General features: G+C 59.3%; 104 protein-coding genes, 9 tRNA genes and 1 pseudogene (2 of these 114 only partly in view). 78 read left to right on the top strand and 36 right to left on the bottom strand.

Features of this window, described 5'->3' with window-relative positions:
- From GQ39_RS15720 to GQ39_RS15710, 3 genes are all read left to right on the top strand, one after another.
- Nucleotides 1–5, top strand: partial view of a TetR/AcrR family transcriptional regulator gene (locus GQ39_RS15720; protein ID WP_047531361.1) — the end only. 703 nt of this gene lie to the left of the window's left edge; the window shows 5 of its 708 coding nt (coding positions 704–708); its start codon lies off the left edge, out of view; it ends in the stop codon at nt 3–5.
- Between the two features lie 173 nt (nt 6–178).
- Complete coding sequence (nagZ, locus tag GQ39_RS15715) at nt 179–1,177, top strand: beta-N-acetylhexosaminidase (protein WP_177329354.1); 999 nt, start codon at nt 179–181, stop codon at nt 1,175–1,177.
- 12 nt (nt 1,178–1,189) lie between these two features.
- On the top strand, nt 1,190–1,927 hold the full coding sequence (locus GQ39_RS15710) for an S-methyl-5'-thioinosine phosphorylase (RefSeq protein ID WP_047531357.1): 738 nt from the start codon (nt 1,190–1,192) through the stop codon (nt 1,925–1,927).
- Between the two features lie 140 nt (nt 1,928–2,067).
- Here the strand turns inward: GQ39_RS15710 and GQ39_RS15705 are convergent, their stop codons facing one another.
- The 3 genes from GQ39_RS15705 to mfd are packed head-to-tail and all read right to left on the bottom strand — an operon-like array spanning nt 2,068 to nt 8,798.
- Entirely contained in the window at nt 2,068–4,761 is a 2,694-nt protein-coding gene (locus tag GQ39_RS15705) for a DEAD/DEAH box helicase (RefSeq protein ID WP_047531355.1), read from the bottom strand.
- Nucleotides 4,762–4,771: 10 nt separating this feature from the next.
- On the bottom strand, nt 4,772–5,338 hold the full coding sequence (locus GQ39_RS15700) for a CsiV family protein (RefSeq protein ID WP_047531354.1): 567 nt from the start codon (nt 5,336–5,338) through the stop codon (nt 4,772–4,774).
- 10 nt (nt 5,339–5,348) lie between these two features.
- Nucleotides 5,349–8,798 carry a transcription-repair coupling factor gene (mfd, locus tag GQ39_RS15695; protein ID WP_047531352.1) on the bottom strand — a complete coding sequence of 1,150 codons (3,450 nt, stop codon included), beginning with the start codon at nt 8,796–8,798 and terminating at the stop codon, nt 5,349–5,351.
- A 364-nt stretch (nt 8,799–9,162) separates the two neighbouring features.
- Here mfd and GQ39_RS15690 point away from each other — a divergent pair, with 364 nt between their 5' ends.
- From GQ39_RS15690 to GQ39_RS15670, 5 genes are all read left to right on the top strand, one after another.
- A complete protein-coding gene (locus tag GQ39_RS15690; RefSeq protein ID WP_047531350.1) occupies nt 9,163–10,626 on the top strand; it encodes a glyceraldehyde-3-phosphate dehydrogenase in 1,464 nt (487 codons plus the stop codon).
- Nucleotides 10,627–11,278: 652 nt separating this feature from the next.
- On the top strand, nt 11,279–12,484 hold the full coding sequence (locus GQ39_RS15685; RefSeq protein ID WP_047531348.1) for an HlyD family secretion protein: 1,206 nt from the start codon (nt 11,279–11,281) through the stop codon (nt 12,482–12,484).
- Nucleotides 12,481–13,725, top strand: a complete 1,245-nt coding sequence (locus GQ39_RS15680; RefSeq protein WP_047531346.1) for a hypothetical protein — start codon at nt 12,481–12,483, stop codon at nt 13,723–13,725. Before GQ39_RS15685 ends, GQ39_RS15680 begins: the two co-directional genes overlap by 4 nt.
- A gap of 1 nt (nt 13,726) precedes the next feature.
- Nucleotides 13,727–15,877: a glycosyltransferase family 2 protein gene (locus tag GQ39_RS15675; protein ID WP_047531344.1), complete on the top strand. Its 2,151-nt coding sequence runs from the start codon at nt 13,727–13,729 to the stop codon at nt 15,875–15,877.
- Nucleotides 15,878–15,886: 9 nt separating this feature from the next.
- Nucleotides 15,887–17,326 carry an efflux transporter outer membrane subunit gene (locus GQ39_RS15670; protein WP_047531342.1) on the top strand — a complete coding sequence of 480 codons (1,440 nt, stop codon included), beginning with the start codon at nt 15,887–15,889 and terminating at the stop codon, nt 17,324–17,326.
- A gap of 102 nt (nt 17,327–17,428) precedes the next feature.
- On the opposite strand, the gene GQ39_RS15665 is transcribed toward GQ39_RS15670, so the two are convergent.
- Nucleotides 17,429–18,727, bottom strand: coding sequence for an MFS transporter (locus tag GQ39_RS15665; RefSeq protein WP_047531340.1), 1,299 nt, complete (start codon nt 18,725–18,727; stop codon nt 17,429–17,431).
- A 275-nt stretch (nt 18,728–19,002) separates the two neighbouring features.
- Here GQ39_RS15665 and GQ39_RS15660 point away from each other — a divergent pair, with 275 nt between their 5' ends.
- Nucleotides 19,003–20,028, top strand: a complete 1,026-nt coding sequence (locus GQ39_RS15660) for an FAD:protein FMN transferase (RefSeq protein ID WP_047531338.1) — start codon at nt 19,003–19,005, stop codon at nt 20,026–20,028.
- Between the two features lie 207 nt (nt 20,029–20,235).
- Nucleotides 20,236–21,630, top strand: a complete 1,395-nt coding sequence (gene sthA / locus GQ39_RS15655; protein ID WP_047531336.1) for a Si-specific NAD(P)(+) transhydrogenase — start codon at nt 20,236–20,238, stop codon at nt 21,628–21,630.
- A gap of 42 nt (nt 21,631–21,672) precedes the next feature.
- On the opposite strand, the gene GQ39_RS15650 is transcribed toward sthA, so the two are convergent.
- Both GQ39_RS15650 and GQ39_RS15645 read right to left on the bottom strand, forming a co-directional pair.
- Nucleotides 21,673–22,395: a glycerophosphodiester phosphodiesterase gene (locus GQ39_RS15650; protein WP_047531334.1), complete on the bottom strand. Its 723-nt coding sequence runs from the start codon at nt 22,393–22,395 to the stop codon at nt 21,673–21,675.
- Nucleotides 22,396–22,409: 14 nt separating this feature from the next.
- The gene (locus GQ39_RS15645; RefSeq protein WP_047531332.1) at nt 22,410–22,991 is read right to left on the bottom strand and encodes a PilZ domain-containing protein; all 582 of its coding nucleotides are present in this window, start codon (nt 22,989–22,991) and stop codon (nt 22,410–22,412) included.
- 94 nt (nt 22,992–23,085) lie between these two features.
- On the opposite strand from GQ39_RS15645, the gene GQ39_RS15640 reads away from it, so the two are divergent.
- The 3 genes from GQ39_RS15640 (at nt 23,086) to GQ39_RS15630 (ending at nt 26,338) form a co-directional block, all read left to right on the top strand.
- Nucleotides 23,086–24,336: a lipoprotein-releasing ABC transporter permease subunit gene (locus GQ39_RS15640; RefSeq protein ID WP_047531331.1), complete on the top strand. Its 1,251-nt coding sequence runs from the start codon at nt 23,086–23,088 to the stop codon at nt 24,334–24,336.
- A 7-nt stretch (nt 24,337–24,343) separates the two neighbouring features.
- Nucleotides 24,344–25,027, top strand: a complete 684-nt coding sequence (gene lolD, locus GQ39_RS15635) for a lipoprotein-releasing ABC transporter ATP-binding protein LolD (protein WP_167361784.1) — start codon at nt 24,344–24,346, stop codon at nt 25,025–25,027.
- A gap of 66 nt (nt 25,028–25,093) precedes the next feature.
- Nucleotides 25,094–26,338 (top strand): lipoprotein-releasing ABC transporter permease subunit, encoded by a 1,245-nt coding sequence (locus GQ39_RS15630; RefSeq protein ID WP_047531327.1) that lies wholly within the window; start codon nt 25,094–25,096, stop codon nt 26,336–26,338.
- Between the two features lie 104 nt (nt 26,339–26,442).
- On the opposite strand, the gene GQ39_RS15625 is transcribed toward GQ39_RS15630, so the two are convergent.
- Nucleotides 26,443–27,792, bottom strand: coding sequence for a heavy metal sensor histidine kinase (locus GQ39_RS15625; protein ID WP_047531325.1), 1,350 nt, complete (start codon nt 27,790–27,792; stop codon nt 26,443–26,445).
- On the bottom strand, nt 27,792–28,472 hold the full coding sequence (locus GQ39_RS15620) for a heavy metal response regulator transcription factor (RefSeq protein ID WP_047531323.1): 681 nt from the start codon (nt 28,470–28,472) through the stop codon (nt 27,792–27,794). The genes GQ39_RS15625 and GQ39_RS15620 overlap by 1 nt, the downstream gene beginning before the upstream one ends.
- A gap of 155 nt (nt 28,473–28,627) precedes the next feature.
- Here GQ39_RS15620 and copI point away from each other — a divergent pair, with 155 nt between their 5' ends.
- Nucleotides 28,628–29,164, top strand: coding sequence for a copper-resistant cuproprotein CopI (gene copI, locus GQ39_RS15615; protein ID WP_047531321.1), 537 nt, complete (start codon nt 28,628–28,630; stop codon nt 29,162–29,164).
- Nucleotides 29,165–29,225: 61 nt separating this feature from the next.
- Nucleotides 29,226–30,056 carry an NADPH-dependent 7-cyano-7-deazaguanine reductase QueF gene (queF, locus tag GQ39_RS15610; protein WP_047531320.1) on the top strand — a complete coding sequence of 277 codons (831 nt, stop codon included), beginning with the start codon at nt 29,226–29,228 and terminating at the stop codon, nt 30,054–30,056.
- A 46-nt stretch (nt 30,057–30,102) separates the two neighbouring features.
- On the opposite strand, the gene GQ39_RS15605 is transcribed toward queF, so the two are convergent.
- Both GQ39_RS15605 and GQ39_RS15600 read right to left on the bottom strand, forming a co-directional pair.
- Complete coding sequence (locus tag GQ39_RS15605) at nt 30,103–30,366, bottom strand: DUF4404 family protein (protein WP_047531318.1); 264 nt, start codon at nt 30,364–30,366, stop codon at nt 30,103–30,105.
- 109 nt (nt 30,367–30,475) lie between these two features.
- Nucleotides 30,476–31,096 carry a hypothetical protein gene (locus GQ39_RS15600; RefSeq protein WP_047531315.1) on the bottom strand — a complete coding sequence of 207 codons (621 nt, stop codon included), beginning with the start codon at nt 31,094–31,096 and terminating at the stop codon, nt 30,476–30,478.
- Nucleotides 31,097–31,297: 201 nt separating this feature from the next.
- Between GQ39_RS15600 and GQ39_RS15595 the strand changes: the two genes are divergently transcribed.
- The gene (locus GQ39_RS15595) at nt 31,298–31,987 is read left to right on the top strand and encodes an MlaA family lipoprotein (protein WP_047531313.1); all 690 of its coding nucleotides are present in this window, start codon (nt 31,298–31,300) and stop codon (nt 31,985–31,987) included.
- A gap of 64 nt (nt 31,988–32,051) precedes the next feature.
- On the opposite strand, the gene GQ39_RS15590 is transcribed toward GQ39_RS15595, so the two are convergent.
- Nucleotides 32,052–32,351, bottom strand: a complete 300-nt coding sequence (locus GQ39_RS15590) for a PilZ domain-containing protein (protein WP_047531311.1) — start codon at nt 32,349–32,351, stop codon at nt 32,052–32,054.
- Between the two features lie 275 nt (nt 32,352–32,626).
- Between GQ39_RS15590 and rssB the strand changes: the two genes are divergently transcribed.
- Together rssB and rssC are read left to right on the top strand one after the other, a co-directional pair.
- Complete coding sequence (gene rssB / locus GQ39_RS15585) at nt 32,627–33,808, top strand: two-component system response regulator RssB (protein ID WP_047531309.1); 1,182 nt, start codon at nt 32,627–32,629, stop codon at nt 33,806–33,808.
- The gene (gene rssC, locus GQ39_RS15580; protein ID WP_047531307.1) at nt 33,808–34,290 is read left to right on the top strand and encodes an anti-sigma factor antagonist RssC; all 483 of its coding nucleotides are present in this window, start codon (nt 33,808–33,810) and stop codon (nt 34,288–34,290) included. Before rssB ends, rssC begins: the two co-directional genes overlap by 1 nt.
- A gap of 97 nt (nt 34,291–34,387) precedes the next feature.
- On the opposite strand, the gene tal is transcribed toward rssC, so the two are convergent.
- Nucleotides 34,388–35,314 (bottom strand): transaldolase, encoded by a 927-nt coding sequence (tal, locus tag GQ39_RS15575; RefSeq protein WP_047531305.1) that lies wholly within the window; start codon nt 35,312–35,314, stop codon nt 34,388–34,390.
- Nucleotides 35,315–35,492: 178 nt separating this feature from the next.
- On the bottom strand, nt 35,493–36,488 hold the full coding sequence (dusA, locus tag GQ39_RS15570) for a tRNA dihydrouridine(20/20a) synthase DusA (RefSeq protein ID WP_081997926.1): 996 nt from the start codon (nt 36,486–36,488) through the stop codon (nt 35,493–35,495).
- Nucleotides 36,489–37,090: 602 nt separating this feature from the next.
- Here dusA and GQ39_RS15565 point away from each other — a divergent pair.
- Entirely contained in the window at nt 37,091–37,312 is a 222-nt protein-coding gene (locus GQ39_RS15565) for a hypothetical protein (RefSeq protein ID WP_047531303.1), read from the top strand.
- Nucleotides 37,313–37,363: 51 nt separating this feature from the next.
- Here GQ39_RS15565 and GQ39_RS15560 read toward each other — a convergent pair whose 3' ends face one another.
- The 6 genes from GQ39_RS15560 to GQ39_RS15535 form a co-directional block, all read right to left on the bottom strand.
- Complete coding sequence (locus GQ39_RS15560) at nt 37,364–38,194, bottom strand: IS3 family transposase (protein ID WP_236693133.1); 831 nt, start codon at nt 38,192–38,194, stop codon at nt 37,364–37,366.
- 8 nt (nt 38,195–38,202) lie between these two features.
- Entirely contained in the window at nt 38,203–38,511 is a 309-nt protein-coding gene (locus GQ39_RS33400) for a transposase (RefSeq protein ID WP_047527362.1), read from the bottom strand.
- Between the two features lie 139 nt (nt 38,512–38,650).
- Nucleotides 38,651–39,415: a transporter substrate-binding domain-containing protein gene (locus GQ39_RS15550; RefSeq protein ID WP_442961749.1), complete on the bottom strand. Its 765-nt coding sequence runs from the start codon at nt 39,413–39,415 to the stop codon at nt 38,651–38,653.
- A gap of 178 nt (nt 39,416–39,593) precedes the next feature.
- The gene (locus GQ39_RS15545) at nt 39,594–39,863 is read right to left on the bottom strand and encodes a heavy-metal-associated domain-containing protein (protein WP_047531299.1); all 270 of its coding nucleotides are present in this window, start codon (nt 39,861–39,863) and stop codon (nt 39,594–39,596) included.
- Between the two features lie 112 nt (nt 39,864–39,975).
- The gene (locus tag GQ39_RS15540) at nt 39,976–40,368 is read right to left on the bottom strand and encodes a hypothetical protein (protein ID WP_047531297.1); all 393 of its coding nucleotides are present in this window, start codon (nt 40,366–40,368) and stop codon (nt 39,976–39,978) included.
- Between the two features lie 87 nt (nt 40,369–40,455).
- A complete protein-coding gene (locus tag GQ39_RS15535) occupies nt 40,456–41,160 on the bottom strand; it encodes a murein L,D-transpeptidase catalytic domain family protein (protein ID WP_047531295.1) in 705 nt (234 codons plus the stop codon).
- Nucleotides 41,161–41,243: 83 nt separating this feature from the next.
- Here GQ39_RS15535 and GQ39_RS15530 point away from each other — a divergent pair, with 83 nt between their 5' ends.
- Nucleotides 41,244–42,995 (top strand): L,D-transpeptidase family protein, encoded by a 1,752-nt coding sequence (locus GQ39_RS15530; RefSeq protein ID WP_047531293.1) that lies wholly within the window; start codon nt 41,244–41,246, stop codon nt 42,993–42,995.
- Nucleotides 42,996–43,092: 97 nt separating this feature from the next.
- Here GQ39_RS15530 and GQ39_RS15525 read toward each other — a convergent pair whose 3' ends face one another.
- Complete coding sequence (locus GQ39_RS15525) at nt 43,093–43,560, bottom strand: hypothetical protein (protein WP_047531291.1); 468 nt, start codon at nt 43,558–43,560, stop codon at nt 43,093–43,095.
- A gap of 191 nt (nt 43,561–43,751) precedes the next feature.
- On the opposite strand from GQ39_RS15525, the gene GQ39_RS15520 reads away from it, so the two are divergent.
- The 5 genes from GQ39_RS15520 to GQ39_RS15505 all read left to right on the top strand — a co-directional run bounded on the left by GQ39_RS15520 (nt 43,752) and on the right by GQ39_RS15505 (nt 49,216).
- Nucleotides 43,752–45,323, top strand: a complete 1,572-nt coding sequence (locus GQ39_RS15520; RefSeq protein ID WP_236693111.1) for a sensor domain-containing diguanylate cyclase — start codon at nt 43,752–43,754, stop codon at nt 45,321–45,323.
- A 214-nt stretch (nt 45,324–45,537) separates the two neighbouring features.
- Nucleotides 45,538–46,332 (top strand): exodeoxyribonuclease III, encoded by a 795-nt coding sequence (gene xth / locus GQ39_RS15515; protein WP_047531287.1) that lies wholly within the window; start codon nt 45,538–45,540, stop codon nt 46,330–46,332.
- Nucleotides 46,333–46,445: 113 nt separating this feature from the next.
- Complete coding sequence (locus GQ39_RS15510) at nt 46,446–47,273, top strand: arylamine N-acetyltransferase family protein (RefSeq protein WP_047531285.1); 828 nt, start codon at nt 46,446–46,448, stop codon at nt 47,271–47,273.
- A 23-nt stretch (nt 47,274–47,296) separates the two neighbouring features.
- Complete coding sequence (locus GQ39_RS32505; protein ID WP_152614003.1) at nt 47,297–47,638, top strand: hypothetical protein; 342 nt, start codon at nt 47,297–47,299, stop codon at nt 47,636–47,638.
- Nucleotides 47,639–47,698: 60 nt separating this feature from the next.
- On the top strand, nt 47,699–49,216 hold the full coding sequence (locus GQ39_RS15505) for a nucleobase:cation symporter-2 family protein (protein ID WP_047531284.1): 1,518 nt from the start codon (nt 47,699–47,701) through the stop codon (nt 49,214–49,216).
- Between the two features lie 128 nt (nt 49,217–49,344).
- On the opposite strand, the gene GQ39_RS15500 is transcribed toward GQ39_RS15505, so the two are convergent.
- Nucleotides 49,345–49,420, bottom strand: a tRNA-Asn gene (locus GQ39_RS15500).
- A gap of 227 nt (nt 49,421–49,647) precedes the next feature.
- On the opposite strand from GQ39_RS15500, the gene GQ39_RS15495 reads away from it, so the two are divergent.
- Nucleotides 49,648–49,878, top strand: coding sequence for a hypothetical protein (locus GQ39_RS15495; protein ID WP_047531282.1), 231 nt, complete (start codon nt 49,648–49,650; stop codon nt 49,876–49,878).
- Here GQ39_RS15495 and GQ39_RS15490 read toward each other — a convergent pair.
- Together GQ39_RS15490 and GQ39_RS15485 are read right to left on the bottom strand one after the other, a co-directional pair.
- Nucleotides 49,875–50,075: a hypothetical protein gene (locus GQ39_RS15490; protein ID WP_047531280.1), complete on the bottom strand. Its 201-nt coding sequence runs from the start codon at nt 50,073–50,075 to the stop codon at nt 49,875–49,877. The genes GQ39_RS15495 and GQ39_RS15490 overlap by 4 nt on opposite strands.
- Nucleotides 50,076–50,226: 151 nt before the next feature.
- Nucleotides 50,227–51,423 carry an amino acid aminotransferase gene (locus tag GQ39_RS15485; protein WP_047531278.1) on the bottom strand — a complete coding sequence of 399 codons (1,197 nt, stop codon included), beginning with the start codon at nt 51,421–51,423 and terminating at the stop codon, nt 50,227–50,229.
- 352 nt (nt 51,424–51,775) lie between these two features.
- On the opposite strand from GQ39_RS15485, the gene uvrB reads away from it, so the two are divergent.
- Nucleotides 51,776–53,791, top strand: coding sequence for an excinuclease ABC subunit UvrB (uvrB, locus tag GQ39_RS15480; protein ID WP_047531276.1), 2,016 nt, complete (start codon nt 51,776–51,778; stop codon nt 53,789–53,791).
- Nucleotides 53,792–53,845: 54 nt separating this feature from the next.
- Here the strand turns inward: uvrB and GQ39_RS15475 are convergent, their stop codons facing one another.
- The gene (locus GQ39_RS15475; RefSeq protein WP_047531274.1) at nt 53,846–55,396 is read right to left on the bottom strand and encodes an MDR family MFS transporter; all 1,551 of its coding nucleotides are present in this window, start codon (nt 55,394–55,396) and stop codon (nt 53,846–53,848) included.
- Nucleotides 55,386–56,435 carry an HlyD family secretion protein gene (locus tag GQ39_RS15470; protein WP_047531272.1) on the bottom strand — a complete coding sequence of 350 codons (1,050 nt, stop codon included), beginning with the start codon at nt 56,433–56,435 and terminating at the stop codon, nt 55,386–55,388. Before GQ39_RS15470 ends, GQ39_RS15475 begins: the two co-directional genes overlap by 11 nt.
- 233 nt (nt 56,436–56,668) lie before the next feature.
- On the opposite strand from GQ39_RS15470, the gene gltX reads away from it, so the two are divergent.
- From gltX to GQ39_RS15420, 10 genes are all read left to right on the top strand, one after another.
- On the top strand, nt 56,669–58,150 hold the full coding sequence (gltX, locus tag GQ39_RS15465) for a glutamate--tRNA ligase (protein ID WP_007956429.1): 1,482 nt from the start codon (nt 56,669–56,671) through the stop codon (nt 58,148–58,150).
- Nucleotides 58,151–58,352: 202 nt separating this feature from the next.
- Nucleotides 58,353–58,428, top strand: a tRNA-Ala gene (locus GQ39_RS15460).
- A 79-nt stretch (nt 58,429–58,507) separates the two neighbouring features.
- A tRNA-Glu gene (locus GQ39_RS15455) sits at nt 58,508–58,583 on the top strand.
- Nucleotides 58,584–58,636: 53 nt separating this feature from the next.
- Nucleotides 58,637–58,712 (top strand) — tRNA-Ala (locus tag GQ39_RS15450).
- An 80-nt stretch (nt 58,713–58,792) separates the two neighbouring features.
- Nucleotides 58,793–58,868: transfer RNA gene (locus GQ39_RS15445), tRNA-Glu, on the top strand.
- A gap of 184 nt (nt 58,869–59,052) precedes the next feature.
- Nucleotides 59,053–59,592: a TetR/AcrR family transcriptional regulator gene (locus GQ39_RS15440; RefSeq protein WP_047531265.1), complete on the top strand. Its 540-nt coding sequence runs from the start codon at nt 59,053–59,055 to the stop codon at nt 59,590–59,592.
- A 29-nt stretch (nt 59,593–59,621) separates the two neighbouring features.
- A complete protein-coding gene (locus GQ39_RS15435) occupies nt 59,622–60,455 on the top strand; it encodes an alpha/beta fold hydrolase (RefSeq protein WP_047531263.1) in 834 nt (277 codons plus the stop codon).
- A gap of 48 nt (nt 60,456–60,503) precedes the next feature.
- The gene (locus GQ39_RS15430; protein WP_047531261.1) at nt 60,504–60,947 is read left to right on the top strand and encodes an acyl-CoA thioesterase; all 444 of its coding nucleotides are present in this window, start codon (nt 60,504–60,506) and stop codon (nt 60,945–60,947) included.
- 171 nt (nt 60,948–61,118) lie between these two features.
- Nucleotides 61,119–62,078 (top strand): tRNA dihydrouridine synthase, encoded by a 960-nt coding sequence (locus tag GQ39_RS15425; protein WP_047531259.1) that lies wholly within the window; start codon nt 61,119–61,121, stop codon nt 62,076–62,078.
- A 130-nt stretch (nt 62,079–62,208) separates the two neighbouring features.
- Entirely contained in the window at nt 62,209–62,655 is a 447-nt protein-coding gene (locus tag GQ39_RS15420; protein ID WP_047531258.1) for an Hsp20 family protein, read from the top strand.
- Nucleotides 62,656–62,721: 66 nt separating this feature from the next.
- On the opposite strand, the gene GQ39_RS15415 is transcribed toward GQ39_RS15420, so the two are convergent.
- Nucleotides 62,722–66,000: a PAS domain S-box protein gene (locus tag GQ39_RS15415; RefSeq protein WP_047531256.1), complete on the bottom strand. Its 3,279-nt coding sequence runs from the start codon at nt 65,998–66,000 to the stop codon at nt 62,722–62,724.
- Nucleotides 66,001–66,066: 66 nt separating this feature from the next.
- Nucleotides 66,067–66,957 carry a LysR family transcriptional regulator gene (locus GQ39_RS15410; RefSeq protein ID WP_047531254.1) on the bottom strand — a complete coding sequence of 297 codons (891 nt, stop codon included), beginning with the start codon at nt 66,955–66,957 and terminating at the stop codon, nt 66,067–66,069.
- Nucleotides 66,958–67,104: 147 nt separating this feature from the next.
- On the opposite strand from GQ39_RS15410, the gene leuC reads away from it, so the two are divergent.
- The 23 genes from leuC (at nt 67,105) to GQ39_RS15295 (ending at nt 92,084) form a co-directional block, all read left to right on the top strand.
- Entirely contained in the window at nt 67,105–68,523 is a 1,419-nt protein-coding gene (gene leuC, locus GQ39_RS15405; RefSeq protein ID WP_047531252.1) for a 3-isopropylmalate dehydratase large subunit, read from the top strand.
- Nucleotides 68,524–68,534: 11 nt separating this feature from the next.
- The gene (gene leuD, locus GQ39_RS15400) at nt 68,535–69,179 is read left to right on the top strand and encodes a 3-isopropylmalate dehydratase small subunit (RefSeq protein ID WP_047531250.1); all 645 of its coding nucleotides are present in this window, start codon (nt 68,535–68,537) and stop codon (nt 69,177–69,179) included.
- Between the two features lie 146 nt (nt 69,180–69,325).
- Nucleotides 69,326–70,093 (top strand): class I SAM-dependent methyltransferase, encoded by a 768-nt coding sequence (locus GQ39_RS15395; protein ID WP_047531248.1) that lies wholly within the window; start codon nt 69,326–69,328, stop codon nt 70,091–70,093.
- A gap of 65 nt (nt 70,094–70,158) precedes the next feature.
- Nucleotides 70,159–71,241: a 3-isopropylmalate dehydrogenase gene (gene leuB, locus GQ39_RS15390; RefSeq protein WP_047531246.1), complete on the top strand. Its 1,083-nt coding sequence runs from the start codon at nt 70,159–70,161 to the stop codon at nt 71,239–71,241.
- Nucleotides 71,242–71,309: 68 nt separating this feature from the next.
- Nucleotides 71,310–72,422 (top strand): aspartate-semialdehyde dehydrogenase, encoded by a 1,113-nt coding sequence (asd, locus tag GQ39_RS15385; RefSeq protein ID WP_047531244.1) that lies wholly within the window; start codon nt 71,310–71,312, stop codon nt 72,420–72,422.
- 182 nt (nt 72,423–72,604) lie between these two features.
- A complete protein-coding gene (locus tag GQ39_RS15380) occupies nt 72,605–73,615 on the top strand; it encodes an aspartate-semialdehyde dehydrogenase (protein ID WP_047531242.1) in 1,011 nt (336 codons plus the stop codon).
- Between the two features lie 205 nt (nt 73,616–73,820).
- On the top strand, nt 73,821–76,445 hold the full coding sequence (locus GQ39_RS15375) for a FimV/HubP family polar landmark protein (RefSeq protein WP_047531240.1): 2,625 nt from the start codon (nt 73,821–73,823) through the stop codon (nt 76,443–76,445).
- A 172-nt stretch (nt 76,446–76,617) separates the two neighbouring features.
- Nucleotides 76,618–77,442, top strand: a complete 825-nt coding sequence (gene truA / locus GQ39_RS15370) for a tRNA pseudouridine(38-40) synthase TruA (RefSeq protein ID WP_047531238.1) — start codon at nt 76,618–76,620, stop codon at nt 77,440–77,442.
- A 63-nt stretch (nt 77,443–77,505) separates the two neighbouring features.
- Nucleotides 77,506–78,120 carry a phosphoribosylanthranilate isomerase gene (locus GQ39_RS15365; RefSeq protein ID WP_047531236.1) on the top strand — a complete coding sequence of 205 codons (615 nt, stop codon included), beginning with the start codon at nt 77,506–77,508 and terminating at the stop codon, nt 78,118–78,120.
- A 191-nt stretch (nt 78,121–78,311) separates the two neighbouring features.
- Entirely contained in the window at nt 78,312–79,232 is a 921-nt protein-coding gene (accD, locus tag GQ39_RS15360; RefSeq protein ID WP_047531234.1) for an acetyl-CoA carboxylase, carboxyltransferase subunit beta, read from the top strand.
- Complete coding sequence (gene folC, locus GQ39_RS15355; RefSeq protein WP_047531232.1) at nt 79,229–80,536, top strand: bifunctional tetrahydrofolate synthase/dihydrofolate synthase; 1,308 nt, start codon at nt 79,229–79,231, stop codon at nt 80,534–80,536. The genes accD and folC overlap by 4 nt, the downstream gene beginning before the upstream one ends.
- Entirely contained in the window at nt 80,520–81,179 is a 660-nt protein-coding gene (locus GQ39_RS15350; protein ID WP_047531230.1) for an SPOR domain-containing protein, read from the top strand. The genes folC and GQ39_RS15350 overlap by 17 nt, the downstream gene beginning before the upstream one ends.
- Nucleotides 81,180–81,277: 98 nt before the next feature.
- A complete protein-coding gene (locus GQ39_RS15345) occupies nt 81,278–81,838 on the top strand; it encodes a CvpA family protein (RefSeq protein ID WP_047531228.1) in 561 nt (186 codons plus the stop codon).
- A 41-nt stretch (nt 81,839–81,879) separates the two neighbouring features.
- Nucleotides 81,880–83,385, top strand: coding sequence for an amidophosphoribosyltransferase (gene purF / locus GQ39_RS15340; RefSeq protein ID WP_047531226.1), 1,506 nt, complete (start codon nt 81,880–81,882; stop codon nt 83,383–83,385).
- An 80-nt stretch (nt 83,386–83,465) separates the two neighbouring features.
- Nucleotides 83,466–84,677, top strand: coding sequence for an O-succinylhomoserine sulfhydrylase (locus GQ39_RS15335; RefSeq protein WP_047531225.1), 1,212 nt, complete (start codon nt 83,466–83,468; stop codon nt 84,675–84,677).
- A 5-nt stretch (nt 84,678–84,682) separates the two neighbouring features.
- Entirely contained in the window at nt 84,683–85,444 is a 762-nt protein-coding gene (locus GQ39_RS15330) for an SDR family oxidoreductase (protein WP_161793936.1), read from the top strand.
- A gap of 185 nt (nt 85,445–85,629) precedes the next feature.
- Nucleotides 85,630–85,705, top strand: a tRNA-Val gene (locus tag GQ39_RS15325).
- A gap of 53 nt (nt 85,706–85,758) precedes the next feature.
- Nucleotides 85,759–85,835 (top strand) — tRNA-Asp (locus GQ39_RS15320).
- A gap of 92 nt (nt 85,836–85,927) precedes the next feature.
- A tRNA-Asp gene (locus GQ39_RS15315) sits at nt 85,928–86,004 on the top strand.
- A 505-nt stretch (nt 86,005–86,509) separates the two neighbouring features.
- Nucleotides 86,510–89,341 carry a xanthine dehydrogenase family protein molybdopterin-binding subunit gene (locus tag GQ39_RS15310; RefSeq protein WP_047531221.1) on the top strand — a complete coding sequence of 944 codons (2,832 nt, stop codon included), beginning with the start codon at nt 86,510–86,512 and terminating at the stop codon, nt 89,339–89,341.
- Nucleotides 89,334–89,873, top strand: coding sequence for a (2Fe-2S)-binding protein (locus GQ39_RS15305; RefSeq protein WP_007982256.1), 540 nt, complete (start codon nt 89,334–89,336; stop codon nt 89,871–89,873). Before GQ39_RS15310 ends, GQ39_RS15305 begins: the two co-directional genes overlap by 8 nt.
- A 2-nt stretch (nt 89,874–89,875) precedes the next feature.
- Nucleotides 89,876–91,111, top strand: coding sequence for a c-type cytochrome (locus GQ39_RS15300; RefSeq protein ID WP_047531214.1), 1,236 nt, complete (start codon nt 89,876–89,878; stop codon nt 91,109–91,111).
- Between the two features lies 1 nt (nt 91,112).
- Nucleotides 91,113–92,084, top strand: coding sequence for an XdhC family protein (locus GQ39_RS15295; protein WP_047531212.1), 972 nt, complete (start codon nt 91,113–91,115; stop codon nt 92,082–92,084).
- Nucleotides 92,085–92,136: 52 nt separating this feature from the next.
- Here GQ39_RS15295 and GQ39_RS15290 read toward each other — a convergent pair whose 3' ends face one another.
- Nucleotides 92,137–93,420 carry an NAD(P)/FAD-dependent oxidoreductase gene (locus GQ39_RS15290; RefSeq protein WP_047531210.1) on the bottom strand — a complete coding sequence of 428 codons (1,284 nt, stop codon included), beginning with the start codon at nt 93,418–93,420 and terminating at the stop codon, nt 92,137–92,139.
- 183 nt (nt 93,421–93,603) lie between these two features.
- On the opposite strand from GQ39_RS15290, the gene GQ39_RS15285 reads away from it, so the two are divergent.
- Nucleotides 93,604–93,680, top strand: a tRNA-Val gene (locus tag GQ39_RS15285).
- 113 nt (nt 93,681–93,793) lie between these two features.
- On the opposite strand, the gene GQ39_RS15280 is transcribed toward GQ39_RS15285, so the two are convergent.
- Complete coding sequence (locus GQ39_RS15280; RefSeq protein ID WP_236693110.1) at nt 93,794–94,141, bottom strand: tyrosine-type recombinase/integrase; 348 nt, start codon at nt 94,139–94,141, stop codon at nt 93,794–93,796.
- Between the two features lie 50 nt (nt 94,142–94,191).
- Here GQ39_RS15280 and GQ39_RS33525 point away from each other — a divergent pair, with 50 nt between their 5' ends.
- From GQ39_RS33525 to GQ39_RS31575, 6 genes are read left to right on the top strand one after another with little or no spacing between them, the layout of a single operon-like run.
- Complete coding sequence (locus GQ39_RS33525) at nt 94,192–94,314, top strand: hypothetical protein (protein ID WP_269082052.1); 123 nt, start codon at nt 94,192–94,194, stop codon at nt 94,312–94,314.
- Nucleotides 94,315–94,344: 30 nt separating this feature from the next.
- Nucleotides 94,345–94,545 (top strand): hypothetical protein, encoded by a 201-nt coding sequence (locus GQ39_RS33095; protein ID WP_201774173.1) that lies wholly within the window; start codon nt 94,345–94,347, stop codon nt 94,543–94,545.
- Nucleotides 94,546–95,724, top strand: a complete 1,179-nt coding sequence (locus GQ39_RS15270) for a baseplate J/gp47 family protein (protein ID WP_047531208.1) — start codon at nt 94,546–94,548, stop codon at nt 95,722–95,724.
- Nucleotide 95,725: 1 nt separating this feature from the next.
- Entirely contained in the window at nt 95,726–96,388 is a 663-nt protein-coding gene (locus GQ39_RS32495) for a DUF2612 domain-containing protein (protein ID WP_047531206.1), read from the top strand.
- Between the two features lie 12 nt (nt 96,389–96,400).
- Nucleotides 96,401–97,066, top strand: coding sequence for a hypothetical protein (locus tag GQ39_RS33035; RefSeq protein WP_177329329.1), 666 nt, complete (start codon nt 96,401–96,403; stop codon nt 97,064–97,066).
- On the top strand, nt 97,057–97,758 hold the full coding sequence (locus GQ39_RS31575) for a phage tail protein (protein WP_081997925.1): 702 nt from the start codon (nt 97,057–97,059) through the stop codon (nt 97,756–97,758). The genes GQ39_RS33035 and GQ39_RS31575 overlap by 10 nt, the downstream gene beginning before the upstream one ends.
- A 156-nt stretch (nt 97,759–97,914) precedes the next feature.
- Here GQ39_RS31575 and GQ39_RS31570 read toward each other — a convergent pair whose 3' ends face one another.
- Nucleotides 97,915–99,093: an acyltransferase family protein gene (locus GQ39_RS31570; RefSeq protein WP_081997924.1), complete on the bottom strand. Its 1,179-nt coding sequence runs from the start codon at nt 99,091–99,093 to the stop codon at nt 97,915–97,917.
- An 84-nt stretch (nt 99,094–99,177) separates the two neighbouring features.
- Here GQ39_RS31570 and GQ39_RS15245 point away from each other — a divergent pair.
- Nucleotides 99,178–99,698 (top strand): annotated as a pseudogene (locus GQ39_RS15245) (glycoside hydrolase family 19 protein).
- 776 nt (nt 99,699–100,474) lie between these two features.
- Here the strand turns inward: GQ39_RS15245 and GQ39_RS15230 are convergent.
- On the bottom strand, nt 100,475–100,729 hold the full coding sequence (locus tag GQ39_RS15230; protein ID WP_047531199.1) for a Pathogenicity locus: 255 nt from the start codon (nt 100,727–100,729) through the stop codon (nt 100,475–100,477).
- Between the two features lie 438 nt (nt 100,730–101,167).
- Between GQ39_RS15230 and GQ39_RS15220 the strand changes: the two genes are divergently transcribed.
- Nucleotides 101,168–101,371 carry a hypothetical protein gene (locus tag GQ39_RS15220; protein ID WP_047531197.1) on the top strand — a complete coding sequence of 68 codons (204 nt, stop codon included), beginning with the start codon at nt 101,168–101,170 and terminating at the stop codon, nt 101,369–101,371.
- 63 nt (nt 101,372–101,434) lie between these two features.
- Here GQ39_RS15220 and GQ39_RS15215 read toward each other — a convergent pair whose 3' ends face one another.
- A complete protein-coding gene (locus GQ39_RS15215) occupies nt 101,435–102,187 on the bottom strand; it encodes a carbonic anhydrase (RefSeq protein WP_047531196.1) in 753 nt (250 codons plus the stop codon).
- A 222-nt stretch (nt 102,188–102,409) separates the two neighbouring features.
- On the opposite strand from GQ39_RS15215, the gene GQ39_RS15210 reads away from it, so the two are divergent.
- Nucleotides 102,410–102,865, top strand: coding sequence for a DUF2214 family protein (locus GQ39_RS15210; RefSeq protein WP_047531194.1), 456 nt, complete (start codon nt 102,410–102,412; stop codon nt 102,863–102,865).
- A gap of 156 nt (nt 102,866–103,021) precedes the next feature.
- On the opposite strand, the gene csrA is transcribed toward GQ39_RS15210, so the two are convergent.
- Nucleotides 103,022–103,216 (bottom strand): carbon storage regulator CsrA, encoded by a 195-nt coding sequence (csrA, locus tag GQ39_RS15205; RefSeq protein WP_007938114.1) that lies wholly within the window; start codon nt 103,214–103,216, stop codon nt 103,022–103,024.
- A gap of 250 nt (nt 103,217–103,466) precedes the next feature.
- On the opposite strand from csrA, the gene GQ39_RS15200 reads away from it, so the two are divergent.
- Nucleotides 103,467–103,832, top strand: coding sequence for a sporulation protein (locus GQ39_RS15200; protein WP_047531187.1), 366 nt, complete (start codon nt 103,467–103,469; stop codon nt 103,830–103,832).
- Between the two features lie 129 nt (nt 103,833–103,961).
- On the opposite strand, the gene GQ39_RS15195 is transcribed toward GQ39_RS15200, so the two are convergent.
- The 3 genes from GQ39_RS15195 to GQ39_RS15185 all read right to left on the bottom strand — a co-directional run bounded on the left by GQ39_RS15195 (nt 103,962) and on the right by GQ39_RS15185 (nt 106,196).
- The gene (locus tag GQ39_RS15195; protein ID WP_047531185.1) at nt 103,962–104,654 is read right to left on the bottom strand and encodes an endonuclease; all 693 of its coding nucleotides are present in this window, start codon (nt 104,652–104,654) and stop codon (nt 103,962–103,964) included.
- A 4-nt stretch (nt 104,655–104,658) separates the two neighbouring features.
- The gene (locus tag GQ39_RS15190; protein ID WP_052193599.1) at nt 104,659–104,928 is read right to left on the bottom strand and encodes a DUF1654 domain-containing protein; all 270 of its coding nucleotides are present in this window, start codon (nt 104,926–104,928) and stop codon (nt 104,659–104,661) included.
- 179 nt (nt 104,929–105,107) lie between these two features.
- Nucleotides 105,108–106,196: an asparaginase gene (locus GQ39_RS15185; RefSeq protein WP_047531181.1), complete on the bottom strand. Its 1,089-nt coding sequence runs from the start codon at nt 106,194–106,196 to the stop codon at nt 105,108–105,110.
- Between the two features lie 335 nt (nt 106,197–106,531).
- Between GQ39_RS15185 and GQ39_RS15180 the strand changes: the two genes are divergently transcribed.
- From GQ39_RS15180 to rbsD, 7 genes are all read left to right on the top strand, one after another.
- Nucleotides 106,532–106,990 (top strand): hypothetical protein, encoded by a 459-nt coding sequence (locus GQ39_RS15180; RefSeq protein WP_047531180.1) that lies wholly within the window; start codon nt 106,532–106,534, stop codon nt 106,988–106,990.
- Between the two features lie 188 nt (nt 106,991–107,178).
- On the top strand, nt 107,179–108,135 hold the full coding sequence (locus GQ39_RS15175) for a sugar ABC transporter substrate-binding protein (RefSeq protein ID WP_047531179.1): 957 nt from the start codon (nt 107,179–107,181) through the stop codon (nt 108,133–108,135).
- 55 nt (nt 108,136–108,190) lie between these two features.
- Nucleotides 108,191–109,744 (top strand): sugar ABC transporter ATP-binding protein, encoded by a 1,554-nt coding sequence (locus GQ39_RS15170; RefSeq protein ID WP_047531177.1) that lies wholly within the window; start codon nt 108,191–108,193, stop codon nt 109,742–109,744.
- Entirely contained in the window at nt 109,741–110,718 is a 978-nt protein-coding gene (locus GQ39_RS15165) for an ABC transporter permease (protein WP_047531175.1), read from the top strand. The genes GQ39_RS15170 and GQ39_RS15165 overlap by 4 nt, the downstream gene beginning before the upstream one ends.
- A gap of 3 nt (nt 110,719–110,721) precedes the next feature.
- Nucleotides 110,722–111,741 (top strand): LacI family DNA-binding transcriptional regulator, encoded by a 1,020-nt coding sequence (locus tag GQ39_RS15160; protein ID WP_047531173.1) that lies wholly within the window; start codon nt 110,722–110,724, stop codon nt 111,739–111,741.
- A gap of 24 nt (nt 111,742–111,765) precedes the next feature.
- Nucleotides 111,766–112,683, top strand: a complete 918-nt coding sequence (gene rbsK / locus GQ39_RS15155) for a ribokinase (protein ID WP_047531172.1) — start codon at nt 111,766–111,768, stop codon at nt 112,681–112,683.
- Nucleotides 112,680–112,987, top strand: the 5' portion of a protein-coding gene (gene rbsD, locus GQ39_RS15150; RefSeq protein WP_047531171.1) for a D-ribose pyranase. Its footprint extends 97 nt past the window's final position; only the first 308 of its 405 coding nucleotides appear in the window; the start codon lies at nt 112,680–112,682; its stop codon lies off the right edge, out of view. The genes rbsK and rbsD overlap by 4 nt, the downstream gene beginning before the upstream one ends.

Raw genomic sequence — 112,987 nt, 5'->3', positions numbered from 1 at the left:
TTTAACCCTGCACGGGTGGGCGCGGCAGCTGACATCCGCTAAGCTAGCCGCCCATGCCGACTCTCGTTCTGAATCCGCTCCCTATTGATATCGTCGACCTGCCGGGCAGTGCCCATGGCGGCGGTGAATGTGTGCGAGCCGGGTTTTTCGTTATCAAGGAATCTCTATGACTGCTGGCCTGCAAGGCTCGTTGATGGTGGACGTCGCCGGTACCTGGCTGACGGCTGAAGATCGCCAATTGCTGCGCCAACCCGAGGTGGGTGGCCTGATTATTTTCGCTCGCAACATCGAGCATCCGCGTCAGGTCCGCGAGTTGAGTGCCGCCATCCGTGCCATCCGCCCTGATCTGTTGTTGGCGGTGGATCAGGAAGGCGGGCGCGTGCAACGTCTGCGCCAGGGCTTTGTGCGACTGCCGGCGATGCGCGCCATTGCCGATAATCCGAATGCTGAATACCTGGCCGAGCAGTGCGGCTGGATCATGGCGACCGAGGTGTTGGCCGTTGGCCTGGACCTGAGTTTCGCGCCGGTGCTTGACCTCGACTACCAGCGCAGCGCCGTGGTCGGCACCCGTTCGTTCGAAGGCGACCCACAACGTGCGGCGCTGCTGGCTGGGGCATTCATTCGCGGCATGAACAGTGCGGGCATGGCGGCCACCGGCAAGCATTTTCCCGGTCACGGTTGGGCCGAGGCCGATTCCCATGTAGCGATTCCAAACGACGAACGCAGTCTCGACGAAATCCGCGCCAACGACCTGGTGCCGTTCGCCAGGCTGAGCAAGCAACTGGCAGCGGTCATGCCGGCACACGTCATCTATCCGCAAGTCGATTCCCAGCCTGCCGGTTTCTCCCGGCGCTGGTTGCAGGACATTCTGCGCGGTGAACTGCAATTCGACGGTGTGATCTTCAGTGATGATCTGTCCATGGCGGGCGCCCATGTTGTGGGGGATGCCGCCAGCCGTATCGAAGCGGCATTGAGCGCCGGGTGCGACATGGGCCTGGTGTGCAACGATCGCGCGGCCGCCGAGCTGGCCCTGAGCGCCGCGCAACGCCTGAAGGTCAAGCCGTCCGCGCGCATTGCGCGGATGCGCGGTCAGTCGTTCGCGAACATCGAATACCGTCAGGATCCGCGTTGGCTGATCGCCGTCGGCGCGCTCAAAGACGCTCAATTGATTGATTAAGGACGGTTCGTTATGACGGTTTACGCGATTATCGGTGGTACTGGCCTGACTCAACTCGAAGGCCTGAGCATTCGTCAGTCATTGGCGGTGGACACCCCTTATGGCGCGCCTTCTGCCGAGGTGCAGATCGGTGAGTACGCGGGCAAGGAGGTATTGTTCCTTGCCCGTCATGGTCACCCGCACCGTTTTCCGCCGCATCAGGTGAACTACCGTGCCAACCTTTGGGCGCTGAAGCAGGCCGGAGCCGAGGCCATTCTCGCGGTCAACGCCGTCGGTGGCATTCATGCGGCGATGGGCACCGGGCATTTTTGCGTGCCGCATCAGTTGATCGATTACACCAGCGGTCGCGAGCACACCTACTTTGCCGATGACCTGGAGCACGTTACGCACATCGACTTCAGCTATCCCTATAGCGAATCGCTGCGTCAGCAGTTGATCGCGGCGCTGGCTGCAGAAGGTGTCGGTTACAGCAGTCATGGCGTGTATGCCTGCACCCAGGGGCCGCGACTGGAAACCGTGGCCGAGATCGCGCGTCTGGAGCGTGACGGGTGTGACATCGTCGGCATGACGGGGATGCCGGAAGCCGCTCTGGCTCGTGAGCTGGAGCTGGATTACGCCTGTCTGGCGCTGGTGGTGAATCCGGCAGCGGGCAAGTCGACGGCGGTGATCACCATGGCGGAGATCGAGCAGGCGTTGCATGACGGGATGGGCAAGGTGAAGTCGACGTTGGCGCGGGTGCTCAAGGGCTGAGTCAGGCTTGGCACCGAGTTGCTTCCATCGCGGGCAAGCCCGCTCCCACATTGTTCGCGTCGCATACAAATTTTGTGAACGCCACTGAACCTGTGAGAGCGGGCTTGCCCGCGAAGGCGCTCTACCGGGCGCCGCCGTTCTCAGCGCTTCTCCAGCTTGTCCGGTAAGGGTGCGAACAACGCCTCGATATCATCGCTCTGCAGTTTCCAGTCCCCGGCCTGACGCCCATCCAGTACGCCCGCCGCGAGATCGGATTTTTCCTTCTGTAGATGCTGAATCTTCTCTTCCACCGTGCCGCGCGCAATCAGCTTGTAGACGAACACCGGTTTCTCCTGGCCGATGCGATAGGCGCGGTCGGTTGCCTGGTTTTCTGTCGCTGGGTTCCACCACGGATCGTAATGAATCACCGTGTCTGCTTCCGTCAGGTTGAGGCCCACGCCACCGGCCTTCAGGCTGATCAGAAAAATCTGACGCTTGCCGCTCTGAAATTCTTTTACTGGCGTGCGTCGATCGCGGGTCTGTCCGGTCAACAGGGCGTAGGTCACACCGCGTTTGTTCAGTTCATCTTCGATCAGCGACAGCATCGAAGTGAATTGCGAGAACAGCAGAATCCGCCGTCCTTCCTCAAACAGCTCTTCGAGCATTTCCATCAGGCTGTCGAGTTTGCCTGACGTACTGCCACGTGCCGGCAGGGTGGCGTCGTTGACCAGGCGTAAATCGCAGCACACCTGCCGCAGTTTCAGCAGCGCCTCGAGGATGATGATCTGGCTGCGCGCCACGCCTTTGCGGGTGATCTCGTCACGAACTTTCTTGTCCATGGCCAGGCGCATCGTTTCATAAACGTCGCGCTGGGCTTCGTTGAGCTCGACCCAGTGGATGATCTCGGTTTTCGGTGGCAACTCGGTCGCCACCTGTTCCTTGGTGCGACGTAACAGGAAGGGTTTGATCCGACCATTGAGGTGTTGAAGTCTGACTTCACTGGCGCGCTTTTCAATCGGCACGCGGTAATCGCTGTTGAAGCTTTTGACGTCGCCCAGCCAGCCCGGCAGCAGGAAGTGAAACAGCGACCACAACTCACCCAGGTGGTTTTCCAGTGGTGTGCCGCTCAGGCACAGGCGCTGGCGCGCATTCAGTTCGCGCGCTGCCTGGGCGGCCTTGCTGTTCGGATTCTTGATGTATTGCGCTTCGTCCAGCACCAGTACGTGTAATGGCTGAGCCGCCAGGCGTTCGACATCCTTGGGCAGCAAGGCGTAGGTGGTCAGGATCAGGTCGTAATCGGCCAGGTTGTCGAAATGCTTTTTGCGGCTGGCGCCATACAGCGCCAGCACCTTGAGCTGCGGTGTGAAATGCGCCGCTTCGTCGAGCCAGTTGGGGATCAGGCTGGTCGGCATCACCACCATGCACGGCCGGTCCAGGCGTCCGGCGTTTTTTTCGGTCAGTACATGCGCCAGGGTTTGCAGGGTTTTACCCAGGCCCATGTCGTCCGCGAGGATTCCGCCGACTTCCAGTTGCCGCAGCGATTGCATCCAGCTCAAGCCTTCCAGCTGATACGGCCGCAGTGTCGCGTTCAAGCCTTCCGGCGCCGTGGCGGTGTAGTCCTTGATATCCCGCAGGCGCTGGGCAAAGGTACGAATCTGCTCGCCGCCTTCCCACAACAATGGTAGGTCTTCCAGCGGATTCAGGCGCGTGGCGTCGGCCTTGCTCAGGCGTAATGTGGTGTTACCAGATTCTTGCAGGTAGAACTCGCCGAGGGTTGCCAACACCGGTTTCAAGCGCCCGAAGGGCAGGGCGACTTGCAAGGGGCCGTGTTCGGAGTTCGGCCGGTTGGGAATGTTCACCAGAATCAACTCATCGTCACGCCGTCGGGCGAGGCGTTCCGGGTTGAGGATTTCGGTGTGGGAGCGCATCAGGTTCAACAGGATCGGCAACAGGCTCAGCCGCTCGCCATTGACGATGATGCCCAGTTCCAGGTCAAACCAGTCGCGTTCCGGCGCCTGTTCGACCGTGGCGTACCAATCGTCCACGGCAGTCAGGTCGAATCCGAAGTCTTCGTTGATCTGCAGCTCCCAGCCCTGAGTGCGTAGCCTCGGCAGTTCATTGAGGGTGAAGGTCAGCCAGGCGCTGTCATTGACCATCTCGAACAATTCGCCCGCACTTTCCGGCAGCGCTTTGCTCTGGCGGGTGGCGACTTTGAAGCCGAGGATCCGCAGTTGTTCCCGGTAGGACTGTTCCACGTCCGGATGGCGTTTTATCCGCAGGGTCTGTGTTTCCTGGCGAATCAGGATGTCGGTGTTTTTCTGTCCGGAGACGTACTCGTCCAGATAGCTGAAGGACAGCGCTGCGCGATGCTGGATATAGCGCTGCATCTTGCCATTGCGTGGCTCGAAGGCGCTGAACTCGATGCTCGCCAGCCACAGGCGCGGCACGGGTTGCACGTTATCCACCAGTACTTGGGGCGGTGCTTTCGGGTTGCGGTTTTCCAGTACGCCTTGCAGCTTCTCCAGAAGCTCGGCGTCTTTGGCGGCAGCGGGGTAATCGAGGGTTTCCTGCACCTGAAGCAAGACCGCCGCGCAGTGTTTGCAATTGTTGTGGACCGGACAAGAGCAGGTGGCATCGACCATCAGCAGAGTGCCTTTGGCTGACTCACGCAGGCGAATGGTCTGACGATAAACGTTACCGCCAGAGCCTTCGCACGCAGCGATGATGGTCGCGTCGCCGGCCTCGACTATCCTGACGCGGTTCTCCAGGGCGTAGCGGCGGCCGCGTTCGAGGCTCTGTTCCTTGAAGCGGCTGACCCAGGAGGGTGCCAGGGGTTTGCTCAGGGTCGCGGACATAAGGACTCAATCAGTCCGGAATTTCATCGGGGGCTGGCCGAGGTGCGGGGGCGGTCAGCGAGGTGATCTTGATCAGCAGGCCAAGGTGGCCGGCGTCGAGAAAATTCAGCTGTCCATTTTTGGTGTGGCTCTGGGTTTTCAGGCGTTCACTGGCGGTGACCACGCCATCGGCGTTGATCTGGTTGATCCAGAAGTCTGCGTCGACGTCGGTGAAACGACCCAGTTTCAGGCTCAGTGTGCCCTCGATCGGGAATTGGCCGAATTGATCCTTGCCCTCGCTGATCGCGACTTTGGTGGCTTGCTCGCCAAGGGTTTGTTGCCAGGCCTTGTGCAGCAACACGGTGTAGTCAGTGCTGGCGCTGAGTTTTGTCACTTCGCCATTGAGGCTCGGCGTGCGCAGGCTGTCGGGGCTGATGGACTGTGCGCCGGCGGCCCAGTCTTCCGGCGCGGCGCGACTGACGATGGCCGGCACAGCGTTTTGACGGACCAGAATCATTTCGACTTGATACAGATCGGCGGCAAACGCCGTGGGAGTGACCAGGGAAATCATCAAGGTCAGTAAGCGAAACAGGCGCATGCGGCGTCCTTCAAGCAGTTTTCGGGATGAGGCGCTCAAGCAGCGCCTCTACAGTATTAAAGCGCTCTTCCGCGCGTTCCATCGGGACCATGAATTTAAACACCGTGGCCCCTTCGAATTTGTAGCGTTTGGGCTGGCTCTGGATCAGTTTGATCAGGGTCAGCGGGTCGACCGGGGTTTGCGCCGCGAACTCGATACGGCCACCTTGCGGACCGCCGTCGACTTTCTTGATGCCCAGCAACTCGGCCTGCAATTTCAGGGCGGTGATGCGCATCAGGTTTTTGGTCGGCTCCGGCAGCAGGCCGAAACGGTCGATCATTTCCACTTGCAGATCTTTCAGTCCTTCCTCATCGGTAGCTGAAGCGATGCGTTTGTAGAGAATCAGTCGTGCGTGGACGTCTGGCAGATAATCCTCGGGAATCAGTGCCGGCACCCGCAAGTTGACTTCCGGACCACCGCCCAGGGGTTGGTCGAGGTTTGGTTGTTCGCCCTTGCGGATCGACTTCACCGCGCGCTCGAGCATTTCCATGTACAGCGTGAAACCGACTGCCTGGATCTGTCCGCTCTGGCCATCGCCGAGCAATTCGCCGGCGCCGCGGATTTCCAGGTCATTGGTGGCGAGCACGAAGCCCGCGCCGAGGTCCTGGGTGTTGGCGATCGCTTCCAGGCGCTTTTCCGCGTCCGGGGTGATTTGCTGGCGCGGCGGTGTCAGCAGGTAGGCATACGCCTGGTGGTGACTGCGTCCGACCCGGCCGCGCAACTGGTGCAACTGCGCCAGGCCGAACTTGTCGGCGCGCTCGATGATGATGGTGTTGGCGCTGGGCACGTCGATGCCGGTCTCGATGATGGTCGAGGCGATCAGCACGTTGAAGCGCTTGTGGTAGAAGTCGCTCATGACCTGTTCGAGCTCGCGTTCGCGCATCTGCCCGTGACCGATGCCGATCCGTGCCTCGGGCACCAGTTCGGCGAGATCGGCGGCGCATTTCTCGATGGTCTTCACGTCGTTGTGCAGGTAGTAGACCTGGCCGCCACGCAGCAACTCGCGGAGCAGGGCTTCCTTGACCGTGCTCTTGTTCTGTTCCATGACGAAGGTCCGCACGGACAGGCGACGCGCCGGCGGCGTGGCGATGATCGACAGGTCGCGCATGCCCGACACCGCCATGTTCAGGGTGCGCGGAATCGGTGTGGCGGTCAGGGTGAGAATGTCGACTTCGCTGCGCAGTGCCTTGAGCTGTTCTTTTTGGCGCACACCGAAACGGTGTTCTTCGTCGATGATCACCAACCCGAGGTTTTTGATTTTGACGTCGTCCTGCAACAACTTGTGCGTGCCGATGACGATGTCGATCTTGCCTTCGGCCAGGTCCGCCACCGCCGCATTCACTTCCTTGGTCGACTTGAAGCGGCTCATCACTTCCACGGTCACCGGCCAATCGGCGAAACGGTCGCGGAAGCTGTTGTAGTGCTGTTGGGCGAGCAGGGTGGTCGGCACCAGAATCGCCACTTGCTTGCCGCCGTGCACGGCGATGAACGCGGCGCGCATGGCCACTTCGGTCTTGCCGAAACCGACGTCGCCACACACCAGGCGGTCCATCGGTTTTGGCGCGAGCATGTCTTCGCGCACCGCTTCGATGGTGGTTTGCTGATCGGGCGTTTCTTCGAACGGGAAACCGGCGCTGAAAGTGGCGTAATCGGCTTTCGGGTCGGCGAAGGCATAGCCTTCGCGGGCGGCGCGACGCGCATAGATGTCGAGCAATTCGGCCGCTACGTCGCGTACTTGTTCAGCGGCTTTGCGCTTGGCTTTCTGCCAGGTCTCGGAGCCGAGGCGGTGCAGCGGGGCCAAGGCATCGTCGCTGCCGGTGTAGCGGGCGATCAGATGCAGGTTGGCTACCGGTACGTAGAGCTTGGCGCCCTCGGCGTATTCCAGGGCGAGGAATTCGGCGGTCTGGCTGTCGATTTCCAGGGTGGCGAGACCGAGGTAGCGACCGACCCCGTGATCGATATGCACCACCGGCGCGCCTTCGCGCAGTTCGGTGAGGTTCTTGATCACGGCATCGTTGTTGGCGTCGGCGCGTTTTTCGCGACGACGGCGCTGCATGACGCGCTGACCGAACAGCGGGCTTTCGGCAACCAGGGCCAGGGCTGGATCGTCCAGCAGCAAGCCTTCATCGAGCGGCGCGATAGTGATCGCCAGGCGTTCCTTGCCGGCGACAAAGTCCGGCCAGCTGTCGACGGTTTTCGGTCGCAGTTTCAAACGTTCCAGCAGTTCCAGCAGCACTTCGCGGCGGCCTGCGGATTCGGCGGTAAACAGTACGCGTCCGGGAAACTGGTCGAGAAAACCCGCCAGCGCCGCCAGCGGTTGGGTGGCTTTGGCTTCGATGGCCAGGTTCGGCAGTTCCCGGGCAGGGAAGCGTTCGCGACCGACGCCCGTTTCCACGTCCTGTTGACTGGCGACCACCCGTGGCCAGTTCTTCAGGCGCGCAAAGCAGTCTTCCACCGGCAGGAACAACTCGGCGGGCGGTAATAAAGGACGGGATGGGTCGACGCGCCGCTCTTCATAGCGATTGCGCACGTCGTTCCAGAAGTTTTCCGCCGCCTGTTCGATGCCTGGCAATGAGAACACTTGAGTGTCCTGGGGCAGGTAGTCGAACAGCGTTGAGGTTTCTTCGAAGAACAACGGCAGGTAGTACTCGATGCCGGCCGGGGTAATCCCGCTGCTCAAGTCCTGAAAGATCGGGCAGCGGCGGAAGTCGACGTCGAAGCGCTCGCGGAAACGTGCCTTGAAACGGGTCACGGCTTCTTTCTGCAGCGGGAATTCCTTGGCCGGTAACAGCTTGACCGAATCGACCTTGTCGATGGAACGCTGGTTCTCCGGATCGAAGGTGCGCAGGGTTTCGATTTCGTCGTCGAACAAGTCGATCCGGTAAGGCAGCTTGCTGCCCATCGGGAACAGGTCGATCAGCGAGCCGCGCACCGTGAATTCGCCATGCTCGTACACGGTATCGACGTAGCGGTAGCCGGTGGCTTCAAGGCGAGTGCGCATTTGCTCGACGTCGAGCTTCTGTCCGACCTCCAGCACCAGGCTGCTGCCGAGCAGAAATCTGGTCGGTGCCAGGCGGTGCAGGGCGGTGGTGATCGGCACCACCAGCACACCGTGCGCCAGTTCGGGCAGTCGATACAGGCTGGCGATGCGCTGGGAAATGATGTCCTGGTGCGGCGAGAACAGATCGTAGGGCAGGGTTTCCCAGTCGGGGAAATGCAGCACAGGCAAATCCGGGGCGAAGAAACTCAGCTCCTGTTCCAGCCGTTCGGCGCTTTGGCTGTCGGCGGTCAGTAGCAGGGTAAAGCGCTTGGCCGCGCTGGCGGCCTCGGCGATGGCCAGGCTCAGGGCGGCACCGGGCAGGTTGCCCCAATGCTGTTTACCTGCCTCGGCAGGGAGATGCGGTAGACGCAGAACGGGCACGGAAGGTTGAGCTCCAAGCGTTGCGACAAAGTCGGTAATTGTAGCGGCCTCGGGTGCCGCCTGTCAGTTGCAGACTGTGTCTATTACGCCGGTTTGGCGAAATGTAGTGGTAAAGACAAAAAACGCCTGTTTTTTATCAAGAATTATTGAATATGTAGTGGTAAAACGAATGAGTGTTACGGAGGGTTACGCACAACGCGACGTCGCCCACTGAAAAAGTGAGTGGGCTGCAAGCCCCGGTTTTATTGGGTTTGCGCGATGTGTGATTTTTTTGAACGGAGAATTGTTACGGATCGCACGACAGGCGCGCATTGCTACGCGAGTCACTCGGCGGCATAATGTAGCCCCTTTTTTCTGCCCCTACATGTGGAAGGTTCCCGTGACTCAGAAGCCCGACCAGTGTCTTGGTGAATGGATCGACCGTGAAGCACTCGCAGAAGCGATGATTCCGCTTATCGGTCAGCTCTACCGCAATAACAACGTGGTGAGCTCGATCTATGGCCGCAGCCTGATCAATCGTTCAGTCATTGCGATTCTCAAAGCTCACCGCTTTGCTCGTCATCGTCAGTCCGACGACAGCGAGCTGTCCGTCCACGAAACATTCCCGCTGCTCAAGGCGATGAGCGAGCTCAAGCTCGGCGCCGCTTCGGTAGACCTGGGCAAGCTCGCGGTCAAATTCAAGACCCAGGGCAATGGTCGCACTGTCGAGCAGTTCGTCCGTGAAGAACTGGCTGACGTGGTTGGCCAGCAGAACGCTTCCGCTCGCAAAGGCACCGACGTGGTCCTGTACGGCTTCGGTCGTATCGGCCGTCTGCTGGCGCGCATCCTGATCGAGAAAACCGGTGGTGGCGACGGCCTGCGTCTGCGCGCCATCGTTGTCCGCAAGGGCGCCGAGAACGATCTGGTCAAGCGTGCGAGCCTGCTGCGTCGTGATTCGGTTCATGGTCCGTTCGATGGCACCATCACCATTGATGAAGCCAACAACACCATCACCGCCAACGGCAACCTGATCCAGGTTATCTACGCGAAAAACCCGACTGAAGTGGATTACACCCAGTACGGCATCAAAGACGCGCTGCTGGTGGATAACACTGGCGTATGGCGTGACGCCGATGGCCTGGGCCAGCACCTGGCCTGCCCGGGTATCGACCGCGTTGTCCTGACCGCGCCTGGCAAAGGCAAGCTGAAGAACATCGTTCACGGCATCAACCATGCCGAGATCACCGCTGACGACAAGATCATTTCGGCCGCTTCCTGCACCACCAACGCCATCGTGCCGGTGCTGAAGGCCGTGAATGACAAGTTCGGCATCGTCAACGGCCACGTTGAAACGGTTCACTCGTACACCAACGACCAGAACCTGATCGACAACTTCCACAAGGGCGATCGCCGTGGCCGTAGCGCCGCGCTGAACATGGTCATCACCGAGACCGGTGCTGCCACTGCCGCTGCCAAGGCCTTGCCTGAGCTGGCCGGCAAGCTGACCGGTAACGCGATCCGCGTTCCGACGCCAAACGTGTCGATGGCCATTCTCAACCTGAACCTTGAGAAAGCCACCACCCGCGACGAGATCAACGAGTACCTGCGCCAGATGGCCATGCACTCCGATCTGCACAAGCAAATCGACTACGTCAGCTCGCAGGAAGTGGTTTCCACCGACTTCGTTGGCTCGCGCCACGCAGGCGTTGTGGACGCTGAAGCGACCATCACTCAGGACAACCGCGTTGTACTGTACGTTTGGTACGACAACGAGTTCGGCTACAGCTGCCAGGTGGTTCGCGTGATGGAAGACATGGCCGGTGTAAACCCGCCAGCGTTCCCGCGCTAAGCCTTAGCGGTACATGAAAACGCCCCGATATAGTCGGGGCGTTTTTGTTTGGGCGATTGTCGTGTCCAAATCACGCGGTAAACACAAAAACCTGTAGGAGCTGGCTTGCCAGCGAAAGCGGTCCGCCAGTCGATATTGATGTTGGACTATTCGCTGGCAAGCCAGCGCCAACAAGTGCCACTACTTATATCTTTTTAATCTTTCCGATAACGAATTGAGAATTATCTAAAATACGATACAAAGTTCATTTTTAAATTAAAAATAAAAACCTGTAGTAAAAATAAGTAGTTGTCGCATATTTTTTCAGTAATAGTTTCAGTGGATCCAATTTTGTAAATGGTACATATTTGACGTCATTTAATTGTTCAATTCAAATGCTTGACACCCTTCAGGACTGAATCTAGTGTCGCCAATGTAAGCGCCCGCTCTGCCACGGGCCTGTCGAGTCTTTTCGTTATTGCTGTACAACAACTCTCCAAAAAGACAGGAATCTCATTCCTGCTCACATCACCATAAAATCCAATAAAACGTCGTCGGCTTAGTTGCTGTTCGATCGATCAATTTCGTTTTGCTCACCCTGCCAAAAGTGTTTCGCAGTCACGGTTTTTTATTGCCTGGCTGATATGCGGTTGGTCTATCGGGAGAGTCAGACATGGCAGAAGAACGCTCAAAGCTATTGTCACTGTTGCCACGCCTGGTGGGGTTGGGTGTCCTTGGATTTATCGTCTGGTTACTGTTGTCGACCTTGCTGATGCCGTTGGTGTCCGCCTCGGCGACACGGGCGATTTTGAATGCGCCGGTGATTCTGTTGACCACTCCGATTGATGGCGTGGTGAGTTCGTTGGAGGTCAAGCCCGGCATGACTTTCAGTCAGGGCCAGAAAATTGCGGTAGTGGAAAATCCGCGAGCCAACCAGGAAACCCTGCTGACGCTGCAAACCCGGCGCCTGACCCTGGAGCAACAGCTGTCCTCGTCAACCAGTCAGGCCGAGCACGATCAGCGGTACTACGAAGAACTGGAGAAAACCAGCGAGCAGTATCAGGCCGCGTTTCACACCCGCCAGTTGTTCACTCAAAAAGCTCTCAAAGCCGAAAACAGTGCGGCCAGCGCACGGTTGATAGACGCTCAGGAAACCGTCGAGCGCAATCTCGAGTTGTTCGTCCAGGGGGCAGTGAGTGGCGCGGTGGTTGCTTCGTCGAAAGCCCAGTTGGCTTCGTTGCAAGGGGCGGCGGAATCGGTGCGTTCGCAATTGCGGATCACCGACGGCGACGTCAGTGCGGCAAGCAAGCAGGTTTACCTCGATCCCGATCAACTGCGCATGTTCGATCTCAGCGCGCAGATGACCACGCTCAAACTCAGTCTGGAGAACCAGGCCCGCAACCGTCGGGCGTATCAACAGGAACTCGACAACCTCAATCAGTTGATCGAAACCGAGCAGAACCGGGTCAAGTTGATGGCCGGCTACGACGTCGTTGCCTACTCGCCCGGTACCGTCCAGGAGTTGCTGGCGCCTCAGGGCACGCTGGTGCAGGCCGGCTCGACCTTGTTGCGCGCCACCGATTGCGGACAAAGCTACGTGATTGCGGTGTTCCCCGAGCGCATGGCCAGCAAGATCGACCGCGACAGCGTGCTCACGGTGAAAATCCGTGGGTTGAATGAACCCCTCAAGGCCAGCGTGGTGCAGTTGCTGTCCAGCACGTCGGACATTCGCGCCAACACCTACAGCGTGCCGTTCCCCTATGCCGAGCAGAATTCGGTGTACGTCGTCGGCACGTTTGCCTCAGACCTGACCGACGCCCAGCGAGCCATGACCTGCAACCCAGGGTTGTGGGCCAGTGCCGAGGTGTCGCGGCCATGAACATTGTTCTGCGCGGGGGATTGAGCTTGATGCTGCTTGTCAGCGGGGTGTCTGCCATGGCGGCTCAGCCGAGGCCGCAACTGGCGGCAATGACCTGTGCGGCGCTGGATCAAGCCGTCACAGCCCTGCCGGCGGGGCCGGTGCTGGTGGCCAGTTACCCGCCGCTGGATGGGCATCCTGCGCCGATCCTGGCGTTGCGCGGCGTGGCGTTCACTTACGATAACGCGCTGGCCAGCATTGCCTTGTTTGCGTGCGGCAAGGCGGAGTCGGCGCGGCGGATCGCCGATGCACTGGTCTTCGCGACACGGCACGATCCGGAATATCAGGACGGACGCCTGCGCAATGCCTACGCCGCCGGTGCCGTGGGTTCGCCGTCGATGAAATTGCCGGGTTACTGGAGCGTCGAGCGCAATGCCTGGAATCAGGACGCGTACCAAGTCAGCAGCGCCACCGGCAATCAGGCGTGGGCAGCCCTGGCGCTGTTGGAGGCCTACCGGCAGAGCGGCGAAGCGTCTTACCTGGAGGCCGCACGAAAAGTCCTGTACTGGTCGCAGAAAAACACCTACGACGGGCAATCGCCCGCCGGTTTCAGTGGTGGCTACTACGGGTACTTTTCCAAACAGATCCAGCAGAACTGGAAATCCACCGAACACAACGTTGACCTCGCCGCGGCGTGGTCGGCACTCGACGCGGTGGCACCCGATAGTGATTCGGCAGCGCAGGCGCAGATTGCCCGGCAGTTTGTCTCGAGCCAGTGGGACGCCGGGGAAGGGCGCTTCCTGATCGGCACCGGTGCCGATGGACGGACGTCGGACCGCGTGCGCTCAGGGCTCGATGCGCAGATTTGGCCTTTGATAGCCCTGCATGATCCACCCAGGGACTGGCGTCGGGTCTTCGCCTTCATCGATCACGCTCACCGTGCTGGCGAGGGGTATGGATTCAATCGCGACCCCGATGGCCTGTGGACCGAAGGCACCGCGCAAGCCGCTGCCGTGGCGCGCTTGAGTGGCTTGAGCGACAAGGCGCAGCCGCTGTGGAGCGTGCTGCTGGCGCAAGAGGCTGGCAATGGATGGCTGTTCGCAACGCCGGCACCGCGCATCAGTACCGGACTGGCCATCGGTCCGGACTCGGTCACCAATGACTTTTTCTACTACCACCTGCCTCACTTGGGCGCCACAGCGTGGGCGGCGATTGCGGCCACCGGCGTCAATCCTTTTACCGGCTCTCAAGAGGCTGACTGACATGCAGGCACTGGATTCGCTGCAACTGCTGCAAATCAATTTCTGGACGCTGGCGGCGGTGGTGTTGTTCACCTGCCTGACCCACCGTGATCAATGGGCCGCGCGGGCCGGTTTCGGCGCTGTCACCGCATTATTGCTGGTCAACTACGCGGCCTGGAGAATTCGCGACACGTTGCCCGACGGCCACTCCGGATTCGCCACGGTCTGGGCCTACGCCTTCCTGTTTTTCGAGATGCTGGCGATTGGTTACACCCTGTTCTCCATCGTCGTGATGCTCTGTCGCACGGATCACCGCAAAGAGGCCGATGCCGGTGAGCGACGTCTGCGTGCGCAAGGCAGTGCGGTGCCTGCGGTGGATATCTTCATCGCCACCTACAACGAAGGCCTCGATATTCTCGAAAAAACCATCATCGCTGCCCAGGCGATCGACTACCCGAATTTCACCATCTGGGTGCTCGACGACACCCGGCGTGACTGGTTGCGCGATTACTGTGCCGAGGTGGGCGTGCAATACGCGCGGCGCCCTGACAATTCCCACGCCAAGGCCGGCAACCTGAACAACGGCTTGCGCCAGTCGGCGGCCGCCAGCAATGCGCCTTACATTCTGGTGCTCGATGCCGACTTCGCGCCGCAGCAACCGATCCTGATGCGCACGCTGGGGTTGTTCGACGACCCCAAGGTCGGCCTGGTGCAGACGCCGCAGTTTTACTACAACCCCGATCCGATCCAGCACAACCTCGGCACGTCGGCCTGCTGGGTGGATGAGCAGCGGGTGTTCTTCGATGTGTTTCAGCCGGCGAAGGATGGCTGGGATGCGGCGTTTTGTGTCGGCACGTCCTTCGTGGTGCGGCGCGATTTGATTACCGAAGTCGGCGGTTTTCCTACCGGTTCGGTGTGCGAAGACATCTACACGACCTACCGCTTGTTGCAAAAAGGCTACGTCACCCGTTGGTTGAATGAGCGTCTGTCGATCGGTTTATCCGCCGAAGGCCTGACCGAGTACATCAACCAGCGCGGGCGCTGGTGCTTGGGCACGATCCAGGTGGCACTGCTCAAGGAAGGCCCGCTGCGCGGCAGCGGCTACACGCTCAACGACCGGTTGCACTATGTGCATGGCCTGATGCACTGGTTTTCCAAACCGTTCATTTTGATGATGCTGGTTTCGCCGGTGCTCTACTGGTACTTCGGCATCGCCGGGTTCTACGCCAACCCGGTGGACTTCCTGGCCTTCGGCATGCCGGCGCTGATTGCCTTCTGGGGGTATGGCACCTGGGTCACCGACCGGCGCACCTTGCCCATTTTCACCGAGGTCACGCAGATCGTTGCCTCGCTGGCCGTCACCGCGACCATTGCCAGCGCCATGATCCGACCGTTCGGGCGGCCGTTCAAAGTCACCGCCAAGGGGATTGATCGCTCACGCACGATGGTGCACTGGAAGTTGTTCGGGTTCTTTTTTGCCTTGACGCTGTTTTCGCAGATCGGTGCCTACATCGCTATCAGTACCGCTGCTTCGTTTGACGGCAACATGATGTTCAATCTTTGCTGGACGGTGGTCGCGCTGATCTACAACCTGGCCACGCTGGTGGCTTGTGTCGACCGGCCACGGTTGCATGGCGAGGAACGTTTTCCATTCGATAAGGCCACGGGGTTTCGCTTCGGCGGCAAAGTCCTGCCCGGTCGCCTGGTGGACATCTCCCTCAGTGGCACGTCCTTGACCTGCGCCTTTGCGTCCTCAATCAAGCCGGGGCTGTGTGGTCAGGTGTGGGTCGACAAGCTTGGCTGGCTGGACGTGGAAGTCATGCGCAATCACGGCGACGACCGATTGGGCTTGAGGTTTGCCGACCTGGACGAAGCGCTGCGGCGGCGGTTGATCGCACGGTTGTTCAGTGATGCGTCGATCAACGTCGTCAGCAAGGCGGAGCCGGCGCAGGCCTTTGGCACGTTACTGCAGCGTTCCCTGTTGGGTGAGAAGCGACTGGCGCCGCGTGCGCCGAAACCGGTCAAGGCGCCGTCTTACGTCTCGCCTGCACGCTGGCGGCCGGTCCGGGTCCGTTCGCGTCAACAGTCTCTGCCGTCCCTCAATGTCAGTCGCTCAAGTCTGTGGACACTGCTTCTTTCTCCCTTGCGAGCTTTGCTCGGCCAACGCTTGTAGGTGCGCGCCATGAACAGTTGCTTATCCACGTCTTGCTTCATGTCTTTGCTGCTGCTCGGTGGTTGTTCGCTGGAACCGACCTACGAGAAGCCCGATGCACCCATCGACCAGCAATGGCCGGTGAACACCGCCGGTGAGTGTTGCAAGGGCAAGCAGGCGTTCGACAAAGACTGGCGCGGTTTTGTGGTCGATGACCGACTGCGTCAGTTGATTGAAATGGCCCTGGTCAACAACCGCAGCCTGCGTCAGTTCGCGGCCAGTGTCGAAGAAGCGCGGGCCGGTTATGACAGTGCCGAGTCGGGGCTTTTTCCTACCATTGGCATCGACACTTACGCCGGGCGCAGCAAGCTGCCGCCCTTGGTGCGCACGCCTGGTGGTGGCGCCACGGCCGGCAGTATCGCCAATACGTTTCAGGCCACGGCGGGCTTTACGTCCTACGAGTTGGACTTTTTCGGCCGCCTGCGCAGTCAACGCAATGCGGCGGGGGCACGCTTCGAGGCGTCCGAGGCGGACTATCAAACGGCACGGCTGGCGCTGATCGGCGAAGTCGCCAGCACCTGGTTGAGCCTCAAGGCCAATCAGCATTTGCTGGATCTTGCGCAGAGCACCTACCAATCCCAGGACCGCTACGGCCAACTGTTGCGCAAGAGCTACAACCTCGGTTCCAGTGCCCGGATCGACGTGCACCAGGCCGACGCGCAAACCAATACGGCGGCGGTGCAGGTCAACACTTACCGCATGCAAGTGGCGCAGAACACCAATGCGCTGCGGGTGCTGGTGGGACAACCGATACCGGTGGGGCTGTTGCCCACCGGGGCGCTGGGTGAGCAGATGGCGACACTGGATGTGCCGGCCGGCTTGCCCTCGGCGCTGGTTGAGCGCCGGCCGGACATCATGTCGGCCGAGGCGCAGTTACGCGCAGCCAATGCGGATATCGGCGCGGCGCGCACGGCGTACTTCCCGACCTTTTCCCTGACGTCGGCACTGGGCAGTCTGACCGGGGACTTTTCCCGTTTGCTCAGCGGGCCGGCCGAGTTCTGGTCGTTAGCCCTGGCGGGTTCGTTGCCCTTGATCGACGGCGGTGGGCGACGGGCACAGGTGGATGCCAGTCATGCGCGCTTCGACGGTCAGGCTGCGGCGTATGAGGCCACGGTGCAGAACGCGTTTCGTGAAGCCGCCGATGCCTTGAATGCCCGGCAGGAGATGCTCACGCAAGTGGAGTTCCAGAAAAAACTGGTGGGGGATTACCAGGAAGCCTATCGGCAGTCACGCCTGCGTTTCGAGGCAGGTATGGACAGCTACTTCTCCACTATGGACGCCCAGCGTTCGTTGTTTGATGCGCAGCAGAAGTGGGCGCAGCTGGAACTGGCTCGGGAGATCAATCAGGTGACGTTGTACAAGGCGCTGGGAGGCGGGTGGAGTCAGTCGTTGAAGATGGCAGATCGGTGAATCTTCGGTGTCTGGTCAGGCCTCTTCGCGAGCAAGCTCGCCCACAGGTTTTGTGGTGTTCACAAATCCTGTGGGGGAGGGCTTGCCCGCGATAGCGATCTGTCAGGCGCCGCCAGCCACTGAGGCGCGTGCCGTGCGCAGTTCGTGCTTGTTGCCGCGGAACAGTACCAGCGTCGCGATCAACCCCAGCATCGCCGCAGCGCTGAGCCAGATCCCCGGTGCCGCTTTGTTGTCCAGCACATGGATCAGGTAAGTACAGGCCGCCGGGGTAAAACCGCCGAAGGTCGCCGTCGCCAGGCTGTAGGCCAGGGAGAAGCCGGTTGTACGAACTTCCACTGGCATGATCTCGGTCAGGGCCACCACCATGGCGCCGTTGTACGAGCCATAGAGGAACGACAGCCAGAGTTCGACGATCAGCAGATGGCTGAAGCTCGGGTTCGCCACCAGCCACGACAATGCCGGGTAGGCGGTGAGAATCGCCAGAATGGTCGCCGCCAGCAGTAGGGGTTTACGTCCGATCTTGTCTGACACTGAACCCATCACCGGCAGCCAGAAGAAATTCGAGAGGCCGATGCACACGGTGACCAGCAAGGCATCCATGTCCGACAAGTGCAGTTCGGCCTTGCCAAAGGTCGGGGTGTAGGCGGTGATCAGGTAGAACGACACCGTGGTCATCACCACCAGCGCCATGCCGGCGATGACGATGCCGAAATTCTGACTGATCGAACGGACAATTTCGCGCAGGGTTGGACGATGCTTGCGGGCCTGGAATTCCGGTGTTTCTTCCAGCGAACGACGTATCACGAAGATCACCGGCACGATCATGCAGCCGATCAGGAACGGAACGCGCCAGCCCCAATCACCCATTTGTTCCGGGCTGAGCCAATGGTTCAAGCCAACACCCAGCAGCCCGGCGAATACCACCGCGGCTTGCTGGCTGGCGGACTGCCAACTGACGAAGAACCCTTTGCGTCCCGGCGTGGAAATTTCCGCCAGGTACACCGACACGCCCCCAAGCTCCACCCCCGCCGAGAAACCTTGCAGCAGTCGACCGAACAGCACGATTAGCGGAGCGGCGACACCGAGGGTCGCGTAGCCCGGCACGCAGGCGATCAATATCGTGCCGGCGGCCATCAAGGCCAGGGTGATGATCAGCCCCTTGCGACGACCGTGGCGGTCGATGTAGGCACCGAGGAAAATCGCCCCCAACGGGCGCATCAGGAAGCCCGCCCCGAAAGTGGCCAGCGAGAGCATCAGGGACGCAAAAGCGCTATCGGCAGGAAAGAAGGTTTTGGCGATGGCCGTGGCGTAGAAGCCATAGACCATAAAGTCGAACATCTCGAGGAAGTTGCCGCTGACAACGCGAAAAATCGCCTTGCCTTTGCCCGTATTAGAGGACATTTGAACGTACTCGCTGTTAGCTGTCTTATTGGAATTCCTTGATCTAGATACGTCCCTTCCTGTCGCTCAAAGGAAACGCACCTTCGGCGAATATTTGTAACAATATGTGTGGCGATATGGATAGGCAACCATTAATTAGCTAGCTGCTTAAACGTTTTTGCCATTACACGGTTCGAATGGCGCACTGGAGCGAATTAAGCGGGGCACGCAGCGCAAAAATGTCGGGGCCTGTCGCATAATCGATGGCCTTGGCGTTGTGCCATGGACTGTCGGGGATGCAGGGTTTGTTGAATGGGCGGCTGTTTGGTCTCGTGTCTCTGATCGTCGTGTTGTCCGCCTGCGGCAACGGTGACTCCATGGAAAGCTTTGGCGGCCCGACCATGGGCAGCACGTATTCGATCAAGTACGTGCGCCGTGCCGGTCTCCCGGCGGCGGCAGATGTTCGTGTCGAGGTGGAAAAAATCCTCGCTGACATCGACCGGCAACTGTCGACCTACCGCAGCGATTCGGATATCGAGCGCTTCAATGACCTGCCCGCCAATCGCTGTCAGAAAATGCCTGCGTCCATCCTCAAATTGATCCGCGTGGGTGAACAACTGTCGGAACAAAGCGAAGGCTCCTACGACCTGACGGTGGAACCGCTGCTCAACCTTTGGGGGTTTGGCCCGCAGGGGCGCGAGGAAAAAGTCCCGGCTGAACAGGCGTTGGCGCAGGCGCGGCAGCGAGTCGGTTATCAACACCTGCGCATCGAGGGCGATCAGCTGTGCAAGGACGCTGCAGTCGAGGTCGACTTCAACAGCATTGCCGCCGGTTACGCGGTCGATACGATTGCCGCACGACTCGAAGCGCTGGGCATTCACGACTACCTGGCCGAAGCCACTGGCGAACTCAAGGCCGCGGGCAAGAAGCTTGACGGTTCGCCGTGGCGCATCGCCCTGGAAGAGCCTCGCGACGATCAACAGGTCGCTGAGCGTATCGTCGCCGTCGACGGTTTCGGCTTGTCCACCTCCGGCGACTACCGAAATTATTTCGAGCAGGGTGGGCGGCGCTATTCCCATACCTTCGATGCCCGCACCGGTGCGCCGGTCTCAAGCACGCTGGCGTCCGTCACGGTCATTCATCCTTCAGCGTTGATGGCCGATGGCTTATCGACGCTGTTGTTGATTCTTGGCCCGGAGCGCGGTTGGGACTACGCGGAAAAACACGATATCGGCGCATTTTTTGTGATTCGTGCCGATACAGGTTTCGTCACACGTACCAGTCACGCTTTTGAACGGGTCACGGGTGGGAAAACCGAATGATCACGGCGTTTCAAGCACTGAAGACTGACGTTGTAGCGCAGGCAAAACTAGCCTACGACGCGACCAAGGGTTAATGTGCGCGGCGTTGACGCTTCTATAGACTGTGTCCGGGTTCTGCACTGGCCCCAAATTGTTCCTTCATGCCACAGATTGGCGTGATTTAGCCGCAGGTGCCGATGGCGCCACGGCCTGTTCTGAGGAGTACGCATGGCTGTCTACAACTACGACGTGGTGGTGTTGGGTTCCGGCCCGGCGGGGGAAGGCGCGGCAATGAACGCCGCCAAAGCGGGACGCAAGGTGGCGATGGTCGATAGCCGTCGCCAGGTCGGCGGCAACTGCACTCACTTGGGCACCATCCCGTCCAAGGCACTGCGTCACTCGGTCCGGCAGATCATGCAGTTCAACACCAACCCGATGTTCCGGGCCATTGGTGAACCGCGCTGGTTCTCGTTCCCGGACGTGCTGAAAAGCGCCGAAAAAGTCATCGCCAAACAAGTCGCCTCGCGCACCGGCTACTACGCCCGTAACCGCGTCGACGTGTTCTTCGGTACCGGCAGCTTCGCCGACGAGCAAACCATCGAAGTGGTCTGCGCCAATGGCGTGGTCGAAAAACTGGTGGCCAAGCACATCATCATCGCCACCGGCTCGCGTCCGTATCGTCCAGCGGACATCGATTTCAACCACCCGCGTATCTACGATAGCGACACCATCCTCAGCCTCGGCCACACCCCGCGCAAACTGATCGTTTACGGCGCCGGCGTGATCGGTTGCGAATACGCATCGATTTTCAGTGGTCTGGGTGTACTGGTCGAGCTGGTGGACAACCGTGGTCAGTTGCTGAGCTTCCTCGACTCGGAAATTTCCCAGGCGTTGAGCTACCACTTCAGCAACAACAACATCACGGTTCGCCACAACGAAGACTACGACCGCGTCGAAGGTGTGGACAACGGCGTGATCCTGCATCTGAAGTCCGGCAAGAAGATCAAGGCCGACGCCTTGCTCTGGTGCAACGGCCGTACCGGTAACACCGATCAACTCGGTATGGAAAACATTGGCGTCAAGGTCAACAGCCGCGGCCAGATCGAAGTCGATGAGGCTTATCGCACCTGCGTGCCGAACATTTACGGCGCCGGTGACGTGATCGGCTGGCCGAGCCTGGCCAGTGCCGCCCACGACCAGGGCCGTTCGGCCGCTGGCAGCATCGTCGACAACGGCAGCTGGCGCTTCGTCAACGACGTACCGACCGGGATCTACACCATTCCGGAGATCAGTTCGATCGGCAAGAACGAGCAAGAGCTGACGCAGGCCAAAGTGCCGTACGAAGTGGGCAAGGCGTTCTTCAAGAGCATGGCGCGGGCGCAGATCGCCGGCGAGCCGCAAGGCATGCTGAAGATCCTGTTCCACCGCGAAACCCTGGAAGTGCTGGGCGTGCATTGCTTCGGTTATCAGGCGTCGGAGATCGTGCACATCGGTCAGGCGATCATGAGCCAGCCGGGCGAGCAAAATACCCTGAAGTATTTCGTCAACACCACGTTCAACTACCCGACCATGGCCGAAGCCTATCGGGTAGCGGCGTACGACGGCCTCAACCGGCTTTTTTGAGTGGCTCCGGCCGGTGGCCTGAGCCGGCCGGGGAGACCGATTTCAGCAATTCTCGAGCGTGGCAATGGCCAAACCGGGAAAGTCTGTAATCAGGCTGTCAACGCCGAAGTCAGCGAGTCTGCGCATCAGCGCAGGCTCGTTGACGGTCCATACCGACACATGCAACCCCTGACGCTGCGCCTTCTCCAGGCGTTCCGGCGTGCACAGGGTCCAGTTCAGCGCCAGAATCCCGCAGCCATAGCTTGCCGCGACCTTCAGCGGGTCGAGCCAGGCGTACTCGGCGACCAGTCCGCGGGACACGTCCGGCACCAGGTCCAGCGCAGCCTTCAGCACTTCCCGCGAGCTGGAGGTGATCGTCACCTTGTCCATCAGGCCATGCCGTTGCGCCATTTCACGAATCGCCAGCACGGTGGTTGCTGCGCGGGTGCGTGAAGCGCTTTTGACTTCCAGTTGCCAGTGATCGAAATCGCATTCTTCGAACAGCGAGTCCAGGGTCGGGATCGGGCATGGCTTGATCCAGCCCGGGCCGCCCTTGCGCGCGTCGTAGGTCACCAGCTCCGCCGCCGTGTGCTCGACCACCTTGCCGCGACGGTCGGTGGTGCGCTTGAGGGTCGGGTCGTGGATGACCATCAGTTCGCCGTCCATGGACAGGTGCAGGTCCAGTTCGCAACGGCGTACGCCGTGCTTGAGGCATTCCTGAAAGCTGGTCAGGGTGTTTTCCGGTGCTTCGCCCTTGGCGCCGCGATGGCCGTAGATGAGGGTCACGGTTCTTCCTTAAATTAATTGCCTGATTCGATTTGTTCGCGGGCCAGGCGTCGTTCCTGGGCCTGCTTTTGCAAGATGTAGCGGGCCAGCAGTTGCCGCTGCGCGTCGGTCGGGTGTTCGAACTCGGTGCCGACGGCGTAGCTGTCGCCCTTGCGGTCACAATGGGTGACGCGAGCGCGCAACAACAGGCCAAGGGCTTGCGGCATCAGCACGAGTTTGACCGACAGGTGTGCTCCGGTGGCAATGGGCGTGGGGTGCTGGAAGTCGATACCGCCTTCGGAGAGGATCACCGGCTGCGGTTCACCGATCTGCCCGAGTACGGTGATGGCGACCACCTGGCTCAGCAAATCGATGCGTTTGTTCTGGGACTTGAGGAACGCCGCGAGGTTGCGGTCACGCTCGCTGATCTGGCGCAACAGGTGCTGCGACTCGAATTCGCTCAGGTGCAGTTCACTGAGCACGTTGAAGAGTGGGGAAGCATCCTGCAACACTTCCTGGCCTGCGGCTTCGGGAGCGGACAGGGGCCGAATTTCCAGTGCGATCGTGTCCTCGATACGGTAGTATTCGCGGCGATCTTCTTCATCTAATGTCGACATGGCGAACCCATGGTAGCGGCGGTGGTCTGAGTGTAAAGCTGGTTATCAACCCCCGCCACAAGGACGTTCCTTTTCCCTCCGAACAAGCCCCGACATGTTCAGACCTCTCTTCGTATTTATCGGCACGCGTTATACCCGTGCAAAGCGTCGCAATCATTTTGTGTCATTCATTTCCCTGACCTCGATGATCGGACTCGCCCTCGGCGTGGTCGTGATGATCGTGGTGCTGTCGGTGATGAACGGCTTCGATCATGAGATGCGCACCCGCGTGCTGGGCATGGTGCCCCATGCGACCATCGAGTCCGGCGAGCCGATCAGCGATTGGCAAAGCCTTGCGACCAAGGTCAAGCAGAATCCGCAGGTGACGGCCGTTGCGCCGTTCACGCAAATGCAGGGGTTGCTGACCAACAACGGCAAGGTCTCGAAAGTCCTGCTCAATGCCATCGACCCGGCGCAAGAACGCCAGGTGTCGATCATTGATAACTTCATGCAGCAGGGCAAACTCGACGACCTGGTGCCGGGCGAGTTCGGCATCGTCATCGGTGACAAGGCGGCGGCCAAACTTGGCGCGGCGATCGGCGACAAGCTGACCTTCGTGGCGCCGGAAGTCACCGTGACCCCCGCCGGGATGTTTCCGCGCATGAAGCGTTTCACCGTGGTCGGCATTTTCCATGTCGGCGCCGGTGAGCTCGACGGTTACCTGGGCGTCACCAACCTGCAGGACCTGGCGCGGTTGCATCGCTGGAAGCCGGACCAGGTCCAGGGCCTGCGCCTGAAGTTCGACGACCTGTTCCAGGCGCCGCGCACCGCGTGGAGCATCGCCCGCGAACTCGGCGAAGATCGTTACTACGCCCGCGACTGGACCCGTACCCACGGCAACCTGTATCAGGCGATCCGCATGGAAAAAGCCATGATCGGCCTGTTATTGCTGCTGATCGTCGCCGTGGCCGCGTTCAACATCATTTCCACGCTGGTGATGGTGGTGAACGACAAGAAGAGCGACATCGCGATTCTGCGTACCCTCGGTGCCACGCCTGGCACGATCATGCGCACGTTCATGGTGCAAGGCACGGTCATTGGCGTGGTCGGTACGGCCATCGGTGCCGTGGTCGGGATCTTCGCCGCGCTGAATGTCAGCGCCGCGATCTCGGCGCTGGAAGGCCTGATCGGGCACAAATTCCTCAACGCCGACGTGTATTTCATCGATTACCTGCCGTCGCAGGTGCAGAGCCAGGATGTGTTGATGGTCTGCGCCGCCGCGTTGGTCCTGAGTTTCCTCGCCACCCTGTATCCAGCCTGGCGTGCCGCGCGCACCCAGCCTGCGGAGGCGCTACGTTATGAGTGAGTCGGGCATGAGTGATAAAGCAATCTTGAGCTGCCGCAACCTAGGCAAATCCTACGAGGAAGGCCCGGAGTCGGTGCAAGTGTTGGCCGGCCTGCAACTGGAGTTGCACCCGGGTGAGCGCGTGGCAATTGTCGGCACCTCGGGTTCGGGTAAAAGTACCTTGCTCAATCTGTTGGGCGGCCTCGACACGCCGACCAAAGGCAGCGTCTGGCTCGACGGTGAGGAACTGTCGGCCCTCAGCGAGAAGAATCGCGGCCTGCTGCGCAACCGGTCATTGGGTTTCGTTTATCAGTTCCACCACTTGCTGCCGGAATTCACCGCGCTGGAAAACGTCTGCATGCCGCTGCTGATCGGCAAGACCGCTATCCCGGAAGCGCGCCAGCGTGCAACGGCGCTGCTGGAGCGTGTTGGGCTGGGCCATCGCCTGGAGCACAAGCCGGCCGAGCTGTCCGGTGGTGAGCGTCAGCGTGTCGCCATCGCCCGCGCCCTGGTGAACAAGCCAGGCCTGGTCATGCTCGACGAACCGACCGGCAACCTCGACTCCCACACCGCCCAGGGCATTCAGGACTTGATGCTGGAACTCAGCACTTCGATGCGCACGGCGTTCCTGGTGGTGACCCACGACATGAACCTGGCCCGCCAGATGGATCGCGTCCTGCATTTGCAGGAAGGTTGTCTGACGCCTATCTGATTGGCTGAAACCCGGCGGGGATGAAAATCACGTCGGGTCTTTTATTTTTATACGGTGCCCCAGCGAATGTTCAGACCGTTATCGATCTTTATCGGCACGCGCTATACCCGCGCCAAGCGCCGAAATCGCTTTGTTTCCTTCATCTCGATGACCTCGATGATCGGCCTCGCCCTGGGCGTGCTGGCGATGATCGTGGTGCTGTCGGTGATGAACGGCTTCCAGCGCGAAATGAGCTCTCGCATCCTCGGCATGGTGCCGCACGCCACTATCGTCGGTGTAAACCCTATCGATGATTGGCAGCCGGTAGCCGCCGCCGCGATGAAAAATCCCGAAGTGACGGCGGCCGTGCCGTTCACCGAGATGGAAGGCATGCTGTCCTATAAAGGCACGATGCAGCCAATCCAGGTCAGCGGCGTTGATCCGGCGCTGGAAGGCCAGGTGTCGATCGTCGCCAAGCACATCGTCCAGGGACGCCTCGATGCGTTGAAGCCAGGTGAGTTCGGCGTGGTGATCGGCGAAATCACCGCACGGCGCTTCCGTTTGAACGTGGGCGACAAGATCACCCTGATCGTGCCGGAGGTCAGCAATGCGCCGGGCGGTATCACCCCGCGCATGCAGCGTCTGAACGTGGTCGGCGTGTTCAAGGTGGGTGCCGAACTTGACGGCACGATGGCACTGATCCACATGGCCGACGCCGCGCAAATGCAGCATTGGGCGCCGAATCAGGTGCAGAGCGTGCGCCTGGCGGTGAAGGATCTGTACGCCGCGCCGCAGGTTTCCAGCGATATCGCCAGCGGTCTGGGGGCGGCCTACAAGGCTGACGACTGGACCCACACCCAGGGCAGCCTGTTCAGTGCGATGAAAATGGAAAAAACCATGATCGGCCTGCTGTTGCTGATGATCGTCGCAGTGGCGGCGTTCAACATCATCGCGACCCTGATCATGGTCGTGAACGACAAGGGCGCGGACATCGCGATCCTGCGCACCATCGGCGCCACGCCGCGTCAGATCATGGCGATTTTCATGGTGCAGGGCACGGTCATCGGGATTGTCGGCACCTTGATCGGTGGTGTACTTGGCGTGATCGCGGCGCTGAACGTCAGTGAAATGGTGGGTTGGATCGAGCGGGTCAGCGGGCAACACATCTTCAGTTCCGACGTGTATTTCGTCAGCAACCTGCCGTCCGAGTTGCAGGGCGGGGATGTGTTGTTGATCTGCTCGGCGGGGTTCGTGTTGAGCTTCCTGGCAACGGTTTACCCGGCGTGGCGTGCGGCGAAGATCGAGCCGGCTCATGCGTTGCGTTATTCGTAAGCGCTGAAATCGCATTCGCCGGCAAGCCGGCTCCTACAGTGTTGTGGACAGCGCAAAAACCTGTGGGAGCTGGCTTGCCAGCGAAGAGGCCGGTCCTGCTAGCCTCATACCTCCTTCGGCAACTCAATCACAAACCGCGTCCAGCCGTTTTCCGATTCGCAATGAATCGTCCCGCCGTGGGCGTTGACAATCGACTGGGTGATCGCCAATCCCAGTCCCGCATGCTCGCTGCTGCCTTCGTGGCGTGCAGGATCCACGCGGTAGAAGCGATCAAACAGGCGCGGCAGCAATTCCTTTGAAATCCCGTCACCGCTGTTTTCAACTGTCAGGCTCAGGCCTTTGGGTTGATCGATTATCTTCACCCGTACCTCGCCATCAGCGGGCGTAAACCGCAACGCATTGTCCAGTAAATTGGAAAGCGCCCGTCGCAACATGTTCCGATCACCCATCATGTGCCCGTGACCTTCGCGGTTCAGCGTCACCCGAACGTCCTCGGCCAGCGGTGCGAAAAATTCCAGTAACACATCCGCCTCTGCCGCCAGATCCAGCGCTTCGCGTTTGGGCATCAACAATCCATGGTCGGCTTTCGCCAGGTACAACATGTCGTTGACCAATTGCGCCATCCATTGCAGTTCTTCGAGGTTGCTGTGCAGCGCTTCGCGGTAGTCCTCGATGGGGCGAGGGCGGGTGAGGGTGACTTGGGTGTGGGTCAGCAGGTTCGACAGCGGTGTGCGCAGTTCATGGGCGATGTCGGCGGAGAACGCCGAAAGCCGTTGAAAGGCGTCGTCGAGTCTTCCGAGCATTTCGTTGAAGCTGTGGGCCATTTCCGCCAGCTCCGACGGCATGCTCTCTTCCGGCAGGCGTGCGTTGAGCGAATGCGCTGAAACACCGCTGGCGATCGTGCTCATGCGTCGTAGTGGCCGCAACCCGCTGCGTGCCGCCCAGGCGCCGAGCAGGGCGGTGGCCAGGGCCGACAGGCCGACCGTCATCCAGATCAAATGCTGCATGCGTTGCAGGAAGTGTTGGTGATGGGTGATGTCCAGCAGCAGGGTCAATTGCGGTGAGTCGGGTTTGTCGTCAAACAAAGGTGCATTCAGGACGCGGTAGTCGGTTCCATGGTCGTTGATGGTCGATAAGCCCGGTTTTTGCGGCAGCAGGTCCGGCAGGCTTGCGGAACTGTCATACCAGCGCCTTCCGTCGCTGCCGGTGATGCGCAATGAGAGATCGGCCTGGGGGCTTAATTCATCGGCCAGTTTGACTTCACTGTCCCGCGACTGAATGTCATGCAGCGCTCGCCGTACGCCGATCAGCTTGCTGTCGAGCAACTGCTGATCAAGCTCAACGAAGTGCGCCTCGCTGGCGCGGCTGAACAGCACCCCGGCGAACAACGACACCACCGCCGTGCACGCCGCGAAAAGCAGTGCCAGGCGACTGCTCAGTGAAAGTCGTGGCATCAGGCTGGACGCTCTTCGAGTACGTAACCCATGCCGCGTACGGTGTGGATCAGTTTGTTGGGGAATTCATCGTCGATTTTCAGGCGCAGGCGGCGGATCGCGACTTCGATGACGTTGGTGTCGCTGTCGAAATTCATGTCCCAGACCTGGGAGGCGATCAGCGATTTGGGCAGCACTTCGCCCTGGCGGCGCAGGAGCATTTCCAGCAAGGCGAATTCCTTGGCGGTCAGGTCGATGCGCTGGCCGCCGCGTTCGACCCGACGGCGGATCAGGTCCAGGCGCAGGTCGGCCAGTTGCAGGCTGGTTTCCTGGGGCGTCGCGCTGCCACGACGCAACAGGCTGCGAACCCGGGCGAGCAACTCGGAAAAGGCGAAAGGCTTGACCAGGTAGTCGTCGGCGCCGAGTTCGAGGCCGTGAACCCGGTCTTCCACGGCATCCCGCGCCGTCAGAAACAGAACCGGCGTGTCCAGGCCGGCACTGCGCACGGCCTGCAGAATCTGCCAGCCATCGCGACCTGGCAGCATCACATCGAGAATCAGCAGCGCGTAGTCGCCGCTCAACGCCAATTGCTGGCCGGTGCTGCCATCGGCCACCAGTTCGGTGTTGAAGCCGGCCTCGCTCAGGCCCTGGCGCAAGTACTGGCCGGTTTTTGGTTGGTCTTCGACGATCAGCAGTTTCATGGGCGACTCGGGCTAAATGGAACGACAGCTTTATACCGTGGGCGGCAACGGGGCAGGCCAAGCTGACAAAGTTGTAATCTGGCTGTCAGGTTGCGGGCAGCGGTAGCAGTCTAGAGTTTTCCACAGGCTGAACCTTATCTTGTTGGAGTACGACCATGTTTTTGCGCAAATCTTTGGCATTGGCCGCTTGTGTGTTGGCACTGAGCTCACCGGTCTGGGCCGCGCCAGCGAGTACCTACGACTTCGGCCAACCGGCACCCGCGTCCAAGGCGACCCGCAGCGTCGAGGTGGTGATGGGCGACATGTCGTTCACCCCCAAGGCCATCGATATCAAGGCCGGGGAGACCATTCGCTTTGTCCTGGTGAATAAAGGTCAATTGCTGCACGAGTTCAACCTCGGTGACGCGGCGATGCATGCCAGACACCAGCAGGAAATGTTGCAGATGCAGCAAAGCGGCATGATGACGTCTACAGGCATGATGAACATGGATCACGGGTCGATGGCCGGGATGGATCACTCATCTCAAGGGCATGCCATGAAGCACGACGACCCCAACAGTGTGCTGGTAGAACCGGGTAAAACCGCCGAACTGACATGGACCTTCAGCAAAGCCGCCAACCTGGAATTTGCCTGCAACGTCCCCGGTCATTACCAGGCCGGCATGGTAGGTAAATTGACAGTCAGTCAGTAAGCACTCAAAGGCGGGAACAAAGGCTGGTAGAATCCGCTGATTCTTCAGTCAGGTTTCCGCCATGCATCCCGCAGCCGAACACTCGCCGCTGGGCAAATCCAGCGAATACATCGCCACTTACACGCCGTCCTTGCTGTTCCCGATTCCGCGTACTGCGAAGTGGGCCGAGCTGGGCCTGACGGCTGAAACCCTGCCGTACAAGGGCGTGGACTTCTGGAACTGCTTTGAATTGTCGTGGCTGTTGCCGTCGGGCAAGCCGGTGGTGGCCATCGGTGAGTTCAGCATTCCGGCGGATTCGCCGAACATCATTGAGTCGAAGTCGTTCAAGCTGTACCTCAACTCCCTGAACCAGACACCGTTCGCCGACACTGCGAGCCTCGAAGCGACGCTGGTCAAAGACCTGTCCGCTGCCGCCGGCAAACCGGTCGGCGTGCGTATTCGCAGCCTGAAAGATGTCGAGGCCCAAGGCGTCGTGGCGTTGCCGGGTGTGTGCATCGATGAGCTGGATATCAGTGTCAGCAACTACGAGCATCCACGTCCGGAACTGCTGCGGTGCGATGAAAGCCGCATTGTGGAGGAGAGCGTGCACAGCCATCTGCTCAAGTCCAACTGTCCGGTCACCCGTCAGCCTGACTGGGGTAGCGTGGCGGTGGAATACCGTGGCGCGGCGCTGGATCATGCGAGCTTGCTGGAATACATCGTCAGCTTCCGTCAGCACTCGGATTTCCACGAACAGTGCGTGGAGCGCATCTTCCTTGACCTGCAGCGCTTGCTGAAGCCGGAGAAGTTGACGGTTTATGCGCGTTACGTTCGTCGTGGCGGACTGGATATCAACCCGTATCGCAGTACTGAAGAGGTGCAGTTGCCGAACCATCGTCTGGTCCGTCAATGACGATCTAATCCAGGAGCGAGCAAGCTCGCTCCTGCAAGGTTCTTTTTCAGATCCCCATGTTGCCCAAGGCTTGCGCGATGTTGCGCAGGGTGCCGGCCAGGGTCGGGTGTTCGAGTTCGAAGCGTTCCACCGCCAGATTGACGCCATCGGCGAGGTTGACATCCTTGGTCTTGGTTTCGAGTTCAAGTTCAAGCGAGATCTGTTGCATCAGCGTGTGCAGGTCTGCGCGCTCGGCTTCTGTCAGCGGAGGATTCTGTTCCAATTGCTCGCGCAGGGCATTGAGCTGTTCTTGCAGTTCGCGGGCAGGCATTGCGTTCTTCCTTTTATCGATTGGCATTGGCATAGACCGCGATGGCGCGCCAAAGGTCTATGGCTGACCTTTAGATTAATCCACTCCCGCCTAACCTGCATGATCTCGATCAGGGCTTTTCGCCTTTGAGCCGGCGCAGGCTGATATCGGCCAGGCAGGTGTCGAGCTCATCCAGGTGATCGATCACCGAATGCACGCCCAGGGCGAAAAGTTGCATCGTTGCCTTACCGCGTTTCAGATCGCGCTCTTGAGGCGACAGCGCCTGCCATTCGATGGGCGACATCCCGCAAAGCGAGCCGCAGGACGCCAGGCCGATCGTCCACAGGCCGGCATTGAGCCCGGCTTGCAGCAAGCGCGGTTCGCCGCTGACCAGCACGCAGCCATCCAGCTTCTCGACGTTCAGCGCCATCAACGCTTGCCAGCAGGCGTGCGGCGCCGGCCAAGGATTGATTGTTTCGAGGTGTTGCGAAGGTTTGATCCATTCCGGCAGGGCGGCGGCCAACGGAAGGCTGAGGGAGGAGGGCAGTTCGTCGAGCCAGGCGCAGGGAATCTGTTGATGCTGCAAGCTGCGCAGACTCTTCAGGGCGCCGGGCGTGGCCTCGGCGTGCTCGGCCGCGTGGCCACCGTTCAGGCGCGTACGGGCGCCGAAATCCACCAGGCAGCCACTGAGGCCGAACAGCACGGCGGTCAGGCGCGGCGCAGGTTGAGGTGAGGTTTCAGCGTGCGGCATGTCAACGTCCCTGAAATAGCCTCAAGGCTAAGCGACGACGGTGACAGTTGAGTGACATGGGTGTGAATGGCTCGCAATCGATGCAGAATCATCTGCGGCGCCAGTGGCCTGATGATGCCTAAAGCAGTCTTTCCGTCTTATACTGATGGTCTTTCCGCCGGGCCAATGCGTCCGTGTCAGTACAATCCAAGGAGTTTTTCTATGCGCTGGAGCAATCATCTAGCTCAGCTTTGTGTGTGCGCCAGCGCGTTGCTGGTTCCGTTCGTTGCCCAGGCAGCGTCGGAAGATGATCCTTGGGAAAGCATCAACCGCCCGATCTACAAGTTCAACGACGTACTCGACACCTATGCGCTGAAGCCTTTGGCCCAGGGCTATCAGTACGTGACGCCGCAGTTTGTCGAAGACGGCATTCATAACTTCTTCCAGAACATCGGTGATGTGCGCAACCTGGCCAACGACCTGTTGCAAGCCAAGCCAGCCGCCGCCGGTGTCGATACTGCACGCCTGATTTTCAACACCACCTTCGGCCTGTTGGGTTTCATCGATGTCGGCACCAAGATGGGCTTGCATCGCAATGATGAAGACTTCGGCCAGACGCTTGGTTATTGGGGCGTGGGCAGTGGTCCTTATGTGATGCTGCCGTTCTTCGGCCCGAGCACCGTGCGTGACGCGCCCTCGAAATTCGTCGACACCTACACTGGCGCTTACCGCTATGTGAATGACGTGCCGGTGCGTAACTCGTTCTTCGTCCTGGATGTCACTGACACCCGCGCCAACCTGCTGTCGAGCGAGAAATTGATCACTGGCGACAAGTACACCTTCATCCGTAACGCGTACTTGCAGAACCGCGAATTCAAGGTCAAGGACGGTCAGGTCGAAGACGATTTTTAAATCCTGACCGATAAAACAAAAAAGCGGCCGTCATCGGGCCGCTTTTTTTTCGTCTGGAGCGACGTTATTTCATTCTCAATATTGTAAGACCGAGTTTCTGATTGCCGTCTTCCGGTTCGTTCACCCACACCACCTCGGTGTCGGCTTCGAGCCCTTTCAACGCTTGATGCTCGGATTCGATGCGTACAAGTAGCCGGTCACCGACCCTGAACGAGCGCTGCGCCTGAAGCTGCATGCCACTGCTGGAAAGGTCGATACAGACGGCTGGCACCTCATCCCCCTCATGAATCAGTGACACATCGGCATCGACCCGCATGCGGATGTAATCGCGCTTTTCGCTATAGTCTCGACGGGTTTGGCTCATGGGTTTGATCCTTCCATTGGGTTACGGTTTTGACGGTTCTTATAACTCTCGGTGATTTGACAAGTGTAGACCTCAAGCGACCATCGGCGTGAGCTTGAAACGCCTCGCGGATGGGAGTACCGTCTGCGCCTTAGAAGGGCACCTCTGGTGTACATGCGTGTAGGGCAAATGCTCGAAAACAGTGCGACAGAGAGGCTAGAAAGCGAATCCAGTAGTTTGAGCCGGGCCAAAACCCGAGCCGCTACGCCAACCTAATTCTGGCGCCGTTTGCCCACATGCCAAAAACCAGTGCCACGCTGCTGATAATCGATGATGACGAGGTAGTGCGCGCGAGTCTCGCCGCCTATTTGGAAGACAGTGGTTTCAGCGTCTTGCAGGCCAGCAATGGCCAGCAGGGCCTTCAGGTATTCGAGCAAGACAAGCCCGACTTGGTGATCTGCGATCTGCGCATGCCGCAGATGGGCGGGCTCGAACTCATCCGCCAGGTGACCGAGCTGTCGCCGCAAACGCCGGTGATCGTGGTGTCGGGCGCCGGTGTGATGAACGACGCGGTCGAAGCGTTGCGCCTGGGCGCAGCGGATTACCTGATCAAGCCTCTCGAAGATCTGGCCGTGCTCGAGCACTCTGTGCGTCGGGCCCTGGATCGTGCGCGCCTGCTGCTGGAAAACCAGCGCTACCGCGAGAAGCTGGAGAAGGCCAACCGTGAGCTCGCCGCCAGTCTGAACCTGCTCCAGGAAGACCAGAACGCCGGTCGCCAGGTGCAGATGAACATGCTGCCGGTCAGCCCCTGGACCATCGACGAGTTCAAGTTTGCTCACCAGATCATCCCGTCGCTGTACCTGTCGGGTGATTTCGTCGACTATTTCCGCGTCGACGAGCGCCGGGTGGCGTTCTACCTGGCGGACGTTTCCGGGCATGGCGCCTCTTCAGCCTTCGTCACCGTGCTGTTGAAGTTCATGACCACGCGCCTGCTGTTCGAGTCCAAGCGCAGCGGTACATTGCCGGAATTCAAGCCTTCAGAGGTTCTTGGTCATATCAACCGGGGCCTGATCAGTTGTAAGCTGGGTAAACACGTCACAATGGTCGGTGGAGTCATCGACGAGGAGACAGGTTTGTTGACCTATAGCATCGGTGGTCATTTGCCGTTGCCAGTGTTGTACACACCCGACAGTGTTCGTTATCTGGAAGGGCGTGGCCTGCCGGTGGGCCTCTTCAACGAAGCCACCTACGAAGACCACGTGCTGGAACTGCCACCGACCTTCAGCCTGACGCTGATGTCCGATGGCATTCTGGACCTTTTGCCAGAACCCACACTCAAAGAAAAAGAAGCTGCATTGCCCCAACGGGTCAAGGCGGCGGGCGGCAGCCTGGATGGTCTGCGGCAGGTTTTTGGATTGGCCACGCTAGGGGAGATGCCGGATGATATCGCCCTGTTGGTGTTGAGCAGGAATCTTTAATGAGTACCGGTAGAATCCAGTTCGCCGAGCAGGACGGCACCTTCGTCCTCAAGTTCGTCGGTGAAGTTCGCCTGACCCTGTGTTCGGCGTTGGATGCGACTATTGATCGGATCTTCACGGCGTTGAATTTCAACACCATCGTGATCGACCTGACTGAAACCCGCAGCATCGACAGCACCACCCTTGGCCTTCTGGCCAAGCTGTCGATTCTCTCGCGGCAAAAGGTCGGTCTGCTGCCGACCGTCGTCACCACCCACGAAGACATCACCCGGCTGCTGCAGTCCATGGGCTTCGAGCAAGTGTTCAACATCGTTGACAAGCCCGTGCCGTGCCCGGAATGCCTGGACGACCTGCCTGATCAGGACCAGTCGGAAGAAGTGGTGCGAATCAAGGTGCTGGAAGCGCACAAGATCCTCATGGGGCTGAACGACCATAATCGCGAAGCGTTCCATGATCTGGTGAATGCGTTGGAGCGGCATTGATCCCCTGAGGCCCTTGCGAAGCCAACCTATTGTCTGATGCGCAAAAAAAAGGGCGAACCCAATGGTTCGCCCTTTTTTGCACGTGCGCTGAACTAGATCACAGCTTGGCTTGCAGCAATGCTTCGAGTTTCTCCTGATCGCGCGCGAACTGACGAATACCTTCAGCCAGTTTCTCGGTCGCCATCGCGTCCTCGTTGGACAACCAGCGGAACTGCGCTTCATTCAGGCTCAAACGTGCTTCGCCGGCATGCCCTTGCGCCAGTTTGCGCTCCAGCTTGCCAGTGTCCGCCGCCAGCTTGTCGATCAGGTCCGGGCTGATGGTCAGACGGTCGCAGCCGGCCAGGTGTTCGATCTGGCCCAGGTTGCGGAAGCTCGCGCCCATCACGACGGTTTTGTAGCCGTTGGCCTTGTAGTAGTTGTAGATGCGCGTCACCGACTGCACGCCCGGATCGTCCGCGCCGGTGTAGTCGTTGCCGTTGGCTTTCTTGTACCAGTCGTAGATACGGCCCACGAACGGCGAAATCAGGAACACCCCGGCGTCAGCGCAAGCAGCCGCCTGAGCGAAGGAAAATAGCAGGGTCAGGTTGGTCTGGATGCCTTCCTTTTCCAGAATCTCCGCCGCGCGGATGCCTTCCCAGGTGGAGGCGATTTTGATCAGCACGCGGTCGCGGCCGATGCCGGCCTTTTCGTACAGTTCGATCAGACGATGCGCGCGCTTCAATACGGCGTCAGTGTCGAACGACAGGCGCGCATCCACCTCGGTGGAAATGCGCCCCGGGATCACTTTCAGGATTTCTTGGCCCACTGCAACGCCAAACCGGTCGCTAGCCAGGCCCACATCACCCTTGCAGTCGTTGACGCAAGCATTCAGCAATTCAGCGTAAGCAGGAATCGCCGCCGCTTTGAGCAGCAAGGAAGGGTTGGTGGTGGCGTCTACCGGTTTAACCCGAGCGATTGCTTCGAAGTCGCCGGTGTCGGCAACGACGGTGGTCATTTGTTTGAGTTGTTCCAGCTTGGAAGTCATGGGCGTGCTCTGTCCTATGGGTCTGATGACATTACCCGAGCGCTGACAGCCACTCAAGGGCGCTTACGTGTATCGATGGCCCCTGCGGCAACAACCTGAAAACGGCTGTTTGAAAGGCGGGGCGCGGTATCGGTAAATACGATGCCAAAACAGACCACAGGTTCAAAGCAACCGACCGTCAGCGCCCTTCAAGCAACGCCGCCGCCTGATCCAGCAACGCCAGCGGGTCTTTGGCCTTGTGGATATCCACCGACAGCAACTGCCGGAATTTGCGCGCACCCGGAAACCCGGTGCCCAGGCCTAGCACATGCCGGGTAATGTGGTGCATCGAACCGCCGGCATTGATGTGCGCAGCAATATAAGGCCGCAATTGCGCCAACGCCTCGGCGCGAGTGATCACCGGCGCCTTGCTGCCGAACAACTGCTGGTCCACCTCGGCCATTACATAAGGGTTGTGATACGCCTCACGACCGAGCATCACACCGTCGAACGTCTGCAAATGCTCGTGACAGGCTTCCAGCGTCTTGATGCCGCCGTTGAGAATGATCTCCAGCTCCGGAAAATCCGCCTTCAACCGCGCCGCCACGTCATAACGCAGGGGCGGAATGTCGCGGTTCTCCTTCGGCGACAACCCCTCCAGAATCGCAATCCGCGCATGCACGGTAAAACTGGTGCACCCGGCATCCCGAACCGTCCCCACGAAATCACACAACGCTTCGTAACTGTCCCGCCCATTGATGCCGATGCGATGCTTCACCGTCACCGGAATCGACACCGCATCACGCATCGCCTTCACACAATCAGCCACCAACTGCGGATGCCCCATCAGGCACGCACCGATCATGTTGTTCTGCACCCGATCACTCGGGCACCCGACATTCAGGTTCACCTCGTCGTAGCCGTGGTCCTGCGCCATGCGGGCACAGGCGGCCAGATCCAGCGGAACGCTGCCGCCGAGCTGAAGCGCGAGTGGATGCTCGGCTTCGTTATGGCGCAAGAAACGCTCGTGATCGCCATTGAGCAGAGCACCGGTGGTGACCATTTCAGTGTAGAGAAGGGCGTTTTTTGAGAGTAGGCGCAGGAAGAAGCGGCAATGGCGGTCGGTCCAATCCATCATCGGCGCAACGGAAAAACGACGGGAAAGCGGGGCAGGTGTGGAGTTGGTTACGGACATTGGGGATCTGGAATCGGTGAGGCTGGGAGGTGGGGGAGTTTAACAGGATTGGGCTATTCGCTGAGATTCACGTTCGAGGTAATGCAACCGCGCCTTGTGAACTTCCACGCCGTTGATGCCATATCGCAAATGTTGGAAATCTCCCTCAACTCGCGTCGTCATTGCCCATATTGTTATTCCCCTAGCCACCCCGATACCCTTCTACAGTCGCTGCAAAATCAGCGACAAGGGTGTGGAAGCCCTTCACAAGATCTAGGCGCACAAGGCGCCACCTGAATTTAAGCAGGCGCTTTTTTCATGTCTGCTGTTAAATTATGGCGGCTGTACGCGGGGCACTTTCGGGTGCGCCGGGTTCCTAGATCCCCGGTCTTCCACACCTGCGCACAGCTGCCACCCATCATGTGGAAGTGATGCTGGCAGTTCCTTTATCAATTCTAGGAACGATACTGATGAAGAAGATCACTCCTTTTTTCATTCAGAAACCGCACTACCTGAACCAACGCTGTAACCAACAAAAGTTTCATAATCCCCGACACACCTGCGGCCTAGGATGAACGGACAAGACCCAGCCTCCGCTTACCCACCCCACAGGAACCCGAAAAATGATCTCAAACCTCTTCAAAGTCTCGCTCATCGCCGGTGCTTTGCTGTTGAGCGCCTGTTCGGGTGTGACGTCTCATGAAACGTATTCGGCCGAATCCGTGCCGTCCGCTGGCTTTGGTCCGGGGCCTACCAACAGCAACCCCAACAAGATGAATTTCCATGGCAATGCGTTGAGCAACAGCTTCGGCGAGTACAGCTCGGGTTTGCTGCACGACGACTGACGGTGTTCGGTTTTGAACTGGTCAAGTAACCCCGGACACCGATTACGGTGTTTATGCCGCTTTTTGCTCCATGGCTATTGGCGACAGGTAGTTGTTGTAGCTGTGGAGCCTGATTCGGTTGTATCGCATAAAGAAGCTGGTCATATCCTGCCTGGCTTCTTCAACTGTCGTGTAGCCCTTGGTGGGCACCCACTCTGATTTGAGCGTCCCGAAGAAACGCTCTGTTGGCGCATTGTCCCAGCACTGCCCCCTGCGGCTCATGCTTTGCGTTATCCCATGATCCAGCAGATCGGACTGAAAACGCTGGCTGGTGTATTGGCAGCCTTGATCCGAATGAAACATCAAGCCCGCATGTTTGCCTCGAACCTCCACTGCCATTTTCAGCGCCCTGCTAACCAGGTTGGCGTCATTGATCAGAGAAAACGCCCAGCCAACGATTCGGCGGGCGAACAGATCAATGACCACCGCCAAGTGATACCAGCGTTTCCCGACCATCAGGCTGGTAACGTCGCCACACCAGACCTGATTGATTGCTGTTGGCTCGAAGTTACGTTCGAGCAGGTTCTTGGCCACAAATGCTTCGACGCCCCTGGAGCGGTATTGATGGCGGCGGCGCTGTCTGCTAACCAGATTCGCCTCCGCCATCAGTCTTCCTGCTAGATACCTTCCAACCTTGAGCCGCTGAGCCTTCAAGCACTGGGAGATCATTCTCGCACCGGCACTTTCCCTACTTTCAGCATGCAGCTGTACGACCTTTGCCCTGAGCGCATCACGCTCGGTATTTGGTACTGAGCGGCGATGGCGCCAGTCATAGAACGCGCTGCGAGAAACGCCCAGAGCACTGCAAAGCTGGCTGGTCGGATACGAGCTTGACTCTCTCAGCTCCTCAATCAGGAAAAACGATCGGGATCCGACATCAAGAGAGCGGTAGCCTTTTTTAAGATTTCGGCCTCAGTCTCCAGGCGTTTGATCTTGGCGCGTAATTGTTGGAGTTCTCGCTGCTCGTCGCTGATCGCTTTAGTACCTGCTACGGGTTGCCCTTTCTGACGTTCTTTACGCACCTGATCAACCCAGCGGCGCAGAGCCGTAGGGCCGACATCCATCGATGCGCAGACGTCGGAAACTGAACAGTTGTCGTCAAGAACCATGCTTGCAGCACGTTGCTTGAACTCGCGGGTATAGGTCTTTCGCTCTTGCATGGAACCTCCTGATTGGGCGAATCATATCGCCCTTAAGAGGTGTCCGGGATCATTAGGCCAGTTCAGTTTGACCTCTGTAGGTGCCGGCAAGCTGGCTCCTACAGGGCTGTGTTCTTTCACCGTAGTCAGGTGGGACACGTTACTTCGCGTCAGGCACCGCCAGCCACTGCCGCAGAATCTTCTGGTAATTGCCTGTCGCCTTGGCCAGGTGCAGCCACTGATCGACGTACAGCTTCCAGGTCATGTCGTCGCGGGGCAGCAGATAGGCTTTTTCGCCGTATTGCATGTATTGCGTCGGGTTGACCGCGCACAGTCCCGGTTTGAGTTTCTGCTGGTACAGCGCTTCCGAGGCGTCGGTGATCATCACGTCAGCCTTCTTGTCCAGCAGCTCCTGGAAAATGGTGACGTTGTCGTGCAGTTGCAGTTGCGCCTTGGGCAGTAGGGCGTGAACGAAGGCTTCGTTGGTGCCGCCGGCCGGTTCGACCAGGCGAACCGAGGGTTGGTTGATCTGCTCGAGGGTCTGGTACTGCGCCTGGTCTTCGCAGCGCACCAGCGGGATTTTGCCGTCGACGTCCAGCGTGGTGCTGAAGAAGGCCTTTTTCTGCCGCTCGAGAGTGACCGAGATACCGCCCATGCCGATGTCGCATTTGCCGGCGAGCATGTCCGGCATCAGGGTTTTCCAGGTGGTGGGCACCCACTCGACCTTCACGCCGAGGCTGTCGGCCAGGGATCGGGCCATGGCGATGTCGATCCCGGCGTATTCGCCGTCTTGGCCTTTGGAGGTGTAGGGGTTGTAGTCGCCCGTCGTGCAGACGCGCAGTTGGCCTTGCTGGATGACGCTATCCAGATGTGAGGTGCCTTCCGCCGACGCACCGAGGGATAGAGCGAGCAGGCCGCTGAGCATTATCGCGCTTTGTGGGATTTTCATTTTTTCGGGCTTTTGTGAGGGTCGAAGAGGACTGAGTGTAGTGAACCCGTCTTTTTGCTGTCATTGGCAACAAAAAGGGCGTTCCACTTCTGTGGAACGCCCTTGTTCAAGTGCGGTTGCCGTCTGGATGATCGGTTTTACAGGCGACGCGGTTTTAGTGACAGCAGCAACCTGAACCGCCGCAGCCAGGCTTTTTCTTCGAGCCTTCGCAATGATCTTCTGTCTTCACGCTGGCCGGATAGCCGGCGTCCTTCAGTGCCGACAGGAGAACATCGCTTTCGGCATTCCCGGTGACCTTGACTCGACCGGACGCTAAATCGACGTTGACCTCACCCACTCCAGCGAGCGGTTGCAGTGCAGCGGTGATGTGTTTGACGCAGCTACCGCAGCTCATGCCTTCGACTTGCAGTTCAGTACCGTTCATTGCGTAAACCTCTTTGAGCGTGAGTAGCGGGCAGTGCCTGCCAGCGCTGTGATGACGTGAGGTGATGTTTGGCCTTGCCACGATGGCAAGGTCAAGCGCTGTTCTCGGGAGGCTATTGCCCCATCGGCATCTTCATCATGCTCGATTGCTGATCCATCATTTTCATCATCATGTCCATCATCTGGTTCGAGCGGTCCTGGCCACCGGCCATGCCTTTGCCCATCCCCATGCCTTGGCAATGACCGTGCATCATGCTCATGCCGCCGCGCATCGCGTCCATGCCTTCCTGCATGGCGATCTGACGTTCAGCCGGGGTTTTGGCAGCGGCCATTTTATCGTGGGCGGCCTGCATTTTTTGCATCTGCTCGCTCAACGCCTTGTCTTGCGGGGTGGCGGTGGCCGATGCGGTTGGCGAGTTGCTGGCGGGCGGTTCATTCGCCGCCAAAGCAATCAATGGGCTGCTGATGAGCAGCGCGGCGACGAGTGATGTGAAGTGCTTGTGCATGGCCGTGTACCCTGACGGAGGAAGTGTTCTGAGCTTATTCCCCGGCGAGTGGCTGCCATTGATTCATATCAAACGATGCCTTTTTGATTACTGGCGTTTAGTGGCCTGTTCTGACGACGCCACGGTGCCGCTCCCACAATTAATGTAGGAAGAAGACTTCAGCCAACGCTGATCCGGGTAGTAGGAAAACAGCAGTTGCCCATCTTTCATCGAGTCGATCAGCCGATGGGCAATCGCCGGCCTGACCGCCGGGCAACCCAGGCTTCTGCCGATGCGGCCGTTGGCGCGTGCCAGGACCGGGCTGACGTACGGTGCGCCATGAATGACGATTGCTCGCTCGAACGCGTTATCGTTAAAGCCTGGCTCCAGGCCTTCCATGCGCAATGAGTAACCGTTCGAGCCGAGGTAGCTTTCTTGCGTGCGGAACAGGCCCAAGCTAGTGGCGTAACTTTCATTCTGGTTAGAGAATTGGGTGGCCATGTTTTCGCCGCTGTTGCGGCCGTGGGCGACGAGTTCGTGAAAGAGCAATGTGCGTTTTTTCAGATCGAACACCCACAGGCGTTGTTCGGTCGAAGGCAGTGAGTAATCAATCACTGCCAGTCTCTGCGCGGGGGCTGCGCCTTGGGCGCGGGTGCATTGGGTGGCGTGTACCGCCAGGGCGATGACTTTGGCATTGGCATTTGGCGCGGCTTTGGCCAGAGCGATTTCAAGAGAATCAGCGTAGGCTGCTGGCAGGAAAGCCGACGTCAACAGCAGGGCTGTGAGCGGGAGGCCAAAGCGATGTAGCGCCATAAGTCAGTCTCATCAGGAATAGTTCGAGTCTAGCAGCGAATAGGACGCTAGCCTTTTGATTTGCAGGAGATTAAGGATTATCCATGGGGCAATTAACAAGGTTATTCGTCATAAGCCGCGTATTTTTTATGGTCTTTCTGATCAGCGGCACGGCATTCGGTGAAACTTCGGCAATCATGCCGGAAACTCCGCCAATCGTGGTTCAGGGCGCCGGGCCCAATGATGTCGTTGGCCAAGCCATACAAGCGGTGCTCGAACCCCTGCAATCGGCCTTTCCTCCGTTGCTCACTGCGCGCAGGCATCAGCGGCTGGACATCAATCGGGTCGTCCTGGATTTCTATTCCCATCGCAACTATCGGGCGGCGTGGACGGATGGGCGCGACGTCGCCCAGTTGCTGAAGAGCCTCAACGACACGCAAATCGACGGTCTGGTCCCGCAGGATTTCCGGATTGCCGAACTGGAGCAGGCACGACTGGCGTTGCAGGCTACCGCGCCGACCCCCGCGCAATCGGCGGCGTTCGACCTGGCGGCAACCCGTACTTACATCACGGCGTTGCTGCAGTTGCGACGCGGTAAAGTCGACCCGTCGCGGCTGGACTTCCACTGGAACTTCGACCCCGTCGGTGTCGATCCTCGCGAGGACATGAACAGTTTCTTCGCCGCACTCGATGCCCACGATGTCGCCCGGGCCTTCTCCCAGGCACCGCCGCAGGAAACGGTATATCGCAACATGCGTGAAAGCCTGGCGCAGCTGCGCAAGGTTCGGGACGCTGGCGGTTGGCCGAAAGTGGCCGAAGGGCAGTCGCTTAAACCCGGCATGGACGGTGTGGCGGTCGCGCAGTTGCGTGCCCGTTTGGTAGCAGCCGGCTACCTGGCCCCGACCAAGGGCAAACGAAGCGACTACGACGACAGCGTCATTGCTGCCGTGAAGAAATATCAGACCGAACAATACCTGGGCGCCGATGGCGTGGCGGGGAAGACGACGCTGGAGGCATTGAATGTGCCTGTTGAAGCGCGGATCGATCAGGTCCGGGTGAACATGGAGCGGGCGCGTTGGTTGCTCTACAAACTGCAGGGCACCTTTGTGGTCGTCGACATCGCCGGCTACAAGGTCGCGCTGTACCGTGATGGCCAGCCGATCTGGCGCTCCCGGGTACAGGTCGGCAAGCCGTTTCGCAGCACGCCGGTGTTTCAGTCCGAGATTACCTACGTGACGTTCAACCCGACCTGGACCGTGCCGCCGACGATTCTGGTCCAGGATATGTTGCCCAAGATTCAACAGAATCCCGGCTACCTGGCCGCCAACCGGATCCGCGTGCTCGATCGCCAGGGCAACGTGCTCGAACCGTCAACCGTCGACTGGTCCAGCGCAAAGGGCCTTACCTTGCGCCAGGATGCCGGCCCCGAGAACTCCCTCGGGCAGGTGGTGATTCGTTTCCCCAACGACTACGCCATTTACCTGCACGATACGCCGCACCGCGAGCTGTTCGCCAGGTCCGTGCGGGCCACCAGTTCCGGATGCATCCGGGTGGAAAACCCGCTGCAACTGGTCGAGTTGCTGTTCAACGACCCGGTGCGCTGGAATAGCGAAGGCATTCAAAAGCAACTGGCCAATGGACGAACCGAAAACATTATGCTGCCGGTCAAGGTGCCGGTGCTGCTGGCTTACTGGACCGTCGACCTGAGCAAGGATGGCCGGGTGACCTTCAAACCTGACGTCTATGGCTATGACTCCCCGGTACTGCGAGAGTTGAACCTGCCCACGAAGCTGCCAGCCCTGGAGTTGCCCCGAACGGAAACGGCGTTGGTGGTGACTGAACAAAGCAAGCAGTGAGCGGAATGTTGGACCGGTAGGGTCCGGCGTGCCGGCGAAGGCGCTCTCAATGACGCTTTCGCCGGCACGCCGGACGCCTATGAAAAGCGGTGACCCGCTACAGTTCCAGCCCTTGTTGCACCACCGACAGCAGTCCGTTTTCAGTCAAGGCCACCGCATCCGCTTGTTGTGCGGCTTGCTCGACGACTTGAAGCCACCAGTGGGTTTCACCGTGTTCGTCAAGGGTGCGCAACAGTGCCATTTCGTTGCTATCACAGTGGATCTCGACACGCCCTTCGCCATCTTCCGTGAAGCGGGCGACGGGGTCGAAGATCATGCTGTGGTCGTGGCCGGTGATCACCAACTGGTCGATGGCATAGTCATACGTCTCGCCATCGGGGTGGCGCTCGAACACGTGCGTGGGATTGCGCCGCAGGGTCAAGCCGGCCTCTATCAAGGGCTGCAGCCAGGTCTCGATGCGGTGATACAGCTCGTAGACCTGGCCCGGCCAGCTGTCGATGACCTGATCAGCGCTGGTATGCCGGGTGTGTTTGAGCTTTGCGGCGAGTTCGTCTGCCTTGGTCATTTCGATTCCCTGTCTTGATGTATGACTAATCGTAGCTCCTCCTGGGGGATGCAGTTTTTGCCTTGGGTCATGTCCGCGTCACCACCGGGCAAGTGGTTGCCATTTATCCTCGATAAACCCGTAGACTGCGCGCACAAAAATGAGGGGGTTTTGGGCCGGTGCCCATGCATTGCCCCTACAGGATGATTTTTTTGCTCTTACGCCCAGATGATCCGCATCACGCCCCGAGCGTCGCATCGAAACGCCTGCCGTTGCGCAAGGCTGCGGTGCTTTTCATCGCCGCCGTGTGTCTGTGCCTGTGTGGTTTGCTTTACCTGCAACTGGAGCAGTCCCGCAGCCACGACCTGCGCCAGGCCCAGATCGCTTCGTCGAACCTGACGCGAGCCATGGCGCAGCAGGCTGAAGATACGTTCATGAAGGCCGATCTGGTGCTCACCAGTCTGGTGGACTGGATTCAAATCGACGGGTTTGGCCCGCCCCAGCGACCTCGCCTGCAGAAAACCTTTGCCCGACGCGTGCAGGCGCTGAATCAATTGCACGGCATCTTTCTGTTCGATCAGAAAGGGCAGTGGGTGGTGACTTCGTTCGACAACATGCCTCGCGGTTCTGGCGTCGCGGATCGCGAGTACTTCAAGTTCCATCAGCAAAATGTGTCGACCGTGGCGCACATCGGCCCGGCGATTCGCAGCCGGGAAAACGGTGAGTGGATCATTCCGGTTTCCAGGCGGGTGAACGACAAGAACGGTCAGTTCCAGGGCGTGTTGATGGCCGGGATCAAAATGTCGTACTTCGACCAGTTCTTCAAAAGCTTCAGCATCGACGACAACGGCTCGATGTTCCTCGGGTTGACCGATGGAACGTTGCTGGCACGCCGGCCCTTCATCGAGTCGAAGATCGGCACGTCGTTGGCCAGGAGCGAAGTCTTCGAGAAATTCCTGCCCCGGGCGCCCTCCGGCAGCGCCATGTCGACTTCGTTGGTGGACGGCGTTGTCCGCTTGTTTGGCTACCGACAATTGGAGGCTTATCCACTGGTGGTCTCGGCGGCTTCGTCGAAGGACACGATTCTTGCGGGGTGGTACGAAACCGCGTTTCATTCCTGCCTCATCGTTGCCCTGGTCATGCTCGGTGTGGGGGTGTTCGGTTGGGTGTTCATTCGCCAGGTGCGCGTCGGCGAGCGAGTCGAGGCGGATCTGCGCAAGGCCCAGGAAGCGCTGGAGCTGATTGCCACCCATGACAGCCTGACCGGTCTGGGCAATCGCCGCTTGTTCGAGCGTGCGCTCGACATCGAGTTCGGGCGTGGCGCCAGGCAGCAGAGTGCGCTGAGCCTGATCATGATCGATATCGATTTTTTCAAGCGCTACAACGACACCTATGGTCATGTGGTCGGTGATCACTGCCTGGCCCAAGTGGCGCGATCGGTGAAAAATTGCTGCCATCGCAAGGCCGATCTGGCGGTGCGGTATGGTGGTGAAGAGTTTGCTGTGCTACTGCCCGACACGGACATCCACGGCGCCATGACCATTGCCGAACACATTCGCCGCAGCGTCATGGACAAAAACATCAAACACAGCGGGTCGCCTACCGGTTATGTGACGGTCAGCCTCGGTTGTTACTCGTTTGTGCCGACGGGGCACGACAGCATGGAAGTGTTCATCCAGCGGGCCGATGCGGCGCTCTATCAGGCCAAACACTCGGGGCGCAATCGCTCGGCGGTGCTGTCGATGGAGGGCGGTGTCGAGGTGTTGGCGCGTTCGGATCGTTGAAGTCCGCCCGTGGCTGTTTCTACCCTGCAACACATTGAGCAACCGATTGTCTGCCTGTCAGATCTCATTCATTTGATCGTCTAGAGTTCGGCTAGCTTTGCCGAGCCCGGAATAGGGCTACGCATCTGTTACGCCGTATACGCGCCAGCCAGCGCAACCACTGCGAGCCATCAGGGTCACAATCAGGACACCCTTGGTAACAGGACTGATGGCCATGAAAAAGTTGCGAATCGCGACGTTCAACGTCAACGGCATGCGCGCCCGGTTGCCGAACCTGCTGGCCTGGCTCGAACGTGAGCAACCGGACATCGCCTGTTTGCAGGAACTCAAGTCGGTGGACAGTATGTTCCCCGCCGCTGAGCTGGAGGCCATCGGTTACGGTGCCGTCTGGCAGGGGCAGACCGCGTGGAACGGCGTGGCGATTCTGGCGCGGGATGCGCAGCCCCTGGAGAGCCGGCGAGGCTTGCCGGGCGATGACGGCGATAGCCAGAGCCGGTACCTGGAAGCCGCCGTTCACGGCGTGCTGGTGGGCTGCCTGTACTTGCCCAATGGCAACCCGCAGCCGGGGCCGAAGTTCGACTACAAGCTGGCGTGGTTCGAGCGCCTGATTACCTATGCCAGGGACCTTCAGCGCAGCGAGCATCCGGTGGTGCTCGCCGGTGACTACAACGTGGTGCCGACTGACCTGGACATCTACAACCCGCGTTCGTGGCTCAAGGATGCGCTGCTGCAACCCGAGAGCCGCGAGTGTTATCAGCGCCTTCTGGATCAGGGCTGGACCGACGCCTTGCGACACCTGTATCCGCAGGATCGGCTCTACACCTTTTGGGATTATTTTCGCCAACACTGGCAGAAGAATTCAGGCTTGCGCATCGACCACCTGCTGCTCAATCCGGCCTTGAGCCCTTATCTGCAGGCGGCTGGCGTCGATGCCTGGGTGCGCAACGAAGCCCACGCCAGCGACCACGCACCGACCTGGATTCAACTGGATTCGCGCAAACGTCGTTGACATTAGGAGTGTGGGCGATTGGTTAATTCAATTGTCGGCCACGGCGGTTCTTCCCTTATACATAGCGCCCATCGGCGGAACGATCCGCAGCCTGCGTGCATAAGGACTGAACAATGAGCGAGCCACGCCTGACCGACCTCGCGTTATACCTGCGACGCCTGGGTTTCGGCGCGCCCCCGGCGCCGACCCTGGAAACCCTGCGACAACTGCAATTGCGCCATACCGGCGTGTTCCCGTTTGAAAACCTGACCACGTTATCCGGCGAACCCGTGCTGATCGACTTGCCCTCGGTCGAGAAGAAAGTCCTGCATGAGGGGCGAGGTGGGTACTGCTATGAACTCAATAATCTGTACCTGGCCTTGCTTCAGTCGCTCGGATTCGAGGCGCGTGGGATCAGCGGCCGGGTGGTCATGGGCCAGCCCGAAGGCGCGTGGACAGCCCGCACTCACCGCTTGAGCCTGGTCACCCTGGACGGCGTGCGTTACATCAGCGACGTCGGCTTCGGCGGCATGGTGCCGACTGCGCCGCTGCTGCTCGATATCGCCGATGAACAACTCACGCCACATGAGTCGTATCGCATCGAACGGCACGCCGATGGCTACATCCTGAGCGCCAGGGTCGCTGACGAATGGCGAGCGATGTACATCTTCGACCTGCAGCGCCAGGAAGACATCGATTACGCCGTCGGCAACTGGTATGTCTCGACTCACCCCGAATCAACGTTCACCAGGCAATTGATGGTGGCGCGGACCGGGGAGGGGTGGCGACGTACGCTCAACAACGGCAGTTTTGCGATTCATCGCCTGGGGCGTGACAGCGAACGCCGGCAGGTGGCCGATGTACAGGAGTTAATCGACTTGCTGGAAAGCGAGTTCGATATACGTGTGCCACCCCAAGCGACGTTGGTGCGCACACTTGAGCGATTGATAGTGACGCAATAGGCGGTTAATCGTGCACACAAGAAATGGGCGAACTGGATCATTCTGCCCCTTTTTCGCGCTTTTTCAGGACTGAGCTTGAGGCGCCATCACCTTATGAATCTCACTCAGGGCTTGCCAAAGCCGGTTTTCAGGCTTTCCAGACCCTGTTGGTCTCTGCTTTGTCAGGCCCGGTCAGCACGCCCGGAGCACTTGATGTGCCGATGAAAACGGCTGATGGTCGCCAGGAACTCAAAAGACAGGTGGACGCAGGAGTGATGGGCGCGACGGATATGTTCCGTGGTTTTTTGGATATTGCACACAGTGGCACACAGACTGCATGGGCAACCGTTCATAATTTGACTTGCCAGTTGTATACAATTCTATAGACAGTTGTCGTGAGTCTTGAATACAGTGTGCGCATAACAAAAACCAGGGAACCCCCTAACATGAAAACGCCCCATGTTTCACACCAACGGCCTGAAGATGAGAATCTCGGGGTCGGCGCGAATATGGCTTACGGCCTGCAACATGTTCTGACCATGTATGGCGGCATCGTCGCGGTGCCTTTGATCATCGGTCAGGCAGCCGGGCTTTCGCCGGCGGACATCGGTTTGTTGATTGCTGCTTCATTGTTTGCGGGGGGGCTGGCCACGTTGCTGCAAACCCTGGGTCTACCGTTTTTCGGCTGTCAGTTACCGCTGGTACAGGGCGTGTCGTTCTCGGGTGTCGCGACCATGGTGGCGATTGTCAGCAGTGGCGGCGAGGGCGGGTTTCAGTCGATTCTGGGGGCGGTGATTGCGGCGTCCTTGATAGGTTTGCTGATTACCCCGGTGTTCTCTCGAATCACCAAGTTCTTCCCGCCGCTCGTCACTGGCATCGTGATTACCACCATCGGTCTGACGCTGATGCCGGTGGCTGCACGCTGGGCCATGGGCGGTAACAGCCATTCGCCCGAATTTGGCAGCATGGCCAACATCGGCCTGGCCGCGGTGACGCTGGTGCTGGTGCTGTTTCTGAGCAAGATTGGAAGCGCGACGATCTCCCGTTTGTCGATCCTGCTGGCCATGGTCATCGGTACGATCGTCGCGGTGGTGCTCGGCATGGCGGATTTCTCGTCCGTGACCCAGGGCCCGATGTTCGGTTTTCCTGCGCCGTTCCATTTCGGCATGCCGACTTTTCACTTCGCCGCGATCCTGTCGATGTGCATTGTGGTGATGGTGACCCTGGTGGAAACCTCGGCGGATATCCTGGCCGTCGGTGAAATCATCGGTACCAAGGTTGATTCCAAGCGCCTGGGGAACGGTCTGCGTGCCGACATGCTGTCGAGCATGATCGCGCCGATTTTTGGCTCATTCACCCAAAGCGCCTTTGCCCAGAACGTCGGGCTGGTGGCGGTGACCGGAATCAAGAGCCGCTTTGTCGTGGCCACGGGTGGACTGTTCCTGGTCATCCTCGGCTTGCTACCGTTCATGGGGCGAGTCATCGCCGCAGTGCCGACCTCTGTTCTTGGTGGTGCCGGTATCGTGTTGTTCGGCACAGTGGCCGCCAGCGGTATCCGTACGCTGTCCAAGGTCGACTACCGCAACAACGTCAACCTGATCATCGTCGCCACCTCCATCGGCTTCGGCATGATCCCCATCGCCGCGCCGAACTTCTACGACCACTTCCCAAGCTGGTTCGCCACCATTTTCCACTCCGGCATCAGCTCCTCGGCAATCATGGCCATCGTGCTGAACCTGGCGTTCAATCACCTGACCGCCGGCAACTCCGACCAGCAGTCGGTGTTTGCCGCAGGGACCGAGCGGGTGCTGCGTTATCAGGACCTGGCAGCGTTGCGCGAAGGGGATTACTTCAGCGACGGCAAGCTGCATGACTGCGATGGCAAGGAGATTCCGGTGGTGGAGCCCGACCATGGACATGGAGAGCCGCGGGCGATGCATGCGAAAAGTAGCGAGCATGTCTGACACGTTCCGCGAATGAAAAGAGCCGATCTGTTGAATAGACAGATCGGCTTTTTCTTTGTGGATCAAAAAAACGCAGCCACAAAAAAGCCCCTGATCTTTCGATTCAGGGGCTTCTTGATGTTGCTGTCTGGCTCCACGACCTGGACTCGAACCAGGGACCCAGTGATTAACAGTCACTTGCTCTACCAACTGAGCTATCGCGGAATGGCGCCTATGTTACTGATTCAAAAAGGGAAGTCAAGCGTCTGATAGCGAATTGATGGATTTGTCGGGACGGACGGTGGTTTATCGGTGATTGGCAGTTACCAGAACCGCAGCAGAGGACTACCATGACCGCCCGGAAGCGGTTACACGCGCTACCGGCCATTCGCCGAAAAGGTACGCACCATGAATCACCCTGCCACCTCACCCCGACAAAACGGGGTACTCGCATGAGCATCGCTCAGATCAGCCTGCCCAAGGGTGTCGGCCCGCACGCCGAAAAACTGTTTGATGCGATCATCCAGGCCGGCAGTGCCGACGAATTGAATCGCGCCGGCGGCAAGGCCGAAGGTTTTGTCCTCGGCCTGGAAAGCACCAAGGCGATCAAGAGTCAGGTCGCTGAATCGCTGTACGTCGCCTACGATGACGCGGCCAGCCAGCGGGCGACCGAACTGGCCTAGCCGCCGAAAGTAAAGGTGCCGAGCATCAGCTTGGCGTAAAGCGCTGTGGCGCCCAGTTGCACCAGCCACAGCGCCAGGCCGCCGAGGAATACGCCGGTGGCGACTTGCATCACCAGGTTGTTGCCGCGTTTGGCCGGGGCGCGGGGGACGAATTCATCCAGGTCATCGCGGTCAGCGCGTAGGTCATCGTTTTTCATGTGGGGTCTCGTCGAATCTCGGGTGGGCATCAAACCTTTAGGGGCGAGCCGGGTGAAGTTTAGAGGGCTGGGCCTCTGCTTTGAGAATTATCTGCGACAAATAAAAAACGGGAAGCCAAAAGGCTTCCCGTTTTTCGTATCAGCGCGCGATTCAGATCACCTGAACAATGGCATCCGTCACGACATGGATGTTGCTCTGGTTCAGCGCAGCCACGCAGATGCGGCCGGTGTCGAGGGCATAGATGCCGAACTCATTGCGCAGACGATGAACCTGCTCAACGCTCAGGCCGGAGTACGAGAACATGCCGCGCTGACGACCGACGAAGCTGAAATCGCGCTGCGGTGCGTGTTTCGCCAGCAGTTCCACCATCTGAGTGCGCATGCCGCGAATCCGCAGGCGCATTTCGGCCAGTTCCGCTTCCCATTGGGCGCGCAGTTCCGGGCTGTTCAGTACGGCGGCGACGATGCTTGCACCGTGGGTCGGCGGGTTGGAGTAGTTGGTGCGGATGACGCGTTTGACTTGCGACAGTACGCGCGCGCTTTCTTCTTTCGATTCGCTGACGATCGACAGGGCGCCAACGCGCTCGCCGTACAGCGAGAAGGATTTGGAGAACGAGCTGGAGACGAAGAAGGTCAGGCCCGATTCAGCGAACAGACGCACGGCAGCGGCATCTTCGTCGATGCCATCGCCAAAGCCTTGGTAAGCCATGTCGAGGAACGGCACGTGACCCTTGGCTTTCACCACTTCCAGCACGTTTTTCCAGTCCGCCGGGCTCAGGTCGACGCCGGTCGGGTTGTGGCAGCAGGCGTGCAGCACAATGATCGAGCCGTTTGGCAGCGCGTTCAGGTCTTCCAGCAGGCCGGCGCGGTTCACGTCATGGGTCGCGGCGTCGTAGTAGCGGTAGTTCTGTACAGGGAAACCGGCGGTTTCGAACAGCGCGCGGTGGTTTTCCCAGCTCGGGTCGCTGATGGCCACGACGGCGTTCGGCAGCAGTTGCTTGAGGAAGTCAGCACCGATTTTCAGTGCGCCAGTGCCGCCAACGGCCTGGGTGGTGATGACGCGGCCAGCGGCGATCAGTGGCGAATCGTTACCGAACAGCAGTTTTTGCACGGCCTGGTCGTAGGCGGCGATGCCGTCGATTGGCAGGTAGCCACGAGAAGCGTGTTGAGCGACGCGAATGGTTTCGGCTTCGACAACGGCGCGCAGGAGTGGAATTTTCCCCTCCTCGTTGCAGTAAACACCGACTCCCAGGTTGACCTTGTTGGTACGGGTATCGGCGTTGAATGCTTCGTTGAGGCCCAGGATTGGATCGCGTGGTGCCATTTCGACAGCGGAGAACAGGCTCATTTTTGCGGCGGCTCTGAATGGAGAGTGGAGGGACGTGTCGCGCTCCAGCCGAATGCACTAGAGCGGTGCACAAACGGGGAGCTAGTATAGAGGCCATCTGCGATTGATGGCGACAGACGATTCAGCTTTTACGGTAAGTTTTTCCGATTATTTTCCGACCGTTAGTCGATTGGCATCGTCAAAGACTTCGAGGGATGTAGGACGTTTGCCTTGAAAGCGAGTGCAATCGGCTCCACATTGAGCACAATCCAGTTTTTTCCTCGGGCGACGTGCGTCGTTTGCGGCCTTTTTCGTTCCTGCCAGTTTGACTGTGCAGGCGCGAATTCCTGCACCGAGAACCGAGAGGTACTACATGTCTGAATTTCAGCTAGTCACCCGTTTTGAGCCCGCCGGCGATCAGCCGGAAGCCATCCGCCTGATGGTCGAGGGCATTGAAGCCGGGTTGGCGCACCAGACGTTGCTCGGTGTGACCGGCTCGGGCAAGACCTTCAGTATCGCCAACGTCATCGCCCAGGTGCAGCGCCCGACCCTGGTACTGGCGCCAAACAAGACCCTGGCCGCGCAGTTGTACGGAGAGTTCAAGGCGTTCTTCCCGAACAACGCCGTGGAGTATTTCGTTTCCTACTACGACTACTACCAGCCCGAAGCCTATGTGCCGTCGTCCGACACCTTCATCGAGAAAGACGCGTCGATCAACGACCACATCGAGCAGATGCGGCTGTCGGCAACCAAGGCGCTGCTGGAGCGCAAGGACGCGATCATCGTCACCACCGTGTCGTGTATCTATGGCTTGGGCAGTCCGGAAACCTATTTGAAGATGGTGTTGCACGTGGATCGCGGCGACAAGCTCGATCAACGGGAATTGCTGCGGCGTCTGGCCGACCTGCAATACACCCGCAACGACATGGAGTTCGCCCGTGCGACCTTTCGTGTGCGCGGCGATGTGATAGATATCCACCCGGCCGAATCCGACTTCGAAGCGATCCGCATCGAGCTGTTCGATGATGAAGTGGAAAGCCTGTCGGCCTTCGATCCGCTGACCGGTGAAGTCATCCGCAAGCTGCCGCGCTTCACCTTCTACCCCAAAAGCCACTACGTGACGCCACGGGAAACCCTGATGGGCGCCGTTGAAGGGATCAAGGTCGAATTGAAGGAGCGCCTGGAATACCTGCGTTCCAACAACAAACTGGTGGAAGCCCAGCGTCTGGAGCAGCGCACCCGTTTCGATCTGGAGATGATCCTCGAGCTGGGCTACTGCAACGGCATCGAAAACTACTCGCGCTACCTGTCCGGTCGTGAAGCCGGCGCGCCGCCGCCGACCCTTTACGACTACCTGCCGGCCGACGCGTTGCTGGTAATCGACGAGTCCCACGTCAGCGTGCCGCAGGTCGGTGCGATGTACAAAGGTGACCGCTCGCGTAAGGAAACCCTGGTCGAGTACGGCTTCCGTCTACCGTCTGCGCTGGATAACCGGCCAATGCGTTTCGACGAATGGGAAAGCATCAGCCCGCAGACGATTTTTGTCTCGGCGACCCCGGGCAACTATGAGGCCGAGCACGCCGGGCGCGTGATTGACATGGTGGTGCGTCCGACCGGGCTGGTGGACCCGCAAATCGAGATCCGCCCGGCACTGACCCAGGTCGACGACTTGTTGTCGGAGATCAGCAAGCGTGTCGCCGTCGAGGAGCGGGTGCTGGTCACCACACTGACCAAGCGCATGGCCGAAGACTTGACCGACTACCTGGCCGACCACGGCGTGCGCGTGCGCTACTTGCACTCGGACATCGACACCGTGGAGCGGGTTGAGATCATCCGCGATTTGCGCCTCGGCACTTTCGATGTGTTGGTGGGGATCAACCTGTTGCGCGAAGGCCTGGACATGCCGGAAGTGTCGCTGGTGGCGATTCTCGATGCGGACAAGGAAGGCTTCCTGCGCTCCGAGCGCTCGCTGATCCAGACCATCGGCCGGGCGGCGCGTAACCTCAATGGCCGGGCGATTCTCTATGCCGATCGCATCACCGGCTCCATGGAGCGCGCGATCGGCGAAACCGAGCGCCGTCGCGACAAGCAGATCGCCTTCAACCTGGCCAATGGCATCACGCCCAAGGGCGTGTTCAAGGATGTTGCCGACATCATGGAAGGCGCCACCGTGCCGGGCTCGCGCAGCAAGAAACGCAAAGGCATGGCCAAGGCCGCCGAGGAAAATGCCCGATACGAAGCCGAGTTGCGGTCGCCGGGTGAGATTGCCAAGCGGATCAAGGCGCTGGAAGAGAAGATGTACCAGCTGGCACGTGATCTGGAATTCGAAGCCGCAGCACAGATGCGTGACGAGATTGCCAAGTTGCGCGAGCGGTTGATTACGGTCTGATGGCGTGTGGCGAGGGGGCAGCCCCTCGCCACAGTGTTGAGCGCATGATCGGTATCAATGCGCTTCGCCGGCTTTAAGCCCCGCTGGCAACTTCCTGGTCAGTAACACCGCCAGCATGCTGACCCCCAGCGCGATCCCGACAAGATGAAACGCATCGTTGTAGGCCATGATCGACGCCTGTTGATGGGCAATCTCGCTGAGCTTGCCCAGCGCCGCTGTTTCATTGCCCAGAGTGTTGGTCAAAGATGCCAGGCGCTCGGCCACCTGCGGATTACTCGGCACGATGGACTCGCGCAAATAATCGAAATAGGTCTTGGTTCGCGCATCCAGCAGGGTGGCGAGCAGGGCGATGCCGATGGCGCCGCCGAGGTTGCGCAGGATGTTGAACAGGCTCGACGCCGAGCCCGCGTCCTGGGGCAGGATGTAGGCCGTGGCGATCAACGAGATGGTGACCATGATCAGTGGCTGGCCCAACGCGCGCACGATCTGAATCTGATTGAACTGCGGTCCGGCGAAGTCCGGGTTCAGCACGCCCGATGAAAAACTCGCGAAGCCGAACAGGCCGAAACCCAGCGCGCACAGCCATTTTGGCGAGATGTATTTCATCAGCTTGGGCACCAGCGGAATCAGAAACAGCTGCGGCACGCCCATCCACATGATCACTTCACCGATCTGCAGGGCGTTGTAGTTCTGGATCTGCGCCAGATACAGCGGCAACAGATAAATCGAACCGTACAAGCCGACCCCCATCCCGACGCTGGAAATGCTCGATAGACCGAAGTTGCGATTGCCGAGAATGCGCAGGTTGATCAGTGGATTGGGCTTGGAAAACTGCACGATCACAAACGTAATCAGACTGAGCAACGCGATGCTGCCGAGGCTGACGATCAGGTTCGACTCGAGCCAGTCCTTGCGATGGCCTTCTTCCAGAAATACCTGCAAACAGCCAAGGCCCATGCCGAGGGTGACGATCCCGGCGTAATCGGTGCTTTTGAGCAGTTCCCAGTGTGATTCCTTCTTCTCCAGGCCGTACATCAGGCCCGCGATCATGAGCAGGCCGGGGGGGATGTTGATGTAGAAGATGTATTCCCAGCCCCAGTTTTCCGTCAGCCAGCCGCCCAGTGTCGGGCCGATCGACGGTGCGAAGGTGGCGGTCATGGCGAACATGGCCATGCCCTTGGCGCGGTGGTGTTCGGGAAGTTTGATCAGGGTGAGGGTGAACGCCAGGGGGATCAGCGCGCCACCGGTGAAGCCTTGCAAGGCGCGGAAGACGATCATGCTCTCCAGGCTCCAGGCCATGGAGCAAAGGAGGGAGGCGGCGAGGAACCCAAGGGACACCCACACCGCCAGGCGTCGCGCCGACAATAACTGCACCAGCCACGCCGTCAGCGGGATCATGATGATTTCCGCCACCAGGTACGAGGTGGAAATCCATGAGCCTTCTTCCAGGGTCGCCGACAGCGCACCCTGAATATCCTTGAGCGATGAGTTGGTGATCTGGATGTCGAGCACCGCCATGAAGGCACCGAGCATCGCGCTCATGACCGCGATCCAGTCCCGCCGGGTCGGTTCCCCGGCCGGACGGATCAGCTGATCACCGGCCATTGTCAGGGGCGTCTTTAATATTCACTTTGACCGTGACCGACATGCCCGGCCGGATTTTGCCGCGCAGGGGATTGTCTGCGGCGAAGGTCAGTTTTACCGGAATCCGTTGTACGACTTTGGTGAAGTTGCCCGTGGCATTGTCCGGCGGCAACAGGCTGAACTGCGCGCCCGACGCGGCGAACAGGCTGTCGACCCGCGCTTCGATCGGGGTATCGCTGTAGGCGTCGAAAGTCAGCTCGGCTTTCTGACCGGGTTGCATATGGCCGATCTGGGTTTCTTTGAAGTTGGCCTGAATCCAGATGTCTTCATCCGGCACGATCGACAGCAAATAGGCGCCGGCCTGTACGTACTGACCTTCGCGGGCGGCGCGTTGGCCGATCAGGCCGCTGATGGGGGCGTGAATTTCGCTGCGGGTGAGGTTCAGTTCAGCTTGGGCCAGATCGGTTTTGGCGTTGGCAATTTGCGCGTCGAGGCGTTTGATCTCGGCGGTCAGTGCGTTGATTTGCTGACGCTGACCCTGGGCATCTGCCTGGGCCTTGGCCAGTTGCGAGCGGGCAATGTGGGCGTCGGCGGAGAGGGTGGTGACCCGTTCCTCCGAGACGTAACCGGGCTTGCGCAAGGTCTCGGCGCGGTTCAGGTCGATCTGTGAGCGACCCAGGCTCGCTTGCGTGGACGCGACTTGCGCATCGCTGGCGGCAATCAGGCTGCTTTGTTGCGTCAGTTTGCTCTGGGCTTGCAAGCGTTCGGCTTCGCGAGTGGCGAGGGCTGCGTTGGCGCGGTCGACGGCGAGGTGGAAATCATCACCTTCGAGCTTGATCAGTAACTGACCTTTCTCGACATGCTGGTTGTCCTGGACCAGCACCTTGTCGATGCGTGCCCCCAACTGGCTCGACACGCGGGTGATCTCGCCCTGCACGTACGCGTTGTCAGTGCTTTCGTAAAAACGCCCCTTGAAAAACCAATGGGCAAAAAAGCCTCCGGCGATCAGCAGGACAATTAACAGGAAAATAGACAGGCGACGCTTGAGTTGGGCAGGCATGGGGCAAACTGTAGTCGAGAAATTGTCAGGAAAGTTATCAGCAGGCGAATCTTGCATACAGCCGATAAACGGTAAATGCCATTGGCTGATATTCAGTCATTCACCGCGGCAAACGGTCGTTGTAGACGCAACCTTGGCTTAAATGCCCTGCTGACTGGAGCCGGGCGGGTGTCGCCTGTTACCATTCGCCCCTTGTCTGATCCTCGCTTTCTATTCTTTTGTTGAGACTTGCCATGACCACCGTCCGCACGCGCATCGCGCCATCGCCTACAGGGGACCCCCACGTAGGTACCGCTTACATCGCATTGTTCAACTACTGCTTTGCCAAGCAGCACGGCGGTGAGTTCATCCTGCGGATCGAAGACACTGACCAGCTGCGTTCGACCCGTGAGTCCGAACAGCAGATTTTCGACGCCTTGCGCTGGTTGGGCATCGACTGGAGCGAAGGCCCGGACGTGGGTGGCCCGCACGGTCCTTACCGTCAGAGCGAGCGTGGCGACATTTATCAGAAGTATTGCCAGCAGTTGGTCGATATGGGCCATGCCTTCCCGTGCTTCTGCACCGCCGAAGAGCTGGACCAGATGCGCGCCGAGCAGATGGCTCGCGGCGAGACGCCGCGTTACGACGGTCGTGCGCTGTTGTTGTCCAAGGAAGAAGTCGCGCGTCGCCTGGCCGCTGGCGAGCCGCACGTGATCCGCATGAAGGTGCCGAGCGAAGGCGTCTGCGTGGTTCCGGACATGCTGCGTGGCGACGTCGAAATCCCGTGGGACCGCATGGACATGCAAGTCCTGATGAAGACTGACGGCCTGCCGACCTACTTCCTGGCCAACGTGGTCGATGACCACCTGATGGGCATCACCCACGTGTTGCGTGGTGAAGAGTGGCTGCCGTCGGCGCCGAAACTGATCCTCTTGTACGAATACTTCGGTTGGGAGCAGCCGGAGCTGTGCTACATGCCGCTGTTGCGTAACCCGGACAAGAGCAAGCTGTCCAAGCGCAAGAACCCGACCTCGGTGACGTTCTACGAGCGCATGGGTTTCATGCCGGAAGCAATGCTCAACTACCTGGGGCGCATGGGCTGGTCGATGCCGGACGAGCGCGAGAAGTTCTCCCTGCAGGAGATGGTCGATAACTTCGATCTGAAGCGTGTGTCCCTGGGCGGGCCGATTTTCGACATCGAGAAATTGTCGTGGCTCAACGGCCAGTGGCTACGCGACCTGCCGGTGGAAGAATTCGCCGCGCGCGTCCAGAAGTGGGCCTTCAATTCCGAATACATGATGAAGATCGCGCCGCACGTGCAGGGCCGCGTCGAGACCTTCAGCCAGGTTGCACCGCTGGCCGGGTTCTTCTTTGCCGGTGGCGTGAATCCGGACGCAAAACTGTTCGAGTCGAAGAAGCTGTCCGGCGATCAGGTTCGTCAGTTGATGCAGTTGATCCTGTGGAAGCTGGAAAGCCTGCGTCAGTGGGAGAAGGACAGCATCACCGCGACCATTCAGGCCGTGGTCGAGTCCCTGGAGCTGAAGCTGCGTGATGCCATGCCGCTGATGTTTGCCGCGATCACAGGTCAGGCGAGCTCGGTGTCTGTGCTCGATGCGATGGAAATCCTCGGTCCGGACCTGACGCGTTTCCGTCTGCGCCAGGCGATCGACCTGCTGGGCGGCGTGTCGAAGAAAGAAAACAAAGAGTGGGAAAAGCTCCTGGGCGCTATCGCCTGAGCACGTCTGACTCTGCGGTAGCCGTCGGAGGCCGGGATCTTTTGCTCCTGTCCTCCGGCGTTTTCTCCTGAATTTACGGGGGAAGGGCGGTAAGTGGTTGTTATGCCGACAAAAAATTTTGAAATTTTTCAAAAATAAGTTTGACAGGCTTTCGATACACCCTTAAGATTCGCCCCGTCCTCAGCGATGACATCAACGATGAGGGGCTATAGCTCAGCTGGGAGAGCGCTTGCATGGCATGCAAGAGGTCGACGGTTCGATCCCGTCTAGCTCCACCAATTTACACTTCAAGGTCTGGCCACACCGGCCTTGAAGCGATCAACACTCAGCGTTGATCAGTTGTATAGAAGGGTTTGCGTCCCCTTCGTCTAGTGGCCTAGGACACCGCCCTTTCACGGCGGTAACAGGGGTTCGAGTCCCCTAGGGGACGCCAGTTTTACAGAAGCGATGTTGCAAGATGTCGCTCCGCCGCGAGGCGAAAAATCCGGGGCTATAGCTCAGCTGGGAGAGCGCTTGCATGGCATGCAAGAGGTCGACGGTTCGATCCCGTCTAGCTCCACCAATTTTACAGTTCAAGGTCTGGCCACACCGGCCTTGAATCGATCAGCTCTCAGCACTGGTCAGTTGTATAGAAGGGTTTGTGTCCCCTTCGTCTAGTGGCCTAGGACACCGCCCTTTCACGGCGGTAACAGGGGTTCGAGTCCCCTAGGGGACGCCACGATTACCCGCTCTGCGGGATTTTATAAGGGTCATTCAATTATTGAATGGCCCTTTTGTTTGTCTGGCGTTTAGCCAAATTCCCCCATTTCTTTCAAACTGTTCTTCAGACCAGCGGTCACATCTACGACTTGCAGAAAATTATTATGAGAATAATATTCTAGTCGTAATATTCGGAGGCAACGATGAACGATAAAAAAGCTCAAACCCGTGAACGCATCCTCAAGGCTGCCAGCGCAGCGCTGATTCAGCGCGGCCCGGCCGAGCCTAGCGTGGGCGAAGTAATGGGCGCAGCCGGCCTGACCGTCGGCGGCTTTTATGCGCACTTCGAAAGCAAGGACGCAATGATGCTGGAGGCGTTCAAGCAATTGCTGGGTCGCCGCCGTGACCTGATTGCTGACATGGATGCCGAACTGACCGGTGAAGAGCGTCGCGCCCTGGTCGCGGCGTTCTATCTGTCGCGCAAACACCGTGATTCCAGCGAGTCTGCGTGCCCGATTCCGGCCTCGATCGGTGAGCTCGGACGTCTGCCCGATGCCTTCCGGATCGCACTGAATGAACACATGGAACTGATGGTCGCGCAGTTGGCGGCCAGTCCCGAAGACACCGATAAAGCCCTGGCCGACATGGCCTTGATGGTGGGCGGTCTGGCGCTGGCACGGGCGCTGGGCCCCGGTGATTTATCCGACCGATTGCTTCGCGCTGCCAAGTCGGCAGTGCGTTGACTTGAAGGCTACAGCCTGAGGAGAGAGCGATGAGCGCGTTAAAGTGGGTTCGTGGCGTCAATGGCACCTTGGGTTGGTTTGCTCCAAAACTGGTTGCAAGAAAAATGCGACTGGCGTTCATGACACCGCGAGATTTGCCGCCGCGTGATTGGGAATTGCCGCTGCTGGCCAGATCCGAACGGATCACTTTGCGTTTCGGTCTCTCGGCATTGCGCTGGGGGCAGGGCCCGGCAGTGCTGCTGATGCACGGTTGGGAAGGCCGGCCGACGCAGTTTGCCAGTCTCATCACTGCCCTGGTCGATGCCGGGTATACGGTGGTTGCCCTCGATGGCCCGGCGCACGGTCGCTCGCCGGGAACCGAGGCGAATGTCGTGCTGTTCGCCCGCGCCATGCTCGAAGCCGCCGCCGAGCTGCCACCGCTTCAAGCCGTCATCGGTCACTCCATGGGCGGGGCCAGTGCCATGCTCGCTGTGCAACTGGGCTTGCGCACCGAAACTCTGGTGACAATCGCAGCTCCGGCGCGAATCCTCGGTGTACTACGTGGCTTTGCGCGCTATGTCGGGTTGCCGCCAAAAGCTCGCTCGGCATTCATTCGTCAGGTTGAGAAAGACGTCGGCATGCGCGCTGCCACGCTGGATGTGGCGCACTACCAACTGGACATGCCCGGCCTGATCGTCCATGCCGAAGACGATAAGTTTGTTTCGGTGAAGGAATCGCAGGCGATCCACGAAGCCTGGTTCGACAGCCGTCTGTTGCGTCTGCAAGAAGGCGGTCATCAGCGAGTATTGGCCGACCCTCGGGTGATTGATGGCGTGCTATCACTTTTGGCCGGACGAAGTCTGCAATCGCGCCAATCGGCCTGAGCATCCGTTACACTGCCCCGGTCGACATCATTTGACCGGGAGTGGGGCATGGGCTGGGATCGGGCAACGCCATTTATCATTGATCTGCAAGTGGGCGCCGAGGACATCGACGGGCTCGGGCACGCCAATAATGCGGTGTACGTCACCTGGCTCGAGCGCTGTGCGTGGCGCCACTCCCAGCGCCTGGGCCTGGATCTGGTCGAGTATCGTCGACTGGACCGGGCGATGGCGGTGGTGCGGCATGAGATCGATTACCTGGCGGCCGCTTATGAGGGCGACGAGCTGCAATTGGCGACCTGGATCGTCGATTGGGATCAGCGCCTGAAAATGACCCGACACTTCCAGTTGAAGCGCCCGAGCGACAACACCACGCTGCTGCGGGCGCAAACCACCTTTGTTTGCATCGAACTGTCCACCGGTCGGCCCAAGCGCATGCCAGTGGAGTTCATCGAGGGTTATGGCCCGGCGTTGCTGTCGCTCCAACTATCGTAGGAACGAACTTGCTCGCGATGGTGGTCAACGATCACGCGGACTGTGTGGTTCCCCGTGGTGTTTTTGAATCCATCGCGAGCGAGCTCGCTCCTACAAAGGATCTGCGATGTTCTGCAGATTTCCTGCGTAATCCAGTAAACTGCCGCACGTTTTTCGTTGAGTGTGTTTTTCATGCAAATTGCCTTGGCGCCCATGGAGGGGTTGGTCGACGACATCCTGCGCGACGTACTGACCCGCGTGGGTGGCATTGATTGGTGCGTAACCGAGTTCATTCGTGTCAACGATCAGTTGCTCACGCCTGCCTATTTCCACAAGTTCGGCCCGGAATTGCTCAACGGTGCTCGCACCGCTGCCGGTGTGCCGCTGCGCGTGCAGTTATTGGGTTCCGATCCGGTGTGCCTGGCAGAGAACGCCGCGCTGGCCTGTGAGCTGGGGTCCGAAGTGATTGATCTGAACTTCGGCTGCCCGGCCAAAACCGTGAACAAGTCTCGTGGTGGTGCAGTGCTGCTCAAGGAGCCGGAGCTGCTGAACCAGATCGTCGAACATGTCCGTCGCGCCGTTCCGTCGCACATTCCCGTGACCGCCAAGATGCGCCTGGGCTTCGACAGCCCGGATGGCTCACTGGTGTGCGCCACGGCCCTGGCCGAAGGTGGCGCTGCGCACATCGTGGTCCATGCACGAACCAAAACCGACGGCTACAAGCCACCAGCGCATTGGGAGTGGATTCCGCGGGTTCAGGACGTGGTCAAGGTGCCGGTGTTTGCCAATGGCGATATCTGGAGTGTCGAAGACTGGCGCCGTTGCCGCGAAATCAGCGGTGTGGAAGACATCATGCTCGGTCGCGGCCTGGTTTCACGTCCGGACTTGGCTCGGCAAATTGCTGCGGCAAGGGCCGGTGAAGAGGTCATTGAGATGACCTGGGCCGAGCTGCTGCCTCTGATTCAGGATTTCTGGCTGCAAGCCAAGGCGCAGATGACGCCCCGTCAATCGCCGGGTCGCCTGAAGCAATGGCTGGCGATGCTGACCCGCAATTATCCCGAAGCGGTGGAGCTGTTCAGTGTCCTGCGTCGTGAGACCGAGCTGGATCAGGTCTCGCGCTTGTTGGGGCTGCAGGTCGCTGAAGCCGCCTGAAAATCGTTAAAAAAAATTTGAAAAAAATCTCTTGAAAAGCAATTGGCGGTCCCTATCTAAGGGTTACGCGATGCCGAATTCGGGTCGCGGAGACAAATAACTTGCTGATTATTTTCAGGAGATTTGAATCATGAGTACTGCATTTTCCCTGGCGCCTCTGTTCCGTTCCTCGGTAGGCTTCGATCGTTTCAACGACCTGTTCGAAACTGCCCTGCGCAATGAACCAGGCAGCACCTACCCACCGTACAACGTCGAAAAGCATGGTGACGATCAATACCGCATCGTCGTGGCGGCGGCCGGTTTCCAGGAAGAAGACCTGGAGCTGCAAGTCGAGAAGGGTGTGCTGACCATCAGTGGCGGCAAACGTGACAGCAACGAAGGCGTGACCTTCCTGCACCAAGGCATTGCCCAGCGTGCGTTCAAGCTGTCGTTCCGACTGGCGGACCATATCGAAATCAAGGCTGCCGGCCTGAGCAACGGTCTGTTGAGCATCGACCTGCTGCGGGTGATTCCAGAAGAGGCGAAAGCCAAACGCATCCCGATCAACGGGACGGAAAAACCGGCTCTGCAACACTGAGTCAGAGCAACAAGAAGGGGCGCCATGGGCGCCCCTTTTTTGTATCCCATTCCCGCAAAGATCTGATTACCTCAGGAGTTTCTGAAACTCCTCCACCGGCAACGGCTGGCTGTGCAGATAGCCTTGATAGAAATGGCACTCCAGCCCCTGCAGGAACGCCAGTTGCTCCTGTGTCTCCACACCTTCGGCAATCACCTTCAGATCCAGGCTGCGAGCCATGGCGACGATGGCGCGGATGATTTCGGCGTCGTTGGGGTCGGTGGTGGCGTCGCGGATGAACGATTGGTCGATTTTCAGCGTGTCGACCGGCAGGCGCTTGAGGTAGGTCAGCGAGGAGTAACCGGTGCCGAAGTCGTCCATGGCGAAGCTCACGCCGAGTTTTTTCAGGCGGCGCATCTTATTGATGGTGTCTTCCAGGTTCTGGATGACGATGCCTTCGGTGATTTCCAGTTTCAGCAGCGAGCAGGGCAGGCCATGGCTGGAAAGGCTGTGTTCGATGCGTTCGACAAAGTCGTTCTGGCGGAACTGCCTTGGGCTGATGTTGACGCACAGGCTGAAGTTCAGCGGGTCTATCAGGCGATTGGCGATCAATTGCCGAAAGGCCTGACAGGCTTCGTCGAGAATCCAGGTGCCGACCTCCAGGATCAGCCCGCTGTCCTCCAGCACCTTGATGAATTCGGTTGGCGATTGCGCGCCGAGTTCGGGGTGGGTCCAGCGCACCAGGGCCTCGGCACCGACGATACGGTTATTCCGGGCGTCGAGCTGGGGTTGGTAGTGCACGCGAAACTCACCCCGGGACAGCGCCAGGCGCAGATCGGTCTCCATGCGCAGGCGCTCGCTCGCGGCCTTCTGCATGGTGTTGTGATACATCTGCGCGATGTTGCGCCCCGAATCTTTGGCGCGATAAAGGGCAATGTCAGCGCGTTTGAGCAAATCCGTCGGCGTGGAGCCATGGTCGGGAATCAGAGCAATGCCAATGCTCGGCGTCACTTGCAGGCGCTGGCCATCGAGGAACATCGGTTCTGACAACAGTTCGCGCAAGGTGTCAGCCAGTTCGCGCACCTGCTCACTGACTTCACTGCGCGAGCCTTCTAGACCGCTGAGCAGGACGACGAATTCGTCGCCGCCCAGGCGCGCGACGGTATCTTCCATGCGCACACTGGCTTCCAGGCGTGCGGTGATGATCTTCAGCACCGTATCGCCCACCGGATGGCCGAGGGAATCGTTGATGTGCTTGAAGTGATCAAGGTCGAGAAACATCAATGCGCCGCGCAGGTTGTGGCGTTTGAGCAGGGCGATCTGCTGGCTCAAGCGGTCCATCAGCAGCGCGCGGTTGGGAAGGTTGGTCAGTGGGTCGTGGTACGCCAGGTGGCGGATCTGCGCTTCGGCGTTTTTCAGCAGGCTGACGTCTCGGGCGGTCAGCAGCAGGCACGCGGTTTCGTTCAGGGTGATCGGTTCCACCGACACTTCCACCGTCAACAACTCGCCGCGCTTGTTGCGCCCGAGCATTTCCTGGTGATGAACCCGGCCCTTGATCTGCAATTCAGCCAGCAATGCCGCGCGTTGTTTTTCTTCGGCCCAGATTCCGACCTGATACACCGTGCGCCCGATCACTTCGTCGGCGCGGTAGCCGGTCAGGCGGCAGAAACCGTCGTTGACCTCCAGGTAGCGGCCGGTGTCGCGTTCGGTGATGGTGATGGCGTCGGGGCTTGAGTGGAACGCCTTGGCGAACTTCTCTTCGCTGGCCTTGAGCGCTGCTTCCGAGCGTTGTTGCTGGGTGATGTCGCGTAACGTAGTGACGATGCATGGCTGGTCGCCGACGTTGATCTGACGGCTGGAAATCACGCAGGTCAGAGACTGCCCGTCCTTGTGCTGGACGAGGATGGCCACGTTATTCAGGCTTTGCTCGCGGATGACCTGTTCGATGCGCTGCAGGCTTTTGGCCGAGGCGTCCCACAGGCCGATTTCGTCAGCGCTGCGGCCAATCACATCGGCGGTGCCCCAGCCAAAGGTCTGGGTGAAACTGGAATTGATCTCGATGAACTGACCGGTGTCCTGGCGGGTGACGCAGATCGGGTCCGGGCTGACCTGGAACAGGGTGGCGAATTTTTCTTCGGAGGCCACCAGCTGTTGTTCACGTTCGACTTGATCGGTGATGTCCAGCAGGGTCCCGGCCATGCGCAGCGGCGCGCCATTTTCATCGCGGTACAGCCGGGCGCGACTTTCCAGGTAGCGCGAAGTGCCGTCTTCCAGTTGTACGCGGTAAGTCAGTTGATAGTTGCCCGCCGGGCCTTCGCGCAAGCTGCGGTAAGCGTCGCGCATGTTGTCGCGTTCTTCGCCGGGAACCCCTTCGAAAAATTCGTCGAAAGATTCATGAAAAGGCTTCGCATCCATCCCGTGCAATTGGGCGGCGCGGGCCGAACCGTAAAGCATGCCGCTGGGAATGTGCCAGTCCCAAGTGCCCAGCTGTGCCGAATCCAGTGCCAGGTCGAGGCGTTCCTGACTGTCTTTCAAGGCGTGCTCGGCGGCTTTGCGTTCGGTAGTGTCGAGGAAGGTGCTCAACAGGTACGGCTGGCCTTCGAGTTCGACCTTTTGTGCGCTGAGGATGCCGTCGTGGATCTGGCCATTGCTCGCGCGAAACTGCACCTCCATGTTGATCAGTTCACCCTTGGCCTTGGTGGCTTTGACCAGTGTCGTGCGTTGTTCGGGATTCACCCAAAGGCCCAACTCCAGGGTGGTGCGGCCGATCGCGTCTTGCACCGGCCAGCCAAACAGGCTTTCGAAATACTGATTGGCTTCGGTGATCAGGCCGTCTTCCTGGCGTGTCAGCAACACCATGTTCGGGCACAGATGGAACAGGGTGGCGAACCGCTTTTCCGAACTGCTCAGCGCCTGCTCGCGCTGACGTTGGTGGGTGATCTCGCGAATCACGCCGATCATGCGTGGTCGGCCGTTTTTGTCCGGCAGCAGGCTGCCGTTGATCTCCAGCCAGTGCAGGCTGCCGTCGGGCCAGCGAATGCGGTGGTGCATCGCTTGCTCCAGCGGTGCGCCGGCGATCACGGCATGGAAGGCACGAATGGTTTTCGCCCGGTCTTCCGGCGGCAGCAAATCGAGGTATTCCAGATCGGCGGGCAACGGTTGGCGCGGATCAAAGCCGAACAGCGCCTGAGTACCCCGTGACCAACTGATCTGACCGCGTTCGATGTCCCAATACCAGGCACCCAGCCGGGCGCCGTTCAAGGCGGCCAACAATTGGGGGGCACTTTCCCAGCTCTGCTCGGATCGTTGTGGATCAAGTGCCTGAATACGCGGCATCGGCGGAATACGGTCAACAGATTTCGGCATTGGCAAGCCTTAGGCTGATTTGGGCATTTTGCACAGGAATTTGCGGCTCTATAGCAGTAGCACAAGTTAACCCTGAATCCCTGGCAGATCGATTTGAGCATCCAGCAAGGCCATGAAGGCCCGTGCTGCATTCGATAGCGTCCGTTCTGTGTGCAGGATATAGCCTAGCTGGCGAGACAGTTGTATGCCCGGCAGGGGTATTCGTGCAACTTGATCGTCGAGCATGGTGCGCGGCAACACGCTCCAGGCCAGGCCAATCGACACCATCATCTTGATCGTTTCCAGATAATTGGTGCTCATGGCGATGTTCGGCGTCAGCCCCTGGGCTTCGAACAGGCGCTGGACGATGTGGTGGGTGAAGGTGTTGCCGCCGGGGAACACGGCCGGATGCCGGGCAATGTCCGCCAGGCTGACCGGGCCATTGTTGAGCAGCGAATGCTCCGGGGCGACCACGAAGTCCAGCGGGTCGTCCCACACCGGCGTAGCCTTGACCAGTGCGTGGGGTTCCGGCGCCAGGGTGATGACGGCCAATTCGGCACGACCATGAAGGATTTCTTCGTAGGCCACTTCCGAATCGAGGAATTGAATATCCAGCGCGACGTCGGGGTAGCGTCGAGTGAACTCCCTGAGTAACGGAGGCAAACGGTGCAGGCCGATGTGGTGACTGGTGGCCAGGGTCAGACGGCCGGTCACTTCGCCGGTGAGGTTGGTCAGGGCGCGGCGAGTATCATCCAGTACGTTCAGAATCTGATAAGCACGCGGCAGCAGCGCGCGGCCTGCCTCGGTCAGGCCGACTTCACGACCCAGTCGATCGAACAGGCGCACCTTCAATTGCTGCTCCAGCCCGGCGATGCGTTTACTGATGGCGGGTTGGGTCAGGTGCAGGCGCTCGCCGGCGCCGGAGAAGCTTCCTGTCTCGGCGATGGCAATAAAGGCATTGAGATTGGCCAGGTCCATGGTTGTATTCCAGTTGGTTATCCAAAGCATAAAAAATATGAATTTGAGTTATTTAATGTAACCCCATAGGATCAGCCTCACAAGCCAAGGGGTTATTGAGAAATCAAAGCCCGGGGCATAGAAACAAGCTGATGAGGAAAACGTCTGATGGCCGGCAAAACGCTCTACGACAAGCTCTGGGATTCGCATTTGGTCAAGCAGCGCGACGATGGTTCTGCGCTGATCTACATCGACCGTCACATCATTCACGAAGTGACCTCGCCGCAAGCCTTCGAAGGCCTGCGTCTGGCCGGGCGCAAGCCTTGGCGCATCGATGCCAACATCGCCACCCCGGACCACAACGTACCGACCACGCCGGAGCGCAAGGGCGGCATCGACGCCATCGTTGACCAGGTCTCGCGCCTGCAGGTCCAGACCCTGGACGACAACTGCGATGAATACGGCATTGTCGAATTCAAGATGAACGACGTGCGCCAAGGCATCGTTCACGTCATCGGCCCGGAGCAGGGTGCAACCTTGCCGGGCATGACCGTGGTCTGCGGCGACTCCCATACGTCGACCCACGGCGCCTTCGGTGCCCTGGCTCACGGTATCGGCACCTCCGAGGTCGAGCACGTGCTCGCCACCCAGTGCCTGGTCGCCAAGAAAATGAAAAACATGCTGGTGCGCGTCGAAGGCCAGTTGCCGTTCGGCGTGACCGCCAAGGACATCGTGCTCGCGGTGATCGGCAAGATCGGTACCGCCGGCGGTAACGGCCATGCCATCGAATTCGCCGGCAGCGCGATTCGTGACCTGTCCGTCGAAGGCCGCATGACCATCTGCAACATGTCCATCGAGGCCGGCGCTCGCGTAGGTCTGGTGGCGGCCGATGAAAAAACCGTGGCCTACGTGAAGGGGCGTCCATTCGCCCCGAAAGGCGCGGAATGGGACCTGGCGGTCGAAGCCTGGAAAGACCTGGTGTCCGATGCCGATGCCGTGTTCGATACCGTGGTCGAGCTCGACGCGACCCGGATCAAGCCGCAAGTCAGCTGGGGCACTTCGCCTGAAATGGTCTTGGCCGTTGATCAAAACGTGCCGGATCCAGCCAAGGAAATGGACCTGGTCAAGCGCGGCTCCATCGAGCGCGCCCTGAAGTACATGGGTTTGACCGCCAATCAGGCGATCACCGACATTCAACTGGACCGCGTGTTCATCGGCTCCTGCACCAACTCGCGGATCGAAGATTTGCGCGCGGCTGCCGCCATTGCCAAGGGCCGCAAAGTGGCCTCGACCATCAAGCAGGCCATTGTGGTGCCGGGCTCGGGTCTGGTGAAGGCGCAGGCTGAATCGGAAGGCCTGGACAAGATTTTCCTCGAAGCCGGTTTCGAATGGCGTGAGCCGGGTTGCTCGATGTGCCTGGCGATGAACCCGGACCGTTTGGAGTCCGGTGAGCACTGCGCCTCGACGTCCAACCGTAACTTCGAAGGCCGTCAAGGCGCCGGTGGCCGTACCCACCTCGTCAGCCCGGCCATGGCCGCGGCCGCCGCCGTGAACGGTCGTTTTGTCGACGTCCGTGAATTGATCTAAAGGAGCGCAGCATGAAAGCTTTTACCCAGCACACTGGACTTGTCGCGCCTCTGGATCGTGCCAACGTCGACACCGACCAGATCATTCCGAAGCAATTCCTGAAGTCGATCAAGCGCACGGGTTTCGGCCCGAACCTGTTCGATGAATGGCGCTACCTGGATGTGGGGCAGCCGTATCAGGACAACTCCAAGCGCCCGCTGAACAAGGACTTCGTCCTCAACGCCGAGCGTTATCAAGGCGCCAGCGTGTTGCTGGCCCGCGAGAACTTCGGTTGCGGTTCCAGCCGTGAACACGCGCCGTGGGCCCTGGAAGAATACGGTTTCCGCAGCATCATCGCGCCGAGCTATGCCGACATCTTCTTCAACAACAGCTTCAAGAACGGCTTGTTGCCGATCATCTTGAGCGATGCTGAAGTCGACGAACTGTTCCAGCAAGTCGAAGCCAATCCGGGCTACCAGTTGCAGATCGACCTGCAAGCCCAGACCGTGACCCGCCCGGACGGCAAGGTCCTGAGCTTCGAAATCGACGCCTTCCGCAAACATTGCCTGCTCAATGGCCTGGACGACATCGGCCTGACCTTGCAGGACGGCGACGCGATTGCGGCGTTTGAAACCAAGCACCGTGCGAGCCAGCCTTGGTTGTTTCGCGACGCTTGATTGATTCGAGATTTTTGTAGTCAGGGCCGGCCCCATCGCTGGCAAGCCCGCTCCCACAGGGATTTACGGCGTTCAAAAAACCTGTGGGAGCGGGCTTGCCCGCGATGAGGCCGGAACAGGCGCCACAAGACTAAAAGGAAGTGACCATGACCAGCACCGCCCAGCACAGCCAGGTAGTCCAAAAGCAATTCGGTGAACAGGCTTCGGCCTACCTGAGCAGTGCCGTACACGCTCAAGGCACTGAATTTGCGCTGCTACAGGCCGAACTGGCGGGGCAGGGCGATGCCCGCGTGCTGGACCTGGGTTGCGGTGCCGGTCATGTGAGTTTTCACGTGGCTGGGCTGGTCAAGGAAGTGGTGGCTTATGACCTGTCGCAGCAGATGCTTGACGTGGTCGCCGCAGCCGCCGCTGATCGTGGATTGAGCAACGTGTCCACGGTCAATGGCGCCGCCGAACGCTTGCCGTTTGCCGACGGTGAATTCGATTTCGTCTTCAGTCGCTATTCGGCGCACCATTGGAGCGATCTCGGCCTGGCCCTGCGGGAAGTGCGTCGGGTGTTGAAACCGGGTGGCGTGGCGGCGTTCATCGATGTGTTGTCACCGGGCAGCCCGTTGTTCGACACTTACCTGCAAAGCGTCGAAGTGCTGCGTGACACCAGCCATGTGCGTGATTATTCCGCCGGTGAATGGTTGCGCCAGATCAGCGAGGCGGGGCTGCACACCCGTAGCACCACGCGACAGCGCCTGCGTCTGGAGTACAACTCCTGGGTCGAGCGCATGCGTACGCCACAGGTGCTGCGCGCGGCGATCCGCGAGTTGCAACAGTCAATGGGCAACGAAGTACGCGAATATTTCGAGATTGAGGCCGATGGTTCGTTCAGCACGGATGTGTTGGTGCTGTTTGTAGAAAGATAGGTACCGATCGATAGATTTTTTCCGGGCGCGCCCCAGGGTGCACCGACTGATGACATGAGGAAAGCATGAGCAAGCAGATTCTGATTCTCCCGGGTGACGGTATTGGCCCGGAAATCATGACCGAAGCGGTCAAGGTGCTGGAACTGGCCAACGACAAGTACGCCCTGGGCTTCGAGCTGAGCCACGACCTGATCGGTGGTGCCGCCATCGACAAGCACGGCGTGCCGTTGGCCGATGAAACCCTGGAACGTGCCCGCGCAGCCGATGCCGTGCTGCTGGGCGCCGTTGGCGGCCCGAAATGGGACACCATCGAGCGTGACATCCGCCCTGAGCGTGGTCTGCTGAAAATCCGTGCGCAACTGGGCCTGTTCGGCAACCTGCGTCCGGCGATCCTGTACCCGCAACTGGCCGAAGCTTCGAGCCTGAAGCCGGAAATCGTCTCCGGCCTGGACATCCTGATCGTTCGTGAACTGACCGGCGGCATCTATTTTGGCGCGCCGCGCGGCACCCGCACCCTGGAAAACGGCGAGCGTCAGTCCTACGACACCCTGCCGTACAGCGAAAGCGAAATCCGCCGTATCGCCCGTGTCGGTTTCGACATGGCCATGGTCCGCGGCAAGAAGCTGTGCTCGGTCGACAAGGCCAACGTACTGGCCTCCAGCCAGTTGTGGCGTGAGGTGGTCGAGCAAGTGGCCAAGGATTATCCTGAAGTCGAACTGAGCCACATGTACGTCGATAACGCCGCAATGCAGCTGGTGCGTGCGCCGAAGCAGTTCGACGTGATCGTCACCGACAACATGTTCGGCGACATCCTGTCCGACCAGGCCTCGATGCTCACCGGCTCCATCGGCATGCTGCCATCGGCGTCCCTGGACACCAACAACAAAGGCATGTACGAGCCGTGCCACGGTTCGGCGCCGGATATCGCGGGCAAAGGCATTGCCAACCCGTTGGCGACCATTTTGTCGGTATCGATGATGCTGCGTTACAGCTTCAACCAGCAGGCCGCGGCCGATGCCATCGAAAAAGCCGTCAGCCTGGTGCTGGACCAGGGTTTGCGTACGGGCGACATCTGGTCGGCCGGTTGCACTAAAGTCGGTACGCAGGAAATGGGTGACGCAGTAGTCGCCGCGCTGCGGAATCTGTAATCTCTCGGGCCCGCTGCCACTTTCATCCCCGAAAGCAGCGGCCCACTTTTCAAGAAGGTGTAGTTGCGATGAAACGTGTAGGTCTGATCGGTTGGCGCGGTATGGTCGGTTCCGTGCTCATGCAGCGGATGCTGGAAGAGCAGGATTTCGATCTTATCGAGCCGGTGTTTTTCACCACTTCCAATGTCGGTGGCCAAGGCCCGTCCGTGGGCAAGGACATTGCTCCGCTCAAGGACGCTTACAGCATTGAAGAGCTGAAAACCCTCGACGTGATTCTGACCTGCCAGGGTGGTGACTACACCAGTGAAGTCTTCCCGAAACTGCGCGAAGCCGGCTGGCAGGGATACTGGATCGACGCCGCTTCCAGCCTGCGCATGCAGGATGACGCGGTCATCGTCCTGGACCCGGTCAACCGCAAGGTCATCGACCAGCAGCTGGACGCGGGCACCAAGAACTATATCGGCGGCAACTGCACCGTCAGCCTGATGCTGATGGGCCTGGGCGGTCTGTTCGAAGCTGGCCTGGTGGAGTGGATGAGCGCCATGACCTATCAGGCGGCGTCCGGTGCCGGCGCGCAGAACATGCGTGAGCTGATCAAACAAATGGGTGCGACCCACGCAGCGGTCGCCGATCAACTGGCCGATCCGGCCAGCGCGATCCTCGACATCGACCGTCGTGTCGCCGAAGCCATGCGCAGCGACGCGTACCCGACCGAAAACTTCGGCGTACCGCTGGCCGGCAGCCTGATCCCGTGGATCGACAAGGAGCTGCCGAACGGTCAGAGCCGTGAAGAGTGGAAGGCCCAGGCCGAGACCAACAAGATCCTCGGTCGTTTCAAGAGCCCGATCCCGGTCGACGGCATCTGCGTGCGCATTGGTGCCATGCGTTGCCATAGCCAGGCGCTGACTATCAAGTTGAACAAAGACGTGCCGATCGCCGATATCGAAGGGCTGATCAGCCAGCACAACCCATGGGTCAAGCTGGTGCCGAACAATCGCGAGATCAGCATGCAGGAGCTGAGCCCTACCAAGGTCACGGGTACCCTGAATGTGCCGGTTGGCCGTCTGCGCAAGTTGAACATGGGGTCGCAATTCGTCGGTGCGTTCACCGTCGGCGACCAACTGCTCTGGGGCGCGGCCGAACCGCTGCGTCGCATGCTGCGGATCCTGCTTGAGCGTTGATCGATTGAAGCTGTGAAGGAACCCGTGCCTTGAAAGAGGCGCGGGTTTTTTTATTCCAGGCCGTCAGATGTTGATGAGGTGCCTGATGTTCCGTGATCGCGGGCAGAACAGACGCCACATAATTGCCTGCATCCCCACCACCCGGTAAAGTGCCGCTCCCCCGTTTCGCCTGAGGTAGAACCATGAGCCAGTCCTTCGATATTGCCGTGATCGGCGCCACCGGTACTGTCGGCGAGACGCTCGTGCAGATTCTTGAAGAGCGCGACTTTCCGGTCGGCAACCTGCACTTGCTGGCCAGTAGCGAATCCGCCGGGCACTCGGTGCCGTTTCGTGGCAAGAACGTTCGGGTGCGGGAAGTCGATGAGTTCGACTTCGGCAAAGTCCAGTTGGTGTTCTTCGCCGCCGGCCCGGCCGTGACCCTGAGTTTTGCCGCACGCGCCACGGCTGCCGGTTGCTCGGTCATTGACCTGTCCGGCGCGTTGCCGGCCGACCAGGCGCCACAAGTCGTACCGGAAGCCAACGCGCAGGTGTTGGTCGGCCTGAAAAAGCCATTCCGGATCAGCAGCCCGAGCCCTTCGGCTACGACGCTGGCGGTGGTGCTGGCGCCGTTGCTGGGTTTGATCGATTTGCAGCGCATTAACCTGACCGCGTGCCTGGCGGTTTCCGCCCAGGGCCGCGAGGCCGTGACCGAGCTGGCCCGGCAGACCGCCGAGTTGCTTAACGTGCGCCCATTGGAGCCGACCTTTTTCGATCGGCAGATGGCGTTCAATTTGTTGGCCCAGGTCGGCAAGCCGGACGAGCGAGGTCATACGCTGCTGGAAAAGCGCCTGGTGCGTGAGTTGCGCCAGGTCATGGCCCTGCCTTCATTGAAGATTTCCGTGACTTGCATTCAAGCCCCGGTGTTTTTTGGCGATAGCTTTAGTGTCAGTCTGCAATCAGCGAGTGAGATTGACCTGGCTAAAGTCACCGCCGCTTTGGAAGACGCCCCAGGCATCGAGCTGGTTGAAGCCGGTGATTACCCGACGCCGGTAGGTGACGCGGTAGGGCAGGATGTGATCTACGTTGGTCGGGTACGCCAGGGTATCGACGACCTGTCGGAACTTAATTTGTGGCTGACGTCAGATAACGTACGCAAAGGTGCTGCGCTCAACGCTGTGCAGCTGGCTGAGTTGTTGATAAAAGACCTGCTGTAAAAGATACTTGGCAACAATTTTTCGAATGGTTCCGACCCAGCGCTATGCTTGGCAGGAATGCTGAAGGCGAGCCACCCTGTGGGGCTTTCCGGGGCTTGCATGAAACGATCGCGCGCGGCGACCTCTCGCCGCCGCGCAATGCCTTACGGCAGCGGCTATCAACACCTTCTCGCTGGCCGAGGAATGTTCAAACTAAGGATGAGCTATGGTTCAAGTTCGCAAACTGGTGTTAGCAATAGCGGCCGCCTCGGCGCTGTCCTCCGGTATGGCGCATGCCCTCGGGCTTGGGGAGCTGACCCTGAAATCGACGCTGAACCAGCCGTTGGTGGCAGAAATCGAATTGCTCGACGTCAAGGAACTCACCGCTGCCGAAGTGGTGCCGAGCCTGGCTTCACCTGAAGATTTCGCCAAGGCCGGTGTCGACCGCCAGGCGTTTCTCAACGACTTGACCTTCACTCCGGTGCTGAGTACCGGTGGTAAAAGCATCCTGCGTGTCACTTCCAGCAAGCCGCTTTCCGAACCCATGGTGAAATTCCTGGTTCAGGTGATGTGGCCCAACGGTCGACTGCTGCGTGATTACAGCGTTTTGCTCGACCCGTCCAAATTCTCACCGCAAACCGCTGAAGCAGCCGCGCAGCCCACGCCGACTCAGGGTGTGACCGCGCCCGTCACCGGTGCGACCAAACCTTCCCAATACACCACTACGCCGCGCGATACCCTCTGGGAAATCGCGGCGAAGGCGCGTAACGGCGGTTCGATTCAACAAACCATGCTGGCCATCCAGGCGCTGAACCCGGATGCCTTTATCGACGGCAACATCAACCGGCTGAAAACCGGGCAGGTGCTGCGTATGCCGGATCAGGCGCAAAGCACCAGCATGCGGCAACCCAAGGCGATTGCCGAAGTCGCTGCACAGAACACTGCGTGGCGTCAGGGGCGTCGCTATGTCGCTAAGCCGGCCGCGGGGCAGCAGCAACTCGATGCCACCAAGCGTGGTCGTGGTGAAGCGACTTCGTCGCAGCCCGCTCGGGACAACCTGAGCCTGGTCTCGGCCGAGTCGGGCAAGGCCCGTGGCAAAGGCGCCGCAGGCGATGCGAAAGCCTTGAACAACAAGCTGGCGGTGACTCAGGAAAGCCTCGACACCACCCGCCGTGACAATGCAGAGCTGAAAAGCCGTATATCTGATCTGCAAAGTCAGATGGACAAACTGCAACGTCTGATCGAACTGAAGAACAATCAACTGGCCAAGTTGCAGGCTGAGGGGGCGGCGGGTGCCCCGGCACCGGCTGCTGCGCCGACGCCGGCGATGACGGCTGAACTGACGCCTGCAGCTGTGCCAGCACCAGCGCCAGCCGAAATGACGCCTGCAGCGGTTCCGGCGCCCGTTCCGGCCGAGACACCTGTCGAACCGACCCCGGCAGCTTCCGACGACAAGCAATTCAACGAGCTACTGACTAATCCTTGGTTGTTGGGCCTGGCCGGTGGCGGGGCCTTGGTTGTGTTGCTGTTGTTGCTGTTGCTGGCCCGTCGTCGCAAAGCCCAGCAAGAAGCCGAGAAACACTTGCGCATGGCCCGCGCCCTGGCAGAGGAACAGCCGTTTTCTGCCGATCTTGACCTGCCGGAAAGCAGTTTCGAAGGCCTGGAGGTTCCCCCTCCGAGCGTAAAGCTGGCCACCGCGCCGACTCCTGCACCCGTTCCGGCTCCGGCCCCGGTTGTGGTCACGCCACCCATCGCCGCGCCACTGGTGGCGCCAGCCGCCGACCGCTCGGACGACGTGTTGGACAAAGCCCAGTCGCACATCGCCGCCGGCCGTCTGAATCAGGCTGCAGCCCTGCTGGAAGAGGGCATCAAGCAAGAGCCTCAGCGCAGTGATCTGCGCCTGAAGCTGATGGAAGTCTACGGCCAGCAAGGCGATCGCGATGCGTTCGTTGCCCAGGAGCGCCAATTGGTGGCCAACGGCGACAATTTCGCCCAGGTCGAAAAACTGAAGAGCCGTTTCCCGGCCATGGCGCTGATTGCTGCCGGAGGTATCGCCGCCGCAGCGGTCGCGGCCGAACTGGACGCGCAGTACGTCAAGGACCTGTTGCAGGACGAGTCGCCAGAGCCAGAGCCAGAGCCAGCACCAGAGCCAACGCCGGCTCCGGTCGAAGACGATTTCGACAGCGCTTTCGATCTGAGCCTGGATGACCTGGAAAACATTACTCCAGCAGTCGTTACGCCTGCGCCGGAGCCTGAAGCGTCGACTGTGGCCGATCTGGAAGATTTCCCTCTGGACGATGACCTGAGTTTCGGGTCGGTGTTGCAGCAGGCTGAGATCAAGGAAAACCTCGACGACCTGTCGGAGTTCGATCTGGACATGGATCTTGGAGCGGAGCCGTCGACAGCGACGCTGGCTGAAGATGACTTCCTGCTCGACCTGGACGAAGGCGTGAAGGATTTGCCGGTCGTCGAAACACCGGCAGCCCCCGAGTTGGCATTGGATGATCTGGAGCTGCCGGCCGATTTTGATCTGTCGCTGGCTGAAGAAATGGATGCGCCGGATGCTTTCGCCGCGGAGCTGGATGACGTCAACGCCGAGTTGGAAAGCTTGTCTGGCAGCATCGGTGAGCCGACATTCACGGAGCAAGACGCTTTGGCTTCTGCCGAAGACGAGCCGGAATTCGATTTCCTTTCCGGCACCGACGAAGTCGCCACCAAGCTCGATCTGGCCCAGGCCTACATCGATATGGGTGACAACGACGGCGCCCGGGATATCCTCAATGAGGTGGTGGTAGAAGGTGATGACGGCCAGAAGAGCGAAGCCAAGGAGATGTTGGCGCGTCTGGCCTGAGTGATCGGCTCTTGGTAAACAATGCGGCAGCCCGGTGAGGCTGCCGTTTTTGTTTTATCGCGGGGCGATGCTGTTGTACTGGTATCCACGTCCCACGGCTTTATAATGCCCGCCTTCGCGTACATCAGCAGGCTGTCACTCCTTGGCAAATATAGATAACCCGGCCGCCGAAATGGCGGCCGACGGCTTTTTCCGGATCGCGTTGGGCGTTGAATACAAAGGCTCGCGCTATCGCGGCTGGCAGCGCCAGGCCTCCGGCGTGCTCACGGTGCAGGAAACCCTCGAAAACGCCTTGTCGAAAGTCGCCGACTCGCCTGTGTCGCTGCTGTGCGCAGGGCGCACCGATGCCGGTGTGCATGCCTGCGGACAGGTGGTGCATTTCGATACGCCGGTCGAGCGCTCGATGAAGGCCTGGGTCATGGGCGCCAATATCAACTTGCCGCACGACGTTAGTGTCAGTTGGGCCAAAGTCATGCCGGCGCATTTCCATGCGCGGTTCAAGGCCATTGCCCGGCGCTATCGCTACGTGATCTACAACGATCAGATCCGTCCGGCGCACCTGAACGAAGAAATCACCTGGAACCACCGTCCGCTGGACGTCGAACGCATGGCCGAGGCGGCGCAGTACCTGGTGGGTATCCATGACTTCAGTGCCTTTCGCGCTGGTCAGTGCCAGGCCAAGTCGCCGATCAAGGAGCTGCATCATCTGCGCGTCACCCGTCATGGCAAAATGATCGTATTGGATATCCGCGCCAACGCTTTCCTGCATCACATGGTGCGCAACATTGCTGGTGTGCTGATGACCATTGGGGCTGGCGAACGCCCGGTCGAGTGGATGAAGGAAGTGCTGGAGAGCCGAATCCGCCGCTCAGGCGGGGTGACGGCTCACCCGTTTGGTTTGTATCTGGTGCAGGTCGAGTACCGCGACGAGTTCGAATTGCCCGAGCGTTACATCGGCCCGCATTTCCTGACCGGTTTCACCGAACTTGACGGCTGACGCCCTCGAACGCTTTTGTTACCATCCGGGACTTTCTCGGATTTGCCGTGGGGTTTTATCGACATGTCAGCCGTTCGCAGCAAGATTTGTGGGATTACCCGCATAGAAGATGCGTTGGCGGCGGTTGAGGCCGGGGCCGATGCCATCGGGTTTGTGTTTTACGCCAAGAGTCCACGGGCGGTGACCTGCCAGCAGGCGCGCGCGATCATCAAGGCGTTGCCGCCATTCGTCACCACCGTGGGCCTGTTCGTCAACGCCGGTCGCGAAGAGTTGGCAGAAATCCTCGAGGCGGTACCGCTGGATCTGTTGCAGTTCCATGGTGACGAAGGCGCGGCAGAATGTGAAAGCTGGCATCGCCCGTACATCAAGGCGCTGCGGGTCAAGGCCGGTGATGACATTGCGGCAGCCTGCGACGCCTATCCGTGTGCCAGCGGCATCTTGCTCGATGCCTATGTCGAAGGTGTTCCCGGTGGAACCGGCGAAGCGTTCGACTGGTCACTGATACCGCAAGGTTTGAGCAAGCCCATTATTCTGGCGGGAGGCCTGACCCCGGATAACGTCGCCGAGGCAGTTGACCGGGTCCGCCCGTATGCGGTGGATGTCAGCGGTGGGGTAGAGGAGAGCAAGGGCATCAAGGATCATGCGAAGATTCGGGCATTCATCAACGCGCTACGTTGATGTGACGGCTGGCAGACTGCCGCCGTCCACTGCTCTGTACAAAAAGGCTGAGGGTTGTTGGGTGGTACGCAGGTCACGTCTCGCTGACCCGGCCATCGACTGATCATCGCCGCACACATGAATTTAGCTCAAGGGCATACACGGGGCTGCGAACCAGAGCGTTCGGGCCGCCGGTACTGGAGAAAGAAAGCATGAGCAACTGGTTAGTAGACAAACTGATCCCTTCGATCATGCGTTCCGAGGTCAAGAAGAGCTCGGTGCCTGAAGGTCTTTGGCACAAGTGCCCGTCTTGCGAGGCTGTGTTGTATCGTCCGGAGCTGGAAAAGACCCTGGACGTTTGCCCCAAGTGCAATCACCACATGCGTATCGGCGCACGCGCCCGTATCGACATTTTCCTCGACGCCGAAGGCCGTGCCGAGCTGGGGGCGGACCTGGAACCGGTTGACCGTCTGAAGTTCCGTGATGGCAAGAAGTACAAGGATCGCCTGACTGCTGCGCAAAAGCAGACTGGCGAAAAAGATGCGCTGATCTCCATGAGCGGCACCTTGCTGGGTATGCCCGTGGTGGTTTCGGCGTTCGAATTCTCCTTCATGGGTGGGTCGATGGGCGCCATCGTCGGCGAGCGCTTTGTTCGCGCCGCCAACTACGCGCTGGAAAACCGCTGCCCGATGATCTGCTTCTCCGCCTCCGGTGGTGCGCGGATGCAGGAAGCGCTGATCTCCTTGATGCAAATGGCCAAGACCTCCGCGGTGCTGGCGCGTCTACGTGAAGAAGGCATTCCGTTCATCTCCGTGCTGACCGACCCGGTCTACGGCGGTGTTTCGGCCAGTCTGGCGATGCTCGGCGACGTCATCGTCGGTGAGCCGAAAGCGCTGATCGGCTTTGCCGGCCCACGCGTGATCGAGCAGACCGTGCGCGAAAAACTGCCGGAAGGCTTCCAGCGCAGCGAGTTCCTGCTGGAGCACGGTGCCATCGATATGATCATTCATCGTCAGGAGCTGCGTCCGCGCCTGGGCAACCTGTTGGCACAGATGATGGGCCTGCCGACGCCTAAGTTCGTCGCGACCCCCATCGAGCCGATCGTGGTTCCACCGGTGCCAGCCAACGTATGACCCAACGTACCCTTGGCGAGTGGCTCGCCTACCTCGAGCAGTTGCATCCCTCGGCCATCGACATGGGCCTTGAGCGCTCGCAACAGGTAGCGTCCCGCATGGGGCTGGGTAAGCCGGCGCCTCGGGTGATCACGGTCACCGGCACCAACGGCAAGGGTTCTACCTGTGCGTTCGTGGCCTCGTTGCTGCGGGCCCAGGGCCTGAAAGTCGGTGTCTACAACTCTCCGCACCTGCTTCGTTACAACGAGCGGGTGCAGGTCAATGGCGTTGAAGCCACTGACGCCGAGCTGTGCGAAGCCTTCGCGGCGGTCGAGGCGGGGCGCGGCGACACGTCCCTGACCTATTTCGAGATGGGCACCCTGGCGGCGTTTTGGCTGTTCCAGCGTTCCGGGCTCGATGCCGTGGTGCTGGAGGTGGGGCTGGGCGGACGTCTGGACACGGTCAATGTGGTGGACGCCGACATGGCACTGGTCACCAGTATCGGGGTCGATCACGCGGATTACCTCGGTGATACCCGTGAGTCCGTGGCCTTCGAGAAGGCCGGTATCTTCCGCCAGGGCGCGCCCGCGCTCTGTGGCGACCTGAATCCTCCGCAGCCCCTGCTGGATAAAGCACGAGAGCTTAAATGCCCGTTTTTCCTGCGCGGGCGCGATTTCGATCTCGGTATCACCGATCACGACTGGCAATGGCGAGGTCTGGACGCTCAGGGGCGCGTGGTCGAGCTGCATGATCTGCCGTTGCTTGATCTGCCGATGGAAAACGCCGCGCTGGCGTTACAGGCTTATCTGTTGCTCGGGCTGCCGTGGGTGGATGCGCAGATTATTCAGGCGCTGCAGGCGACGCGGGTGGTCGGTCGTCTCGATCGTCGGTCGTTCGATTGGCAGGGCAAACGTCTTAACCTGTTGCTGGATGTGGGGCATAACCCCCATGCAGCGGAGTATTTGGCCCGGCGTCTGGCCAGTCGGCCACTGGCCGGCAAGCGTCTGGCGGTGTTCGGGTTGCTGGCGGACAAGGATCTGGATGGCGTCATTGCTGAGTTGAGTGCTAGTGTCGAGCACTGGGCTGTCGCGCCACTGGATTCGCCTCGGGCGCGGCCAGTGGCCGATTTGAGCGAAGCGCTGCATAAGCGCGGCGCTTCGGTAACGTCCTATGACAGCGTGGCCGCCGCCCTGGAAGGGCAGTGTGCGCTGGCGACGAGCGACGATGAAATTCTGTTGTTCGGATCATTTTATTGTGTCGCCGAGGCCCTTGAGTGGTTGGCTCGGCGCTCCACGGAGGAAGCGGCAAATGGCATTGCTGGATAAGGCTTACAAACAGCGCATGGTCGGCGCCCTGGTTCTGGTCGCGCTGGCCGTGATTTTCCTTCCGATGCTGTTTTCCCGTCAGGATGAGCAGCGCCAGGTGACTGTCGAGGCACCGACTGCGCCGCAAGCGCCGGCGATGGCACAAGTGCAGGTTGAACCGGTGGTCGTGCCTGAGCCCCAGGCTTTGCCGCAGGAGCCGGTGCCCAGTGACGATGAGATTGCCCAGGAAGCCAAGCCGACGCCACCTGTCGCGCCGAAAGTACCAGCCTTGCCGGTTCCGGCCGTAAAACCGGTCGCTCCTGCTCCGGCGCTGGCCGCCAAGCCTGCGACCGCACCTGCCCAGCCAATCACGGCCGCTCCGGGCAAGCCGGACACCACGCAAAGCCGTGTCGACGCCAATGGCCTGTCGATCAGCTGGTCGGTGCAACTGGCCAGCCTGGCTAATCGCGAAAGTGCGGAAAAGCTGCAGAAAACCCTGCGCAGCCAAGGCTACAACGCCTATATCCGTTCCACCGATGGCAAAAATCGGGTGTTTGTCGGTCCGCTGATCGAGCGTGCCGAGGCCGATCGCCTGCGCGATTTGTTGAACCGCCAGCAAAACCTCAAGGGTTTTGTGGTGCGTTTTCAGCCTGAGCGCGGCTAATTCTATCGCCTCGATTTGAAATGCACTGACAATCGCAGCTTACCGATAAGCATGGGCTCTGCTAAAATGCGCCGCCTTATCCGTCTGTAGGCTGCACTGTGCCATTTACCTGGGTTGACTGGGCGATCGTTGCAATCATCGCCATCTCCGCATTGATCAGTCTGAGCCGCGGCTTCGTCAAAGAAGCGCTGTCGCTGGTGACCTGGATCATCGCAGGAGTCGTTGCCTGGATGTTCGGTGGCGCATTGTCCGAGTACCTCGCCGGATATATCGAAACGCCGTCGGCCCGTGTGATCACGGGCTGTGCCATCATGTTTGTCGCCACGTTAATCGTAGGCGCAATGATCAATTATCTTATCGGCGAGTTGGTACGCGTCACCGGGCTTTCCGGGACCGATCGATTCCTCGGCATGGCCTTCGGTGCCGCGCGTGGCGTGTTGCTGGTGGTCGTGGCGGTCGGGCTGTTGAGCCTGGGGCCGGTACAGCAGGACGGGTGGTGGAAAGAGTCCCAACTCGTGCCAAAGTTTTTATTGGTCGCAGACTGGTCCAAAAACCTGATTCTCGGGTGGAGCAGTCAGTGGCTTGCCAGCGGTATCAGCGTACCCGCTGAAATACCGTTCAAGGAGCACCTCTTGCCGACGGCGAAAACGCCTCAGTGAGTTGTGTTCAGTTCAGATCCATTAAGTAGGGGTTGCGTCGCATGTGTGGCATCGTCGGTATCGTCGGTAAGTCGAACGTCAATCAGGCGCTGTATGACGCGCTAACCGTCCTCCAGCACCGCGGCCAGGACGCTGCCGGTATCGTGACCAGCCATGAAGGCCGGTTATTCCTGCGCAAGGACAACGGTCTGGTGCGTGACGTGTTTCATCAGCGTCACATGCAGCGTCTGGTCGGTCACATGGGCATTGGCCATGTGCGCTACCCGACTGCGGGCAGCTCGACCTCGGCCGAAGCTCAGCCGTTTTACGTCAACTCGCCTTATGGCATCACCTTGGCGCACAACGGCAACCTGACCAACGTTGAACAACTGGCCAAGGAGATTTACGAATCTGACCTTCGCCACGTCAACACCAGTTCCGATTCGGAAGTGCTGCTCAACGTGTTCGCGCACGAACTGGCCCAGCGCGGCAAGTTGCAGCCAACCGAAGAGGACGTATTCGCCGCCGTGACTGACGTGCACAACCGTTGCGTCGGTGGTTACGCCGTCGTGGCGATGGTGACCGGCTATGGCATCGTCGGTTTCCGCGACCCGCACGGCATCCGTCCGATCGTGTTCGGCCAGCGTCACACTGACGAAGGCGTCGAATACATGATCGCCTCCGAAAGCGTTTCCCTGGACGTACTCGGTTTCACCCTGATTCGCGACCTGGCACCGGGCGAAGCGGTCTACATCACTGAAGACGGCAAGCTGCACACCCGTCAGTGCGCGACCAACCCGTCCCTGACCCCGTGCATCTTCGAACACGTCTACCTGGCGCGTCCGGACTCGATCATCGACGGCGTGTCGGTCTACAAGGCCCGTCTGCGCATGGGCGAGAAGCTTGCCGAGAAGATTCTTCGTGAGCGTCCCGAGCACGACATCGACGTGGTCATCCCGATCCCGGACACCAGTCGCACGGCTGCTCTGGAGCTGGCGAACCACCTGGGCGTGAAGTTCCGCGAAGGCTTCGTGAAGAACCGTTATATCGGCCGCACCTTCATCATGCCGGGCCAGGCCGCGCGGAAAAAATCCGTACGGCAGAAACTCAACGCCATCGAGCTGGAATTCCGCGGCAAGAACGTGATGCTGGTGGATGACTCCATCGTGCGCGGCACCACTTGCAAGCAGATCATCCAGATGGCGCGTGAAGCGGGTGCCAAGAATGTCTACTTCTGCTCCGCAGCACCGGCCGTGCGTTTCCCGAACGTCTACGGCATCGATATGCCGAGCGCCCACGAACTGATCGCCCACAACCGTTCGACCCAGGACGTGGCTGATCTGATCGGTGCCGATTGGCTGATCTATCAGGACCTGCCTGATTTGATCGAAGCGGTCGGCGGCGGCAAGATCAAGATCGAGAAGTTCGATTGTGCAGTCTTCGACGGCCAGTACGTGACCGGCGACGTCGACGAGGCCTACCTGAACAAGATCGAGCAGGCACGTAACGATGCCTCCAAGGTCAAGACCCAGGCGGTCAGTGCGATCATCGATCTGTACAACAACTGAGTAATTACCGGCCCCTAGGGGCCGGTTTTGTATCTACCAACGAATTCTTATTTTTCAAGAACGGGGCAAGGAGTGACAGCATGAGTCAGGATTGGGATGCCGGTCGGTTGGACAGCGACCTCGAAGGCGTAGCGTTCGATACCCTGGCCGTACGTGCCGGTCAGCACCGTACGCCGGAAGGCGAACACGGTGATCCGATGTTCTTCACTTCCAGCTACGTATTCCGCACTGCCGCCGACGCGGCCGCACGTTTTGCCGGGGAAGTGCCGGGCAACGTTTATTCGCGCTACACCAACCCGACCGTTCGCGCTTTCGAAGAGCGCATTGCCGCGCTGGAAGGCGCCGAGCAGGCCGTGGCCACCGCGACCGGCATGGCCGCGATCATGGCGGTGGTGATGAGCCTGTGCAGTGCTGGCGATCACGTGCTGGTATCGCGCAGCGTGTTTGGCTCGACCATCAGTCTGTTCGAAAAATACTTCAAGCGATTCGGCGTCGAAGTCGATTACGTCCCCCTGGCGGATTTGTCCGGTTGGGATGCGGCAATCAAGGCCAATACCAAATTGCTGTTTGTCGAGTCGCCGTCCAACCCGCTGGCCGAGCTGGTGGATATTGCCGAGCTGGCGGAAATCGCTCACGCCAAAGGCGCGATGCTGGTGGTCGACAACTGCTTCTGCACCCCGGCGTTGCAACAGCCGTTGAAATTGGGGGCGGACGTCGTCGTTCACTCGGCAACCAAGTTCATCGACGGCCAGGGTCGTTGCATGGGCGGTGTCGTGGCCGGTCGCAGTGAGCAGATGAAAGAAGTGGTCGGTTTCCTGCGTACCGCCGGGCCGACCCTCAGCCCGTTCAACGCCTGGATCTTCCTCAAGGGCTTGGAAACCCTGAATCTGCGGATGAAGGCGCATTGCGCCAATGCCCAGCAACTGGCCGAGTGGCTGGAGCAGCAGGACGGCGTCGAAAAAGTCCATTACGCCGGGCTCAAGAGCCATCCGCAGCACGAGTTGGCCCAGCGTCAGCAGAAGGGCTTTGGTGCGGTGGTGAGTTTCGAGGTCAAGGGTGGCAAAGAGGGTGCCTGGCGTTTTATCGACGCGACCCGCCTGATTTCGATCACCGCCAACCTGGGCGACAGCAAAACCACCATCACCCACCCGAGTACCACCTCTCACGGGCGTCTGGCGCCCCAAGAGCGTGAAGCTGCGGGCATTCGTGACAGCCTGATCCGCGTTGCGGTGGGGCTGGAAGACGTGGCTGACCTGCAAGCCGACCTGGCGCGCGGGTTGGCTGCCTTGTGATCGAAATGTCCACGCCAGCCGGCTCCAATGGCCGCGTTGCACTGGTTACCGGTGCCGCGCGGGGCATCGGCCTGGGGATTGCCGCCTGGCTGATCAGCGAAGGCTGGCAAGTCGTGCTGACGGACGTGGATCGGGTGCGCGGTTCGAAAGTGGCGAAGGTCCTTGGCGAAAACGCCTGGTTCATCGCCATGGACGTGTCGAACGAAGGGCAGGTGGCGCTGGGTGTCGCTGAGGTGTTGGGGCAGTTTGGGCGTCTGGATGCGTTGGTGTGCAATGCGGCGGTAGCCGATCCGCATAACATCACCCTGGAAAGTCTCGACCTGGCGTACTGGAATCGGGTATTGGCGGTGAATCTCAGTGGGCCGATGTTGTTGGCCAAGCACTGTGCGCCTTACTTGCGTGCTCACAGCGGGGCGATCGTCAATCTGGCCTCGACCCGCGCCGGGCAATCGGAACCCGATACTGAGGCTTACGCAGCGAGCAAGGGCGGTTTGCTGGCCTTGACTCATGCGTTGGCGATCAGCCTTGGCCCGGAGATTCGCGTCAATGCGGTCAGCCCCGGCTGGATCGATGCGCGAGATCCTTCGGTGCGACGCGCCGAGCCGTTGACCGATGCCGATCATGCGCAGCATCCGGCAGGCCGGGTAGGGACGGTCGAGGACGTGGCGGCGATGGTCGCGTGGCTGTTGTCGAAGAACGCCGGTTTCGTGACAGGCCAGGAGTTCGTGGTCGACGGCGGCATGACCAAGAAGATGGTTTACGAGTAGCAGCTGCAGGTCTCACGCTTCAAGCTGCCAGTTAAGGCCGCCTGAGTCAGTCCTGCTTACGCAGCTCCGCTCTACTCTTGCAGCTTGAAACTCGTCGCTAAAAGCTGTTTTTGAAAAAAACTTCAATCCTGCTATTGACTTAGGTTCGCTACCTGCGTAAATTTCGCGGCCTCGGAGATGCAAACGGGTGATTAGCTCAGCTGGGAGAGCGTCTGCCTTACAAGCAGAATGTCGGCGGTTCGATCCCGTCATCACCCACCACTCCCGAGAGTCTTGCGAAAGCAAGATGGAAGCTGAAATGCCTCCACCGACGCGCAGCGGTAGTTCAGTCGGTTAGAATACCGGCCTGTCACGCCGGGGGTCGCGGGTTCGAGTCCCGTCCGCTGCGCCATATTTTCCGAGTCAGATTCATCTGGTTCGAGATTGAAAAGCTACTGAGTTTTCAATCAGACGAGTTACCTGGACGCAAGTCCACAGCGATACGCAGCGGTAGTTCAGTCGGTTAGAATACCGGCCTGTCACGCCGGGGGTCGCGGGTTCGAGTCCCGTCCGCTGCGCCATATCTGCTCCGAGGCCCACTGAACGCCTTGGAGCTACGAAGAAAGCCAACTGCGCTACTTCGAGTCGATAGCAAAGACCCTGGTCGAAAGACCGGGGTTTTTTGTGTCTAAAATTTGACCTTTCTCCTGTTTCCCTCCTGGCTGCAACCCTTTATCCAGCACACATCCCTGTAGGAGCGAGCCTGCTCGCGAAGGCGTCGGCACATTCAAAATTTACATCAGCTAGAACGGCGCTTTCGCGAGCAGGCTCGCTCCTGCAGGGAGGGTAGATGTGAGTTAGTTCAGTGGTTTGCTGCGGTGCAAAGTCGCAGTTTTTTGATTCTTTAGTCAGTTTTTTGTGTCTGGTTATTTGCCGCGAGCGCATAAGCCTATAAACTTAACCTTTCGGTCAGCTTTGCACTGCCACTACAGCCCTTTGCAGCGTCAAGGAAGGGCTTCTGCAAGACTCGAGATTTCCAGTACATAACCAGAAGGGCGGACCCCATAACCGCCCAGAGGATGATCCATGTCCAACCGTGAAATATCCCGGCGTTCGTTCCTTCAGGGCGGGCTGGTAGCGGGTGTGAGCGTGACGCTTACACCGCTCAGCAGTCAGGCGCTGGCCGCCTTGATGGAAAACAGCGTGACCGTGCCATCCGAGCAATGGCTCGGCAACAACGGCAAGGCGCGTGCCCGTAACGATGCCTTGTCCAAGGTCTGCGGCAGCAAGGTTTTTGCCCGCGATATCCGTTCCAGGGACATGCCGGGCTGGCCGCAACAACAAGGCCACGCGATGCTGCTGAAAACCGTCAAGGCTGATCGCATTTACGACGGTTACGACCTGTCATGGCTCGCTACCGATCTGCAGCCGGACCGCATCGTCACCGCCGAGGATCTGGTCAAGGACGGCATCGTCTTCCCGGAAGAACACGCCCCCGATCCATTGTTGCCGGTCGGCAAGGTACCCATGTTCATCGGTCACCCGGTGGCGATCCTTATCTGGAATGACTTCGAGCGTTTCCGCCAGGCCAAGGCCAAACTCAAGTTCAATGACAAGGCGATTCGCTACGGGGCCCAAGTGCCGTACTACGAGGGTGATCCGTATGGCAGCTTCCGCTACGTGCGGGTGGGCGGCGCGACCTCTGCGGACGAAGACGAATTCGCCAGCCTCAAGGATTCGATCCTGTTCCCGATGCTGCGCAATCGCCGCCCGGTGTGGAACTCCCAACCGAACCTGCACGGCAACCTGACCGAGCGCGGCTTGTTCTACGCCGAGCGCATGAAGCAACAGCTCGAGACGCCGCCAGACAACTGGCTGGTGTTCGACGAGCGCTACAAGACCCCGTCGATCGAACCGGCGGCGATGGAGCCGGACAACGGCAACGGCTGGTATGACCCGGCGACCAAGACTCTGCATTTCGTGGTGGCGACCCAGTGCCCGCTGGAAGCTGCAACCGAGACCGCGAAGATGATCGCGCCGTCGCGTTTCGGCCTGGCGAACCTGAACATGCACCCGGGCTACACCGTTGGCTACGGCTCGAAAGACCACAACATTTTCGTTTATTACGCCGCCTTGGCAGCGCTGTACGGCGCCGGTGTGCCGGTGCGTCTGGCCAACGATCGCTACGAGCAGTTCCAGAGCGGCATCAAGCGTCACCCGTTCGACATTCGCTATCAGCTGGCGGTCGACAAGAATGATCACAGCTTCAAGATTTTCCGCGCCGACATGAGCGTCGACGGTGGCGGACGGGTCAACTACAGCCCTTCGGTGGCGGCGGTGGGGGCCACGGCGGCGCAGTCGATCTACTACATGCCGCAGAACGATTTACAGGTCACGGCCTATCATTCCCGCGCCGTTGAAGCCGGGTCGATGCGTGGCTATGGCACCCTGCAGAGCATGGCGTCGACCGAGATGATGGTCGACGAAATCGCCGGTCGCTTGGGCGTCGATGCCATCGACCTGCGCAAGAAAAACGCCCTGCGTTCGGGCATGAAAAACACCCAGGGTGCAGTGCCGGCAGGGGCGTTGCGTCTGCACGAGATTCTCGACAAGGCGGCGGTTCACGAGGTCTGGAAAAACCGCGACGCGATCAAGAAGCAGCGCGAGGCGGCTGATCCGGATCACTGGTATGGCATCGGGTTCGCCATTTGCCAGAAAGACTTCGGCACCGGTTCCGAAGCGCCGATGGCCAGCATCGAATTCACTGCCGAAGGCCGCATCACCCTGCGCCACATAGGCATCGAAATCGGTACCGGCATGTCGACTTCGCAAGCGATGGTCGTGGCCGATTTCCTCGGCAGCCCGGCGCACGAAGTAAAGACCGGCGAAACCGAATGGAAAGAGATGCAGCTGATGACCGGCGGCAACCCTTACATCATGAGCCAGGCCGAGCAGGACAACTTCCTGCGCAATCCGCGCTGGGTCGGCAAAATCGCTTCGGCCTCGTCGGCTACCAATTCGGCCTACTACTTCAGCCACGCCACCCGTGAAGCGGCACGCGTGCTGTTCAACCACGGTTTGTGGCCGGCGGCGCTGGAGATCTGGCGCCAGGGCCCTTATGGCGGCCAGGCCAACCCATATGTGGTGCGTCGCGAGGACGCTCACTGGGTCGATGGCAAGCTGACCGCCAACGGCATGGAGCCGTTGCCGTTCGAAGTGCTGGCCAAGCGTGCTCACGAGCGCGGTCTGGTGACGGCCGCTACTGTGCACGGTTTCAACCGCTGGAGCTGGGCCGAGGCCGAGTTCAGCATCGATGGCGTGCGTGAGCGCTTGCCGCTCGATGGCCTGGCAGTCAAGTACGGCGACGGTGCGCCGAAGGCGAAGCTGGCGCAAATGAACAGCGCCGGTTTCCATTTGCTGGATCGGCAGAACATCGCCTACCCGGCGACCCAGTTGAACAACGCAGCCGTGACCTACTACAGCCCCGTCGCCACACTGGTCGAGTTGAAAGTGAACAAGGGTTCGGCGGAAGTCGAAGTGCTCAACCACCACTCGTGGGTCGAGTGCGGTCGGGTGCTGGTGCCCGAGCTGGTCAAGGGTCAGATCGAAGGCGGCATCGCCATGGGCATCGGCCATGCGCTGATGGAAGAAATGCCTCTGTACGAAGGCGGACCGGGGGAGGGTGACTGGAACTTCAATCGTTACCGCCTGCCCATGGCGCGACACGTGGCGGTGTGGAAACAGACTGCGGAAATCCTGCCGCCATTGTCGCCGAGCGACCCGTCCAAGGGCATCGCCGAGGTGGTGATGATCCCGGTGGTCGGTGCCATCGGCAACGGTGTGGCTCACGCCATCGGCAAACGCGTACGCGACCTGCCTATCACTTCTGCACGCATCAAGGAGGCCCTCAATGGCTAACCGTCCGCTTCAACTGACCCTCAACGGTCAATCCGTCGGCCCGGTGGACATCCCTGATGACCTGCCGATGATCGACTACCTGCACGAATACAAGAACCTTACCGGCTCGCGCCTGGGTTGCGGCCAGGGCATTTGCCATGCCTGTGTGGTCATCGTCGACAACCCTGACGGCACCAGCGAAGAAGTGCGCACCTGCATCACTGGCGCGCATTATTTCGAAGGCAAGAAAGTACGGACCATCGAAGGTCACGCGACCCGTGACGAGCAGGGCAAGGTCACCGAGCTGAACCCGATCCAGCAGCGTTTCGTCGACGAGTTCGCCTTCCAGTGCAGCTACTGCGCGCCCGGTTTCGTCAACGCGGCGACCGTGCTGGTGGAAAAACTGCAGCGTCAGCCCATCGTCAAAAGCCAGTTGGAAAAGGTCATCGAGGACAGCCTTGGCCACCACATCTGCCGCTGCACCGGGTACGTGCGCTACTACAGCGCCACGCGCAACGTGCTGACCGATCTCGGCCTGGTCAAGGAGGGTTAAGCATGAAGTACCTACTTACCCGCTTGGCGCTGGCGGTCGGCCTGGCTGCGCCGGTGTTTTTGGTTCATGCCGATGATCAGGTTAAGCGCGGCGAATACCTCGCTCGCGCCGCCGACTGCATGGCCTGTCACACCGCGCCGGGTGGCGCGCCGTTCGCGGGCGGTCTGCCGATCGTCTCGCCGTTCGGCACGATCTACGGCACCAACATTACCCCGAGCAAAGAGCACGGCATCGGTCTGTACAACGATGATGAATTCTTCGCCGCGTTGACGGAAGGCAAGCGCCGCGATGGTGCGAATCTGTACCCGGCGATGCCGTACACCTCGTATCACTTGATGCCGCGCGAGGATTCCGATGCGATTCATGCGTACCTGAAGACCGTCGAGCCCATCGAGCGTGCTGCGCCGGTGACCCGCCTGAGCTTTCCGTTCAACGTGCGCCTGGGCCTGATGGGGTGGAACATGCTCTACGGCAATGGCGTGAAACTGGCGCCGGCTGAAGGCAAAAGTGAAGCCTGGAAACGTGGCCAGTACATGGTTGACGTACTCGGCCATTGCGGCGAATGCCATACCCCACGCGGCTTGCCTGGTGCGATGCAACAGGACAAGCGCATGACCGGCGGTCTACTCAATGGCTATCTCGCGCCGAGCCTGCTGGCCACTGACCTGGCGGCTCGCGGCTGGAATCATCAGGACCTGAGCTCGTTCCTCAAGCACGGCATGAGCGCCCAGGGCACGATGTTCAACGAGATGTTCCCGGTGTTCCACAACAGCACCCAAGGCCTCAATGACCCGGACCTGGCAGCCATGGCGACCTTCCTGCTCGGCGATCAGCCGCCGACGGCAAAAGTGCTGACCGAAGTGCCATTGGAGCAATTGACTGCGAGTGCCCAGCGCGGGCGTCAGGAATATTTAAATGTTTGTGCCGGTTGCCATGCGGTGGGTGGTGAAGGCAAACCGCACATCGCTGTGGCCATGCGCGGCAACACAACGCTGCGCCTGGAAGATCCGCGCAACCTGGTGCGGGTGATCGACGATGGTATCGGCGAACAGAAATTTACCGGGTTCGAACACATGCAACCGATGCCGGGTTTTGCCCGGAAACTCAGTCAGGAGCAGCTCACTGATCTGCTGAACTACCTGCGTCAGGGCTGGGGCGGGCAATCGGGTGACCTGGCGGTAAACGACGTGCAGAAGCTGCGGGCAGAAGCTTCGCCGCTCGAGCACAAGGCGCACTGACATGCAGCATCTCGACCTGCAAGTGGTGCGCCGGGCTCTGGAGTGGTCGGCGGCCGGTCAGCGCGTCTGGCTGTGCACCGTGCTCGCCACCTACGGCTCGGCGCCCCGAGCGCCGGGCTCGCTGCTGGCGGTGAACGCCGAAGGGCTGTGGATCGGATCGCTGTCCGGCGGCTGCGTCGAGGAGGACTTCCTTGAGCGCGTCGCCGAGGGCGCCTTTGAGCAGGCGGTCAGCGTCGTTCGCTACGGTGAAGGCGATGACCCGCGCTCGCGGGTGAGCCTGCCCTGTGGCGGCGTGCTCGATGTGCTGGTGGAGAAGCTCGAGCCCGGTTGCGAGGAGCAAGCGCATTTGCAGGCGTTGGAGGCGGCGCTGTTGGGTCGACGCCGGTTGATCCGCGAAGTCGATCTGGCCAGCGGCGCGCGCAGTCTGGTCGATGATCGCGAGCAGGGCGTGCGGGTCGAGCGTGAGATCGACCGGGTCCGACTGCGCATCGGCGCGGCTCAGCGTTTGTTGCTGGCCGGGTATTCCAGCGTGGCGCACGCCTGCGCGGAGTTTGCCGTGGGCCTGGGCTTTGAAGTGATCCTCTGTGATCCGCGCGACGAGGTGCTGGAAGGCGTGGTGCTGGAGGACGTGGAGATCCGTCGCCAATTGCCCTCGGTGTTCATCGCCGATGGCGGCTGCCATAGCGATACGGCGGTGGTGGCACTGACCCACGATCCGCGCATCGATGACCTGGCAATGATGGAAGCGGTGCGCACCGAGGCGTTCTACATCGGTGTGATGGGGTCGGTGCAGACATCGCAAAAGCGCTTCGAACGGCTGCGGCGCATTGGCGGGCTGGGTGATGTCGAACTGGCGCGGATTCACGCACCGATCGGTCTGAACCTGGGCAGCAAGACGCCGTCGGAAATCGCGCTGGCCGTGCTGGCAGATATCTTGCGGATTCGCAGTGGAATTGCACGGGATCGACTTTGACGCGCTGTTAAAAGAAGGGGCCGCATCAAGCGGCCCTTTTCATATCTGGCGGTCAGTACCCGAACTTGTCCCGCAATCCGTAATACCAGGCGCCCAATGCCGCAAAGGGTGTGCGCAGCAATTGGCCGCCAGGGAACGGGTAGTGCGGCAGGTCGGCAAAGGCGTCGAAGCGCTCCGCCTGACCGCGCAATGCCTCGGCAAGCACCTTGCCCGCCAGGTGCGTATAGGTCACGCCATGGCCGCTGCAACCCTGGGAATAATAGATGTTGTCGCCCAACCGTCCGACCTGTGGCAGGCGCGACAGCGTCAGGAGGAAATTGCCGGTCCAGGCGTAATCGATCTTCACGTCCTTGAGTTGCGGGAAAGCCTTGAGCATTTTGGGTCGAATGATGGCTTCGATGTTCGCCGGGTCGCGCGCGCCATACACCACGCCGCCGCCGAAAATCAGGCGCTTGTCACCGCTGAGGCGGTAGTAGTCGAGCAGGTAGTTGCAGTCCTCGACGCAGTAATCCTGAGGCAGCAGACTTTTCGCCAATGCATCGCCCAAGGGTTCAGTCGTAATGACCTGTGTGCCGCACGGCATCGACTTGGCGGCCAGCTCGGGTACGAGATTGCCCAGGTAGGCGTTGCCCGCCACGATGATGAATTTGGCCCGGACCTTGCCCTGCGGCGTGTGCACCACCGGGTTCGTGCCGCGTTCGATGCGCACTGCCGGCGATTGCTCGTAGATCGTGCCGCCCAGCGACTCGACCGCAGCTGCTTCGCCCAGCGCCAGGTTAAGCGGATGAATGTGCCCGCCGCTCATGTCGAGCATGCCGCCGACGTACTGATCGCAGTCCACGACTTCACGAATACGCCGTTGATCCATCAACTCGAGCTGCGTGTGCCCGAAACGTTCCCACAAGCGCTTCTGGGATTCCAGGTGACCCATCTGCTTGGCGGTGATGGCAGCGAACACGCCACCGTCCTTCAAGTCGCACTGGATGTTGTACTTGGCCACTCGCTCACGAATGATCCGCCCACCTTCGAACGCCATTTGCCCCAGCAACTGAGCCTGCCTGGGGCCGACACTGCGCTCGATCACGTCGATATCGCGGCTGTAGCTGTTAACGATCTGGCCGCCGTTGCGTCCCGACGCGCCGAAACCCACTTTGGCCGCTTCAAGCACCGTTACCCGAAAGCCGTTCTCCAGCAGAAACAGAGCCGAGGACAACCCGGTATAACCGGCGCCGATCACACAGACATCAGTCTCAACGTCATCCTGCAAAGCCGGACGCGGTGGGGTCGCATTGGCCGATGCGGCGTAGTAGGACTCTGGGTAGGGGGTGTGCGCCATCCTGCAGCCTCTGTTTAATATATTTTACGAGTATGTTGATCCTACCCGAGTTAAAAAACGACCGCCAGCCACCGGAAAATCTTCTTTGCAGCAGCAAAATTAAATATTTTGCATATTCATAGGGTTAGCTCGAAAAAAGGTGTTGACACCCCTCCGGAATTCCGTAGAATGCCGCCTCACAGCAGGCACGTAGCTCAGTTGGTTAGAGCACCACCTTGACATGGTGGGGGTCGTTGGTTCGAGTCCAATCGCGCCTACCAAACAAAATCCGCTCTGCTGGGCGGTCTAGAAGGGCTCACCGAAAGGTGGGCCCTTTTTTGTTGTCTGGTGTTTGGAAAAACGTTGGAAATGATTTGGAAAAACGAACCACTTTTCAGAGTTTCAAATCGGCCTTCACCTTCTTGTAAACCACCTCGTCATCGCCGTGCCCAGCCTGATAATGCTCAGTCATTTTTACGTCGGCGTGACCCATCAAGCCTTGAATATACTCCTGCTCGAAACCCTGCTGCTCGTACAGCCAGGCCCCGAGTGCGCGTATCTCATGGAAAGTAGGGCGCTCGCCGACCGGCAATTCTTCGTAAGCCTTCGAATCGTCCCGCGCCTGGGCGAAGGACTTGGTCAGGTAGTCAGGCGTCACCGCATTCCAGTGTAGCTTGGCGTCCAGCTGTGTCCGTTTGCGTGCCTTCGGCGAGTAGTGGGGACGATCAGCCTGCAGCAGCATAAAACCAGTCAGGTACAGGCCGGTACCGGAACGAGTGGGGTACCTGTGCCATGAGATACCGAAAGCTCGACGCCAACGGTGACTACACCTTTGGCCACCAGCAGGCTGACTTCTACCGCGACACACCGCAGGCCCCGGCACAGGCCGTGAGCACACGATTGAAGCTCGAGTAGGGCGAATGGTTCCTCGACAAAACCGAGGGTATGCCGTGGAGCACCCAGGTGCAGGGTGAGCGAACTGTTGCCACGCGTGACTCTGCCGTTCAGCGGCGTGTGCTTGGCACGCAAGGCGTTACCCAGATCGACAGCTACGACAGCACCTTCGATCCAGAAACCCGAACCTTCATTCCCACGGTGGAAATCACCACGGACTTTGGGCAGACGACCATCAGCGAGACACTTTAAATGGCCTCTCCAACTGCACCGACCATTTCGGCGACCGGTATTTCCGCGCCGACTTACGCCGAAGTCCTAGCCTATCTCCAGTCAAAGTACCGATCGATCTACGGTGACGACATCTATCTTGAATCCGATTCGCAGGATGGTCAGTTTCTCGGTGTGATCGCCCTGGCCATCAGCGATGCCAATGCCGCGACGATTGCTGCCTATCTGTCGTTCTCGCCGGGCACCGCGCAAAAGGCCGCGCTTTCCAGCAACGTGAAGATCAACGGCATCAGTCGGGCGGTGTCGACGAACTCCCAGTCAGATCTGACCATTGTTGGCCAGGCGGGCACCGTCATTACCCAAGGTTTCGCCCAGGACCAGAACAACAACAAATGGGTGCTTCCGGCGACAGTGACCATCCCGCCTTCGGGCTCGATCATTGTTACGGCAGTTTGTGCGACGGCCGGCGCCATTTCGGCCGGGCCTGATCAGATCAACAAGATCGCCACGATGACGCGCGGCTGGCAGAGTGTTTCCAACGCCTTTCCAGCCAGTGAAGGCGCGCCAGTCGAAACTGATTCAGCGCTTCGCCAGCGGCAGAAGACATCTACGGCATTGCCGTCCCGAACTGTGCTTGAGGGCACCATCGGGGCCGTAGCCGGTGTTGCCGGTGTAACCCGGTACGTCGCTTACGACAACGACACCAAAGTCACCGACGTGAACGGAATTCCCGGAAACAGCCTGGCGATGGTAGTGGAGGGTGGTGATGTATCCGCTATCGCCTCAGCCATCGCAGGCAAAAAAGGCCCGGGTGGCGGGACCTACAGTACAACATCAGCGACGGTGCTGAATGTCTACGGTATGCCGATCCCGATCAACTTTTTCAGGCCGACTTATCGCGCCATCACAGCGGCGGCATCCCTCAAGGCTTTGCCTGGATACACCTCGGCTATCGGCACTGCGCTTCAGCAGGCCGTATCCGACTACGTCAACCTGGTGGCAATCGGTGGCGGCCCCAGCGGAACGGTCGAATGGGCGGACGCGCTCACAGCGGCGAACAGCATTCCAGGCAGCAACACGTTCAAGCTGACCGCGCTCACGCTATCAGGCCCAGGCGGCCCCGGCACTCCTGACGTGCCGCTGGCATTCAACGAAGCAGCCTCCTGCACGCCGGCGAGCATTGTCCTAACGGTGACCTGACATGGCAGATATCAAGGACTACACCGGGAAAATTACCAACCAGCACGCGGATAAGCCCAAGTACATGGCGATGGTTGAGGGCATTGCCCAGTGCTTTGTTGACACGAATGAGGTCGCCGCGGGGCTGCCTGAAGACTTTGATCTCGATAGTGCTGAAGACGCGCAACTTGATGATGTAGGTTTGTGGGTCGGGATATCGCGGAACATTTCTACACCGCTGACCAATGTTTATTTTGCGCTGGACACTGACGGCCTGGGGTTTGATCAGGGAGCATGGAAAGGGCCATTTGATCCGGATTCGGGCATAACCACGCTCGACAACGAAACCTATCGTACGTTGCTCAAAGCCAAGATTGGTGCCAACCGCTGGGATGGCACGCTCGAACAGTCGAAAGATATTCTGGATTCGGTGTTCAGTGGTGATTCGCAGGTGTTCATCCAGGACACCCAGGACATGACCATCACCATTGGTGTAGCCGGCAAGGCGCCAAGTGCGATCGAGCTGGCACTGCTCACTGGTGGGTACATCCCCATCAAGCCACAAAGCGTCGGCGTTCTCTATTACATCGCACCAACCACTGACGGCCCGCTCTTCGGGTTCGATGTCGCCAATCAATACGTCGCCGGCTTCGATCAAGGAAGTTGGGGAAAAGTCTACTCATAACTCGGGGTTTTTATGCCAACGAATGACTTCTTGCCGTTCGGCTCTGCCGTGGGCGCCAATGTTATGTCTCAAGCAGACTACTTGGCTCTTGCAGCTCGTCTTAACGGATTTTCTTCGGGTACCGCCAACTCTGCTCAGTTGAACAAGGCCTGGCGCCAATCATCCATTGTGGCTGCCGTGATCGGGCAATTGATCGCCAACCGCTCTGGGCAGAACGCAGTCGACGACGGTACTACCGCTACGCTGCTGGCCAACCTCGAACTGGCAATCAACGGCCTATCGCAAATTGGCAGCGGTTCTTACGCTGCTGGAGGTGGCACGGCGAACGCGCACACAGCGGCGTTCAACCCGCCGGTTGCCGCGCTGACTGACGGCATGGTTCTCAAGTACAAAGCCTCCGTAGCCAACACCGGTGCCTGTACGTTCAACCCAAACGGCTTGGGCGCAAAACCCCTCGTTGGCTTCGGGCACAGCGCCCTTCAAGGTGGCGAAATCGTCGTCAACAGCGATGTTTGGCTGCAGTACAACACTTCGATTGGTGGCGGATCATGGGTTCTGATTGACAGTTCCGGGGGGGGGCGTTGCAGGTCGCACCAGCAACCCAAAGCCAGCATGCTGTTCAATTCAGCCAGGTTGCGGGGGTTGTTGGGCAGGCCAGAAACCTCAGGATGTCAGTAGCAGCTGCATCCGCGACTGCGACGCTGACTGCTGATGAGATCGTCGTAGAAACCGCGCTTGGCGGACTGCGTTACTGTCTCGCAAGCTTCAACAAGACAATCAACCTGGCGACCACAGGCGCTGGTGGTATGGATACCGGCACCGCACCTGTTAACGGATTTGTTGGGATTTATGCCATCTACAACCCAACCAGCGGGGCCTCGGCTTTGTTGGCGGTGAATGCAGCATCCGTAGTGGCAAGTGTTTATGGCGGTGCAAACATGCCCGCGGGGTATTCGGCCTCAGCACTAGTCGGTGTTTGGCTAACAAACGGTAGCGGTCAGTTCATAGTAGGATATCAATCAGATCGATTTACCTGCTACACCACCACAACTGTGCTCATTACATCTGCGGTGACAGGCAGTATCACATCACTCTCCATTGCCGCAGTAGTCCCGCCCAACGCTAAGTATATTTCCGGTAACACGCTCATATCGTGTAGTACTGCAAGCGTCATTCACTTAGACATTTACCCCTCCACGGCTGCGGTAGGAAATAAGCAAAATTATTCGACTACGACCGCAGCCAATGGCGGTAACGCAGTCTCTTTTGATCGCCTACAACTACTTACGCCTCAGACGATGGGGTACTACGCAACATCGACAGCAGGCACTCCAAGCTTTCAAATTGCAATCACTGGGTATGAAATATGACTATTTTTGTACAGTTCTCCGATGCAACAAAATCAGCGATTACCTCGGTCTTTGCCTGTGAGCAAGACCCTGATGAGCATCCTCCCCAGGGCAATGTCGACGAGTCGGACCCCCGATATCTTGCCTTCATTGAAGCATGCCCTTTCTTAGAGGCGCCTATCGACTAGGCTCTGACGTCCGGATCTTTGCTGGTTCGAAGCGATCAATTATCGCTTTACCCAACGAAATTCCGGGTAGTTCAACGAAGCGAAACACCAGATAGCTGAATGTATAGGTTAGTGCGATCACGGCCAGCCAGATCGCAAGCGTCCCGACAACAAGAGGCCACCCAGAGCTTTTTGCTGACATACCGATCTGCGAACCAACGATGGCCAGGAATAAGCCATGGAACAGGTAAACCGAATAGGAAACGTCTGACATGAACGTTACGATCCGGCTGCGGCATACCGTTTCAAGTATATTTAAGTGGCGTGCGATAGGACGATATGGCACCGCCATGACGGCCATTAATGCAACCAATGCAACGAGATAAATCACTTGGCTCTGGTAAATATCTCCCAGCTTCGCACACATCAGCAAGGCCAACAGTACGTAAGTGGCTCGGTGCCAATTCGATGTGGTAGAGGTTGAGGCTGCGCGGTAAATCAGGATGCCTGCGAGGAAGATTGGTAGCTTGAAAAACAGCATTGAAGGTTCAAAAAAGAAATGCGCTTTGCCCGCGGCCACCGCCTGGTTAAACACCCACATGAATGCATAAGAAAACAGCGCCAGCACAACAGCAGTCTTCCCTGCTCCAAATCGTTTCATCGCAAGATAAATGAAAGGAAACACGACGTAGAACTGCATTTCAAGGCTGAGACTCCAGTCCGGTAAAAATGTCGAAAATGAGTAAGTTGGGAATAGGCCGAAAAGAAAAGATACATGAAGAAGTAAATTTCCAACTGTGTAATTTGTTCGGGCTGGATCGTAAACCCAATCGCCTTCCCATAGGGCCGGGTTTAACTCCCGCAAATGCGTGTATCCGCCAAGATAGAGAGGCGCGAGAGCAACTACCAGAAACAGGCAAAGATAATACGCAGGTGCTAGTCGAAAATAACGGCGAGCGTAAAATCGCAACCAATTGGCAGGGCTGGACATTGACTCACTAGCTTCACGGTTTTGAACGGTGTAGGCCATCAGGAAGCCAGACAACACCATAAAAAGATCAACTGCGATCTTTGGAGCGGGAACCGACATATCCAGCCATGAACCGCCCCAAATAAAACAGTGTCCGGTAACAACCCAAAAAGCCGCGAAGGCCCGGATACCGTTCAAAAAAGACGTATCTCTATTCATTTTCGCAACTATCCATCCAGCGCTGGTTGAGCGCCGATGGTAGCACGCCGCCCTTTATCTGAATTTTCACGCCCGGAGAGAAGCATGCCCATCACCGCGCAGCAGTTGCTGCAGATCCTCCCGAAAGCCGGCGTTTTTGTTCCTGTCCTCAACACGGCCATGGGTCGGTTCCAGATTATCGGCTCCAACGAGTGGCGGCATTCATTGCCCAGATCGGCCATGAATCTGGCCAGTTGGTCTACGTCCGTGAGATCTGGGGGCCAACCCCTGCCCAAGCCAAGTACGAGGGTCGCAAGGATCTTGGCAACTCCGTCCCGGGCGATGGCTTCAAATACCGCGGGCGCGGCCTGATCCAGATTACGGGCCGGGCGAACTATGCGGCGTGCGGCGAAGCCCTGGGCCTGGACCTGATCAATCAGCCGGAGCTGCTGGAGCAGCCGAAGAACGCCTGCTTGTCTGCGGCCTGGTTCTGGGCAACCAATGGACTGAACACTCTGGCTGATCAGGACCAGTTCAACACCATCACCCGCCGCATTAATGGTGGCCTCAACGGCCTTCAAGATCGGCTTGAAATTTGGGCACGAGCTCGGGCGGTGCTGGTATGAAGCCCATCTGGCTACGAATCCGTCCTTATATAGCTGCGATTGCCCCGGTTGGGCCGCATTGTTCAGTGCCTACCACCACGGCGAGACGGTGAAGGGCAACGAGTGGCAGGCGAAGTGGGATAAGCGGGACGCCGACGATGCACAGGCAAAAGCAACCAACGAGGCCACCGAGCGCACCAGAACGCCGGAGATGGGTGGCCAATCTTTCGGATGGATTCGGACGACCTGGGGAAGGTGCAAGGATTTTATGGGCGCCAGAAGAAGCGAGATTACTGTAGGAATATACAACGCTAAGTTATTGATTCTTATAGGGTGATTTGTCTGATTTTTACCTATGGAAAAAATCGAATATATCTTTAAAAATCAACACGTTGTGTTCGTGTCTTGGACACCTTGACGTGGGGGGCGTTGGTCCGAGTCCAATCGCGCCTACCAAACAAAATCCGCTCTGCTGGGCGGTCTAGAGGGGCTCACCGAAAGGTGGGCCCTTTTTTGTTGCCTGGTGTTTGGACAAACGTCGGGAATATTTTGGGCACACGACCACCGCGCGACATCTTCAGGTGGGCTTTCACGTTCATGAGCGCTGCTTGGCTATCGCTGCCCCGTCTTGGTATTTCGTACTCACGGAAGGTCGCCTGGTTGGTCCTGGGGGCCATTGCAGGCGTCGCGAGACCTGTCGAGTGGATGATCGTCATGGCGACCACGACCTATAAAGATGGCGTGATCGGTTAAGACGCCTGCGTCTTTGTTTCTCTTTACTGGGGCTGCAGGTGAGGTCAGCGAAGTGAGGAGGGCAGCTTTGAGCCTTTCGCGAACTCGACTGCCGCGGTAATGGCAGCCCGGGCTTGAGGGCTATTTTTCCAGCATGTCGAGCCTGACGCTGCGGATGCCTGGGCCAGGATGTCACCAACATTCGATGTGCCGAGTTCGGCAAGCGATTTGATCCCCATCTGTTCAAGCCGGGCAATGACAGCCGGGCCTACACCCTTGAGCGCTAAAAGAGCGGTTCTTTCTTCCAGTGAAAATGACATCCGTGAAGTCCTTTTGATCAGTGAGCCCTATTAAGTTGGCCCAACGCTGTGGGTAAAGTCGGCAGGTTGCCGAATAATTAATGCAAAAACCAGTAGATGTCACTGTCGTCGCGCAGACTGGCCCTCGTGCCTTGAGCATTGATGAAAAACTGAATAAAAATCAGTTCCAGCTACATTGAACTGTGATCGTTGAATTGCATCCAACTAAAACAGACCACCCAACGTTTGTTTCGCGAAATTAAGCGGGAGGGCAAGTTGATGGGGCGGCGAGCGATGATTCGTTTTTTTGCGGCTTACTTGTCCATTTGCCTCTTGCTCCAATGGGCGGTGGTTCAGGCGTCCCCCTGGATTGCCTCTCGTGTTCTTTTGAGGTGGATCCTCTAACGCCGTAATTCAGGCGTAAAATGAGCCGTGCTACCTCCCCACGAGGAGTCTCCCATGATTTGCGACCCAACAAACAAACAGGCATCCGACGACAAGCTCGTCTGGGATCAATACTTCTGCGCTGCCTTGATTGCCGAAAGTAACCTGACCGCTCCGGTCGTCGGCGGCACCACTGGCGCTACTCACGAAGACAGACAGAATATGTTGATCGAAAGGGCCAAGGCGCTCGCCGACAAAATGATGGAAAACAGAAAGTGAACAGAGCCCAGCCATCGCGCTGGGCTCGTTTTTTCTACGGCCTGCCATGAATGGCTTTTCGGCTCAGGCGATCAGCTCGACTTTTCCGGTCGCCAGGCGATAGATGCCGCCCACTATTTTCAATTTGCCTTTGCTCAGCGCATCAGTCAGCAGGGGCGTGGCCTTCTTGAGGCGTTCGACCGAGTTTTTGACATTTTGCACGGTCGCATTTTCCACCAGATCCCCTGGTTGTTTGAGGACGGTCTCGACAGATGACTTGAGTGCGTCAGTCAGTTTCGGAATATGCCCTGGGAATACGGTGTGGTCTTTGACGGCTTTTATGCCGGCTTCGATGGCGCCGCAACTTTCGTGTCCCAGTACGAGAATCAGTGGTGCACCAAGCACGGCGACGCCGTATTCAATGCTTGCCAGTCCTTCGTCGGTAACGAAGTTACCGGCAACGCGTATGGCGAAAAGATCACCTCGCGCGGTATCAAATGCGTATTCGGGTGCGATACGCGAGTCAGAGCAACTCAGTACGGCCACGAAGGGATTCTGGCCGGAAACCAGTGCTTCGCGCTCGTCCTTGAAGTCGTGGGTCTTTGAGTTGCCGCTCACGTACCGTTCATTTCCCTGGATCAGCCGTTGCAGTGCCTCGTCAGGGTTGATTGCATTTTGTGGTTTTGGAGGGGTGGATGTTTTTTCGGCTGCCTGGATGATTCGGTTGGGCAGTGCGCCGGCGAGAAGCAGAGCGCCTGCTCCCAGTCCGGCAAGCCGAAGAAAACGGCGGCGATCATTTGTGGGTGGAGCAGAGTTTGAATCACATGATTCACACATGATTTTGTGTACTCAAGTCAACACGGTGGGAGTGACTGCTGTTGGGGGGTGGTGGCTGCAGGAGCCTGCAATTGCCAGCGTGTTGGAGTCTAGTCGGTCCGGGGCGCCGCGTTCTCCAAGGGTGGGCCTCGAATGTCGACAGTTTGCGAGGCGGCGCAATCCATCGATTCATGGGCTACTACTGACAGGCTGTTTCAACTTTGTCCTGACAGGAGTTTCTCGATGCTGATTCACTGGATCCTTGCCGCCGTTCACCTATTGGCTGTTGCGCTGGCTTTTTCGGCGGTCCTGGCCCGTGGCACGGCATTTCGGCGGTTGATGGCTGGTACGGGGGAGGTGCGAAGCGTATTGCTTGCCGATAATCTGTGGGGGATTTCGGCCCTGATTTTACTGGTTAGCGGCGGGATGCGAGCCTTCGGTGGCTACGAGAAAGGCACGGACTACTATCTGCACCAACCGTTGTTCCACCTCAAGATAGCGTTGTTTGTGATCATCCTGCTGCTGGAGATTGCGCCGATGATCACGCTGATCAAATGGAGGATCGCGTTGGCGCGCGGCACCGCTATCGACATCGGGCGCGCGAAGCTGTTTGCCAGGGCCAGTCACATCGAAGCGCTGCTGGTATTGCTGATCATCGTGGCGGCCACGGGCATGGCGCGGGGGGTGACCTATGGTTGAGCGTTGGGAGGGGGCGGCGAGAATATCTGGCCGTCATGGCCTGCGACTTGGCCTGAATCAGCCAGATCAGCGACTGAGCGGAGTTTGTGGTGACACCTGAATCTTTAGCCAGCCGTCGTTACGGAGCGAACGGGCTGGCTACTGACGGCGCAGGGTTCAGGGGGTTTGCGGTTTGTCGGGCGCGGTCAGGCCGGCCTGAATGCGCTGGTAAATTTCTTCGCGATGCACCGCAACGTCTTTCGGAGCGTTGATGCCGATCCTGACTTGCTGGCCGCTTACGCCCAGGATGGTGATCGTAATGTCATCACCAATGTTTATGCTTTCACCGACTTTGCGGGTGAGTATCAGCATGGTCTTCTCCTTGATTGCTTTGTGGGGCACCTGATTCGGACAGTGCAGAGGTCGGTGGTATGTATAGATTAGTGCGAAGTCTCAAAGTTTGGGTGCCTCTTTCTGACGTGCAGATGCAGCATTAATTCCCAAGGCGTAACTATACAGAGGCCGCATCCATCATTCTCGTTGTTTTAAGCCCATTTTGCGGCACTCGAGAAGTATTCATGAATGTTAAAATCGCCGGTTTAGGCATTCAGAGGGAAACGCTGTGCGCAAAATGGTCTTGGTTATGGCAGTGCTGTCGCTGGCGGGATGCGGTGAGGGCAAGCGCGTTGAACCACCTAAGCCTGTGCCGGCAACGGCCGCTGCTCCAGTGCAGGCCTCAGGTCCTCAATGGGATCTCGAGGTTCGAGGTGAAACGCCTCAGGCTGTCAGCGACCTCAGCGGCTGGTTGATCGAACACAATTTCATGTCCAGTGTCGTCAAGGAGAACGGCAAGGTCCGCATTCTGATGGGCCCATACAGTTCGAAAGCCGAAGCCGAGGCTAAACAGGCCGAGGTGAATGCGGCCATCGTCCGTGCGAAGAAACAGAATGTTGAAGTGCTGGTCCTCGAGCGTCCGACAGCTCAGTAACGATCCATTTTACGGGTGATGTTCGGTGGAGCCTCTTGGAGGATGTCCACAGTGACTCGTTTTTCGGCGGTCTGAAAACAACAAGGCCTCGGGTGTTGAGCCCGAGGCCTTGTTCGTTTCGCAAAACGCTTAACCGCAGGCTTTCATGTCTACCGGCCCGACAAACTCGTTACCGCGCCCCATCACGCACGCCACGCTCTGGTTACGCTGACGTTCCCAGGCCTGGACCGGATAGGTTTTGTCCCAGGCTTCGTACAGTTGCCGATCCTGTTTCGATAAACGCAAGCCGTACTGTTTGCTCATGTAGAAATAAGTCCGGGCGATCATGCCGCGAATGGAGGGGCGCGGCATGACTTTCTTTGCCTTGAAATCGATTTGGGTCAGGCACGAGCCATATTGGCCAGGCTGTTCCGGCAGCCAGCCGAAACTGAAGTTGCTGCGATCGCCATTCACCTCCCCGATGCTCGGCACCAGGTTATGCAGATCCGCCTCGGCCTTCTGATAGGTCGGATCGTAGCGCGTGCAATTCTTGCGGCCTCCCTCCTGCCAGCACTGGCGCTGGTGACCGATTTGCCAGGCTGGAACAATGTGCTCCCACTCGATGCGCGCCGCGCGTTTGGCATTTTTACGCGGCACATAACCGCAGGCCGAGAGATTCACCCGGTTACCGGTGTATTTGCAGCCGCAATAAAATTCGGTGGACTGTGGGGCGTACAGCTTCCAGGCAACTTTCTTGGCTTCGTTGAAGGTGCGCGGTGCGTCAGCCTGGGCCCCCATGGCGAACAGCAGCAGCAACAGCAAAGCAAAACAGCGGACACTCATTGACTCAGTCTTCCTTCGGCACAACCCAAAAAATCTGCACGCCGCCATCGTCGCGATAGGCGAGGGTCACGTTGTCGTTCTCGTCAATTTCTTCGAGCAAGCGCTCCCACTCATCCACCGGCTCATCGGGAAGTCGGAAGATCAGTGCGGCCTTGGCTTTTTGGGCAGTCGGGGAGTTGATGATTTTCTGAACGCGCAGACCCATGCGTACATAGGCGTCATGTGAGGCGGAGGTGGTGTCCACAGAATTATCCTTATTAAGCTGTACGTGCATACAGTATTTAACTGTAGGCAATTTCGCAACTGCTTAAAATTCAAGAAAATCCTCTGACAGCATTTTTTTCGATTTGGTGTAAGGCGCTGGTTTTTTTGTCAGTAGAGGTGCGAGCCACTCGCCAAACATCGGCGAGTGGTGAAGCAGTGCCCGACCGGAACCGGTCAGGCGAGGACGAATCAGTATTCCCAGAACATCCGTTGCAGCTCTTTGCTGTCGTTGGTCTTGGTCAGGGCGACCATCGCCAGGATGCGGGCTTTTTGCGGGTTCAGGTCATGTGCCACGACCCAGTCGTATTTGTCGTCAGGCTGTTCGGCGTTACGCAGGACGAAACCACCGGCATTGACGTGGGACGAGCGAATGATCTGCACGCCGTCCTTGCGCAGTGCCTGCAGGGCTGGAACCACACGCGAAGAGACCGAGCCATTGCCGGTGCCGGCGTGGATGATGGCCTTGGCGCCTGACTGAGCCAGTGCCTTGTAAGCGGTGTCGCTGACGTTGCCGTAGGAGTAGGCGATTTCAACATCGGGCAAGCTCTTGATGGTCTTGATGTCGAATTCCGAGTCCATGGTGTGGCGCTTGGCCGGCAGGCGGAACCAGTAGGATTTACCTTCAACCACCATGCCGAGCGGCCCCCAAGGGCTTTTAAACGCCTCGGTCTTGATGTTGATCATTTTGCTGACGTCGCGACCCGACTGGATTTCATCGTTCATGGTCACCAGGACGCCTTTGCCCCGCGCATCTTTACTGCTGGCCACGGCCACGGCGTTGTACAGGTTCAGCATGCCGTCGGCGGACATCGCGGTACCAGGGCGCATGGAGCCGACGACAATGATCGGCTTATCGGTTTTTTCCACCAGGTTCAGGAAGTAGGCGGTTTCTTCCAGGGTGTCGGTGCCGTGGGTGATCACGATGCCATCGACGTCATTGCTGTCGGCCAGTTCGGCCACGCGACGGCCCAATTGCAGCAGGTTCTCGTTGGTGATGCTCTCGGAGGCGATTTGCATGACCTGCTCGCCGCGAACGTTGGCCACTTGACTCAGTTCGGGGACGCCGGCGATCAATTTGTCGATACCGACTTTTGCCGCTTGGTAGGTCGCGCTGTTGGCGGCGCTGGCGCCCGCGCCGGCGATGGTGCCACCGGTGGCCAGAATGACCACGTTTGCCAGTTTTTGTTGGGTTTCAGCTTCTTTTGCCTGAAGAGCGGTCGGCAAAAGCAGAAGGAGGGCCAAGGCGCCCGGCACAAAGGTCTTGAAAGCAGATGTCATTATTTTTCTCTCTAGGGGTGACGGTGCAGATGCAAGTTCATCTAGATGTGCCCCAAACGAATCTGAACGCCTGGGGTGTCGGGTCAAGAGCAGGATCTGTACCAGACACTCTTTGAATGGAGAAAATGGCTTAACCGCCTGATTTTTATAATGAATTTAACAATCTGTCGGCGCGCGATGGCCGTTGAGTGTCCGGGTTTCCGATTTTTTGCAGCTTCCGTGTTCGGCTCTCCGACAGCCTTGTTGAACTCCCCCTGTTTCAATTGTGAATCATTGCTAAAGAAACTCGCGCTCAGGTCGATGCTCTTTCAATGGATTTTATTTAAGGAGTTCACATGTCGTTATCTGTAGGTTTTCCAAACGCGGCGGGCATCACCATTGGTGGACAGTCAGCCGCGACGCTTCGTGCACTGAGTGATGCGGCGGCCGATGCCGCTGCTCAAGCGCTAGGCACGAAGGAGGATGACGACAAACAAGTCAGGACCGGCCCTGTTGGTTTGGACAAAAGCGCAGACACTCAAAAGTCCGAAGCCGACGATAACACCAGTGTCGCCGTGAAAGTCTTGCTCAAGCGTCTGAAAGAGCTGCAGCAACAGTTGCGCGAGCAGCAGCAAACACTGGCGGCAGCTCAGGCAGCGAGCTACCCCACGCCGGAAACCAAGATAGCCATAGTGTCAGGCATTCAAGGGCAGATCGCGCAAACCAACAGCGCCATTCTGGAAGTCAGCGCCAGCTTGATCAAAGAAATGGCCAAGGGCAGCGGCACTGGGTCGGTGGTCAATACAACGGCCTGAGGTGAATGCCGGCCGTCGCGCTATTCAGCGCGTTACGGTCGTTGACAAATGTCAGCAGGGTTCGCATAGTCCGATCTACGCAAACGTTTGCGCGGCGTCATCGATGAGTTAATTCCATCGCCGGGCGCCATCAAGCCAAACGCCAGCGCAAGCATTGCTCAAAATAATCATAAGATCGGAGTGAACCCATGAAGCTGCCATTCGCTGGACGCCTTCTCGCTGTCGCTATGCTGGCTGCCGCATCCGTCGCGCTGCCTGTTTCTTCGGCCTTCGCCGAGACGCCTGCAAAACCAAAAGTCGCGCTAGTGATGAAATCCCTGGCCAACGAATTCTTTCTGACCATGGAAGACGGCGCCAAGGCCTATCAGAAAGGCCACTCCGATGAATTCGATCTGATTTCCAATGGCATCAAGGACGAAACGGACACGGCTGGCCAGACACGTATCGTCGAGCAAATGATCCTGGCCAAAGTCAATGCGCTGGTCATCGCCCCTGCTGACTCAAAAGCCATGGTGCCGGTAATCAAGAAAGCCGTTGATGCGGGTATCACCGTGATCAACATCGACAATCAGCTGGATCCAGCCGTCGTCAAAAGCAAGAACATCAATGTCCCGTTCGTAGGGCCGGATAACCGCAAAGGTGCGCGTCTGGTCGGCGAGTACCTGGCCAAACAGCTGAAGGCCGGTGATGAAGTCGGCATCATCGAAGGCGTATCCACCACCACTAACGCTCAGGCTCGTACTGCAGGCTTCAAGGACGCGATGGAAGCGGCGCAGATCAAGGTTGTGTCCGTACAGTCCGGCGACTGGGAAATCGACAAGGGTAATAAAGTCGCCGCTTCGATTCTGAGCGAGTACCCGCAAGTGAAAGCCCTGCTGGCTGGCAACGACAGCATGGCCGTGGGTGTGGTGTCTGCCGTGCGTGCCGCAGGCAAGGCCGGCCAGGTGCAAGTGGTGGGGTATGACAATATCAACGCCATCAAGCCGATGCTCAAGGATGGCCGGGTCCTGGCCACTGCCGACCAGTTTGCGGCCAAGCAAGCGGTGTTCGGCATCGAGACTGCGCTCAAGATCATCAAGGGTGAAAAAGTCGACATCGGCGCCAATGGTGTGATCGAGACCCCGGTAGAGCTGGTTACCAAATAAGCCCTTGGCGACACAAAGGTGCTCGCCCGTCCGGGCGAGCGCATGGAGAGTTTTTATGTCCGTTCGCGACCCGAACGCTGTCCTCTCGGTCAGCGGTATCGGCAAGACCTACGCCCAACCGGTCCTGACCGGCATCGACCTGACGCTCATGCGCGGTGAAGTGCTGGCGCTGACCGGTGAGAACGGCGCTGGTAAAAGTACGCTGTCGAAGATCATTGGTGGGCTTGTCACGCCCACCACCGGCCAGATGCAGTTTCAGGGGCAGGATTATCGCCCTGGCAGCCGGACCCAGGCTGAAGACCTGGGCATACGTATGGTCATGCAGGAACTCAATCTACTGCCGACCCTGTCGGTGGCGGAAAACCTGTTTCTCGACAATCTGCCGAACAATGGTGGCTGGATCAGCCGTAAGCAACTGCGCAAGGCCGCCATTGAAGCCATGGCTCAGGTCGGCCTCGATGCCATCGACCCGGACACGCCGGTCGGTGAGCTGGGTATCGGTCATCAGCAAATGGTCGAGATCGCCCGCAACCTGATCGGCGATTGCCATGTGCTGATCCTCGACGAACCCACGGCGATGCTCACGGCGCGTGAAGTCGAAATGTTGTTCGAGCAGATCACCCGCCTGCAGGCACGGGGTGTATCGATAATTTACATCTCCCATCGCCTCGAAGAGTTGGCCCGGGTGGCGCAGCGCATTGCGGTACTGCGAGACGGCAACCTGGTGTGCGTCGAGCCGATGGCCAATTACAACAGCGAACAGTTGGTCACCCTGATGGTGGGCCGTGAACTGGGCGAACACATCGACATGGGGCCGCGCACCATCGGCGCTCCGGCGCTGACAGTCAAAGGGCTGACCCGCTCCGACAAGGTTCGCGACGTGTCCTTTGAAGTGCGTGCCGGTGAGATCTTCGGCATTTCCGGTTTGATCGGGGCAGGGCGCACCGAATTGCTACGGTTGATCTTTGGCGCCGATATCGCCGACAGCGGCACCGTTGCCCTGGGCTCCCCGGCGCAGGTAGTCAGCATCCGGTCTCCGGTGGACGCGGTCGGTCACGGCATCGCCCTGATCACCGAAGATCGCAAGGGTGAAGGCCTGCTGTTGACGCAATCGATCGGCGCCAACATTGCGCTGGGCAACATGCCCCGCATTTCCAGCGGCGGCTTCGTCAACAATGGCGAAGAGTCTTCCCTGGCCCAGCGGCAAATCGACGCCATGCACATCCGCAGTTCCGGCCCTGCACAACGGGTGTCCGAATTGTCCGGCGGCAACCAGCAGAAAGTCGTGATTGGCCGTTGGCTGGAGCGCGATTGCTCGGTGCTGCTGTTCGACGAGCCAACCCGTGGCATCGATGTCGGCGCCAAGTTCGACATCTACGCCTTGCTCGGCGAACTGACACGGCAGGGCAAGGCGCTGGTGGTAGTGTCCAGCGATCTGCGCGAGCTGATGCTGATCTGCGACCGCATCGGCGTGCTGTCGGCAGGGCGCCTGATTGACACGTTCGAGCGCGACAGCTGGACCCAGGATGACTTGCTTGCGGCCGCTTTTGCCGGCTACCAAAAACGTGATGCGCTGCTCAACGAAGCAGCGCCTAGGGATCTTCAATGAAAACCGCATCTTCCGCCGGCAAACGCAGTGGCAATTTTTACGGTCTCGGCACTTACCTGGGCCTGGCCGGTGCCTTGCTGGCGATGGTGGTCCTGTTCTCGCTCCTGAGCAGCCACTTTCTTTCTTACGATACCTTCAGCACGCTGGCCAACCAGATTCCGGACTTGATGGTCCTCGCGGTCGGCATGACGTTCGTGCTGATTATCGGTGGCATCGACCTGTCGGTCGGTTCGGTGCTGGCGCTGGCCGCGTCGACAGTCAGCGTGGCGACACTGGGCTGGGGCTGGAGTGTCCTGCCCGCTGCTCTGCTCGGCATGGCGGCCGCCGCATTGGCCGGGACCATCACCGGTTCCATTACCGTGGCGTGGCGAATTCCGTCGTTCATCGTGTCACTCGGCGTGCTGGAGATGGCGCGTGGCGTGGCGTATCAGATGACCGGCTCGCGCACCGCCTACATTGGTGACGCCTTTGCCTGGCTGTCCAACCCGATCGCCTTCGGCATTTCACCGTCCTTCATCATTGCCTTGCTGATTATCTTCATTGCCCAGGCCGTGTTGACCCGCACGGTGTTTGGGCGCTACCTGATTGGCATCGGCACCAATGAAGAGGCGGTTCGCCTGGCGGGCATCAATCCCAAGCCCTACAAGGTCCTGGTGTTCAGTCTGATGGGGCTGTTGGCCGGTGTCGCGGCGCTGTTCCAGATTTCGCGTCTTGAGGCGGCGGATCCGAATGCGGGTTCCGGTCTTGAGCTGCAGGTGATCGCGGCCGTGGTCATCGGCGGTACCAGCCTGATGGGCGGCCGCGGTTCGGTGATCAGCACGTTCTTTGGTGTGTTGATCATTTCCGTGCTGGCGGCCGGCCTGGCGCAGATCGGCGCGACCGAACCGACCAAACGCATCATCACCGGCGCGGTGATCGTGGTGGCGGTGGTGCTCGATACCTACCGCAGTCAACGCGCCAGTCGGCGGGCCTGAGTCATGGCAACGATCAAGGATGTAGCGGCACTTGCGGGCATTTCCTACACCACGGTTTCCCATGTGGTGAACAAAACCCGGCCAGTCAGCGAGGAAGTACGGGTCAAAGTCGAGGCTGCCATCAAGACCCTCGACTACGTACCCAGCGCCGTGGCCCGTTCCCTCAAGGCCAAAACCACCGCGACCATCGGCTTGCTGGTGCCCAACAGCCTCAACCCGTACTTTGCGGAGCTGGCGCGGGGCATCGAGGATTACTGTGAGCGCAATGGCTACTGCGTGATTCTTTGCAACTCCGACGACAATCCGGACAAGCAGCGCAACTACCTGCGCGTACTGCTGGAAAAACGCATCGACGGGCTGATCGTCGCGTCGGCCGGCGGTGACAGCAGCCTGGCCCAAGGCCTGGCGGGCGTGCGTACACCGATGGTGATCGTCGACCGAGGCCTGGAAGGTGTCGATGTGGACCTGGTGCGCATCGACCACGAATACGGCGCGTATCTGGCGACTCGACACCTGCTGGAATTGGGGCATAGGGATATCGCCACCATCAGCGGGCCGACCACCACCAGTGTGGCGCAAATGCGACTGGCCGGATTTTGCCGTGCACTGACGGACGCAGGTATCGAGGTGCCACGCGAACGCATGCTGGAAAGTGACTTCACCAGTACCGGCGGTTACAACGCTGCCGCGATCCTGCTGGAGCGCAATCCGCCCAGTGCAATCTTCGCCGCCAACGACATGATCGGCATCGGTGTGCTGCGAGCCGCCGCCGAGCGCAACATTCGCGTACCGACACAGTTGTCGGTGATCGGCTTCGACGATATCCAGATGAGTCGCTATGTCTATCCAGCATTGACCACCGTCGGCCAGTCGATCCTGCAGTTGGGCGAGATGGCGGCCGAAGTGCTGCTACGACGGATCGCCAAGCCGCAACTGAGCACTGAGCAACGGATTGTGACGCCCAGCATCGTGATGCGTGAATCGACCGCGCCATTAGCAGGCGTGTTTGCCGAATATCGCTGAAACAGAACGAATGAGTAGTGATGTATGCCAGCAAAAGTAGTGGTAATAGGCAGTCTGAACATGGATTTGGTCACCCGCGCGCCTCGGCTGCCGCGGGGCGGGGAAACGCTGATTGGTGAATCCTTTACCACGGTTTCCGGCGGCAAGGGCGCGAATCAGGCCGTAGCCGCAGCGCGACTCGGGGCGCAGGTGTCGATGGTCGGCTGCGTGGGCAGCGATGCCTACGGTAAGGAGCTGCGCGAAGCGCTGTTGGCCGAACGGATCGATTGTCAGGCAGTCAGCACCGTGGACGGTTCCAGTGGCGTGGCGTTGATCGTGGTCGATGACAATAGCCAGAACGCGATCGTGATCGTCGCCGGTGCCAACGGTTTGCTGACGCCAGCCGTGATCGGCTGCTTCGACTCGGTGCTGCAATCGGCCGACGTCATCATCTGCCAGTTGGAAGTGCCGGATGCGACGGTCGGCCATGCGCTCAAGCGTGGTCGAGAGCTGGGCAAGATCGTGATCCTCAACCCCGCGCCGGCCAGTCGTCCGCTTCCGGCGCACTGGTACGCGAACATCGACTATCTGATTCCTAACGAGAGCGAGGCGTCGGCACTGAGTGGCGTGTGGGTGGACTCTCGGCAATCGGCACAATCAGCCGCTAACCGATTGATCGAGATGGGGGCCGGAAAAGTGATTGTCACGCTTGGGGCCGATGGTGCCCTGTTCAACGATGGCACGCGTTCCGAGCATTTTCCGGCGCCAGCGGTGAAGGCGGTTGACACCACCGCGGCCGGCGATACCTTCGTCGGCGGATTCGCCGCCGCGCTGGCGTCTGGCCAAAGTGAGGCTGAAGCGATTCGTTTCGGGCAGGTCGCTGCGGCGCTGTCGGTCACCCGTGCTGGTGCGCAACCCTCCATTCCCACCTTGTCCGATGTACAGGCTTTTAATACACCATGAAAAAGACACCTTTGCTCAACGTCGCGCTGTCGCGGCTGATTGCTTCGCTGGGCCACGGCGACAAAGTGGTGATCGGCGATGCGGGGTTGCCGGTGCCTCCGGGGGTCGAGCTGATTGACCTGGCCTTGACCCACGGCATTCCGGACTTCATCAGCACTTTGAACGTTGTGCTCAGCGAAATGCAGGTCGAAAGCCATGTGTTGGCGCAAGAGATTCTGGAGAAAAAGCCGTCGGCGCTGGTCGCGCTGGACAAGCTGAACGCCGAGGGCGCGCTTGGCCGGCGCGAGCTGCTGAGTCATGAACA

Origin of the sequence: Pseudomonas sp. 11/12A (assembly GCF_000800055.1) — a bacterium.
Classification (GTDB): domain Bacteria; phylum Pseudomonadota; class Gammaproteobacteria; order Pseudomonadales; family Pseudomonadaceae; genus Aquipseudomonas; species Aquipseudomonas mohnii.
Note: the sequence above shows the minus strand (reverse complement) of the source record. Positions and strands in the feature narration are given on the sequence as shown.

Bases quoted from the DNA above. Each gene is read 5' to 3' on its own strand.
- GQ39_RS15685 (WP_047531348.1), top strand. From the start codon at position 11,279: ATGGCAGAAGAACGCTCAAAGCTATTGTCACTGTTGCCACGCCTGGTG.
- GQ39_RS15660 (WP_047531338.1), top strand. From the start codon at position 19,003: ATGCAGGGTTTGTTGAATGGGCGGCTGTTTGGTCTCGTGTCTCTGATC.
- copI (WP_047531321.1), top strand. From the start codon at position 28,628: ATGTTTTTGCGCAAATCTTTGGCATTGGCCGCTTGTGTGTTGGCACTG.
- GQ39_RS15290 (WP_047531210.1), bottom strand. From the start codon at position 93,420: ATGGCGCACACCCCCTACCCAGAGTCCTACTACGCCGCATCGGCCAAT.
- GQ39_RS15550 (WP_442961749.1), bottom strand. From the start codon at position 39,415: ATGCTCAGCGGCCTGCTCGCTCTATCCCTCGGTGCGTCGGCGGAAGGC.
- GQ39_RS15665 (WP_047531340.1), bottom strand. From the start codon at position 18,727: ATGTCCTCTAATACGGGCAAAGGCAAGGCGATTTTTCGCGTTGTCAGC.
- GQ39_RS33035 (WP_177329329.1), top strand. From the start codon at position 96,401: ATGCCAACGAATGACTTCTTGCCGTTCGGCTCTGCCGTGGGCGCCAAT.
- GQ39_RS15185 (WP_047531181.1), bottom strand. From the start codon at position 106,196: ATGACATCTGCTTTCAAGACCTTTGTGCCGGGCGCCTTGGCCCTCCTT.
- GQ39_RS15440 (WP_047531265.1), top strand. From the start codon at position 59,053: ATGAACGATAAAAAAGCTCAAACCCGTGAACGCATCCTCAAGGCTGCC.
- GQ39_RS15270 (WP_047531208.1), top strand. From the start codon at position 94,546: ATGGCCTCTCCAACTGCACCGACCATTTCGGCGACCGGTATTTCCGCG.
- GQ39_RS15330 (WP_161793936.1), top strand. From the start codon at position 84,683: ATGTCCACGCCAGCCGGCTCCAATGGCCGCGTTGCACTGGTTACCGGT.
- GQ39_RS15310 (WP_047531221.1), top strand. From the start codon at position 86,510: ATGTCCAACCGTGAAATATCCCGGCGTTCGTTCCTTCAGGGCGGGCTG.
- GQ39_RS15505 (WP_047531284.1), top strand. From the start codon at position 47,699: ATGAAAACGCCCCATGTTTCACACCAACGGCCTGAAGATGAGAATCTC.
- tal (WP_047531305.1), bottom strand. From the start codon at position 35,314: ATGACTTCCAAGCTGGAACAACTCAAACAAATGACCACCGTCGTTGCC.
- rssB (WP_047531309.1), top strand. From the start codon at position 32,627: ATGCCAAAAACCAGTGCCACGCTGCTGATAATCGATGATGACGAGGTA.
- GQ39_RS15590 (WP_047531311.1), bottom strand. From the start codon at position 32,351: ATGAGCCAAACCCGTCGAGACTATAGCGAAAAGCGCGATTACATCCGC.
- GQ39_RS15335 (WP_047531225.1), top strand. From the start codon at position 83,466: ATGAGTCAGGATTGGGATGCCGGTCGGTTGGACAGCGACCTCGAAGGC.
- GQ39_RS32495 (WP_047531206.1), top strand. From the start codon at position 95,726: ATGGCAGATATCAAGGACTACACCGGGAAAATTACCAACCAGCACGCG.
- GQ39_RS15230 (WP_047531199.1), bottom strand. From the start codon at position 100,729: ATGTCATTTTCACTGGAAGAAAGAACCGCTCTTTTAGCGCTCAAGGGT.
- GQ39_RS15475 (WP_047531274.1), bottom strand. From the start codon at position 55,396: ATGGCCGGTGATCAGCTGATCCGTCCGGCCGGGGAACCGACCCGGCGG.
- GQ39_RS15710 (WP_047531357.1), top strand. From the start codon at position 1,190: ATGACGGTTTACGCGATTATCGGTGGTACTGGCCTGACTCAACTCGAA.
- GQ39_RS15690 (WP_047531350.1), top strand. From the start codon at position 9,163: ATGTGGAAGGTTCCCGTGACTCAGAAGCCCGACCAGTGTCTTGGTGAA.
- GQ39_RS31570 (WP_081997924.1), bottom strand. From the start codon at position 99,093: ATGAATAGAGATACGTCTTTTTTGAACGGTATCCGGGCCTTCGCGGCT.
- GQ39_RS15705 (WP_047531355.1), bottom strand. From the start codon at position 4,761: ATGTCCGCGACCCTGAGCAAACCCCTGGCACCCTCCTGGGTCAGCCGC.
- accD (WP_047531234.1), top strand. From the start codon at position 78,312: ATGAGCAACTGGTTAGTAGACAAACTGATCCCTTCGATCATGCGTTCC.
- GQ39_RS15510 (WP_047531285.1), top strand. From the start codon at position 46,446: ATGAGCGAGCCACGCCTGACCGACCTCGCGTTATACCTGCGACGCCTG.
- GQ39_RS15415 (WP_047531256.1), bottom strand. From the start codon at position 66,000: ATGCCGAAATCTGTTGACCGTATTCCGCCGATGCCGCGTATTCAGGCA.
- GQ39_RS15210 (WP_047531194.1), top strand. From the start codon at position 102,410: ATGCTGATTCACTGGATCCTTGCCGCCGTTCACCTATTGGCTGTTGCG.
- asd (WP_047531244.1), top strand. From the start codon at position 71,310: ATGAAACGTGTAGGTCTGATCGGTTGGCGCGGTATGGTCGGTTCCGTG.
- folC (WP_047531232.1), top strand. From the start codon at position 79,229: ATGACCCAACGTACCCTTGGCGAGTGGCTCGCCTACCTCGAGCAGTTG.
- GQ39_RS15645 (WP_047531332.1), bottom strand. From the start codon at position 22,991: ATGTCGACATTAGATGAAGAAGATCGCCGCGAATACTACCGTATCGAG.
- GQ39_RS15160 (WP_047531173.1), top strand. From the start codon at position 110,722: ATGGCAACGATCAAGGATGTAGCGGCACTTGCGGGCATTTCCTACACC.
- GQ39_RS15495 (WP_047531282.1), top strand. From the start codon at position 49,648: ATGAGCATCGCTCAGATCAGCCTGCCCAAGGGTGTCGGCCCGCACGCC.
- leuD (WP_047531250.1), top strand. From the start codon at position 68,535: ATGAAAGCTTTTACCCAGCACACTGGACTTGTCGCGCCTCTGGATCGT.
- GQ39_RS15540 (WP_047531297.1), bottom strand. From the start codon at position 40,368: ATGCACAAGCACTTCACATCACTCGTCGCCGCGCTGCTCATCAGCAGC.
- GQ39_RS32505 (WP_152614003.1), top strand. From the start codon at position 47,297: ATGGGCGAACTGGATCATTCTGCCCCTTTTTCGCGCTTTTTCAGGACT.
- GQ39_RS15435 (WP_047531263.1), top strand. From the start codon at position 59,622: ATGAGCGCGTTAAAGTGGGTTCGTGGCGTCAATGGCACCTTGGGTTGG.
- GQ39_RS15300 (WP_047531214.1), top strand. From the start codon at position 89,876: ATGAAGTACCTACTTACCCGCTTGGCGCTGGCGGTCGGCCTGGCTGCG.
- GQ39_RS15470 (WP_047531272.1), bottom strand. From the start codon at position 56,435: ATGCCTGCCCAACTCAAGCGTCGCCTGTCTATTTTCCTGTTAATTGTC.
- csrA (WP_007938114.1), bottom strand. From the start codon at position 103,216: ATGCTGATACTCACCCGCAAAGTCGGTGAAAGCATAAACATTGGTGAT.
- xth (WP_047531287.1), top strand. From the start codon at position 45,538: ATGAAAAAGTTGCGAATCGCGACGTTCAACGTCAACGGCATGCGCGCC.
- GQ39_RS15190 (WP_052193599.1), bottom strand. From the start codon at position 104,928: ATGCACGTACAGCTTAATAAGGATAATTCTGTGGACACCACCTCCGCC.
- GQ39_RS15535 (WP_047531295.1), bottom strand. From the start codon at position 41,160: ATGGCGCTACATCGCTTTGGCCTCCCGCTCACAGCCCTGCTGTTGACG.
- leuC (WP_047531252.1), top strand. From the start codon at position 67,105: ATGGCCGGCAAAACGCTCTACGACAAGCTCTGGGATTCGCATTTGGTC.
- GQ39_RS15700 (WP_047531354.1), bottom strand. From the start codon at position 5,338: ATGCGCCTGTTTCGCTTACTGACCTTGATGATTTCCCTGGTCACTCCC.
- dusA (WP_081997926.1), bottom strand. From the start codon at position 36,488: ATGTCCGTAACCAACTCCACACCTGCCCCGCTTTCCCGTCGTTTTTCC.
- GQ39_RS15605 (WP_047531318.1), bottom strand. From the start codon at position 30,366: ATGCCTGCCCGCGAACTGCAAGAACAGCTCAATGCCCTGCGCGAGCAA.
- GQ39_RS15675 (WP_047531344.1), top strand. From the start codon at position 13,727: ATGCAGGCACTGGATTCGCTGCAACTGCTGCAAATCAATTTCTGGACG.
- GQ39_RS15410 (WP_047531254.1), bottom strand. From the start codon at position 66,957: ATGGACCTGGCCAATCTCAATGCCTTTATTGCCATCGCCGAGACAGGA.
- GQ39_RS15180 (WP_047531180.1), top strand. From the start codon at position 106,532: ATGTCGTTATCTGTAGGTTTTCCAAACGCGGCGGGCATCACCATTGGT.
- GQ39_RS15305 (WP_007982256.1), top strand. From the start codon at position 89,334: ATGGCTAACCGTCCGCTTCAACTGACCCTCAACGGTCAATCCGTCGGC.
- GQ39_RS15485 (WP_047531278.1), bottom strand. From the start codon at position 51,423: ATGAGCCTGTTCTCCGCTGTCGAAATGGCACCACGCGATCCAATCCTG.
- GQ39_RS15165 (WP_047531175.1), top strand. From the start codon at position 109,741: ATGAAAACCGCATCTTCCGCCGGCAAACGCAGTGGCAATTTTTACGGT.
- GQ39_RS15365 (WP_047531236.1), top strand. From the start codon at position 77,506: ATGTCAGCCGTTCGCAGCAAGATTTGTGGGATTACCCGCATAGAAGAT.
- GQ39_RS31575 (WP_081997925.1), top strand. From the start codon at position 97,057: ATGTCAGTAGCAGCTGCATCCGCGACTGCGACGCTGACTGCTGATGAG.
- GQ39_RS33095 (WP_201774173.1), top strand. From the start codon at position 94,345: ATGCCGTGGAGCACCCAGGTGCAGGGTGAGCGAACTGTTGCCACGCGT.
- sthA (WP_047531336.1), top strand. From the start codon at position 20,236: ATGGCTGTCTACAACTACGACGTGGTGGTGTTGGGTTCCGGCCCGGCG.
- GQ39_RS15425 (WP_047531259.1), top strand. From the start codon at position 61,119: ATGCAAATTGCCTTGGCGCCCATGGAGGGGTTGGTCGACGACATCCTG.
- GQ39_RS15420 (WP_047531258.1), top strand. From the start codon at position 62,209: ATGAGTACTGCATTTTCCCTGGCGCCTCTGTTCCGTTCCTCGGTAGGC.
- GQ39_RS15595 (WP_047531313.1), top strand. From the start codon at position 31,298: ATGCGCTGGAGCAATCATCTAGCTCAGCTTTGTGTGTGCGCCAGCGCG.
- GQ39_RS15380 (WP_047531242.1), top strand. From the start codon at position 72,605: ATGAGCCAGTCCTTCGATATTGCCGTGATCGGCGCCACCGGTACTGTC.
- GQ39_RS15490 (WP_047531280.1), bottom strand. From the start codon at position 50,075: ATGAAAAACGATGACCTACGCGCTGACCGCGATGACCTGGATGAATTC.
- GQ39_RS15620 (WP_047531323.1), bottom strand. From the start codon at position 28,472: ATGAAACTGCTGATCGTCGAAGACCAACCAAAAACCGGCCAGTACTTG.
- GQ39_RS15640 (WP_047531331.1), top strand. From the start codon at position 23,086: ATGTTCAGACCTCTCTTCGTATTTATCGGCACGCGTTATACCCGTGCA.
- GQ39_RS33400 (WP_047527362.1), bottom strand. From the start codon at position 38,511: ATGCAAGAGCGAAAGACCTATACCCGCGAGTTCAAGCAACGTGCTGCA.
- GQ39_RS33525 (WP_269082052.1), top strand. From the start codon at position 94,192: ATGAGATACCGAAAGCTCGACGCCAACGGTGACTACACCTTTGGCCAC.
- GQ39_RS15175 (WP_047531179.1), top strand. From the start codon at position 107,179: ATGAAGCTGCCATTCGCTGGACGCCTTCTCGCTGTCGCTATGCTGGCT.
- purF (WP_047531226.1), top strand. From the start codon at position 81,880: ATGTGTGGCATCGTCGGTATCGTCGGTAAGTCGAACGTCAATCAGGCG.
- GQ39_RS15220 (WP_047531197.1), top strand. From the start codon at position 101,168: ATGATTTGCGACCCAACAAACAAACAGGCATCCGACGACAAGCTCGTC.
- GQ39_RS15295 (WP_047531212.1), top strand. From the start codon at position 91,113: ATGCAGCATCTCGACCTGCAAGTGGTGCGCCGGGCTCTGGAGTGGTCG.
- queF (WP_047531320.1), top strand. From the start codon at position 29,226: ATGCATCCCGCAGCCGAACACTCGCCGCTGGGCAAATCCAGCGAATAC.
- GQ39_RS15350 (WP_047531230.1), top strand. From the start codon at position 80,520: ATGGCATTGCTGGATAAGGCTTACAAACAGCGCATGGTCGGCGCCCTG.
- GQ39_RS15195 (WP_047531185.1), bottom strand. From the start codon at position 104,654: ATGAGTGTCCGCTGTTTTGCTTTGCTGTTGCTGCTGCTGTTCGCCATG.
- lolD (WP_167361784.1), top strand. From the start codon at position 24,344: ATGAGTGATAAAGCAATCTTGAGCTGCCGCAACCTAGGCAAATCCTAC.
- GQ39_RS15430 (WP_047531261.1), top strand. From the start codon at position 60,504: ATGGGCTGGGATCGGGCAACGCCATTTATCATTGATCTGCAAGTGGGC.
- rssC (WP_047531307.1), top strand. From the start codon at position 33,808: ATGAGTACCGGTAGAATCCAGTTCGCCGAGCAGGACGGCACCTTCGTC.
- rbsK (WP_047531172.1), top strand. From the start codon at position 111,766: ATGCCAGCAAAAGTAGTGGTAATAGGCAGTCTGAACATGGATTTGGTC.
- GQ39_RS15625 (WP_047531325.1), bottom strand. From the start codon at position 27,792: ATGCCACGACTTTCACTGAGCAGTCGCCTGGCACTGCTTTTCGCGGCG.
- GQ39_RS15600 (WP_047531315.1), bottom strand. From the start codon at position 31,096: ATGCCGCACGCTGAAACCTCACCTCAACCTGCGCCGCGCCTGACCGCC.
- GQ39_RS15565 (WP_047531303.1), top strand. From the start codon at position 37,091: ATGATCTCAAACCTCTTCAAAGTCTCGCTCATCGCCGGTGCTTTGCTG.
- GQ39_RS15670 (WP_047531342.1), top strand. From the start codon at position 15,887: ATGAACAGTTGCTTATCCACGTCTTGCTTCATGTCTTTGCTGCTGCTC.
- GQ39_RS15215 (WP_047531196.1), bottom strand. From the start codon at position 102,187: ATGTGTGAATCATGTGATTCAAACTCTGCTCCACCCACAAATGATCGC.
- GQ39_RS15530 (WP_047531293.1), top strand. From the start codon at position 41,244: ATGGGGCAATTAACAAGGTTATTCGTCATAAGCCGCGTATTTTTTATG.
- GQ39_RS15170 (WP_047531177.1), top strand. From the start codon at position 108,191: ATGTCCGTTCGCGACCCGAACGCTGTCCTCTCGGTCAGCGGTATCGGC.
- gltX (WP_007956429.1), top strand. From the start codon at position 56,669: ATGACCACCGTCCGCACGCGCATCGCGCCATCGCCTACAGGGGACCCC.
- GQ39_RS15395 (WP_047531248.1), top strand. From the start codon at position 69,326: ATGACCAGCACCGCCCAGCACAGCCAGGTAGTCCAAAAGCAATTCGGT.
- GQ39_RS15280 (WP_236693110.1), bottom strand. From the start codon at position 94,141: ATGCTGCTGCAGGCTGATCGTCCCCACTACTCGCCGAAGGCACGCAAA.
- GQ39_RS15630 (WP_047531327.1), top strand. From the start codon at position 25,094: ATGTTCAGACCGTTATCGATCTTTATCGGCACGCGCTATACCCGCGCC.
- GQ39_RS15545 (WP_047531299.1), bottom strand. From the start codon at position 39,863: ATGAACGGTACTGAACTGCAAGTCGAAGGCATGAGCTGCGGTAGCTGC.
- uvrB (WP_047531276.1), top strand. From the start codon at position 51,776: ATGTCTGAATTTCAGCTAGTCACCCGTTTTGAGCCCGCCGGCGATCAG.
- leuB (WP_047531246.1), top strand. From the start codon at position 70,159: ATGAGCAAGCAGATTCTGATTCTCCCGGGTGACGGTATTGGCCCGGAA.
- GQ39_RS15525 (WP_047531291.1), bottom strand. From the start codon at position 43,560: ATGACCAAGGCAGACGAACTCGCCGCAAAGCTCAAACACACCCGGCAT.
- truA (WP_047531238.1), top strand. From the start codon at position 76,618: ATGGCGGCCGACGGCTTTTTCCGGATCGCGTTGGGCGTTGAATACAAA.
- GQ39_RS15680 (WP_047531346.1), top strand. From the start codon at position 12,481: ATGAACATTGTTCTGCGCGGGGGATTGAGCTTGATGCTGCTTGTCAGC.
- GQ39_RS15375 (WP_047531240.1), top strand. From the start codon at position 73,821: ATGGTTCAAGTTCGCAAACTGGTGTTAGCAATAGCGGCCGCCTCGGCG.